The 115,343-nt window shown below is 62.1% G+C and carries 67 protein-coding genes and 5 tRNA genes (1 of these 72 running past the window's edge); 23 read left to right on the forward strand and 49 right to left on the reverse strand.

What is annotated here, in order from left to right; all coding sequences use genetic code 11:
- Nucleotides 1–145: 145 nt before the first annotated feature.
- From QLG12_RS24870 to leuC, 16 genes are all read right to left on the reverse strand, one after another.
- Complete coding sequence (locus tag QLG12_RS24870) at nucleotides 146–922, reverse strand: SDR family oxidoreductase (protein WP_108560723.1); 777 nt, start codon at nucleotides 920–922, stop codon at nucleotides 146–148.
- Nucleotides 919–2,130 (reverse strand): O-succinylhomoserine sulfhydrylase, encoded by a 1,212-nt coding sequence (locus QLG12_RS24875; RefSeq protein ID WP_064594841.1) that lies wholly within the window; start codon nucleotides 2,128–2,130, stop codon nucleotides 919–921. The genes QLG12_RS24870 and QLG12_RS24875 overlap by 4 nt, the downstream gene beginning before the upstream one ends.
- 80 nt (nucleotides 2,131–2,210) lie before the next feature.
- Nucleotides 2,211–3,716, reverse strand: coding sequence for an amidophosphoribosyltransferase (purF, locus tag QLG12_RS24880; protein WP_007956466.1), 1,506 nt, complete (start codon nucleotides 3,714–3,716; stop codon nucleotides 2,211–2,213).
- Between the two features lie 41 nt (nucleotides 3,717–3,757).
- Nucleotides 3,758–4,318: a CvpA family protein gene (locus tag QLG12_RS24885; protein ID WP_007956464.1), complete on the reverse strand. Its 561-nt coding sequence runs from the start codon at nucleotides 4,316–4,318 to the stop codon at nucleotides 3,758–3,760.
- Between the two features lie 98 nt (nucleotides 4,319–4,416).
- Entirely contained in the window at nucleotides 4,417–5,079 is a 663-nt protein-coding gene (locus tag QLG12_RS24890) for an SPOR domain-containing protein (protein WP_236194412.1), read from the reverse strand.
- Nucleotides 5,063–6,370 (reverse strand): bifunctional tetrahydrofolate synthase/dihydrofolate synthase, encoded by a 1,308-nt coding sequence (folC, locus tag QLG12_RS24895; protein ID WP_282475382.1) that lies wholly within the window; start codon nucleotides 6,368–6,370, stop codon nucleotides 5,063–5,065. The genes QLG12_RS24890 and folC overlap by 17 nt, the downstream gene beginning before the upstream one ends.
- On the reverse strand, nucleotides 6,367–7,287 hold the full coding sequence (gene accD / locus QLG12_RS24900; RefSeq protein ID WP_064378840.1) for an acetyl-CoA carboxylase, carboxyltransferase subunit beta: 921 nt from the start codon (nucleotides 7,285–7,287) through the stop codon (nucleotides 6,367–6,369). Before accD ends, folC begins: the two co-directional genes overlap by 4 nt.
- A 192-nt stretch (nucleotides 7,288–7,479) precedes the next feature.
- Nucleotides 7,480–8,094: a phosphoribosylanthranilate isomerase gene (locus tag QLG12_RS24905; RefSeq protein WP_282475383.1), complete on the reverse strand. Its 615-nt coding sequence runs from the start codon at nucleotides 8,092–8,094 to the stop codon at nucleotides 7,480–7,482.
- Between the two features lie 64 nt (nucleotides 8,095–8,158).
- The gene (gene truA / locus QLG12_RS24910; RefSeq protein ID WP_011333357.1) at nucleotides 8,159–8,983 is read right to left on the reverse strand and encodes a tRNA pseudouridine(38-40) synthase TruA; all 825 of its coding nucleotides are present in this window, start codon (nucleotides 8,981–8,983) and stop codon (nucleotides 8,159–8,161) included.
- 149 nt (nucleotides 8,984–9,132) lie between these two features.
- Nucleotides 9,133–11,787 (reverse strand): FimV/HubP family polar landmark protein, encoded by a 2,655-nt coding sequence (locus QLG12_RS24915; RefSeq protein WP_282475384.1) that lies wholly within the window; start codon nucleotides 11,785–11,787, stop codon nucleotides 9,133–9,135.
- Between the two features lie 209 nt (nucleotides 11,788–11,996).
- Nucleotides 11,997–13,007: an aspartate-semialdehyde dehydrogenase gene (locus QLG12_RS24920; RefSeq protein ID WP_282475385.1), complete on the reverse strand. Its 1,011-nt coding sequence runs from the start codon at nucleotides 13,005–13,007 to the stop codon at nucleotides 11,997–11,999.
- Between the two features lie 273 nt (nucleotides 13,008–13,280).
- Nucleotides 13,281–14,393 carry an aspartate-semialdehyde dehydrogenase gene (gene asd / locus QLG12_RS24925; protein WP_011333354.1) on the reverse strand — a complete coding sequence of 371 codons (1,113 nt, stop codon included), beginning with the start codon at nucleotides 14,391–14,393 and terminating at the stop codon, nucleotides 13,281–13,283.
- 66 nt (nucleotides 14,394–14,459) lie between these two features.
- Nucleotides 14,460–15,542 (reverse strand): 3-isopropylmalate dehydrogenase, encoded by a 1,083-nt coding sequence (gene leuB / locus QLG12_RS24930; RefSeq protein WP_085655206.1) that lies wholly within the window; start codon nucleotides 15,540–15,542, stop codon nucleotides 14,460–14,462.
- Between the two features lie 69 nt (nucleotides 15,543–15,611).
- Nucleotides 15,612–16,376: a class I SAM-dependent methyltransferase gene (locus QLG12_RS24935; protein WP_282475386.1), complete on the reverse strand. Its 765-nt coding sequence runs from the start codon at nucleotides 16,374–16,376 to the stop codon at nucleotides 15,612–15,614.
- Nucleotides 16,377–16,521: 145 nt separating this feature from the next.
- Nucleotides 16,522–17,166, reverse strand: coding sequence for a 3-isopropylmalate dehydratase small subunit (leuD, locus tag QLG12_RS24940; protein ID WP_197869439.1), 645 nt, complete (start codon nucleotides 17,164–17,166; stop codon nucleotides 16,522–16,524).
- Nucleotides 17,167–17,177: 11 nt separating this feature from the next.
- Nucleotides 17,178–18,596, reverse strand: coding sequence for a 3-isopropylmalate dehydratase large subunit (gene leuC, locus QLG12_RS24945; RefSeq protein WP_282475387.1), 1,419 nt, complete (start codon nucleotides 18,594–18,596; stop codon nucleotides 17,178–17,180).
- Between the two features lie 140 nt (nucleotides 18,597–18,736).
- Here leuC and QLG12_RS24950 point away from each other — a divergent pair, with 140 nt between their 5' ends.
- From QLG12_RS24950 to QLG12_RS24960, 3 genes are all read left to right on the forward strand, one after another.
- Nucleotides 18,737–19,627 carry a LysR family transcriptional regulator gene (locus QLG12_RS24950; RefSeq protein ID WP_007956444.1) on the forward strand — a complete coding sequence of 297 codons (891 nt, stop codon included), beginning with the start codon at nucleotides 18,737–18,739 and terminating at the stop codon, nucleotides 19,625–19,627.
- Between the two features lie 68 nt (nucleotides 19,628–19,695).
- Nucleotides 19,696–22,974 (forward strand): bifunctional diguanylate cyclase/phosphodiesterase, encoded by a 3,279-nt coding sequence (locus tag QLG12_RS24955; protein WP_282475388.1) that lies wholly within the window; start codon nucleotides 19,696–19,698, stop codon nucleotides 22,972–22,974.
- A gap of 107 nt (nucleotides 22,975–23,081) precedes the next feature.
- Entirely contained in the window at nucleotides 23,082–24,773 is a 1,692-nt protein-coding gene (locus QLG12_RS24960; RefSeq protein ID WP_282475389.1) for a molecular chaperone HscC, read from the forward strand.
- Here the strand turns inward: QLG12_RS24960 and QLG12_RS24965 are convergent.
- From QLG12_RS24965 to gltX, 12 genes are all read right to left on the reverse strand, one after another.
- Nucleotides 24,770–27,466, reverse strand: a complete 2,697-nt coding sequence (locus QLG12_RS24965; RefSeq protein WP_282475390.1) for a J domain-containing protein — start codon at nucleotides 27,464–27,466, stop codon at nucleotides 24,770–24,772. The two genes, QLG12_RS24960 and QLG12_RS24965, sit on opposite strands and share 4 nt — an antisense overlap.
- Complete coding sequence (locus QLG12_RS24970; RefSeq protein WP_085747838.1) at nucleotides 27,463–28,158, reverse strand: DUF1266 domain-containing protein; 696 nt, start codon at nucleotides 28,156–28,158, stop codon at nucleotides 27,463–27,465. The genes QLG12_RS24965 and QLG12_RS24970 overlap by 4 nt, the downstream gene beginning before the upstream one ends.
- A 184-nt stretch (nucleotides 28,159–28,342) precedes the next feature.
- Nucleotides 28,343–28,786: an Hsp20 family protein gene (locus tag QLG12_RS24975; protein ID WP_197869443.1), complete on the reverse strand. Its 444-nt coding sequence runs from the start codon at nucleotides 28,784–28,786 to the stop codon at nucleotides 28,343–28,345.
- A 121-nt stretch (nucleotides 28,787–28,907) separates the two neighbouring features.
- Nucleotides 28,908–29,867: a tRNA-dihydrouridine synthase gene (locus QLG12_RS24980; RefSeq protein WP_197869444.1), complete on the reverse strand. Its 960-nt coding sequence runs from the start codon at nucleotides 29,865–29,867 to the stop codon at nucleotides 28,908–28,910.
- Nucleotides 29,868–29,902: 35 nt separating this feature from the next.
- Complete coding sequence (locus QLG12_RS24985) at nucleotides 29,903–30,364, reverse strand: thioesterase family protein (protein ID WP_197869445.1); 462 nt, start codon at nucleotides 30,362–30,364, stop codon at nucleotides 29,903–29,905.
- A gap of 47 nt (nucleotides 30,365–30,411) precedes the next feature.
- Entirely contained in the window at nucleotides 30,412–31,245 is an 834-nt protein-coding gene (locus tag QLG12_RS24990; protein ID WP_064378828.1) for an alpha/beta fold hydrolase, read from the reverse strand.
- 30 nt (nucleotides 31,246–31,275) lie between these two features.
- A complete protein-coding gene (locus tag QLG12_RS24995; protein ID WP_064378827.1) occupies nucleotides 31,276–31,815 on the reverse strand; it encodes a TetR/AcrR family transcriptional regulator in 540 nt (179 codons plus the stop codon).
- A gap of 183 nt (nucleotides 31,816–31,998) precedes the next feature.
- Nucleotides 31,999–32,074 (reverse strand) — tRNA-Glu (locus tag QLG12_RS25000).
- A 78-nt stretch (nucleotides 32,075–32,152) separates the two neighbouring features.
- A tRNA-Ala gene (locus QLG12_RS25005) sits at nucleotides 32,153–32,228 on the reverse strand.
- A 53-nt stretch (nucleotides 32,229–32,281) separates the two neighbouring features.
- A tRNA-Glu gene (locus QLG12_RS25010) sits at nucleotides 32,282–32,357 on the reverse strand.
- Between the two features lie 79 nt (nucleotides 32,358–32,436).
- Nucleotides 32,437–32,512, reverse strand: a tRNA-Ala gene (locus QLG12_RS25015).
- A gap of 201 nt (nucleotides 32,513–32,713) precedes the next feature.
- Nucleotides 32,714–34,195 (reverse strand): glutamate--tRNA ligase, encoded by a 1,482-nt coding sequence (gene gltX, locus QLG12_RS25020; RefSeq protein ID WP_007956429.1) that lies wholly within the window; start codon nucleotides 34,193–34,195, stop codon nucleotides 32,714–32,716.
- A gap of 230 nt (nucleotides 34,196–34,425) precedes the next feature.
- On the opposite strand from gltX, the gene QLG12_RS25025 reads away from it, so the two are divergent.
- Complete coding sequence (locus QLG12_RS25025; protein ID WP_282475391.1) at nucleotides 34,426–35,475, forward strand: HlyD family secretion protein; 1,050 nt, start codon at nucleotides 34,426–34,428, stop codon at nucleotides 35,473–35,475.
- A 49-nt stretch (nucleotides 35,476–35,524) separates the two neighbouring features.
- Nucleotides 35,525–37,015 carry an MDR family MFS transporter gene (locus tag QLG12_RS25030; protein WP_197869545.1) on the forward strand — a complete coding sequence of 497 codons (1,491 nt, stop codon included), beginning with the start codon at nucleotides 35,525–35,527 and terminating at the stop codon, nucleotides 37,013–37,015.
- 154 nt (nucleotides 37,016–37,169) lie between these two features.
- Here QLG12_RS25030 and uvrB read toward each other — a convergent pair whose 3' ends face one another.
- Nucleotides 37,170–39,185 carry an excinuclease ABC subunit UvrB gene (gene uvrB / locus QLG12_RS25035; protein ID WP_282475392.1) on the reverse strand — a complete coding sequence of 672 codons (2,016 nt, stop codon included), beginning with the start codon at nucleotides 39,183–39,185 and terminating at the stop codon, nucleotides 37,170–37,172.
- A 337-nt stretch (nucleotides 39,186–39,522) separates the two neighbouring features.
- Here uvrB and QLG12_RS25040 point away from each other — a divergent pair, with 337 nt between their 5' ends.
- Both QLG12_RS25040 and QLG12_RS25045 read left to right on the forward strand, forming a co-directional pair.
- Complete coding sequence (locus QLG12_RS25040; protein ID WP_039770139.1) at nucleotides 39,523–40,719, forward strand: amino acid aminotransferase; 1,197 nt, start codon at nucleotides 39,523–39,525, stop codon at nucleotides 40,717–40,719.
- Nucleotides 40,720–40,831: 112 nt separating this feature from the next.
- Nucleotides 40,832–41,032 (forward strand): hypothetical protein, encoded by a 201-nt coding sequence (locus QLG12_RS25045; protein WP_007956421.1) that lies wholly within the window; start codon nucleotides 40,832–40,834, stop codon nucleotides 41,030–41,032.
- On the opposite strand, the gene QLG12_RS25050 is transcribed toward QLG12_RS25045, so the two are convergent.
- Nucleotides 41,029–41,259: a hypothetical protein gene (locus tag QLG12_RS25050; protein ID WP_197869449.1), complete on the reverse strand. Its 231-nt coding sequence runs from the start codon at nucleotides 41,257–41,259 to the stop codon at nucleotides 41,029–41,031. The genes QLG12_RS25045 and QLG12_RS25050 overlap by 4 nt on opposite strands.
- Nucleotides 41,260–41,487: 228 nt before the next feature.
- Here QLG12_RS25050 and QLG12_RS25055 point away from each other — a divergent pair.
- Nucleotides 41,488–41,563, forward strand: a tRNA-Asn gene (locus tag QLG12_RS25055).
- Between the two features lie 121 nt (nucleotides 41,564–41,684).
- On the opposite strand, the gene QLG12_RS25060 is transcribed toward QLG12_RS25055, so the two are convergent.
- Nucleotides 41,685–43,205 (reverse strand): nucleobase:cation symporter-2 family protein, encoded by a 1,521-nt coding sequence (locus QLG12_RS25060; RefSeq protein ID WP_064378822.1) that lies wholly within the window; start codon nucleotides 43,203–43,205, stop codon nucleotides 41,685–41,687.
- A 256-nt stretch (nucleotides 43,206–43,461) separates the two neighbouring features.
- On the opposite strand from QLG12_RS25060, the gene QLG12_RS25065 reads away from it, so the two are divergent.
- Together QLG12_RS25065 and QLG12_RS25070 are read left to right on the forward strand one after the other, a co-directional pair.
- Entirely contained in the window at nucleotides 43,462–43,752 is a 291-nt protein-coding gene (locus QLG12_RS25065) for a BrnT family toxin (protein ID WP_085612835.1), read from the forward strand.
- On the forward strand, nucleotides 43,749–44,078 hold the full coding sequence (locus QLG12_RS25070) for a BrnA antitoxin family protein (protein ID WP_282475393.1): 330 nt from the start codon (nucleotides 43,749–43,751) through the stop codon (nucleotides 44,076–44,078). The genes QLG12_RS25065 and QLG12_RS25070 overlap by 4 nt, the downstream gene beginning before the upstream one ends.
- Before the next feature lie 3 nt (nucleotides 44,079–44,081).
- On the opposite strand, the gene QLG12_RS25075 is transcribed toward QLG12_RS25070, so the two are convergent.
- From QLG12_RS25075 to QLG12_RS25090, 4 genes are all read right to left on the reverse strand, one after another.
- The gene (locus QLG12_RS25075) at nucleotides 44,082–44,909 is read right to left on the reverse strand and encodes an arylamine N-acetyltransferase (protein WP_197869451.1); all 828 of its coding nucleotides are present in this window, start codon (nucleotides 44,907–44,909) and stop codon (nucleotides 44,082–44,084) included.
- Between the two features lie 101 nt (nucleotides 44,910–45,010).
- Nucleotides 45,011–45,805, reverse strand: a complete 795-nt coding sequence (xth, locus tag QLG12_RS25080; protein ID WP_282475394.1) for an exodeoxyribonuclease III — start codon at nucleotides 45,803–45,805, stop codon at nucleotides 45,011–45,013.
- Between the two features lie 75 nt (nucleotides 45,806–45,880).
- Nucleotides 45,881–47,323 (reverse strand): mechanosensitive ion channel family protein, encoded by a 1,443-nt coding sequence (locus QLG12_RS25085; RefSeq protein WP_197869453.1) that lies wholly within the window; start codon nucleotides 47,321–47,323, stop codon nucleotides 45,881–45,883.
- Nucleotides 47,324–47,462: 139 nt separating this feature from the next.
- A complete protein-coding gene (locus tag QLG12_RS25090; RefSeq protein ID WP_236194428.1) occupies nucleotides 47,463–48,329 on the reverse strand; it encodes a pirin family protein in 867 nt (288 codons plus the stop codon).
- 222 nt (nucleotides 48,330–48,551) lie between these two features.
- Between QLG12_RS25090 and dkgB the strand changes: the two genes are divergently transcribed.
- Complete coding sequence (dkgB, locus tag QLG12_RS25095) at nucleotides 48,552–49,355, forward strand: 2,5-didehydrogluconate reductase DkgB (protein WP_282475395.1); 804 nt, start codon at nucleotides 48,552–48,554, stop codon at nucleotides 49,353–49,355.
- A gap of 4 nt (nucleotides 49,356–49,359) precedes the next feature.
- Here the strand turns inward: dkgB and QLG12_RS25100 are convergent, their stop codons facing one another.
- From QLG12_RS25100 to QLG12_RS25130, 7 genes are all read right to left on the reverse strand, one after another.
- Entirely contained in the window at nucleotides 49,360–52,572 is a 3,213-nt protein-coding gene (locus QLG12_RS25100) for a transporter substrate-binding domain-containing protein (protein ID WP_282475396.1), read from the reverse strand.
- Between the two features lie 10 nt (nucleotides 52,573–52,582).
- Nucleotides 52,583–53,209 (reverse strand): response regulator transcription factor, encoded by a 627-nt coding sequence (locus QLG12_RS25105; RefSeq protein WP_197869457.1) that lies wholly within the window; start codon nucleotides 53,207–53,209, stop codon nucleotides 52,583–52,585.
- A 108-nt stretch (nucleotides 53,210–53,317) separates the two neighbouring features.
- Nucleotides 53,318–53,752 carry a chemotaxis protein CheY gene (locus tag QLG12_RS25110; RefSeq protein WP_282475397.1) on the reverse strand — a complete coding sequence of 145 codons (435 nt, stop codon included), beginning with the start codon at nucleotides 53,750–53,752 and terminating at the stop codon, nucleotides 53,318–53,320.
- Between the two features lie 109 nt (nucleotides 53,753–53,861).
- Complete coding sequence (locus QLG12_RS25115) at nucleotides 53,862–54,578, reverse strand: MgtC/SapB family protein (RefSeq protein WP_064594791.1); 717 nt, start codon at nucleotides 54,576–54,578, stop codon at nucleotides 53,862–53,864.
- A 55-nt stretch (nucleotides 54,579–54,633) separates the two neighbouring features.
- Nucleotides 54,634–57,333: a magnesium-translocating P-type ATPase gene (gene mgtA, locus QLG12_RS25120; RefSeq protein WP_282475398.1), complete on the reverse strand. Its 2,700-nt coding sequence runs from the start codon at nucleotides 57,331–57,333 to the stop codon at nucleotides 54,634–54,636.
- 568 nt (nucleotides 57,334–57,901) lie between these two features.
- A complete protein-coding gene (locus QLG12_RS25125) occupies nucleotides 57,902–59,239 on the reverse strand; it encodes a SidA/IucD/PvdA family monooxygenase (RefSeq protein WP_197869460.1) in 1,338 nt (445 codons plus the stop codon).
- A gap of 133 nt (nucleotides 59,240–59,372) precedes the next feature.
- Nucleotides 59,373–59,855, reverse strand: a complete 483-nt coding sequence (locus QLG12_RS25130) for a sigma-70 family RNA polymerase sigma factor (protein ID WP_275949894.1) — start codon at nucleotides 59,853–59,855, stop codon at nucleotides 59,373–59,375.
- A gap of 333 nt (nucleotides 59,856–60,188) precedes the next feature.
- On the opposite strand from QLG12_RS25130, the gene QLG12_RS25135 reads away from it, so the two are divergent.
- Genes QLG12_RS25135 through QLG12_RS25145 form a run of 3 tightly spaced genes read left to right on the forward strand, consistent with a single transcriptional unit; the run spans nucleotide 60,189 to nucleotide 64,737 of the window.
- Nucleotides 60,189–61,361, forward strand: coding sequence for an efflux RND transporter periplasmic adaptor subunit (locus tag QLG12_RS25135; protein WP_064378810.1), 1,173 nt, complete (start codon nucleotides 60,189–60,191; stop codon nucleotides 61,359–61,361).
- Complete coding sequence (locus QLG12_RS25140; protein ID WP_282475399.1) at nucleotides 61,362–63,335, forward strand: MacB family efflux pump subunit; 1,974 nt, start codon at nucleotides 61,362–61,364, stop codon at nucleotides 63,333–63,335.
- 7 nt (nucleotides 63,336–63,342) lie between these two features.
- Complete coding sequence (locus tag QLG12_RS25145) at nucleotides 63,343–64,737, forward strand: efflux transporter outer membrane subunit (RefSeq protein WP_197869463.1); 1,395 nt, start codon at nucleotides 63,343–63,345, stop codon at nucleotides 64,735–64,737.
- 127 nt (nucleotides 64,738–64,864) lie between these two features.
- Here QLG12_RS25145 and QLG12_RS25150 read toward each other — a convergent pair whose 3' ends face one another.
- Nucleotides 64,865–66,484, reverse strand: a complete 1,620-nt coding sequence (locus QLG12_RS25150) for a PvdJ/PvdD/PvdP-like protein (protein WP_282475400.1) — start codon at nucleotides 66,482–66,484, stop codon at nucleotides 64,865–64,867.
- 174 nt (nucleotides 66,485–66,658) lie between these two features.
- Here QLG12_RS25150 and pvdM point away from each other — a divergent pair, with 174 nt between their 5' ends.
- The 5 genes from pvdM (at nucleotide 66,659) to QLG12_RS25175 (ending at nucleotide 76,356) form a co-directional block, all read left to right on the forward strand.
- Nucleotides 66,659–68,029 (forward strand): pyoverdine-tailoring dipeptidase-like protein PvdM, encoded by a 1,371-nt coding sequence (pvdM, locus tag QLG12_RS25155; RefSeq protein WP_197869465.1) that lies wholly within the window; start codon nucleotides 66,659–66,661, stop codon nucleotides 68,027–68,029.
- Nucleotides 68,026–69,309, forward strand: a complete 1,284-nt coding sequence (locus QLG12_RS25160; RefSeq protein ID WP_282475401.1) for an aminotransferase class V-fold PLP-dependent enzyme — start codon at nucleotides 68,026–68,028, stop codon at nucleotides 69,307–69,309. Before pvdM ends, QLG12_RS25160 begins: the two co-directional genes overlap by 4 nt.
- Nucleotides 69,310–69,344: 35 nt before the next feature.
- Nucleotides 69,345–70,253 carry a formylglycine-generating enzyme family protein gene (locus tag QLG12_RS25165; RefSeq protein ID WP_197869467.1) on the forward strand — a complete coding sequence of 303 codons (909 nt, stop codon included), beginning with the start codon at nucleotides 69,345–69,347 and terminating at the stop codon, nucleotides 70,251–70,253.
- Between the two features lie 151 nt (nucleotides 70,254–70,404).
- Complete coding sequence (locus QLG12_RS25170; protein ID WP_197869468.1) at nucleotides 70,405–72,066, forward strand: cyclic peptide export ABC transporter; 1,662 nt, start codon at nucleotides 70,405–70,407, stop codon at nucleotides 72,064–72,066.
- A 126-nt stretch (nucleotides 72,067–72,192) separates the two neighbouring features.
- A complete protein-coding gene (locus tag QLG12_RS25175; protein ID WP_282475402.1) occupies nucleotides 72,193–76,356 on the forward strand; it encodes a non-ribosomal peptide synthetase in 4,164 nt (1,387 codons plus the stop codon).
- Nucleotides 76,357–76,534: 178 nt separating this feature from the next.
- Here QLG12_RS25175 and QLG12_RS25180 read toward each other — a convergent pair whose 3' ends face one another.
- The 5 genes from QLG12_RS25180 to QLG12_RS25200 all read right to left on the reverse strand — a co-directional run bounded on the left by QLG12_RS25180 (nucleotide 76,535) and on the right by QLG12_RS25200 (nucleotide 109,439).
- The gene (locus QLG12_RS25180) at nucleotides 76,535–79,024 is read right to left on the reverse strand and encodes a TonB-dependent siderophore receptor (protein WP_197869470.1); all 2,490 of its coding nucleotides are present in this window, start codon (nucleotides 79,022–79,024) and stop codon (nucleotides 76,535–76,537) included.
- A 334-nt stretch (nucleotides 79,025–79,358) separates the two neighbouring features.
- A complete protein-coding gene (locus QLG12_RS25185) occupies nucleotides 79,359–82,589 on the reverse strand; it encodes an amino acid adenylation domain-containing protein (protein ID WP_282475403.1) in 3,231 nt (1,076 codons plus the stop codon).
- Nucleotides 82,586–96,112, reverse strand: coding sequence for a non-ribosomal peptide synthase/polyketide synthase (locus QLG12_RS25190; protein ID WP_282475404.1), 13,527 nt, complete (start codon nucleotides 96,110–96,112; stop codon nucleotides 82,586–82,588). The genes QLG12_RS25185 and QLG12_RS25190 overlap by 4 nt, the downstream gene beginning before the upstream one ends.
- Nucleotides 96,112–108,522 carry a non-ribosomal peptide synthase/polyketide synthase gene (locus QLG12_RS25195; RefSeq protein ID WP_282475405.1) on the reverse strand — a complete coding sequence of 4,137 codons (12,411 nt, stop codon included), beginning with the start codon at nucleotides 108,520–108,522 and terminating at the stop codon, nucleotides 96,112–96,114. The genes QLG12_RS25190 and QLG12_RS25195 overlap by 1 nt, the downstream gene beginning before the upstream one ends.
- A 179-nt stretch (nucleotides 108,523–108,701) precedes the next feature.
- Nucleotides 108,702–109,439: an alpha/beta fold hydrolase gene (locus QLG12_RS25200; protein ID WP_282475406.1), complete on the reverse strand. Its 738-nt coding sequence runs from the start codon at nucleotides 109,437–109,439 to the stop codon at nucleotides 108,702–108,704.
- 132 nt (nucleotides 109,440–109,571) lie between these two features.
- On the opposite strand from QLG12_RS25200, the gene QLG12_RS25205 reads away from it, so the two are divergent.
- Nucleotides 109,572–110,705 carry a cupin-like domain-containing protein gene (locus QLG12_RS25205; protein WP_282475407.1) on the forward strand — a complete coding sequence of 378 codons (1,134 nt, stop codon included), beginning with the start codon at nucleotides 109,572–109,574 and terminating at the stop codon, nucleotides 110,703–110,705.
- A 6-nt stretch (nucleotides 110,706–110,711) separates the two neighbouring features.
- Here the strand turns inward: QLG12_RS25205 and QLG12_RS25210 are convergent, their stop codons facing one another.
- A complete protein-coding gene (locus QLG12_RS25210) occupies nucleotides 110,712–111,884 on the reverse strand; it encodes an MFS transporter (protein WP_282475408.1) in 1,173 nt (390 codons plus the stop codon).
- 208 nt (nucleotides 111,885–112,092) lie between these two features.
- Between QLG12_RS25210 and QLG12_RS25215 the strand changes: the two genes are divergently transcribed.
- The 3 genes from QLG12_RS25215 to QLG12_RS25225 all read left to right on the forward strand — a co-directional run.
- Entirely contained in the window at nucleotides 112,093–112,893 is an 801-nt protein-coding gene (locus tag QLG12_RS25215; protein WP_282475409.1) for an SDR family oxidoreductase, read from the forward strand.
- Nucleotides 112,886–114,715, forward strand: a complete 1,830-nt coding sequence (locus QLG12_RS25220; protein WP_282475410.1) for a glycoside hydrolase family 15 protein — start codon at nucleotides 112,886–112,888, stop codon at nucleotides 114,713–114,715. The genes QLG12_RS25215 and QLG12_RS25220 overlap by 8 nt, the downstream gene beginning before the upstream one ends.
- Before the next feature lie 308 nt (nucleotides 114,716–115,023).
- On the forward strand, nucleotides 115,024–115,343 hold the 5' portion of the coding sequence (locus QLG12_RS25225; RefSeq protein ID WP_282475411.1) for a hypothetical protein. Its footprint extends 70 nt past the window's final position; only the first 320 of its 390 coding nucleotides appear in the window; it begins with the start codon at nucleotides 115,024–115,026; its stop codon lies beyond the right edge, outside the window.

Consider the following 115,343-nt stretch of genomic DNA (forward strand, 5'->3'; position numbering starts at 1 on the left):
AACCGCCGACATTCTGCTTGTAAGGCAGACGCTCTCCCAGCTGAGCTAATCACCCGTTTGCATCTCCGAGGCCGCGAAATTTACGCAGGTAGCGAACCTAAGTCAATAGCAGGATTGAAGTTTTTCTAAAAAAGACGAAATTGCTTCATTCCTTATAAATCATCTTCTTGGTCATGCCGCCATCGACCACGAATTCCTGGCCTGTCACAAACCCTGCATTCTTCGACAGCAACCACGCCACCATCGCCGCCACATCCTCGACCGTCCCTACCCTGCCCGCCGGATGCTGGGCATGATCGGTATCGGTCAGCGGTTCCGCGCGCCGCACGGATGGATCCCGCGCATCGATCCAGCCTGGGCTGACCGCATTGACGCGAATCTCCGGCCCGAGACTGATCGCCAGCGCGTGGGTCAGCGCCAGCAAACCACCCTTGCTCGCCGCATAAGCTTCCGTATCAGGTTCCGACTGCGCCGCACGGGTCGAGGCCAGATTGACGATCGCCCCGTTGTGCGCACGCAGATACGGCGCGCAGTGCTTGGCCAGCAACATCGGCCCACCGAGGTTCACCGCCAGCACCCGATTCCAGTAAGCCAGATCGAGGCTTTCCAGCGTGATGTTGTGCGGATCGGCCACGGCAGCGTTGCACACCAGCGCATCCAGACGACCGAATTGCCCCAGCACCTCAGCGACACCAAGCGCCACCTGGCTTTCGTCCGCGACGTCCATGGCGATGAACCAGGCGTTTTCGCCGAGTACCTTCGCCACTTTCGAACCTCGCGCTCGATCCAGATCCGTCAACACCACCTGCCAGCCTTCGCTGATCAGCCATGCCGCGATGCCCAGACCGATCCCGCGCGCGGCCCCCGTGACCAATGCAACGCGGCCATGAGTGCCGATCTTTGGCGTAGACAACTCGATCACAACGCCGCCAGACCGCGCGACAGGTCGGCTTGCAGGTCAGCCACGTCTTCCAGACCGACCGCGATGCGGATCAGGCTGTCACGAATCCCCGCCGCTTCACGCTCCTGCGGCGCCAGACGGCCATGGGACGTGGTGCTCGGGTGAGTGATGGTGGTTTTGCTGTCACCCAGGTTGGCAGTGATCGAGATCAAACGGGTCGCATCGATAAAGCGCCAGGCACCCTCTTTGCCGCCCTTCACCTCGAAGCTCACCACCGCGCCGAAACCTTTCTGCTGACGCTGAGCCAGTTCGTGCTGCGGATGGCTCTTGAGACCGGCGTAATGCACTTTCTCGATGCCATCTTGCTGCTCCAGCCACTCGGCCAGTTGCTGAGCGTTGGCACAGTGCGCCTTCATCCGCAGATTCAGGGTTTCCAGGCCTTTGAGGAAGATCCAGGCATTGAACGGGCTGAGGGTCGGCCCGGCGGTACGCAGGAAGCCTACGATTTCCTTCATCTGCTCACTGCGACCGGCAACCACGCCGCCCATGCAACGGCCCTGGCCATCGATGAACTTGGTGGCCGAATGCACAACGATGTCTGCGCCCAGCTTCAGCGGCTGCTGCAAGGCAGGCGTGCAGAAGCAGTTGTCGACTACCAGCATCGCACCCTTGGCGTGCGCGATTTCCGACAGCGCGGTGATATCCACCAACTCAGCCAACGGGTTGGAGGGCGATTCGACGAACAGCAATTTGGTGTTGGACTTGATCGCTGCGTCCCAGGCCGACAGATCGGCCAGCGGCACGTAATCGACTTCCACGCCAAAACGCTTGAAATACTTCTCGAACAGACTGATGGTCGAACCGAACACGCTGCGCGACACCAGCACATGGTCGCCGGCACTGCACAGGCTCATCACCACCGCCATGATCGCGGCCATGCCGGTGGCCGTGGCCACCGCCTGCTCGGCGCTTTCCAGCGCGGCAATGCGCTCTTCGAACGCGCGAACGGTCGGGTTGGTGTAACGCGAGTAGACGTTGCCCGGCACTTCCCCGGCAAACCGCGCAGCCGCATCGGCGGCGGTACGGAACACGTAGCTGGAAGTGAAGAACATCGGATCACCGTGTTCGCCTTCCGGCGTACGGTGCTGACCGGCACGTACGGCCAGGGTATCGAACGCTACGCCTTCGAGGTCGCTGTCCAGCCGACCGGCATCCCATTCCTGACTCATGCTGTCACTCCTTGCCCTGTTCTCGATAAATAAAAGTCTTTTGCCAGATACAAAACCGGCCCCTAAGGGCCGGTTGAAACTCAGTTGTTGTACAGATCGATGATCGCACTGACCGCCTGGGTCTTGACCTTCGAGGCATCGTTGCGTGCCTGTTCGATCTTGTTCAGGTAAGCCTCGTCGACATCGCCGGTTACGTACTTGCCATCAAACACTGCGCAATCGAAGTTTTCGATCTTGATCTTGCCGCCACCGACCGCTTCGATCAAGTCAGGCAGGTCCTGATAGATCAGCCAGTCGGCGCCGATCAGATCAGCAACATCCTGAGTCGAACGATTGTGCGCGATCAGCTCGTGAGCGCTCGGCATGTCGATGCCGTACACATTCGGGAAGCGAACAGCCGGAGCCGCCGAGCAGAAGTAGACGTTTTTCGCGCCGGCTTCGCGGGCCATCTGGATGATCTGCTTGCAGGTGGTGCCGCGAACGATCGAGTCGTCGACGAGCATCACGTTCTTGCCGCGGAATTCCAGCTCGATGGCGTTGAGCTTCTGGCGTACCGATTTCTTGCGTGCGGCCTGGCCGGGCATGATGAAGGTACGACCGATGTAGCGGTTCTTGACGAAGCCTTCGCGGAATTTCACGCCCAGATGGTTGGCCAGCTCCAGTGCTGCTGTGCGGCTGGTGTCCGGAATCGGGATGACCACGTCGATGTCGTGCTCAGGACGCTCGCGCAGAATCTTCTCGGCCAGCTTCTCACCCATGCGCAGACGAGCCTTGTAGACCGACACGCCGTCGATGATCGAGTCCGGACGCGCCAGGTAGACGTGTTCGAAGATGCAAGGGGTCAGAGACGGGTTGGTTGCGCACTGACGGGTGTGCAGTTTGCCGTCTTCAGTGATGTAGACCGCTTCGCCCGGTGCCAGGTCGCGGATCAGAGTGAAGCCGAGCACGTCCAGCGAAACGCTTTCGGAGGCGATCATGTACTCGACGCCTTCGTCAGTGTGACGCTGGCCGAACACGATCGGGCGGATGCCGTGCGGGTCACGGAAACCGACGATGCCGTAACCGGTCACCATTGCCACGACCGCGTAACCACCGACGCAACGGTTGTGCACGTCGGTCACGGCGGCAAACACGTCTTCTTCGGTCGGTTGCAGCTTGCCGCGCTGTGCCAGCTCGTGGGCGAACACGTTGAGCAACACTTCCGAGTCGGAGCTGGTGTTGACGTGACGCAGATCGGATTCGTAGATCTCTTTGGCCAACTGTTCAACGTTGGTCAGGTTACCGTTATGCGCCAGGGTGATGCCGTACGGCGAGTTGACGTAGAACGGCTGGGCCTCGGCCGAGGTCGAGCTGCCGGCAGTCGGGTAACGGACGTGGCCGATACCCATGTGGCCGACCAGGCGCTGCATGTGACGCTGCTGAAACACGTCACGCACCAGACCATTGTCCTTGCGCAAGAACAACCGGCCATCATGGCTGGTCACGATACCGGCAGCGTCCTGGCCGCGGTGCTGGAGCACGGTTAGCGCGTCATACAGCGCCTGATTGACGTTCGACTTACCGACGATACCGACGATGCCACACATGCGACGCAACCCCTACTTAATGGATCTGAACTGAACAACACTCACTGAGGCGTTTTGGCCGACGGCAAGAGTTGCTCCTTGAACGGAATATCAGCGGGTACGCTGATTCCGCTGGCAAGCCACTGACTGCTCCACCCGAGAATCAGGTTCTTGGACCAGTCTGCGACCAATAGAAACTTTGGCACGAGCTGTGACTCTTTCCACCACCCGTCCTGCTGTACCGGCCCCAGGCTCAACAGCCCGACCGCCACGACCACCAGCAACACGCCACGCGCAGCGCCGAAAGCCATGCCGAGGAACCGATCGGTCCCGGACAACCCGGTGACGCGAACCAACTCGCCGATAAGATAATTGATCATTGCGCCCACGATCAGTGTGGCGACAAACATGATGGCACAGCCCGTGATCACACGAGCCGACGGTGTTTGAATGTATCCGGCGAGGTACTCGGACAGTGAACCACCGAACATCCAGGCAACGGCTCCTGCGATGATCCAGGTCACCAGCGACAATGCTTCTTTGACGAAGCCGCGGCTCAAACTGATCAAAGCGGAGATGGCGATGATTGCAACGATCGCCCAGTCAACCCAGGTAAATGGCACAGTGCAGCCTACAGACGGATAAGGCGGCGCATTTTAGCAGAGCGCATGGCTGTCGGTAAGCTGCGATTTTCAGTGCTTTTCTATCGAAGTGATAGATATCAGCCGCGCTCTGGCTGGAAGCGCACCACAAACCCCTTGAGGTTCTGCTGGCGGCTCAACAGATCACGCAGACGATCGGCTTCGGCGCGCTCGATCAGCGGGCCGACAAACACCCGGTTCTTGCCATCGGCCGAACGGATATAAGCGTTGTAACCCTGGCTGCGCAGGGTTTTCTGCAGACTTTCGGCGCTGGCGCGGCTCGACAGACTGGCCAGTTGCACCGACCAGCTCACCGACAGGCCATTGGCATCGACGCGGCTCTGAGTGGTATCCGGCTTGGTGGAAAGCGCAGCGATCGGCTGGGCCGGGGCCGTGGTTGGCTTGGCCGCTGGAGCAGGCGCCGGCGCAACCGGTTTGGCCACCGGCGCCGGAGCCGGAGCTGGCGCGGCGGAAGCAATCGGCGCCGTTGGCACAGCCTGCTCGGCGACTTCGTCATCGCTCGGCACTGGCTCTTGCGGCAGAACCTGAGGCTCAGGCACGGCCACGGTTTCCATCTGGATCTGCGCCACGGCGGGCGCTTGCGGCGCAGCCGGCGCCTCGACGGTCACCTGACGCTGTTCATCCTGACGGGAAAACAGCATCGGCAGGAAAATCACCGCCAGCGCCACCAGCACCAGGGCACCGACCATGCGCTGCTTGTACGCTTTATCCAGCAAAGCCATTTGCCGCTTCCTCCGTGGAGCGCCGAGACAGCCATTCAAGGGCCTCGGCGACACAATAAAATGATCCGAACAGCAAGATCTCGTCGTCGCTGGTAGCCACTGCACACTGCCCTTCCAGGGCGGCCGCCACGCTGTCATAAGACGTGACCGAGGCGCCAAGGTTCTGCAATGCCTGTTTCAATTCATCCACCGGACGCGAACGCGGCGAATCCAGCGGCGCCACCGCCCAGTGCTGGACGTCGGCATTCAATTCACCGATGACACCCTCCAGATCCTTGTCCGCCAACAGGCCGAATACCGCCAGTCGCTTGCCGACCGGCGGACGAGCCGCCAGACGCCGCGCCAGATACTCCGCCGCATGCGGGTTATGGCCAACATCCAGCAGCAGATTCAAGCGCTTGCCGTTCCATTCAAACGAACGACGATCAAGGCGACCGACCACGCGAGTCGCCTGCAACGCCGCAACAATCTGCCCGGCATCCCATGGCAAACCGAGCAGCAGATACGCCTGCAACGCCAGCGCGGCGTTTTCCATCGGCAGATCGAGCAGCGGCAAATCGCGCAGCTCGACGACCTGACCATCAGCATTAGTGCCGCGCCACTGCCAGAATTGATCAGTGATGCCGAGATCGAAATCCCGCCCGCGCAGGAAGAACGGGCAAGCAAGCTCGCGCGCCTTGTCCAGCAGGGGTTGTGGAGGATTCAGATCGCCGCACAGCGCAGGCTTGCCCTGACGGAAAATCCCGGCCTTCTCGAAGGCCACGGATTCGCGGGTATTGCCCAGGTAATCGGCGTGATCGACACCGATGCTGGTGACCAGCGCGATATCGGCATCAACCACGTTGACCGTGTCCAGACGCCCGCCCAGCCCGACTTCCAGCACCACCGCATCGAGCCCGGCCTGTTGAAACAACCAGAACGCCGCCAGGGTGCCCATTTCGAAGTAAGTCAGGGAAGTGTCGCCGCGCCCCGCCTCGACCGCCGCGAAGGCTTCGCATAGCTGAACGTCAGTGGCTTCGACGCCATTGAGCTGCACCCGCTCGTTGTAACGCAGCAGGTGCGGAGAATTGTAGACACCGACGTTCAGGCCCTGCGCCCGCAGCAGTGAAGCCACGAAAGCGCAGGTCGAACCCTTGCCGTTGGTGCCGGTGACCGTAATCACCCGTGGCGCCGGCTGGCCCAGTCCCATGCGGGACGCTACCTGTTGCGAACGCTCCAGCCCCATGTCGATGGCCGATGGATGCAACTGTTCAAGGTAGGCGAGCCACTCGCCAAGGGTGCGCTCGGTCATACGTTGGCAGGCACCGGCGGAACGACGATCGGCTCGATCGGCGCAGCAACGAATTTAGGCGTCGGTTTGCCGGTCAGTTGCGCCAGCAGGTTACCCAGACGCGGACGCAGTTCGCGACGGTCGATGATCAGGTCGATGGCGCCGTGCTCCAGCAGGAACTCGCTGCGCTGGAAGCCTTCCGGCAGTTTTTCACGCACGGTCTGCTCAATCACGCGTGGGCCGGCGAAGCCGATCAGGGCTTTAGGCTCGCCGACGATCACGTCGCCCAGCATTGCCAGACTGGCGGATACGCCGCCGTAGACCGGATCGGTCAGCACGGAGATGAACGGAATGCCTTCTTCACGCAGACGCGCCAGTACAGCCGAGGTCTTGGCCATTTGCATCAGCGAGATCAGCGCTTCCTGCATCCGCGCACCACCGGAGGCGGAGAAGCAGACCATCGGGCAGCGGTTTTCCAGCGCGTAGTTGGCGGCGCGCACGAAGCGCTCACCGACGATGGCGCCCATGGAACCGCCCATGAAGCTGAATTCGAACGCCGAAACCACGACCGGCATGCCCAGCAGGGTGCCGCTCATGGAGACCAGTGCGTCTTTCTCGCCGGTCTGCTTTTGGGCAGCGACCAAGCGGTCCTTGTACTTCTTGCCGTCACGGAATTTCAGACGGTCAACCGGCTCCAGATCGGCGCCCAGTTCGGCGCGGCCTTCGGCGTCCAGGAAGATGTCGATGCGCGCACGTGCGCCGATGCGCATGTGGTGGTTGCACTTAGGGCAAACGTCCAGGGTCTTTTCCAGCTCCGGACGATACAGCACAGCCTCGCAGGACGGGCATTTGTGCCACAGACCCTCAGGCACCGAGCTCTTCTTGACCTCGGAACGCATGATCGAAGGGATCAGCTTGTCTACCAACCAGTTGCTCATGCTTTCTTTCTCCAGTACCGGCGGCCCGAACGCTCTGGTTCGCGGCCCCGCGTATGCCCTTCAGCTAAATTCATGTGTGGCGATGATCGGCCGGGCTGCCGGGTCAGCGGAACTGACCTGCGTACACCCCGAAAAGACCCTCAGCCTCTTTTCTACAGAGCTGTGGACGGCGGCAGTCTGCCAGCCGTCACATCAGCGTACGGCGTTGATGAATGCACGAATCTTTGCGTGATCCTTGATGCCCTTGCTCGTCTCCACCCCGCCGCTGACATCCACGGCATACGGCCGCACCCGGGCGACCGCATCGGCGACGTTCTCCGGCGTCAGGCCGCCGGCCAGAATCAACGGTTTGCTCAAACCCTGCGGAATCAATGACCAGTCAAACGCCTCGCCGGTTCCGCCGGGCACGCCTTCGACATAAGTGTCGAGCAGCACGCCGCTGGCGCTCGGGTAGGCATCGCAGGCGGCGGCAATGTCATCGCCCGCCTTGACCCGCAAGGCCTTGATGTAAGGCCGGTGCCAGCCTTCACACTCGGCGGCGGTTTCATCGCCGTGGAACTGCAACAGATCCAGCGGCACGGCATCGAGGATTTCCCCGAGCTCGCAGCGACTGGCGTTGACGAACAGCCCGACCGTGGTCACGAACGGCGGCAATGCGGCGATGATCGCCCGCGCCTGCTGCACGGTCACGGCCCGCGGACTTTTAGCGTAGAACACAAAACCGATGGCATCGGCCCCGGCCTCGACGGCTGCCAACGCATCTTCCATGCGGGTAATCCCGCAAATCTTGCTGCGAACGGCTGACATGTCGATAAAAACCCCAAGGCAAATCCGAGAAAGTCCCGGATGGTAACAAATGCGTTCGAGGGCGTCAGCCGTCAAGTTCCGCGAAACCCGTAAGGAAATGTGGCCCGATGAATCGCTCGGGCAACGGGAACTCGTCGTGGTACTCGACCTGCACCAGATACAGGCCGAACGGATGCGCCGTGACCCCGCCGGAACGCCGCTCACGACTCTCCAGCACTTCTTTCATCCACTCTACCGGCCGCTCGCCAGCACCGATGGTCATCAGCACGCCGGCGATGTTGCGCACCATGTGGTGCAGAAACGCGTTGGCGCGGATGTCCAGAACGATCATTTTGCCGTGACGGGTCACGCGCAGGTGATGCATCTGCTTGATCGGCGACTTGGCCTGGCACTGGCCGGCACGGAACGCACTGAAATCATGGGTACCGATCAGGTATTGCGCGGCCTCGGCCATGCGCTCGACGTCCAGCGGACGGTGATTCCAGGTGATTTCTTCGTTGAGATGCGCCGGGCGGATCTGATCGTTGTAGATCACATAGCGATAGCGCCGGGCAATCGCCTTGAATCGCGCATGGAAATGCGCCGGCATGATCTTCGCCCAGCTGACGCTGATGTCGTGGGGCAGATTGATGTTGGCGCCCATGACCCAGGCTTTCAGCGAACGGTCGACCTGGGTATCGAAATGCACCACTTGCCCGCACGCATGCACACCGGCGTCGGTGCGCCCGGCACATTGCAGCGAGATCGGCGAGTCGGCGACCTTCGACAGGGCTTTTTCCAGGGTTTCCTGCACGGTGAGCACACCGGTGGACTGACGCTGCCAGCCGCTGTAGCGCGAGCCCTTGTATTCAACGCCCAGCGCGACGCGGAAAAAGCCTTCGGGTGCCATTTCGGCGGCCGGGTTATCTATGTTTGCCAAGTCGGTACAGCCTGCTGATCTACAAAGGCGGGCATTATAAGGCGGCGAACCGGGGATACCAGACCCAAACAAAAACGGCAGCCTCATGGGCTGCCGCTTTTTTTAACGCCTGATCCGAATTACAGACTGGAAAGCATTTCCTTCGCTTCGCCGCGCTGCTTCTCGTTACCCTCGGTCAACACTTCAGTGAGGATGTCGCGCGCGCCATCGTTGTCGCCCATGTCGATGTAGGCCTGCGCCAGATCGAGCTTGGTCGCGGCTTCGTCGGTGCCGGACAGGAAGTCGAAGTCATCCTCACCCAGATCATCGCCCAACGCAGCATCTGCTTCGGTGAAGCTTGGCTCGTTGATGCTGCTCGACAGGCGATCCAGCTCAGCGTTGACGTCGTCCAGCTCGGCGGCGAACGCATCCGGTTCGGCTGGCGCAGCGTCCATTTCGTCAGCCAGGGACAGGTCGAAATCGGCTGGCAGCTCAAGATCGTCCTGCGGCACGTCGGTCACGGCCGGGGTTTCGACCAGCGGCAGATCCTTCACGCCTTCGTCCAGATCCAGCAGGAAGTCATCGTCTGCCAACTCGACCGGCGCAGGCGCAGGATCGGCACCGAGGTCCAGATCCAGGTCGAAGTCCGACAGGTCGTCGAGGTTTTCCTTGATGTCGGTTTGCTGTTGCAGCACCGACTCGAAGCTCAGATCGTCGTCAGTCGGGAATGCGTCCAGCTCGACCGGCGCTTCCGGCTCGACAGCCGCCACAGGTTCAACTGGCGTGATGTTGTCGAGATCGTCGAGGCTCAGGTCGAAAGCGCTGTCCAGATCGTCATCTGCCGCAGCAGAAGCAGCTGGCGCTTCAGGCTCGTCGAGCAACAGGTCCTTGACGTAATCCTCGTCCAGCTCGGCGGCAATGGCCGCTGCCGCCAGACCGCTGGCCGCAACGACCGCCATGGCCGGGAAGCGGCTTTTCAGCTCTTCGACCTTGGCGAAGTTGTCGCCATTGGCTACCAGTTGACGCTCCTGACCGACGAAGGCATCGCGATCACCCTGGCGACCGTAAACCTCCATCAGCTTCAGACGCAGATCGCTGCGCTGCGGCTCCAGGCTCACGCCCTCCTCCAGCAACGCGGCGGCCTGATTCAAACGACCGCCGTCGATGTGCGACTGCGCCTTGTCCAGCACGTCGTCGGAACGCTCGGCAGCCGGCGCCACCAGCGGCGCGGCGATCGGCTCGGCCATCACGACCGGCGCAACTACAGCAGCGGCGGCAGGCGCCGCTGCTGGAGCTGGAGCTGGAGCTGGAGCCGGGGTCAGCTTGACGCTGGCGGCTGGCACCTCCAGACCTTCGAAGCTGCTTTCCGGCAGATCGAGATCCTGGGAGAAGGACTGCTCCTCCAGCGCACGCGCCATGCGCAGGTGTTTTTCGGCTTCCTGTTGCGCCTTGCGGCGACGGGCCAGCAGCAACAGCAGGAGCAGCAAAACCACTGCACCGCCACCGACCAGACCCAACAGGATTGGATTGGTCAGCAGTTCATTGAAGGTTTTTTCGTCATTGGCGGCCGGCGTCGTTTCAACCACAGGCTCGACAACCGGCTCGACCGGGGCCGGAGCAGCGGCCTCAGGCGCAGGTGCGACTGGCGCAACCTCCGCCGGAGTCGCCGGTGGCGTGGTTGCCAGTTCCGCAGTGATCGCAGGAACAACAGGGGCCGTTGTGGCCGGAGCCGAGCCCGAACCTTCGGCCTGCATCTTCGCCAGTTGATTGTTCTTCAGCTCGATCAGGCGTTGCAGCTTGTCCAGCTGGCTTTGCAGATCGGCCATGCGGCTTTTCAGCTCTTCGTTGTCACGACGGGTGGTGTCGAGACTTTCCTGAGTGACCGCCAGTTTGTTGCTCAGGGCCTTGGCATCGCCGGCCGGACCCTTGCCACGCGCCTTGGCGCTTTCGGCTGACACCAGGCTCAGGTTGTCCTTGGCGTTTTGCGCAGCACCGGTATTGGCGCGGCCACGATTGGTCGCATCGAGCTGCTGCTGACCTGTGCCCGGTTTGGCCACATAACGACGGCCCTGCCGCCAGGCTTCGTTCTGCGCCGCCACTTCGGCAATCGCTTTGGACTGCGGCAGCGCGGTGCTTTGCACTTGATCCGGCAGACGCAGCACCTGACCGGTTTTCAGGCGGTTGATGTTGCCGCCAATGAATGCGTCCGGGTTCAAGGCCTGAATCGCCAGCATGGTCTGCTGCACCGAACCGCCGGTGCGCGCCTTGGCGGCGATTTCCCACAGGGTGTCGCGCGGCGTGGTGGTGTGGGTCGAATGCGTGGCGCCGGTAGTCGGTGCGGTGATGGTTTGCGCCGGAGCAGGCTGGGCGGCGGCATCAGCGGTCTGCGGCGAGAACTTCGACGGATCCAGCAGCACGCTGTAATCACGCAGCAGACGGCCGTTCGGCCACATCACCTGCACGAGGAATTTCACCATCGGTTCCGACAACGGCTTGCTCGACGTTACACGCAGCACGCTCTTGCCGCTGGCGTTGAGCACCGGGGTGAAGGTCAGATCATTGAGGAAGGCCTGGCGATCGACGCCGGCCTTGGCGAAATCTTCCGGCGAGGCCAGGCTCGGCACCACTTCGGCAGCGGTCAGATCCTTGACATCGAGCAGCTCGATTTCCGCCACCAGCGGCTGGTTCAGGGTCGACTTCAGGGTCAGCTCCCCGAGCCCGAGGGCATGCGCCATACCGGAGGACAGCGCCGAGGCGGCCGCTATTGCTAACACCAGTTTGCGAACTTGAACCATAGCCTCTTCCTTTGTTTGAACGTTCCTCGGCCAGCGAGAAGATGTTGATTGTCGCTGCCGTAAGGCATTGCGCGCGACGACGACAGCATGCCGCGCGCGATCATTTCTTTGATGCCCCGGAAAGTCCCGGAGGGTGACACGTCGTCAAGCGCTTCGGGCAAGCATAGCGCTCACCTAGAATCAGTCGACAAATTGTTGCCAAGTATCTTTTACAGCAGGTCTTTTATCAACAACTCGGCGACCTGCACGGCGTTGAGGGCCGCACCTTTGCGTACGTTATCTGACGTCAGCCACAGATTAAGTTCCGACGACTCGTCGACACCGGCGCGCACGCGCCCGACGTAGACCACGTCCTGCCCGACCGCGTCACCGACGGCAGTCGGATAATCGCCGGCCTCGACCAGCTCGATGCCCTCGGCCTCTTCAAGCGCAGCATTGACCTTTTCCAGGTCGACCGCGCTCGCTGACTGCAAGGTCACGCTAAAGCTATCGCCAAAAAACACCGGGGCTTGAACACAAGTTGCGGAAATCTTTAATAAAGGCTTGGCCAGCACCTGACGCAGTTCGCGCACCAGACGTTTTTCCAGCAGCGTATGACCTTGCGCGTCGGGCGTACCGACCTGGGCCAGCAGGTTGAACGCCATCTGCCGGTCGAAGAATGTCGGCTCCAGCGGACGCATGTTCAGCAGTTCGGCGGTCTGGCGCGCGAGCTCGGTCACGGCTTCGCGGCCCTGAGCGGAAACCGCCAGATTGGCGGTGACGTGCACATATTGGAGCTCGATCAGATCGAGCAGCGGCGCCAGCACCACGGCCAATGTAGTGGCCGACGGGCTCGGGCTGCTGACCTGGAACGGTGCTTTCAAACCGGCCAGCACATCGGCATTGGCTTCCGGCACCACTTGCGGCGCCTGATCCGCCGGCAAGGCGCCGGACAAATCGACCAGCGAGCAACCCGCCGCGTGAGCGCGGGCGGCGTAACTCAGGGTGATGGCCGGGCCGGCGGCAAAGAACGCCAGTTTGACCTTGCTGAAATCGAACTCATCGACTTCACGCACGCGTACGTTTTTGTTGCGAAACAGCACCGAGCTGCCGGCGGATTCGCTGCTGGCCAACAGGTGCAAGGTGCCGACCGGGAAGTCGCGCTCCTCGAGAATCTGCACGAGGGTTTCGCCGACAGTACCGGTGGCGCCGATCACGGCAATATCAAGGGTCTGGGTCATGTTGCTACCTCTGGCGAAACGGGGGGAGCGGCACTTTACCGGGTGACTGGCGCACAGGCAATTTCTGCCGGGGATTAGTGCCACCTGTACCGACCTCATCGCTGGCAAGCCAGCTCCCACAGGTTTCTATGGTGCAATAAAAACCGGGGCCGACACCAAACAGTGTGGGAGCTGGCTTGCCAGCGATGGGGCCAGACCAGACACCCGAGGACAGTCAGGCATAAAAAAACCGTACCTCTCACAAGGCACGGTTTTTTTCACAGCTTCAAGCGATCAACGCTCCAGCAGGATCCGCAGCATGCGACGCAGCGGTTCGGCCGCGCCCCACAGCAGTTGGTCGCCGACGGTGAAAGCACCGACGAACTGCGACCCCATGTTCAGCTTGCGCAAACGACCGACCGGAACGTTCAGGGTGCCGGTAACTTTCGTCGGGCTCAGCTCCTGCATGCTGATTTCACGGTTGTTCGGTACCAGCTTGACCCAAGGGTTGTGCTGGCTGATCAGCCCTTCGATGTCGGCAATCGGCACGTCTTTGTTCAGCTTGATGGTCAGCGCCTGGCTGTGGCAACGCATGGCGCCGATGCGCACGCAGATGCCGTCGACCGGGATCGGGCTCTTGAAGCGACCGAGAATCTTGTTGGTCTCGGCCTGGGCCTTCCACTCTTCGCGGCTCTGGCCGTTCGGCAGTTCCTTGTCGATCCACGGGATCAGGCTGCCGGCCAGCGGTACACCGAAGTTTTCGGTCGGGTACGCGTCGCTGCGCATGGCTTCGGCCACACGACGGTCGATGTCGAGGATCGCGCTGGCAGGATCGGCCAGTTGATCGGCGACAGCCGCGTGGGTCGCGCCCATCTGCTTGATCAGTTCACGCATGTTCTGCGCGCCGGCACCGGACGCCGCCTGATAGGTCATGGCGCTCATCCACTCGACCAGACCGGCCTCGAACAGACCGCCCAGACCCATCAGCATCAGGCTGACGGTGCAGTTGCCGCCGATGTAGTTCTTGGTGCCCGCGTCGAGCTGCTGGTCGATGACCTTGCGGTTGACCGGGTCGAGGATGATGACGGCGTCGTCGTTCATCCGCAGGCTCGAGGCCGCGTCGATCCAGTAACCCTGCCAGCCGGCTTCGCGCAGCTTCGGGAACACTTCGCTGGTGTAGTCGCCGCCCTGGCAGGTCAGGATCACGTCGAGAGTCTTCAGCTCTTCAATGCTGTAAGCGTCCTTGAGCGGAGCAATGTCCTTGCCCACGGACGGGCCTTGGCCACCGACATTGGAAGTGGTGAAAAACACCGGCTCGATAAGATCGAAGTCCTGCTCTTCCAGCATCCGCTGCATGAGCACGGAACCGACCATGCCGCGCCAACCGATCAGACCTACACGTTTCATCGCAACTACACCTTCTTGAAAAGTGGGCCGCTGCTTTGTATTGAATTTCGCAGCGGGCCCGAGAGATTACAGATTCCGCAGCGCGGCGACTACTGCGTCACCCATTTCCTGCGTACCGACTTTAGTGCAACCGGTCGAAAAGATATCGCCGGTGCGCAGGCCTTGATCCAGCACTACGCTGACCGCTTTTTCGATGGCATCGGCCGCTTCGTGCAGATTGAAGCTGTAACGCAGCATCATCGACACCGACAGAATGGTCGCCAGCGGGTTGGCAATGCCTTTGCCCGCGATGTCCGGTGCCGAACCGTGGCAAGGCTCGTACATGCCCTTGTTGTTGGCGTCCAGCGAGGCTGAAGGCAGCATGCCGATGGAGCCGGTGAGCATCGACGCTTCGTCGGACAGGATGTCGCCGAACATGTTGTCGGTGACGATCACGTCGAACTGCTTCGGTGCACGCACCAGTTGCATGGCGGCGTTGTCGACATACATGTGGCTCAGTTCGACGTCCGGGTAATCCTTGGCGACCTGCTCGACCACTTCACGCCACAGTTGGCTGGACGCCAGCACGTTGGCCTTGTCCACCGAGCACAGCTTCTTGCCACGCACGCGGGCCATGTCGAAACCGACACGGGCGATGCGGCGGATTTCACTCTCACTGTACGGCAGGGTGTCGTAGGACTGGCGCTCGCCGTTTTCCAGGGTACGGGTGCCGCGCGGCGCGCCGAAGTAGATGCCGCCGGTCAGCTCACGGACGATCAGGATGTCCAGGCCGGCAACGATTTCCGGCTTCAGGCTCGAAGCGTCGGCCAGTTGCGGGTACAGGATCGCCGGGCGCAGGTTGCCGAACAGGCCCAGTTGCGCACGGATTTTCAGCAGGCCGCGCTCAGGGCGGATGTCACGCTCGATGGTGTCCCATTTCGGGCCGCCCACGGCGCCCAGCAGCACGGCATCGGCAGCGCGGGCACGGTCGAGGGTTTCGTCGGCCAGCGGCACGCCGTGCTTGTCGATGGCGGCGCCACCGATCACGTCATGGCTCAGCTCGAAGCCCAGGCTGTACTTGTCGTTGGCCAACTCCAGCACCTTGACCGCTTCGGCCATGATTTCCGGACCAATACCGTCGCCTGGGAGAATCAGAATCTGCTTGCTCATGCTTTCCTCGTGTCTTCAGTCGGTGCGCCATCGAGGGGCGCTCCCGGAAAAATGCTTTTCGTTCTACGTTTATTTCTCGGCCCAGAGCACCAGTACATCTGTACTGAACGAACCATCGGCCTCAATTTCAAAATAATCGCGTACTTCGTTGCCCATTGATTGCTGCAACTGGCGGATCGCGGCGCGCATCACTTCAGGCGTGCGCATGCGCTCGACCCAACTGGTGTACTCCAGACGCAGGCGCTGACGCGTGGTGCTGCGGGTGTGCAGACCTGCTTCGCTGACCTGGCGCAGCCACTCACCGGCCGAATAATCGCGCACATGGCTGGTGTCGCGCAGCACTTCGACGCTCTGCAAATAGGTATCGAACAGCGGACTGCCCGGCGACAGCACATCGATGAACGCCGCCACGCCACCTGGTTTCAGCACCCGGCGCACTTCGCGCAAGGCCACGCCGAGGTCACTCCAATGGTGCGCCGAATAGCGGCTGAACACGAAGTCGAATTCGCCATCGGCGAACGGCAGACGCTCGGCGGCGCCATTGACCGTGGACACGTTGCTCAGACCGCGATCAACGGCAGCGGCAGCCACCACGTCGAGCATCTGCTGCGACAGGTCGTAAGCCACCACTTCTTTCACTAACGAAGCAACGTGAAAACTCACGTGCCCGGCGCCGCAACCCAAGTCCAGCACCCGTGCCTCGCCCTGCCCCGCCAGTTCAGCCTGCAATAGCGCAAATTCAGTGCCTTGAGCGTGAACGGCGCTGCTCAGGTAGGCGGCGGCCTGTTCACCGAATTGCTTTTGTACAACCTGACTGTGGGCGGTGCTGGTCATGGGAACTTCCCTTTGATCTTGGGTTGCTTGATCCGGCCTCATCGCTGGCAAGCCAGCTCCCACAGGTTTGATGAACACCGCAAACATTGTGGGAGCTGGCTTGCCAGCGATGGGGCCGGACCTGACTACATCAATCTCGAATCAATCACGCGTCGCGGAACAACCATGGCTGGCTCGCACGATGCCTGGCTTCGAACGCGGCAATCGCATCGCCGTCCTGCAGGGTCAGGCCGATGTCGTCCAGGCCGTTGAGCAGGCAGTGTTTGCGGAACGCGTCGATCTCGAAGCGGTAGACCTTGCCGTTCGGGCTGGTCACGGTCTGCTCGTGCAGATCGATCTGCAACTGATAGCCCGGCGCGGTCTCGACCTGCTTGAACAGCTCGTCAACTTCGGCATCGCTCAGGATGATCGGCAGCAAGCCGTTCTTGAAGCTGTTGTTGAAGAAAATGTCGGCATAGCTCGGCGCGATGATGCTGCGGAAACCGTATTCTTCCAGCGCCCACGGCGCGTGTTCACGGCTGGAGCCACAACCGAAGTTCTCGCGGGCCAACAACACGCTGGCGCCTTGATAACGCTCGGCGTTGAGCACGAACTCCTTGTTCAGCGGACGCTTGGAGTTGTCCTGATACGGCTGACCCACATCGAGGTAACGCCATTCGTCGAACAGGTTCGGGCCGAAACCGGTGCGTTTGATCGATTTCAGAAACTGCTTCGGAATGATCTGATCGGTGTCGACGTTGGCACGATCCAGAGGCGCGACGAGACCAGTGTGCTGGGTAAAAGCTTTCATGCTGCGCTCCTTTAGATCAATTCACGAACGTCGATGAAACGACCGGTCACCGCCGCCGCAGCGGCCATGGCCGGGCTGACGAGGTGGGTACGGCCACCGGCGCCCTGACGGCCTTCGAAGTTACGGTTGGAGGTCGAGGCGCAATGCTCGCCGGACTCCAGACGGTCCGGGTTCATCGCCAGGCACATCGAGCAACCCGGCTCGCGCCACTCAAAACCGGCTTCGAGGAAGATCTTGTCCAGACCTTCGGCCTCGGCCTGCGCCTTCACCAGACCCGAACCCGGCACCACGATGGCCTGCTTGATGGTCGACGCAACCTTGCGGCCCTTGGCGATCACCGCCGCAGCGCGCAAGTCTTCAATCCGCGAGTTGGTGCAGGAACCGATGAATACGCGGTCGAGCTGAATGTCAGTGATCGCCTGATTGGCGGTCAAACCCATGTATTTCAAGGCGCGGACGATCGAGTCGCGCTTGACCAGATCCATTTCCTTGGCCGGGTCCGGCACGTTCTGATCAACGGCCAACACCATTTCCGGCGAAGTGCCCCAGCTGACCTGCGGCTTGATTTGTGTGGCGTCGAGCTCGACCACGGTGTCGAAATGCGCGTCGGCGTCGGACACCAGGTCTTTCCAGGACTCGACCGCCAGATCCCACTCGGCACCTTTCGGTGCGAACGGACGACCCTTGACGTAATCCACAGTCTTCTGGTCCGCCGCCACCAGGCCCACGCGGGCACCGGCTTCGATGGACATGTTGCAGATGGTCATGCGGCCTTCGATCGACAGATCGCGGATCGCGCTGCCGGCGAACTCAATGGCATGCCCGTTACCGCCAGCGGTACCGATCTTGCCGATCACAGCGAGGACGATGTCCTTGGCGGTCACGCCGAACGGCAACTGGCCTTCGACGCGCACCAGCATGTTCTTCATTTTCTTGGCGACCAGGCACTGGGTGGCGAGCACGTGCTCGACCTCCGAAGTGCCGATCCCGTGAGCCAGGGCGCCGAACGCACCATGGGTCGAGGTGTGCGAGTCGCCGCAGACCACGGTCATGCCCGGCAAGGTCGCGCCCTGCTCAGGGCTGATCACGTGAACGATGCCCTGGCGCACGTCGTTCATCTTGAACTCGACGATGCCGTATTCATCGCAGTTGTCGTCGAGGGTCTGGACCTGCAAACGCGAAACCTGGTCGGCAATGGCTTCGATGCCGCCCTTGCGCTCCGGGGTGGTCGGTACGTTGTGATCCGGGGTGGCGATGTTGGCATCGATGCGCCACGGCTTGCGCCCGGCCAGACGCAGGCCTTCGAAGGCTTGCGGCGAGGTCACTTCGTGAATGATGTGACGATCGATATAGATCAGCGCCGAGCCATCGTCGCGCTGCTTGACCAAATGCGAATCCCAGAGCTTGTCGTAGAGCGTTTTGCCGGCCATCAGACGGTTCCTCATCAGCTTGTTTCTATGCCCTGGGCTTATCAATAACCCTTTGGCTTGTGAGGCCGATCCTATGGGGTTAGATTAAATAACTCAAATTCATATTTTTTATGCTTTGGATAACCAACTGGAATACGAACATGGACCTGGCCAACCTCAATGCTTTTATCGCGATTGCCGAGACCGGAAGCTTCTCCGGCGCCGGCGAACGGCTGCACCTGACGCAACCGGCGATCAGCAAACGCATCGCCGGCCTGGAGCAGCAACTGAATGTGCGGCTGTTCGACCGGCTGGGTCGTGAAGTGGGTCTGACTGAGGCCGGTCGGGCCCTGCTGCCACGGGCTTACCAGATTCTCAACGTACTCGATGACACCCGTCGCGCTCTGACCAACCTGACCGGTGAAGTCACCGGTCGCCTGACCCTGGCCACCAGTCACCACATCGGCCTGCACCGCTTGCCACCGCTGTTGAGGGAATACACCCGCCGCTACCCACAGGTGGCGCTGGATATTCAGTTCCTCGATTCGGAAGTGGCCTACGAGGAAATTCTCCATGGCCGCGCGGAACTGGCAGTCATTACCCTCGCGCCGGAGCCGCATACTCTGGTCAAAGCCACGCCGGTCTGGGATGACCCGCTGGATTTCGTGGTCGCCCCGGAACATTCATTGATCAGCAATGGCGCCGTCACATTGGCGGACATTGCCGGCCATCCGGCGGTTTTCCCCGGCGGCAACACCTTTACCCACCACATTGTCCAACGTCTGTTCGAGGCTCAGGGCCTGACGCCGAACATCGCCATGAGCACCAACTACCTGGAAACCATCAAGATGATGGTGTCGATCGGCCTGGCCTGGAGCGTTTTGCCGCGCACGATGCTCGATGAACAGGTGGCGCGCATACCTTTACCGGGCATACAGCTCAGTCGCCAGCTAGGCTATATCCTGCACACTGAAAGGACGCTGTCGAATGCTGCACGGGCGTTTATGGCCCTGCTGGACGCTCAAATCGATCTGCCAGGGACTCTCGGCTAACTTGTGCTACTCCTATAGAGCTGCCGCCCCTGTGCCAAACGCCCAAATCAGCTCAAGGCCCCTTAACAATGCCGAAATCTGTTGACCGTATTCCGCCGATGCCGCGTATTCAGGCCATTGATCCACGGCGATCCGAGCAGAGCTGGGAGAGTGCGCCGCAATTGCTCGCGGCGCTCAACGGTGCCCGCCTCGGCGCCTGGTACTGGGACATCGAGCGCGGGCAGATCAGTTGGTCGCGCGGCACTCAGGCCTTGTTCGGCTTCGACCCGCGGCAACCGCTGCCCGAAGACCTGGAATACCTCGACCTGCTGCCGCCGGAAGACCGGGCGAAAACCATCCGCGCCTTCCATGCCGTGATTGCCGGCGCGCCGCTGGAACAGGCCATGCACCACCGCATCCGCTGGCCCGATGGCAGCCTGCACTGGCTGGAGATCAACGGCAGCCTGCTGCCGGACAAACACGGTCGGCCCCGAATGATCGGGGTGATCCGCGAAATCACCCACCAGCGGCAACGGGAACAGGCGCTCAGCAGTTCGGAGAAACGTTTTGCGACACTGTTTCATCTGTGCCCGAACATGGTGCTGCTGACCCGCCAGGAAGACGGCCTGATCAGCGAGGCCAACCAGTATTTTGAAAGCCTGTTCGGCTGGCCGGTACAGAGCGCCATTGGGCGCACCACCCTGGAACTGGGCCTGTGGGTGCATCCCGAGCAACGGGCGGAGCTGGTCAAGAAGACCAAGGCCAAGGGCGAACTGGTCAGCATGGAGGTGCAGTTCCGCGCCAGCAATGGCCAGATCCACGACGGCATCCTCAGCGCGCAAAAGGTCGAACTCGAAGGCCAGCCCTACCTGCTCAGCACTTTTCTCGACACTACCGAACGAAAAGCCGCCGAACATGCCCTGAAAGACAGCCAGGAACGCCTTGATCTGGCACTGGATTCGGCGCAGCTCGGCACCTGGGACTGGCACATTCCCAGCGGCATGCTCTACGGTTCGGCCCGCGCTGCGCAATTGCACGGCCTGGAGCCGAAACCGTTCCACGAATCCTTCGAAGAGTTTTTCGAGGGCGTGCCCGGTGAAGAGCGCGACAGCATGCGCGACGCCTATCGCAGCCTGCGCGAAGGCCCGGCGGGCAATTATCAGCTGACTTACCGCGTGCAATTGCCGGACGGCAGCTCGCGCTATCTGGAAAGCCGCGCCCGCCTCTATCGCGACGACAACGGCGTACCGCTGCGGATGGCCGGCACCCTGCTGGACATCACCGATCAGGTCGAGCGCGAGCAACGGCTGGTGGCTTCGGAAGAGAAATTCGCCACGCTGTTCCAGGTCAGCCCCGATCCAATCTGCGTGACCCGACAGGAGACCGGGGAATTCATCGAGATCAACTCCAGTTTCTCCCAGACCTTCGGCTGGAGCGCCAGCGATGTGATCGGCCATACCGCCGAAGAAATCGGCCTGTGGGACGCCTCGGCGAAAAGCCTGCAACGCATCGAACGGGTGATCCGCGAACAGGGCCTGAGCAATGTTGCGATCATCGTCCAGCACAAGGACGGTCAGTCGCTGACCTGCGTGATTTCCAGCCGCCAGATCAGCGTCGGCAACCAGCCGTGCATCGTTACCACGCTGCGCGACATCACCCAGCAACAGCGCTCGGAAGCGGCGCTCAAGGCCAGCGAAGAAAAATTCGCCAAGGCGTTTCACTCCAGCCCCGACGCCATCACCATCACCGAGCGCGACACCGGACGTTATCTGGAGGTCAACGACGGTTTCTGCCGCCTCACCGGCTACCGCGCCGACGAAGTGGTGGGCAAAACCGTGTACCAGGTCGGCATCTGGGCCGAGGAAAAACAGCGCTCGGCACTGCTGGCCGAGCTGCAGATCAAGGGCCGCGTGCACCATCAGGAAATGCTCGGGCGCAACAAGCGCGGCGAGATCCTGACGGTGGAAGTCTCGGTCGAGCCGATCACCCTCAACGAAACCGCCTGCCTGCTGCTCACCGCCCGGGACGTCAGCCTGCTGAAGAACGCCGAAGCGCAGATCCGCCATCTGGCCTATCACGACCCGCTGACCAACCTGCCCAACCGCGCGCTGCTGATGGATCGCCTGAGCCAGCAGATCGCCCTGCTCAAGCGCCACAACCTGCGCGGTGCGCTGCTGTTTCTCGATCTGGATCACTTCAAGCACATCAACGACTCGCTGGGGCACCCGGTTGGCGACACGGTGCTGAAAATCATCACCGCACGACTTGAGGCCAGCGTGCGCATGGAAGACACGGTTGCGCGGCTCGGTGGCGATGAGTTTGTGGTGTTGCTCAGCGGTCTGGAGGGTACGCGCAATGAAGTCAGCGCCCAGGTGCGGGAGCTGGCTGACACCATTCGTGAATTGCTGTCGGAACCGATGTTCCTCGACGGCCAGCGCCTGCAAGTGACGCCGAGCATCGGCGTGGCGCTGATTCCCGATCACGGCTCGACCCCGACCGACCTGCTCAAACGCGCCGACATTGCGCTGTACCGGGCCAAGGATTCCGGGCGCAACACCACGCAGATGTACCACAACACCATGCAGAAAGCGGCCAGCGAACGGCTGCGCATGGAGACCGACCTGCGCCTGGCGCTGTCCCGGGGCGAATTCAACGTGCACTACCAACCGCAAATCGACGCCCGGGACAACCGCATCATCGGCGCCGAAGCCCTGGTGCGCTGGAACCACCCGGAACTCGGCGCGCAATCGCCCACCGAATTCATCAAGGTGCTGGAGGACAGCGGGCTGATTCTGGAGGTCGGCACCTGGATCCTCGACGAGGCGTGCGAAGCCTTCAAGCAGTTGATCGCCGAAAAGCTGATCGATCCTCTGGCCTTCAGCCTGTGCGTCAACATCAGCCCCCGGCAGTTCCGCCAGAACGACTTCGTCGAGCGCATCGAACACAGCATGAGCAGCCACGGACTGCCCTGCTCGTTGCTGAAACTGGAGATCACCGAAGGCATCGTCATTCAGAACCTGGAAGACACCATCAGCAAAATGCGCCGCCTGAAAAAACTCGGCGTGAGTTTTGCCATGGACGATTTCGGCACCGGCTATTCATCACTGACCTACCTCAAGCGCCTGCCCGTGGACACGCTGAAGATCGATCAGTCGTTCATCCGCGACGCCACCACCGACCCCAACGACGCCGAAATCATCCGCGCCATCGTCGCCATGGCCCGCAGCCTGGAGCTGGAGGTGATCGCCGAAGGCGTGGAAACCCCGGAACAGTTGGCCTTCCTGCTGGGGTTGGGCTGCCATTTGTATCAGGGTTATCTGCACAGCCGGCCGTTGCCGCTGGAGGGATTGAAGGGATTGCTGGAATGACCCGACACCTGCGATTGCTTGTCGCAAGTATTGACCCAGGCCGATAATTGCCAGGGTTGGCGGCAACCTGTAGGGTCGCGTTTTTTCGCGCTGTTTCGAGATCGATCATGCAGGATGCAACCCTCCCCCGCCCGGCCCTGCTGGGCATTGACCTTGGCACCACCAACAGTTTGATCGCCGTCTGGCAGGACGGTAAGGCCCGATTGATTCCCAACGCCCTCGGCGAGGTACTGACCCCGTCGGTGGTAAGCCTCGATGAAGACGAGACCATTCTGGTCGGCAAAGCCGCACGCGCACGCCTCACGACCCACCCGGAACGTACGGCCGCCGCGTTCAAGCGATTCATGGGCAGCGACCGGCAGATTGAACTCGGCACCAAAACCTTCAGCCCGGAAGAATTGTCGGCACTGGTGCTGGGCTCACTCAAGCAGGACGCCGAAGCCTTTCTCGGTCATCCGGTTTCTGAAGCGGTGATTTCCGTGCCGGCGTATTTCAGTGACGAGCAACGCAAACGCACGCTGTTCGCCGCCGAACTGGCGGGCCTGAAGGTTTCCCGACTGATCAACGAGCCGACCGCCGCTGCAATGGCGTACGGGCTGCACGAGCAAAAATTCGAACGCACGCTGATCTTCGATCTGGGCGGCGGGACGTTCGATGTCACGGTGCTGGAATATGCGTTGCCGCTGATTGAAGTGCATGCGTCCACCGGGGACAACTTTTTGGGTGGAGAAGACTTTACCGCTGCACTGCTGAATGCCTGTCTGAAAAGCTGGCGACTGACCCCGTCGATGATTGATCCGCAAGGTATGGCCAGCCTGGGCGATGCCCTGGAACAACTCAAATGCAAACTCGGCGAAGGACCTCAATCGCTGAGCTGGCGCCATGCCGACGAACTGTACGAATGGTCGCTGGATGAAGCCGCTGCCGTGAAGATCTGGGAACCGTTGCTGGCACGATTGCGCGCACCGATCGAACAGGCCCTGCGCGATGCGCGCCTGAAACCACGGGATCTCGACAGTCTGGTGCTGGTCGGTGGGGCAACGCGGATGCCTGCGGTACAACAGTTGGTCGCCACACTGTTCGGACGCCTGCCCTACCGGCATCTTGATCCCGACACCCTCGTTGCACTGGGTGCGGCCACGCAAGCGGCCTGCAAGGCGCGCGATGGTGCGATCGAAGAACTGATTCTGACCGACGTCTGCCCGTATACGCTGGGCATCGCAACCATGCGTGGCCAAGGCATCGACGGCGCCTTTTCACCGATCATCGAACGCAACACCATCATCCCGACGTCACGGGTCGAGCGCTACCACACAACCCATCCCCGGCAGGAGCTGCTGCGCATTGCCGTTTATCAGGGTGAGCGGCCGTGGGTACGTGACAACATCCTCATTGACGCTTTCGATGTCACCTTGACGCCCACCGATAACATTCAGGAGCTGGACGTACGCTTCAGTTACGACATCAACGGTTTGCTTGAGGTTGACGTCACGCTGCTCGAGACCGGCGAACGCCACAGCCACAGCATCGACCGCAGTCCCACCGGGCTGAATGAACAAGCACGCAGAGACAGCCATAACCGTCTGTCGACGCTGAAGGTCCATCCACGCGACGCATTGCCCAACCGCACACTGCTGGCCCGTCTGGAACGGGCATGGATGCAAAGTCTGGGCACGCAGCGCGAACACATTGCCGAGTGGCTGCACAACTTCACCACGGTACTCGGCGGACAGCAGCCGGCCGAGATCGCCAGCCACCGCTCAGAGCTCAACAAGGCGCTGGATCAAATGCGCCTCTAACCGTTAAGTCGCCGCAGAGCAGCCTGCAGACCACCGGACAGCATCTCGCCACCGCCGCTGTCCGGTGGCACCCCGTACCGGTTGGGCAACTTGTCACCGGGAAAGCCGAACAGCAGCAGCGGCAGAAACGGCAAGACCGGCGACAAGGCCATGAATATCAGCAATGTGGGCAGGCCTCGTCCCATATCATGCAAACGGCGCAGAGTGGCACCGAATAACAGCAGAACACCCAGCAACAGGATCAGAATGCCAAAGAATGTGGTACCGCTGATCAATCCTGCCACCGGCGTAATCACCACACACCCCAGGACCTGGGCGATAAAAGCCTTGCGCCCCAGCCGCGACCCCAGGCGCCAGATCGCCCCTGCCGGCACCGGCTGAATATCACTTTTGGCCAACATCAAACGCTCCGACCAGGACAGCAAGGCACACAGCGCCAGGCGCAAGCCGATACTGTTCTTCACGTCATCCTTGCCCTGCTGCAATTGGCGCAGCACTCGCGTTTTCGGCACTCCGGCAGCGCCATAGCGCACCATGGCCTTGAGCGAATCGAGGGCTTCGTATGCCAACAGTTTGTCGACCCCAAAATCCGTCAACACCTTGCGCGGCGGCCACACCGGCTCGCCCTTGATCAAGCCGTCACGAAACCCTTCGAACCAGTCATCCTCGCAACTGACTGCCGCGATGGACTGCAGCAAGGCACGATGCTGCTCGGCGCTCAGGCTCGGGTCGTGATAGAGCACGCCCCAGAACATCAACAGCCCCAACAGATCGTCGCCACACGCAGCGCGGTCGCTCTCGATGCAGGTGTAAAGCAGGGTATTGGCAGGCAATCGGGCGCTGTCGAGTGCCTGCTGCACGCTGAACAATTGCTGCACCAACAAGCCGTGCACCGGATCATTGCCTTGCAGCCAGCCCAGTAAACCGTCGCAATTGCCTTGCTCGCGTTGCAACCGCCGCAACAGTGGCTGCAGTCGACTCAAAGGATGAGCCGGACTGAACGGCAGACGCTCCAGGCACTGCCCATCGATCATTGACAGCCAGCGCTCCGGCTGATCCAGCAACGCCAGCAAAAACACGGTTTGAGCGTGCCACTCCAAGGCGGCCTCGCCCAGCCCGACCGGCGGCAACCCTATCCCGCGACGGCTCAACTGAAGAAGCAGATCGAGCTCGGACAAGTCACAGTCGTCTTTGACGGCGCCCAATTTGAATGCTTCGGCGATGCGCTCCAGGGCGGTGTCACTGTAGGGCCGCAAGCGACGCAACCACAGGCGACAGACCTTGTGCAGCTCGCCTGTTGTCAGTGCCTGCGGCAATTGCTGCGATATTGAATCCGCTTCGCTGAATACGCTCATAGCCTGCGCAATCGGCGCATTCTCCAACCAGCGCAGATGTTGTCCGGCCTGAACTTTGAACCCGCTCAACACCAGGCATTCAAGCGCATCGACCGGGAGCGGCTGATCCAGAATCCGCTGCAGCAAGACCGCATCACCGCGATGCAGCGCCCAGGCATGCCGGTACAGTTGCAGCAGCCTGCTGTCGGCATTCTCACCCAGCAGTTGGGCAAGCAACGGCAGCTCATCGCCTGTCATGCGCCAATCGACAAAACTTTGCGCCAGGCTATCGAGCTTCAACCGCCCGACACCCAACCAACGGTTCAGCGTCTCGGGGCGTTGTGACGGACTGCCGTATACCTGCGCGTCATCCCCGAGATCCGCAGGCCACTCGGAGAAATCGCCCAGACAATCGAACGCCTGAATCAGCAGAGGCAGAAAAGTCGGTTGCCGCTTGGCGCACAATTCCAGCAGACGACTTTCGGCCATCGGATGGCGGAACTCGTTCCACAGTCGGATCCAGCACGGCAATGCCTGATCGTCCCGCCCCAGCAGACTGCTCTGACACGCCAACAGGTAAAGCCAGTCCACGTCATCCGGTGCTTCCAGCTGTTTTTCGACACAGCACTGCAAAAATATCGGTGCACCCATGCCCGCTTGGGTGAACTGCACCAGTAAACGTTTCATGAACACAGCATCATCCGGCAACGGCAGACACGTGTGCTGGCTGGCGAAGTCGGCGAATTCATGGAGGGGACGCTGGGTGAAAATAAAGTCGAGGCTGCGGGCGTACCAGAGTGTTTCGGTTTGCGCAGCCACTGACCAAGCGCTCATCAGATCGGTATCGAACGGGTCAGGCGTTTCGATTCGCTGCAAAAAAGCTTCCACCCGATGCGCGTCGTTGAACTCCAGATCCAGTAACTGCTGATGCCACGCCATACGCTTGGCCAACAGATTCGCGCAGCGGTAAGACAGCGGGCCGGCGTCGGCCATCCGGTGGTAGAGCCCCCAACTGATTTCATCGAGCTGCTCCAGCGACAGCTCGTCCAGCATCCGGACAAATGCCTGCCACGCCCCGAAGTTGAAACGTCGCGCGGGATCGTCAAGTAATTCGCAGAAATCCACGAACGCCTGCGGGACCTCGACAACCTCCTGCCCTGACTCTTCAGTTTCTTCCTCGGGCGCTTCTTCCTCGCCTTCCCGCGCCAGACGCAACGCGTTTTCGTAGGCCATGCGCAGCGCCTGAAAACCTTCCGGATCGGTTTCCGGATGATGCGACGGCAAACGTGCGCGGTAGGCATCACGAATCCGGGTTTCGTCGGAGGTGGGCTCGATGCCCAGGCGAATCCAGCAACTCATGACCAGTCGAACTCCTTGAGCGATGCCGGACGGGGTAACGAATCAATTTCCATGTGCCAGGGCAGGTCGGCCAGAAAGTGCGGGATGTTCTGGGCGAGGCCGCGGGTGATCCGCAGGTTATGAGCACTGTCCCCCTGCCGCTCCAACTCCCAGGCTAACTCGTCGTCGCTTGTGTTCAGGCAGCACCAAAAGCTGCGACCCACAACAAAGCCATTGAAGTAGGACATCCAGTTACCGTAGTGAAACTGCGCCCTGACGGCCAAACGACTGTGCAGCCAGTTGCTTTCGGCCAGATCAATCCACTGATTGCGCACTGCGCAACGCAAGAGAAAACCCATCCGCCCGTAATCCCAGGACAAGATCCCTCCGGGACCACAACCGCCAAAAGTGCGACTGGCAAACTCATGCAGAACACGCTCGCGAGGGCTCAGCTCTTCGAGCAGGCGTTGCCATTCATTCGGCAGACAACGTTGCCACGCCGAATAGGCGCCACTCAGGTGCTTGGCATGCCCGTCGTCCGTCATCCATTGAAGCATGTCGAACAATTGTCGCCGGTCATCGATTCCCCAGCTGCCTTTCAGATCGATATAGCGGTCGTCGCAGAAGGCAGGGTCGTCATACCCGGCGCCGGTGTTGAGCGCTGCCATTGGCGCAGAAAGGGCGCACAGCCAGCGCTGTTGAATATCGTCCATGAAAAAAGGCTCCAGGCCGACCGAAAGGATGGGGTCGGCTAAACTGCGGCGGATTGTAGAGAAACCGTCGCTGGCGGCAAAGTCGAACAGCCATTTTCCTGCGCCCACAAAAAAGGCCCCGACGTGTCGGGGCCTTCATTCAGCGGCTTATCGCCCGTTCAGACGATTTGTTTCTGCAAGTGACTCACTGTTGCAGAGCCGGCTGCGCCCCGTTGATCGGGATGCGTTTGGCTTTCGCCTCTTCCGGAATCACGCGCAACAGGTCGATGCTCAACAGACCGTTGCTCAAGCCGGCGGCCTTGATCTCGATGTGATCGGCCAGGCGGAAGGACAGCTTGAATGCACGCTGGGCAATGCCCTGGTGCAGGAACGTGACGCCTTCATTGGCATCACGCTTGCCGCCACTGATGGTCAGCACGCCTTTTTCGACTTGCAGTTCCAGGTCTTCTTCCTGGAAACCGGCCGCCGCCACGACGATGCGGTATTGATCGTCACCGTGTTTTTCCACGTTGTAAGGCGGATAGGTGCTGCCTGGCTCGTTGCGCAGAGCGGTTTCGAACAGGTCGTTGAAACGGTCGAAACCTACCGAGGAACGGAACAGTGGTGCGAGAGAAAATGCAGTACTCATGATTCAAATCTCCTGAAAACAATCAGCAAGTTTTTTTGTCTCCGCGACCCGAATTCGGCATCGCGTAACCCTTAGATAGGGACCTGCGTTTTGTTTTCAAGAGATCGTTTGAAGATTTTTTTCAGGCGGCTTCGGCGACCGGCAAACCCAGCAAACGCGAGACCTGATCCGGCTCGGTCTCCCGGCGCAGCACGGTAAAAAGCTCGACGGCTTCGGGATAATTGCGGGTCAGCATGGCCAGCCATTGCTTCAAACGGCCCGGCGATTGGCGCGCGGTCATTTGCGCTTTGGCTTGCAGCCAGAAGTCCTGAATCAGTGGCATCAGCTCGGCCCAGGTCATCTCGACGACTTCCTCGCCGGCACGGGCGGCGGCGATCTGACGGGCCAGGTCCGGGCGCGACACCAGACCGCGACCGAGCATGATGTCTTCGACGCCGCTGATTTCCCGGCAGCGTCGCCAGTCTTCGACGCTCCAGATGTCGCCGTTGGCAAATACCGGCACCTTGACCACATCTTGTACGCGCGGGATCCACTCCCAATGGGCCGGTGGCTTATAGCCGTCGACTTTGGTCCGGGCGTGCACCACGATGTGTTCGGCGCCGCCTTCGGCCAGTGCCGTGGCGCACATCAGCGAGCCGTCCGGGCTGTCGAAACCCAGGCGCATCTTGGCGGTAACCGGAATGTGCGCAGGTACGGCGCGACGCACGTGTTCGACGATCCGGTTGAGCAGCTCCGGCTCCTTGAGCAGTACCGCACCGCCACGGGACTTGTTGACGGTCTTGGCCGGGCAACCGAAGTTCAGGTCGATCACTTCGGAGCCCAGCTCGCAGGCCAGCGCCGCGTTTTCCGCCAGGCACACCGGATCGGAACCCAGCAACTGCACGCGCAGTGGCACGCCGGACGCCGTGCGCGCACCGTTGAGCAGTTCAGGGCCGAACTTGTGGAAATAGGCCGGAGTCAGCAACTGGTCGTTGACCCGGATGAATTCGGTCACGCACCAATCAATACCGCCGACACGGGTCAGGACATCGCGCAGGATGTCGTCGACCAACCCTTCCATCGGCGCCAGAGCAATTTGCATGGGAAACACACACTCAAGGAAAAACGTGCGGCAGTTTACTGGGTTTCGCGGGTTAAACCCATGTCCGCCGTCTGTATGGCCGGGCCATAGCCTTCGATGAACTCGGCAGGCATGCGCTTGGGCCGGCCGGTGGACAGCTCAATGCAGACGAAGGTGGTCTGGGCGCGCAGCAGCGTGGCGTTGTCGCTGGGGCGGATCAGTTGGAAGTGACGAGTCATTTTCAGGCGCTGGTCCCAATCAACGATCCAGGTCGCCAATTGCAGTTCGTCACCTTCATAGGCGGCGGCCAGGTAATCGATTTCGTGTCGTACAACGGCCATTGCCCGATCCAGCCGCCGGTACTCGACCAAATCCAGGCCCAGGCGCTGTGAGTGGCGCCAGGCGCAGCGCTCGAGCCAGGTCACATAGACCGCGTTGTTGGCGTGACCCAGCCCGTCGATGTCCTCGGCGCCCACTTGCAGATCAATGATAAACGGCGTTGCCCGATCCCAGCCCATGCCCTACTCCCGGTCAAATGATTCAACCGGGGCAGTGTAACGGATGACTAAGCCGATTGCCGCGCCTGAAGGCTGCGCCCGGCCAGCAGTGATAACACGCCATCAATCACCCGAGGGTCGGCCAGTACGCGTTGATGGCCGCCGGCCTCCAGACGCAGCAAGCGACTGTCGAACCAGGATTCGTGGATCAATTGGGATTCCTTGACCGAAACGAAGGTGTCGTCCTCGGCATGCACTATCAGGCCTGGCATATCCAGTTGATAGTGGGCGACATCAAGGGTGGCGGCGCGCATGCCGACGTCCTGTTCAACCTCGCGAATGAACGCGGAACGAGCTCTGGGCGGCATGCCGACGTAGCGGGCAAATCCGCGCAACACCCCGAGAATCCGCGCTGGAGCGGCGATGCTCACCAGGGTTTCGGTGCGCAAGCCCAATTGCACCGCGAGCATGGCACTGGCACCGCCCATGGAGTGGCCGATGACCGCTTGCAACGGCGGCAATTCGGCCGCGGCCTCGAGCATCGCACGAGCGAACAGCACCACATTGGCTTCGCGCCCCGGCGAGCGTCCGTGGGCCGGACCATCCAGCGCCACAACGGTGTAGCCCGCGTCGACCAGCGCCGTGATCAACGCGGCAAACTGGGTGGGCCGCCCTTCCCAGCCGTGCATCAGCAAGACAGTCGGGCCTTGCCCCCAACGCAGGGCCGAAAGACCGAAACGCAAGGTGATGCGTTCGGATCTCGCCAGAAGCGGCAATTCCCAATCCCGCGGTGTATTCGCGCGCGGCGTCATGAACGCCAGTCGCATTTTGCTCGCCACCAGTTTCGGTGCGAACCAGCCCAAGGTGCCATTAACGCCGCGAACCCACTTCAACGTGCTCATCGCTCTCTCCTCGGGCTTGCAGCCTTCAGGTCAACGCACCGCCGACTTGGCAGCGCGCAGCAATCGATCGGATAAATCCCCTGGGCCCAACGCCCTTGCGAGCGCCAGACCACCCACCATCAAGGCCACGTCGGCCAACGCTTTGTCGGTGTCTTCCGGCGTTGCGGCCAACTGCGCAATCATCAATTCCAGGTGTTCGTTCAACGCGATCCGGAACGCCTCTGGCAGACGGCCCAACTCGCCGATGGAGGCTGGAATCGGGCACGCCGAATCGCTGGAATCACGATGCTTGCGCGACAGGTAGAACGCAGCCACCAGCGCGCGACGCTCTTCACCTGTCAGCTCGCTGTCCATTTCGGCAATCAGGTCGCGACGGCGACCGAGCAATTGCTTGAACGCCTCAAGCATCATTGCGTCCTTGCTTTCGAAGTGGGCGTAGAAGCCACCGACGGTCAGGCCGGCCGCCCCCATCACTTCGCCCACGCTCGGTTCAGCCGGGCCGCGCTGGATCAGTGCAGCACTGGCGGCCTTGAGAATGCGTTCGCGGGTTTGAGCTTTCTTGTCGTTCATCGTCGCCTCCGAATATTACGATAGCAATATTATTCTCATAATAATATTCCGCAAGTCACAAGCGTGACCGCTGGTCTGAAGCACAGTGTTAAGGAAAAAGAGGATTTGGCCAAACGCCAGACAAACAAAAGGGCCATTCAATAATTGAATGACCCTTATAAAATCCCGCAGAGCGGGTAATCGTGGCGTCCCCTAGGGGACTCGAACCCCTGTTACCGCCGTGAAAGGGCGGTGTCCTAGGCCACTAGACGAAGGGGACACAAACCTTCTATACAACTGATCAGCGCTGAGTACTGATCGATTCAAGGCCGGTGTGGCCAGACCTTGAACTGTAAATTGGTGGAGCTAAGCGGGATCGAACCGCTGACCTCCTGCATGCCATGCAGGCGCTCTCCCAGCTGAGCTATAGCCCCGGATTTTTCGCCTCTCGGCGGAGCGACATCTTGCAACATCGCTTCTGTAAAACTGGCGTCCCCTAGGGGACTCGAACCCCTGTTACCGCCGTGAAAGGGCGGTGTCCTAGGCCACTAGACGAAGGGGACGCAAACCCTTCTATACAACTGACCAACGCTGAGTGTTGATCGCTTCGAAGCCGGTGTGGCCAGGCTTCGAAGTGTAAATTGGTGGAGCTAGACGGGATCGAACCGTCGACCTCTTGCATGCCATGCAAGCGCTCTCCCAGCTGAGCTATAGCCCCTCATCGTTGATGTCATCGCTGAGGACGGGGCGAATCTTAAGGGCGTATCGAAAGGCTGTCAAACTTATTTTTGAAAAATTTCAAAATTTTTTGTCGGCATTACAATCACTTACCGCCCTCCCCCCGTAAATTCGGGGAAAAACACCGAAGGACAGGATCAAAAGATCCTGACCTTCGGGCGTCCTGCAGAGTCAAACGCAATCAGGCGATGGCGCCCAACAGCTTTTCCCACTCTTTGTTTTCTTTCTTAGATACGCCGCCCAGCAGGTCAATCGCCTGGCGCAGACGGAAACGGGTCAGGTCCGGCCCGAGGATTTCCATCGCATCGAGTACCGACACCGAACTCGCCTGCCCGGTAATCGCGGCAAACATCAGCGGCATCGCATCACGCAGCTTCAGCTCAAGGGATTCAACCACCGCCTGAATCGTTGCGGTGATGCTGTCCTTCTCCCACTGACGCAGGCTTTCCAGCTTCCACAGGATCAATTGCATCAACTGACGAACCTGATCGCCCGAGAGCTTTTTCGATTCGAACAGCTTGGCATCCGGGTTCACGCCACCGGCGAAGAAGAACCCGGCCAGCGGTGCAACCTGGCTGAAGGTTTCGACGCGGCCCTGAACGTGCGGTGCGATCTTCATCATGTATTCGGAGTTGAACGCCCACTTCTGTACGCGCGCGGCGAACTCTTCCACCGGAAGATCACGCAACCACTGGCCGTTGAGCCACGACAGTTTCTCGATATCGAAGATCGGACCGCCCAGCGACACGCGCTTGAGGTCGAAGTTGTCGACCATTTCCTGCAGCGAGAACTTCTCGCGCTCGTCCGGCATCGACCAGCCCATGCGGCCCAGGTAGTTGAGCATGGCCTCAGGCATGAAACCCATGCGCTCGTAGAACGTGACCGAAGTCGGGTTCTTGCGCTTGGACAGCTTGCTCTTGTCCGGATTACGCAGCAGCGGCATGTAGCACAGCTCCGGTTGTTCCCAGCCGAAGTATTCGTAAAGCAGGATCAGTTTCGGCGCCGACGGCAGCCATTCTTCGCCACGCAAAACGTGAGTGATGCCCATCAGGTGATCGTCGACCACGTTGGCCAGGAAGTACGTCGGCAGGCCGTCGGTCTTCATCAGCACTTGCATGTCCATGCGATCCCACGGGATCTCGACATCGCCACGCAGCATGTCCGGCACCACGCAGACGCCTTCGCTCGGCACCTTCATGCGGATCACGTGGGGTTCGCCGGCGGCCAGGCGCCGGGCGACTTCTTCCTTGGACAGCAACAGTGCACGGCCGTCGTAACGCGGGGTTTCGCCGCGCGCCATTTGCTCGGCGCGCATCTGATCCAGCTCTTCAGCGGTGCAGAAGCACGGGAAGGCATGGCCCATGTCGACCAGTTGCTGGCAATACTTCTGATAGATATCGCCGCGCTCGCTTTGACGGTAAGGGCCGTGCGGGCCGCCGACGTCCGGGCCTTCGCTCCAGTCGATGCCCAGCCAGCGCAGGGCGTCGAAGATCTGCTGTTCGGACTCGCGGGTCGAACGCAACTGATCGGTGTCTTCGATCCGCAGGATGAACTCACCGCCGTGCTGCTTGGCAAAGCAGTAGTTGAACAGTGCGATGTAAGCGGTACCTACGTGGGGATCCCCGGTAGGCGATGGCGCGATGCGAGTGCGGACGGTGGTCATGGCATGTCTCGAAAAGAATGAAAAGCAAAGAACAATCAAGCGGCGAATGGTAACAGGCGACACCCGCCCCGCTCCAGCGGGCAGGGCATTTAAGCCAAGGTTGCGTCTGGAACGCCCGTTGGCCGTGGTGAATGGCCGAATATCAACAGACGGCATTTACCGTTCATCGGCTGTATGCCAGATTCGCCTGCTGATAACTTTCCTTACAATTCCTCGACTACAGTTTGCCCATGCCTGCCCAACTCAAGCGTCGCCTGTTCATTTTCCTGCTGCTGGTCCTGCTGATTGCCGGGGGCTTTTTCGCCCATTGGTTTTTCAAGGGACGCTTTTATGAAAGCACCGACAACGCCTATGTCCAGGGTGAAATCACCCGCGTGTCGAGTCAGTTGAGCGCACGCATCGACGAAGTGCTGGTCCAGGACAACCAGCATGTGGAAAAGGGCCAGCTGCTGATACGTCTCGAACCGAATGATTTCCGTCTGGCCGTCGATCGCGCCAATGCCGCCCTCGCCACCCGTGAGGCCGAGCGCCTGCAAGCCCAGAGCAAATTGACTCAGCAATCGAGCCTGATCGCCGCCAGCGATGCGCAAGTGGCAACCACACAAGCCACCCTCGGGCGCTCGCAGATGGACTTGTCGCGGGCAGAAACCCTGCGCAAACCCGGCTACGTCTCCGAGGAGCGGGTCACCACCCTCTCCGCCGACGCCCATATCGCCCGCTCGCAAGTGGCCAAGGCCCAAGCCGATGCCCAGAGCCAGCGCCAGCAAGTCAACGCGCTGACCGCCGAGATCAAACGCCTCGATGCACAGATCGCCAACGCCCGCGCCGACCTCGCGCAGGCCGAACTGAACCTGACCCGCAGTGAAATCCATGCGCCGATCAGCGGTCTGATCGGCCAGCGTGCCGCGCGTAATGGTCAAGTGGTGCAGGCCGGTGCGTACCTGCTGTCGATCGTTCCGGACGAAGACATCTGGGTGCAGGCCAACTTCAAGGAAACCCAGATCGGCCACATGCAGACAGGCCAGAAGGCCGAGCTGATTTTCGATGCCTATGGTGATACGCCGATAGAAGCCCGGGTCGACAGTCTGTTCGCCGCCTCTGGCGCGCAGTTCAGCCTGTTGCCGCCGGACAACGCCACCGGCAACTTCACCAAGGTGGTACAGCGGATTCCGGTCAAACTGACCTTCAAGGCCAATAACCCGCTGCACGGCAAGATCCGTCCGGGCATGTCGGTCACCGCCACCGTGAATATCAAAGACGCCCCGGACAATGGCCGGTGATCAACTGATCCGCCCGGTCGGCGAACCGACCCGGCGGGACTGGATCGCGGTGATGAGCGTGATGCTCGGCGCCTTCATGGCGGTGCTCGACATCCAGATCACCAACTCCTCGCTCAAGGATATTCAGGGCGCCCTGTCGGCGACCCTGGAAGAAGGCTCGTGGATTTCGACGTCTTATCTGGTGGCGGAAATCATCATGATTCCGCTGACCGCCTGGCTGGTGCAGTTGCTGTCGGCCCGGCGGCTGGCGGTGTGGGTTTCGCTGGGGTTTCTGATTTCTTCGCTGCTCTGCTCGATGGCCTGGAGTCTGGAGAGCATGATCGTGTTTCGCGCGATGCAGGGCTTCACCGGCGGCGCGCTGATCCCGCTGGCGTTCACCCTGACCCTGATCAAACTCCCCGAACACCATCGCGCCAAAGGCATGGCGATGTTTGCCATGACCGCCACCTTCGCCCCATCCATCGGCCCGACCCTCGGCGGCTGGCTCACGGAAAACTGGGGCTGGGAGTACATCTTCTATATCAACATCCCGCCGGGGCTGATCATGATCGCCGGGCTGATGTACGGGCTGGAGAAGAAAGAAGCACATTGGGAACTGCTCAAAAGCACCGATTACACCGGCATTCTCACCCTGGGTGTCGGCCTCGGTTGCTTGCAGGTCTTTCTTGAAGAAGGCCATCGCAAGGACTGGCTGGAATCGAGCCTGATCGTGACGCTGGGCAGCATCGCCCTGCTGAGCCTGATCACCTTCGTGATCGTGCAGATTTCCAAGCCCAACCCGCTGATCAACCTCGGCATCCTGCGCAATCGCAACTTCGGGCTGTCGAGTATTTCCAGCCTCGGCATGGGCGTCGGGCTGTACGGCTCGATCTATCTGCTGCCGCTGTACCTGGCGCAAATCCAGAACTACAACGCCCTGCAGATCGGCGAAGTGATCATGTGGATGGGCGTGCCGCAGCTGTTTCTGATTCCGCTGGTGCCGAAACTGATGAAATTCGTCTCGCCGAAATGGCTGTGCACGATCGGTTTTGGCCTGTTCGGGCTGGCGAGCTTTTCATCCGGGGTGCTCAACCCGGATTTCGCCGGGCCGCAGTTCAACCAGATCCAGATTATCCGCGCCCTCGGCCAGCCGCTGATCATGGTGACCATTTCGCTGATCGCCACGGCGTACATCCTGCCGCAGGACGCAGGCTCGGCGTCGAGCCTGTTCAACATTTTGCGCAACCTCGGCGGCGCCATCGGCATCGCCCTGCTCGCTACTTTGCTGGATGCGCGCACCAAGACCTACTTCGATTACCTGCGCGAAGCGGTGGTGCCGACCAATCCGCAGGTGGCCGAGCGCCTGGCGTCGATGGCCGATCGGTTCGGCAGTGACACGGCGGCGTTGGGCAAGTTGAGCGAGATCGTGCATCAGCAGGCGCTGATCATGGCCTACAACGATGCGTTTCATTTTGTCGGGATAGCGCTGGGGATCAGCATGTTGGCGATTTTGCTGACCAAGAAATTGCCCGCCGGACTGAAGGCCGGCGAAGCCCACTGATTTTAGCGGTGCCTGCACCGGCCCTATCGCTGGCAAGCCAGCTCCCACAGGTTACTTTGGTGTTCACACGTTTTGTGTACGCCATCAATCCCTGTGGGAGCTGCGGTGCGACGACTCGACTTGCCAGCGATACGGCCAGATCAGTCGATAGAGATCAGACAGCCAACAACCGCTCACGCAGCTTGGCGATTTCGTCGCGCATCTGCGCGGCCGCTTCGAACTCCAGGTCGCGGGCCAACTGGTACATTTTCTCTTCCAGTTGGCGGATGCGCTTGGTGATCTCGCTCGGCGAGCGCAGTTCGGCTTCGTACTTGGCGTTTTCTTCAGCGGCCTTGGCCATGCCCTTGCGCTTCTTGCTGCGCGAACCGGGCACGGTGGCGCCTTCCATGATGTCGGCGACGTCCTTGAACACGCCCTTCGGCGTGATGCCGTTGGCCAGGTTGAAGGCGATCTGTTTGTCACGACGGCGTTCGGTTTCGCCGATGGCGCGCTCCATCGAACCGGTGATGCGATCCGCGTAGAGAATCGCCCGGCCATTGAGGTTACGCGCCGCTCGGCCGATGGTCTGGATCAGCGAACGCTCGGAGCGCAGGAAGCCTTCCTTGTCCGCGTCGAGAATCGCCACCAGCGACACTTCCGGCATGTCCAGACCTTCACGCAGCAGGTTGATCCCCACCAGCACATCAAAGGTGCCGAGGCGCAGGTCGCGGATGATTTCGACCCGCTCGACGGTGTCGATGTCCGAGTGCAGATAACGCACGCGCACGCCGTGATCGGCCAGGTAATCGGTCAGGTCTTCGGCCATGCGCTTGGTCAGCGTGGTGACCAGCACCCGCTCCTCCAGCGCCACACGCTTGGTGATTTCCGACAATAGATCGTCGACCTGAGTCAGCGCCGGGCGTACTTCAACCTGCGGGTCGACCAGACCGGTCGGGCGCACCACTTGTTCGATCACCCGACCTGCGTGTTCGGCTTCATAGTTGCCGGGCGTGGCCGAGACGAAAATCGTCTGCGGGCTCACCCCTTCCCACTCGTCGAAGCGCATCGGCCGGTTATCCAGCGCCGACGGCAGGCGGAAGCCGTACTCCACAAGAGTTTCCTTACGCGAGCGGTCGCCCTTATACATCGCGCCGACTTGCGGCACGCTGACGTGGGATTCGTCGATCACCAGCAACGCATCGGCCGGCAGGTAATCGTAGAGCGTCGGCGGCGCCGCACCGGCCGGACGACCCGACAGGTAGCGCGAGTAGTTTTCGATGCCGTTGCAGTAGCCGAGTTCGAGGATCATCTCCAGGTCGAACCGGGTGCGCTGCTCAAGACGCTGGGCTTCCACCAGTTTGTTGTTGTTGCGCAGGTATTCCAGGCGCTCCTGCAACTCGACCTTGATCCCCTCGATGGCGTCGAGCAGGGTTTCCCGGGGCGTCACGTAGTGGCTTTTGGGGTAGAACGTGAAGCGCGGCAGCTTGCGGATGACTTCGCCGGTCAGCGGGTCGAACGCAGAAATGCTCTCCACCTCGTCATCGAACAGCTCGATGCGAATCGCTTCAAGGTCGGATTCCGCCGGGTAGATGTCGATCACATCGCCGCGCACCCGGAAGGTCGCACGGGCGAAATCCATGTCATTGCGGGTGTATTGCAGGTCGGCCAGGCGCCGCACCAGCGCGCGTTGATCGAGTTTGTCGCCGCGATCGACGTGCAAGACCATTTTCAAATAGGTTTCCGGGCTGCCCAGACCGTAGATGCACGACACCGTGGTGACGATGATCGCGTCCTTGCGCTCAAGCAATGCCTTGGTCGCCGACAGCCGCATCTGCTCGATATGGTCGTTGATCGACGCATCCTTCTCGATGAAGGTGTCGGACGACGGCACGTAGGCTTCGGGCTGGTAGTAGTCGTAGTAGGAAACGAAGTATTCGACGGCGTTGTTCGGGAAGAACGACTTGAACTCGCCGTACAACTGCGCGGCCAGGGTCTTGTTCGGCGCCAGCACCAGCGTGGGACGCTGCACCTGGGCGATCACGTTGGCGATGCTGAAGGTCTTGCCCGACCCGGTAACCCCGAGCAATGTCTGGTGCGACAACCCGGCTTCGATGCCTTCGACCATCTGGCGAATGGCTTCGGGTTGATCGCCGGCGGGGTCGAAACGGGTGACGAGCTGGAATTCAGACATAAACACCTCTGGAATCGCGACGCTGCGGGCAAACCGCAGCACCACGAGAATGACCGCAAACGACCGATGTCGCGCAAGGAAAAACGAAGATTGTGCTGAATGTGGAGCCGATTGCCTCGCCTTTCAAGGCAAACGTCCTACATCCGGTAAAGTCTCTGACAGGTTCATTCGACTAACGGTCGAGAAATAATCGGAAAAACTTACCTTAAAAGCCGAATCGCCTGTCGCCATTGATCGATGATGGCCTCTATACTAGCTCCCCGTTTGTGCACCGCTCTAGTGCATTCGGCTGGAGCGCGACACGTCCCTCCACTCTCCATTCAGAGCCGCCGTAAAAATGAGCCTGTTCTCCGCTGTCGAAATGGCACCCCGCGATCCAATCCTGGGCCTCAACGAAGCATTCAACGCCGATACCCGGACCAATAAGGTCAACCTCGGGGTGGGTGTGTACTGCAACGAAGAGGGGCGAATTCCACTCCTGCGCGCCGTCATCGAAGCCGAAACCCTTCGCGCCGCTCAGCACGCCTCGCGCGGCTACCTGCCGATCGACGGCATCGCGGCCTACGACCAGGCCGTGCAAAAGCTCCTGTTCGGCAATGATTCGCCACTGCTGGCAGCCGGCCGCGTTGTCACCACCCAGGCCGTCGGCGGTACCGGCGCACTGAAAATCGGTGCCGATTTCCTCAAACAACTGCTGCCCAATGCCGTCGTGGCGATCAGCGACCCGAGCTGGGAAAACCACCGCGCGCTGTTCGAAACCGCCGGTTTCCCGGTGCAGAACTACCGCTACTACGACGCAGCCACCCACGACGTGAACCGTGCCGGCCTGCTGGAAGACCTCAACGCCCTGCCGAACGGCTCGATCGTCGTGCTGCACGCCTGCTGCCACAACCCGACCGGCGTCGACCTGAGCCCGGCGGACTGGAACAACGTGCTGGAAGCGGTCAAGGCCAAAGGTCACGTGCCGTTCCTCGACATGGCTTACCAGGGTTTCGGTGACGGCATCGCCGAAGACGCCGCTGCCGTGCGTCTGTTCGCTGAATCCGGTCTGACCTTCTTCGTATCGAGCTCGTTCTCCAAGTCGTTCTCGTTGTACGGCGAGCGCGTCGGTGCACTGTCGATCATCAGCGAATCGAAAGAAGAAAGCGCCCGCGTCCTGTCGCAAGTCAAACGCGTGATCCGCACCAACTACTCCAACCCGCCGACCCACGGCGCAAGCATCGTTGCCGCGGTGCTGAACAGCCCGGAACTGCGCGCTCAGTGGGAAGCCGAACTGGCTGAAATGCGCCTGCGCATTCGCGGCATGCGCGAGCAGATGGTTGCTCTGCTGGCGAAGAAAGCCCCGCAGCGTGACTTCAGCTTCGTCGGTCGCCAGCGCGGCATGTTCTCCTACTCCGGCCTGACCACCGAACAGGTTCACCGCCTGCGCAACGAGTTCGGCATCTACGCCCTGGACACCGGCCGCATCTGCGTCGCCGCGCTGAACCAGAGCAACATCGAAGCCGTGACGGACGCCATCGTTCAGGTCATCTGATCCGGCGTGGCACTGAAAACGGGAGGCCTTCGGGCTTCCCGTTTTTTATTTGTCTGAAGAAAACCCGCCATACCCTCTAGACTGCACACAGACGATATTTCAGAGAGACAACATGAAAAACGATGACCTGCGCGCCGACCGTGATGATCTGGATGACTTCATCCCCCGCGCCCCGGCCAAGCGCGGCAACAATCTGGTGCTGCAAGTCGCGGCCGGGGTGTTTCTCGGCGGGCTGGCGCTGTGGCTGGTGCAACTGGGCGCAACGATGCTTTACGCCAAACTGATGCTCGGCACCTTCACCTTCGGCGGTTAAACCAGCTCCGCTGCACGCTGAGTCGCCGCATCGTCATAAACGACGTAAAGCGATTCGGCGATCTGGCTCTTGATGGCTTTGGTGCTTTCCAGGCCGAGGACAAAACCTTCGGCCTTGCCGCCTGCGCGGTTCAGCTCTTCAGACGTGGCGGCCTGGGTGATCGCGTCGAAGAGTTTTTCAGCGTGCGGGCCAACGCCTTTGGGCAGGCTGATTTGCGCGGTGCTCATGCGAACACCTCGACAGGACAATGGGTGAGGATGGGACTATTCATGGCGCGTACCTTTTCGGCGAATGGCCGGCAGCGCGTTTGACCACTTCCGGGCGGCCATGGTAGACCTCTGCTACGGTTCTGGTAACCGCCAATCGCCGATAAACCGCCGCCCGTCCTGACCTTTCCAACAAATTTACATCTCGCGCTTGACTAGTCTTTTTAAATCAGTAACATACGCACCAATTCCGCAATAGCTCAGTTGGTAGAGCAAGTGACTGTTAATCACTGGGTCCCTGGTTCGAGTCCAGGTTGTGGAGCCAAATACAAAGCCCCTGAATCGAAAGATTCAGGGGCTTTTTTGTGGGCATTGAAAAAGCCAGCGCCATAAAAAGGGCCGATCAGTTTCGCAACTGATCGGCCCTTTTCATTCAACTACAACGGTCAGACGTGCTCGCTGCTCTTTGCATGTACCTTCGGCGCGCCATGGCCGTGATCCGCATCCGGATCGATCACCGGCACTTCATTGCCGTCGCAGTCATGCAGCTTGCCGTCGCTGAAGTAGTCACCTTCACGCAGCGCGGCCAGATCACGATAACGCAGGGTTCGCTCTTCTGCCGCCGCAAACACCGACTGCTGATCCGAGTTGCCCGCCGTGAAGTGGTTGAACGCCAGGTTCAGCAGGATCGCCATGATCGCCGACGAACTGATTCCCGAATGGAAAATGGTCGCGAACCAGCTCGGGAAGTGATCGTAGAAGTTCGGCGCAGCGATCGGGATCATGCCGAAACCGATCGAGGTGGCGACGATGATCAGGTTGACGTTGTTGCGATAATCGACCTTGGACAGCGTGCGGATACCACTTGCCGCCACGGTGCCGAACAGCACGATACCGGCGCCGCCGAGTACCGAGGTCGGCACGGCTGCAATGACCCGGCCCATGAACGGCAGCAGGCCGAGGATCACCAGAAAGATACCGCCGGTCGCCACCACGTAGCGGCTCTTGATCCCGGTCACCGCCACCAGCCCGACGTTCTGGGCGAAGGCGCTTTGGGTGAACGAGCCGAAGATCGGTGCAAACATGCTCGACAGCATGTCCGCCCGCAGGCCGTTGCCCAGACGCTTGGAGTCGACCTTGGTGCCGATGATTTCACCGACCGCCAGGATGTCCGCCGAGGTTTCCACCAGGGTCACCATGACCACGATGCACATCGACAGGATCGCGGCGAAGTGGAAGGTCGGCATGCCGAAATGGAACGGCGTCGGGAAGCCGAACATCGGGCCCTGGGTGACATTGGAGAAATCCGCCATGCCGAGGAACACCGCCAGCACCGTGCCGATCACCATGGCCAACAGGATCGACAGACGCGAGATGGTTGAACTGCCGACCTTGCTCAGCAGCAACACCAGCACCAGCGTGACCGCCGCCAGACCGATGTTCTGCATGCTGCCGAAGTCCGGGGCGTGACTGTTGCCGCCCATGGCCCAGCGTGCGGCCACCGGCATCAGCGTCAGGCCGATGGTGGTGATCACGATGCCGGTGACCAGCGGCGGGAAGAACTTGGTGATTCGCGAGAACACCGGCGTGATCAGCAAGCCGATCAGCGACGCCGCAATCACCGCGCCGAGCACCGACTGGAAGCCGCCCTCCCCGCCACTGCTGACAATCGCCACCATCGTGGCAACGCCGGAGAACGACACGCCCTGCACCAGCGGCAACTGACAGCCGAAAAACGGTAAACCCAGGGTTTGCAGCAACGTGGCCAGCCCCCCCGCAAACAATGAAGCAGCAATCAACAGACCGATGTCCGCCGGCGAAAGCCCGGCGGCCTGACCGATGATCAGCGGCACCGCGACGATACCGCCATACATGGTCAGAACGTGTTGCAGGCCGTAAGCCATATTCGCGCCGACCCCGAGATTCTCGTCCTCGGGCCGTTGGTGTGAAACATGGGGCGTTTTCATGGTGGGGGAGTTCCCTGGTTTTTGTTATGCACACACTGTATGCAAGAGTCAGGACAAATGTCCATAGACTTGTATACAACTTATCAGTCACATAATGGTTAGCTAGCCACCCAACCTCCTATCCCGCTGCTTTCATCCCCCACAAATCCGGCAACACATCCCCCGATCGAGTCCACGCTTTATCCGCCTAGGCTGAAGTATTCATGGCGACCGACGGCGCGGTCGCACCCTTTTTTATACATATAAAGTATGCATAATGAAGTCATTCAAAATTCAGTTCGACAAAAGCAAGAATGCTGCCAACAAACTCAAGCACAGAGGGATCAGCCTCGCCGAGGCCGAACCGGTCTTCTACGACGACCGAGCACTGACCATTGAAGACAACGACCATGACGAGCAACGCTGGATCACACTCGGCAACGACGGCAAAGGACGTTTGTTGGTTGTTGCGTACAGTTACCGCGAACCGAATTTCGTTCGAATCATTTCCGCACGTGTCGCTACACCGAGTGAACGTCGCGAATATTTTCTGGAGGCTGACCGATGAAAGACGAATACGACTTCTCTCAGGGAAAACGCGGCGCTTTGGCGCCCAACAAGGGTAAAACGCGCATCACCATCATGCTGGATGATGCGGTCATCGAAGCGGCACGTACGGTCGCCGAAGAGGAAGGGTTTGGCTATCAGACGGTAATCAACAACACCCTGCGCCACGCATTACTTAACAGCCGTAGCGCAGCTGTTGAACTCGAAGATTCAAGCGGGCAATTCAAGCAAGGCATCACCGCCACCGACCTCAAGAGCCTTGAGAAAAAACTGTCGGCGGCCGTGAAAGAGATCCGGCGAGTACTGGAACCGGACGTCAAACAGTAGCGTTCAGACTGGCTGAATCAAGCGCGCCAGAGCCTCTCGCGCACCGAGCTGGTGCGGCAGGCGCAAGCCGAATTCCCGTTCCAGCAATTCGATCAGTTCATCGACATCCGTCACTTCACGCCGCTCGCTCTCGGCGCCGATACGGTGGATCGCGAAACTGCCGTTGTTCAAGGTGCGCCGCCAGCCGTCGCCCGTACGCGCCACCATCAGGCGCTGGGCAAATGCCGAGTCCGGGTGGGTCGAGACGTACCAATTGCCGAGGGTGTAATCGATGTCTTCCTGGCGTTGCAGGTCGAACAGGTACATCGGCCGCCATTCGCCAGCGACCCTGGCCCGCAGCATGTAGCCATCGGCCTGCACTTCGATGCGATACGGTTCGTGCGGCGTGGATTGCTCGGCGTCGGTATCCAGCACCAGCGGCGCGGTCGGGACCATGCCGCCGAAGCCGACGTCGGTGATGTAGCGCACGTCGTCAATGGTCACCAGGCTCAAGCGATGGGTGCGCGCGGTCCAGCTGCCTTCGGGCTGATTCATGACCACCCGCCCGCTGATCCCCCGCGCGTCGAACCCCAGCTCCAGCAGCAAGGCCAGAAACAGGTTGTTCAGCTCATAGCAGTAACCGCCACGGGCGTCGTTCAGGACCTTGCGCTCAATGGAGGGCAGATCAACCAGGACGGATTCGCCACTGAGCGTCGACAGGTTTTCGAAAACAAAGGCGCCGGTATGGCGCAGTTGCAACAGTCGCAGGGTTTCAAGGGTCGGTGCCGGGGGCGCGTCGAATCCCAGGCGTTGCAGGTACTGTTTCAGATTCGTCAGGCGTGGCTCGCTCATGGCTGGGTCCTTTTGCATGGGGGCGCGGATCGTTCCGCCGATGGTCGCCATGTATACGGGATCCGGGCCTCGAATCGACAATTGAATTAACCAATCACCGGCTAGCGTCTTTTACGCGAATCGATGCGAATCCAGGTCGGCGCGTGGTCGCTGGCATGCGGTTCGTTGCGCACCCAGGCATCCACGCCGGCCTCGTGCAGATAAGGGCTCAGTGTCGGATTGAGCAGCAGATGGTCGATCCGCAGCCCGGAGTTCTTCTGCCAGTGCTGGCGGAAGTAATCCCAGAACGTATAGAGCCGATCTTCGGGATACAAATGCCGCAAAGAGTCCGTCCAGCCCTGATCCAGCAGGCGCTGATAGCACTCGCGGCTCTCCGGTTGCAACAACGCATCCTTGAGCCAGGACCGGGTGTTGTAGATATCCAGATCGGTGGGCACCACGTTGTAATCGCCGGCCAGCACCACCGGGTGATCGCTGCTTTGCAGATCCCGGGCGTATTTGATCAGACGCTCGAACCAGGCCAGCTTGTAGTCGAACTTCGGCCCAGGTTGCGGATTGCCATTGGGCAGATACAGGCACCCCACCAACACCCCATGCACCGCCGCTTCGAGGTAGCGGCTGTGTTTATCGTCGGGATCGCCGGGCAAACCGCGCCGGCTCTCCAGCGGTTGCGCATCGCGGGCAAGAATCGCCACCCCGTTCCAAGACGCCTGACCGTGCCAGATGGCACCGTAGCCGGCGGCCTCCAGATCAGCAGCGGGAAACGCGCTGTCCAGCATCTTGAGCTCTTGCAGACAGACGATGTCCGGCTGCTCGCGCCTGAGCCATTCCAGCAGATTTGGCAGACGGGCACGCAGGCCGTTGACGTTGAACGTGGCAATGCGCATTTTTTTCATCGTCCGGGCTCCTGCCATTGACCGATAAAACCTGTGACACCGGTCCCCCCGCGACGGTTGCGTTGGATCCTCGGTTTACACGCGATTGCGCAGCCATTGCAGGAAGCCTTTTTTCGGCACGACCGCCGGCGTATCTTCCGTCAGGGATTGCGCCTTGTGCAGGCGGAAATCGAGCAGCGCCTTCATCGCATCGTTGATGTCGTGACGGGCGTCCAGGCATGGCTTGAGATAAGACTTCTCGATGCGGTACAGCGCGCAGAAGGTCTTGGCGGAGAAGTCGGCCGGCAAAGAGGTATCGGACACAATCCCCGCCTCGCCGATCACTTCGCCCGGCCCCATCCGTCCGGACTCGAACGGCGTGCCGTGGCGCTTGAGCGTCACCGAGACCACGCCGGACTCAATGATGAACAGGTGATCGCTGACCTCCCCGCCCGCCAGAATCATCTCGCCGGCACGGAAGGTTTGCAGAGTCATGTTCTGGCTGAAGGTTTCTTTCTCCTCCTGACGCAGGGTGGAGAAAATCGGCGAGCTGTCGAGCAACGCCCGAGGTCGCGAGAGATTGCTCGGAACACCCGGCTCATCACTCGAGAGCAGATTGACCCCGGACGCTTGCAGATGCCGGTAGGCCAGGTCGAACAGCTGATTGCGCACCACGCGCTTTTCACTCATCGAGGCGACGAACCCGCTGATTTCATATTCGGTGCCGGCACTGCTGGAGCTCTTCAGCGCAACACTCGGCGCGGGGTTCTCCAGCAATTGGCGACAGCCCTGCATCGCGCGCTCCAGGGCATCGATCACCGAACTCGGCCGCGCATGGGGGCTGACCTGCACGCTGACGGCAACCCCGAACATGTTGCTCGGCCGGCTGAAGTTGATGATCTTGGCCTTGGCCGCCAGCGAGTTGGGAATCACCGCCATGCTGCCCTGACTGGTTTGCAGGCGCGTGGCGCGCCAGTCAATGTCGGTGACCCGGCCTTCAGTGCCGTCGATGGAAATCCAGTCATCCAGTTGATAAGGCTTGGTGGTGTTGAGCACGATCCCGGAAAACACGTCGCTCAGGGTGCTCTGCAAGGCCAGACCGACGATGATCGCCAACGCACCGGAGGTCGCCAGCACGCCTTTGACCGGCAGATCCAGCACGTAGGCCAGCGCCGCGATAATCGCAATCAGGAAGATCACCGCACCCAGCAAATCCTGCAACAACCGCCCGGTATGCCCGACCCGCTGCATCATCACTGCGCCGATCAACACCGTCAGAGTGCGCGCGCCGAACAGCCACCAACCAATCTGCAAACCGGTCGCCGCCAGATGCAACGGCACGTTGTCGGCCCACGGCGCAGGCTCCATCGGGTTGAGCCCTTCGTTGAACAGCAGGATGCTGAACAGGGCGAAAATCAGCACCCGCACCAACAGTTTCCACGCGCTGCCGTGGGCGCTGATCAGACGCCACAGACCCAGATCGATCAGGATCAGGATCAAGGCGCAAAACAACGGATGATCGGTGAGCAGAGACAGCATCAAACAACTCCGACAGGGGCCAGTCGCGAGAAGATCGCACAGATTGGGCTCAGTGTAGGAGTAATTGATTTGGCGGGATGAGCGCCACTGCGCGTGCGCAAAAAAAACCGGCAGGCGCACGTGGCGCCTGCCGGTTTTTTCAGCCGTGCATCTGGCCGAAGCGACCGGACTGGAAGTCAGCGAAAGCCTGATGGATTTCCTGCTCGGTGTTCATCACGAACGGGCCGTGACCGACGATCGGCTCGTCGATCGGCTCGCCGCTGAGCAGCAACACTACCGCGTCCTGACTGGCTTCGAGGCTGATTCGATCGCCATCGCGCTCGAACAGCGCCAGTTGCCCTTCGCGCATCGACTCCACACCGTTGATCTGCACCGAACCCTTCAACACCACCAGCGCGGTGTTGCGGCCTTCGTGCAGATCCAGCGTAAGCAGCTTGCCGGTGTTCAGGCGCAGGTCCCACACGTCGATTGGCGTAAACGTGCGGGATGGGCCCTTGTGACCGTCGAACTCACCGGCGATCAGGCGCAGGCTGCCGGCACCGTCCTTGAGCGCGATTTGCGGGATATCACTGTCCAGGATGGTCTGGTAACCCGGCGCGGCCATTTTGTCCTTGGCCGGCAGATTCACCCAAAGCTGCACCATTTCCAGATTGCCGCCGGTTCGAGCGAAGTTTTCCGAGTGGAATTCTTCATGCAGGATGCCGGAAGCCGCCGTCATCCACTGCACATCGCCCGGACCGATGGTGCCGCCGCTGCCGGTGGAATCACGGTGCTGCACTTCGCCTTCGTAAACGATGGTCACGGTTTCGAAGCCCCGGTGCGGATGCTGCCCCACGCCACGGCGCTCAGTGGTCGGGGTGAAATGCGCGGGCCCGGCATGATCCAGCAGGAGGAACGGGCTGATGTGCTTGCCCAGGTTGTCGTAGGAAAACAGGGTGCGCACCGGAAACCCATCGCCGACCCAGTGGCCGCGAGGGCTGGTGTAGATACCGATCAGTTTTTTCATGGTGGGCTCCGAAATCAGGTTGATCACGGGCTGATCATAAATTCGCCACGTATTTAGCACTAGTCAGCCAAAACCGTCCTCATCGTTCTATTGATGGAACGATGAGCGATCGCTGTGATTCGTGCTTTTCAGTCAACAGTACTTTGCCCCGACAGCGGTTTTTCCCAGGGAATCAGACGCGGATACTCCTGCCCATTCCCACTGCAACCCTGGAGTTCCCGCATGTCTGTTCCCGCTTTCGGTCTTGGTACGTTTCGCCTGCAAGGTCAGGTGGTCATCGATTCGGTGAGCACTGCCCTTGAACTGGGTTACCGGGTCATCGACACCGCCCAGATCTACGAAAACGAAGCCGATGTCGGCGAGGCCATCGCTGCCAGCGGCATCGCCCGCGAAGAGCTGTTCATCACCAGCAAGATCTGGATCGCCAACTTCGCCAAGGACCGGTTGATCGAGAGCCTCAAGGAGAGCCTGCAAAAGCTGCAAACCAACTACATCGACCTGACGCTGATCCACTGGCCATCGCCGGAAGATCAGGTGCCCGTCGAAGAGTTCATGGGCGCGCTGCTGGAAGCCAAACGCCTGGGCCTGACCCGGCAGATCGGCGTTTCCAACTTCACCATCGACCTCATGAAAAAGGCGATTGCTGCGGTCGGCGCGGAAAATATCGCCACCAACCAGATCGAGCTGCACCCTTACCTGCAAAACCGCAAGGTCGTGGAATTCGCCCAGAGTCAGGGCATTCAGATCACGTCCTACATGACCCTGGCCTACGGCGAAGTGTTGAAGGATCCGCTGATCGTGCAGATCGCCGAGCGTCTGCAAGCCACCCCGGCGCAGGTCACTCTGGCGTGGGCGATGCAATCGGGCTACGCGGTGATTCCGTCGTCGACCAAACGCGCCAACCTGCAAGGCAACCTCGGCGCCACGGCGCTGACCCTGAGCGACGCCGACATGGCGCTGATCGCCACACTGGATCGCGGCCATCGCCTGACCAGCCCCAAAGGCATCGCGCCGCAGTGGGACTGACCGATCAGGCCTGAAGCTGCTGCGCGAGGTCGTGCATGGCCACGCGCAGCGAATCGATGGCGGCCGTCAATGCCGCTGCGGGCTGATCGTCACGGCAGGCCTGCTCGAGTACCCGACACGCCGAGACCACGCGCTCGGCACCGATCATGTGCGCCCCGCCCGTGACGTGATGCGCCAGATCACGCAAGACATCACGATCAAGACCTGATGCGTCCAGACGCTGCAGGTCGATGCGCAGGCTGCTCAGCACCTCCTCACGCAACTGCCCGATCAGCGGGTTATCCGCACCCGCCAGTTGCAACAGCGCACTCAGATCGAACTCGGCCAACGCCGACTCGTCCAGGCTCTCGACCTGCGTCTCTGCTCCGGCGGCCATCAGCGCCTGACTCAGTTCGCGCAGCAGCACCGGCTTGAACAGGCAATCGTTCATTCCGGCCGCCCGGCAGCGCTGCCTTTCTTCGATTTGCGCATTGGCGGTAAATCCGAGAATCAGGCAAGGCGCCCTGCCCGTCGCGGCTTCTTCCTGACGCACCGCGCGCGTCAGCTCATAACCATTAAGCCCCTGCATGTTGATATCAGTGATCAAAGCATCGAACGATTGCCCGCGCCACAGTGCCAGCGCGCGCTCACCGCCATCGGTGTCAACGGGGCGATGGCCGAGTTCACTCAACTGCCGGCACAACAGCAGGCGATTGACCGGATGGTCGTCCACCACCAGCACGTTCAGTGAATTTGTCACTGATACAGCAGGTGCCGCTGCGTCCTTCTGCACCCGCGGCGCCAGCACTGGCAGCTCCAGGCGCAGCATGACCTGCGTACCCCTCTGCGGCTCGCTGGTCACCCACAAATCGCCGCCCATCATCCGACACAGATTGCGACTGATCACCAGCCCCAGGCCAGAACCGCTCTGCGCCACAGAATGAACGTCGCCGACCTGGACAAACGGGCGGAACAACCGCTGCTGATCGTCGCGACTGATCCCCCGACCACTGTCTTCAATGATCACGCCCACATCAATCTGCCCGTTCTGCTCGCCGAACACGCGCAAACACAGGCTCACTTCCCCGGCATCGGTGAATTTGATTGCATTGCTCAGCAGGTTCGACAGCACTTGCTTGAAACGCAGCGGATCGATCATCACCTCGACGTCGCTGCGCTCATCGAGCTCTACGTTCCACAATAAAGGCTTCTGTCGGGCCAGGCCTTCGAAGATCCGACACACCGACGCCACCACCTCGCGCAGGTTGGCGCGTTCGGGGGCCAGCGACAAATGTCCGGCCTCGATGCGGGCAATGTCGAGGATATCGCCGATCAATGCCAGCAACTGCTGCCCGGCGCTGGACGCCACTTCGATCGCCTGGCGATCGGTCACGCCTTCATCGGCACGCTTGAGAGCCAGTTCAAGCATGCCGATCAGGGCATTCATCGGTGTGCGGATTTCATGACTCATGGTCGCCAGAAACGTGCTTTTGGCACGATTGGCCTCATCGGCCGCCTCCTTGGCTTCACGTAACTGCAGCAACCATTGCTGGCGCTGGCGAATCTGCCGGCGCTGAAAGGCGATCCAGCCCAATGCCAGCAACAGCAGACCGGCGGCTACGGCAAACCCGCGCAATATCTGCTCTCGATGGCGCTGCCAATAGCTGTCCTGCAGCACCACGTTACGACTCCATCTCGCGACCAGACCGTCGATTTCCTGAGGTGCAATGCCCAGCAGCGCCTTGTTCAGAATCGACTGCAACTGCGGGGCATCGGGCGCCGTGGCCATGGCGATCCGGGCCGGTTGATCCCCCAGCGTAGAGGCTATGCGCAAGCGCTCACGGTACTGGTGATCGATCTGATAACGCGCCACCAGCAACGAGCTCAATGTCGCATCGGCCCGACCATCAAACAGCGCCCGCGTACCGTCCGCCGGGCTCGGCAATTCGATCAGGTTGATCTGCGGCACCTGTTCCAGCAGGTAATCACGCAGCGGATTGCCGCGATAGAGCGCCAGACGCTTACCCGCCATCTCTTCGAGACTGCGCGGTGCCTGTGCCTTCGACTCGGTGATCAAGACAAAGGGACTGTTGGCGTACGAGCGAGTGAACAACATTTGCGTTTCGCGCTCGCGGCTCGGTGTCATCACCGGCAACAGGTCCAGCTCACCGTTTCTGAGTTGCTCGACCTGACGATCCAGAGATTGACCGCGCACCACCTCGAATGTCAGGCCGCTGCGCTGACTGACCAGGTTGAGCAATTGAGCGACCAGACCACTGAAGCGGCCATCGGTGTCAAAGAATGTCAGCGGTGCAAAATCATCGACAGCGCCGACCCGTACCACCGGATGCTGATCCAGCCATTGTTGCTCGCTGTCACTCAGGCTCACCCGCGACTGCGCCGCTATGTCGGCTCGACCGGCGCTCCAGCGCAGTTCCATGGCCAGGCGCTGCTCCATGGGAATGGCCAGCAGGGCCTTGTCGACCAGACGTTTCAAGCGGGTGTTGCTGCGAGCCAGGGCAAAGCCGAACGGGTTGGCGTCGAGGCCCGAGGGCCCGGCCAGTTGCAGGTCGTTTTGAAAATGGGTGTTGATCAGGTAGCTGGCGCTGATGAAATCGCCGAGGTACAGATCATCCCGGCCGAACGCCACGGCGCCGAGGGCATCGAGGATCGATCGATAGCGCTGCAGGGAAGCTTTCGGGTAAGCCTCTTCGATGGTCGAGGCTGGCAGGTAATCGTCCACCATCGCGATGCGCTTGCCGGCGAGATCATCCGGTAACGCCTCATTGAGCCGGGTCACCCACATCGGCTGATCCTCGGCGTAGGCACGGGACAATATCAAGTCCGGGTCGGCGAGTTCGAAGTTGTTCGACGTGCCCAGCAGATCCAGATCCCCGGCCTTGAGCGCCACCATGGCGCTTTCGCGGTCCGGATAGCACCAGACCTCAACAGCGATGTTCAGCACCTGCGCGATCGCATCGGCGTAATCAGCCGTGAGACCTTCCAGTTCATGGCGCTTGCGGGTCTGCTCAAAGGGGGGGTAATCCGGCCAGGAGGCACCGATGCGCAATACCGGATGCGCGCTCAGCCATTGTCTGTCCTGCTCATCAAGGCGAACCTGCACGCCTTCCAGGCGGGTGCGGGAAACGATTTCAAGCCTTTGAGCGCTCGTCGCCGCCTGCGCTGTGCCCGCAAGCAACAGCATCAAAAGCAGGACGCATCGCAACAGGCTCTTCATGCGGACCCTCTCAGAGCAAATGATTGCGCAGGGCAAACTCTCGCAATACCACCGATGACTTGATCCCGAGCTTTAGCATCAAGCGGGTCTTGTAGGTGCTGATGGTTTTGTGACTTCGGTTCATATCCTCGGCAATCTGCTTGTTCGATATCCCTCGAGCCAACTCCCTCAGGATGTGCAATTCGCGGTCTGACAGTGACGCGATCAGCGTGCGTTCATTACTGTGCACCTCGGGTTGCCCTGTGGTGACATTGGGCAAGTCCAGGAAATAGCTATAGCCCGCGCGGACAGCCTTGATCGCGTTCTGCAACTGCTGCAACTCGGCTGATTTGGTGACAAAGGCCATTGCACCGGCACGTCGACAGCGAATCAGATAATGAGCAGGATCGGCAGAGGTAAAAACCACGACCTTGCAGAGCAACCCGGTGGCCTTTATATGCTCCAGCGTTTCCAGGCCACCCTGGCCCGGAAACGTCAGATCGAGCACGATCAGATCCGGCCCGTGCAAACGAACCAGAGACACCACCTCGCTACTGTCTGAAGCGACGTAAATCGGACTGTAGCGGAATGACTCCAGCACCATGCGAACGGCATTTACCACCACCGGATGATCATCAACGATCAATGCTGAACCCATGACCACTCCCGGTGCGAATACATAGTGATGACGCCACCGATCTTGCATGAACGGGACTATTGATAACTGCGCTACGACTGTTGCACGGTGTGCGCGCCGAATCACCTGTCAGATCTGACAGTTGCACGATTGACCTATCTGTGATCGAACGGGTGATGGGGGCTCGAAAGAAGCCTCGACCAAGGCCATCAACTGTTCGATGGCGCGGATTGAGGGCAAAGGCGCAGGGCTGGTGATGATCTTTGTCAGAAAATGCTCGGGAACACGTGAGGAATCCGCCGGCTCACCGTAGATCAGCGCACGACGGACTTGTGGATTATCGAACAGGAACCCCCGCAGATCCGCGATCCCGGTCGCCAGCTCGGCATTAATCACCAGGACATCAAACGGCTGACAGCCGTAATCGACCAGCGTCAGCAGTTCGGCAAGGCTCTGTATCGGTGCAATGCGGTAGTAATCGAGACCATTGAACAGCCGCTCGATCTTCATCCGGTGAAAATGCTGCAGGTCGGCGATCAGGATGCGCAGGGTTTTGTCGGTCAACGTGAAAGTCCGGGTAGTTGCTCCAAGTGGCGGCAAGACTACCCAAGCTTCGGGACACGCTCTGTAGGACTTTTCCGAAAAACACAGTCATTCATCCGGATCGAATGTTTCATTCGGTCGTACTCGGACTCCAGAACGCCTGCACCACCAGCGCCGAGGTCGAGATTCGCGCCACCAGTGCGTCCAGCTCATCACCGTCCACCGAGGTGGTTGCCAGCGTCGCTTCAATCTCGATTTCATCGGCACCGAAGGCGTGTACATCGACGTCACTGGCCGGGTAGTTGCTGCGTTCCAGCTCGGCCTCGAGCAAGGCGAACACGGCTTTCTGCTGCGAGCGCCGGGCAATGACATAAACGATATTGGTGACTTCTGCCGACACCACGTCCAGCGGCTGACGGTTGATGTTGTTGACGATCGGCCGCAGCAAGGTATTGGCGGCGAGCACGAACAAGGTGCCCAGCACCGCTTCGGCCAGCAGGTCGGCACCTGCACAGGCGCCGACGGCTGCCGAGGTCCAGAGCGTGGCGGCGGTGTTAAGCCCACGCACGTTGCCCTCTTCGCGCATGATCACCCCGGCACCGAGAAAACCGATGCCGGAGACCACGTAGGCAACCACCCGCACCGCGCCTTCGGCACCGGCGAGACGGTTGGCCATGTCGACGAAAATCGCCGCGCCGACCGCCACCAGCACGTTGGTGCGCAAGCCCGCCGTGCGTTGCCGGTACTGGCGTTCGAAGCCGATCAGGCCGCCGAGGATGAATGCCGCGCTGAGGCTGACCAGCGTGTCGAGCAATGAAGTCAGGTTGAGATTGTTGATCGCTTGCATGTCGAACTCCTTGAAACCGCCCCCCCTTGCTCCCACAAGGGGGGAATCTGTCCTGTTACTGCCAGCCGAACCGGCGGATGTAGAAGCCTTTCACGGCCTGGGTCAGCGCCATGTACGCCAACAGGATCACTGGCAGGAACACGAAGTACATCGACGGCAGCGCCTGCAATTTGAAGTAGTGCGCCAGCGGCCCCATCGGCAGGAAGATGCCCACGGCCATGATGATTGCGGTCATCACCAGCAACGGCATGGCCGCGCGGCTTTGCAGGAACGGAATCTTCGGCGTGCGGATCATGTGCACGATCAGCGTCTGGGTCAGCAGCCCCACCACGAACCAGCCGGACTGGAACAGGGTCTGGTGATCCGGGGTGTTGGCATCGAACACGTACCACATCAAGGCGAACGTTGTGATATCGAAGATCGAACTGATCGGGCCGAAGAACAGCATGAAGCGCCCGACGTCCCCCGGCTGCCAGCGTTGCGGCTGTTTCAGCATCTCGTCGTCGACGTTGTCGAACGGGATCGCGATCTGCGAAATGTCATACAGCAGGTTCTGCACCAGCAGGTGCATCGGCAGCATCGGCAGGAACGGAATGAACGCGCTGGCCACCAGCACCGAGAATACGTTGCCGAAGTTCGAGCTGGCGGTCATCTTGATGTACTTGAGCATGTTGGCGAAGGTCCGGCGCCCTTCCAGCACGCCCTCCTCCAGCACCATCAGGCTCTTCTCCAGCAGGATGATGTCGGCCGCTTCCTTGGCGATGTCCACCGCGCTGTCCACGGAAATCCCGATGTCTGCGGTGCGCAGCGCCGGGGCGTCGTTGATGCCGTCGCCCATGAACCCGACCACGTGGCCGTTGCCCTTGAGGATGCGCACGATGCGCTCCTTGTGCGATGGGGTCAGCTTGGCGAACACGTTGGTGGTTTCCACCGCCACGGCGAGTTCAGCATCGCTCATGCGTTCGATGTCGTTGCCCATCAGCAGGCCTTGCTGGGCCAGGCCCACTTCGCGGCAGATCTTGGCGGTCACCAGTTCGTTGTCGCCGGTCAGCACTTTCACCGCCACGCCGTGTTCGGCCAGAGCCTTCAGCGCCGGGGCGGTGCTTTCCTTCGGTGGATCGAGGAACGCCACGTAACCGATCAGCGTCAGTTCCTGCTCGTCGCTCAGGCTGTAAGTGTCACGACCTTGCGGCATCGAGCGTGCCGCCACCGCGACCACGCGCAAGCCTTCAGCGTTGAATGCTGCGGTGACCTGACGGATTTTCGCCAGCAACTCATCGCTCAAGGCTTCGTCGACTTCACCGTGACGCACCCGGCTGCACACCGACAGAACCTCTTCCACCGCGCCTTTGCAGATCAGTTGATGCGGCTGACCGCACCCTTCCACCACCACCGACATACGCCGGCGATTGAAATCGAACGGGATCTCGTCGACCTTGCGAAACGCCGTGCCGACCTTCAGCTCACGGTGGATTTCCACGTGTTCCAGCACCGCCACGTCCAACAGGTTTTTCAGACCGGTCTGGTAATAGCTGTTGAGGTAAGCCATTTCCAGCACGTCATCGGAGTCTTCGCCCCAGACGTCGACATTGCGTGCCAGAAAGATCTTGTCCTGGGTCAGGGTGCCGGTCTTGTCGGTGCACAGCACGTCCATGGCGCCGAAGTTCTGGATCGCATCCAGGCGTTTGACGATGACTTTCTTGCGCGACAGGAACACCGCACCCTTGGCCAGCGTCGAGGTGACGATCATCGGCAGCATTTCCGGGGTCAGGCCCACGGCGATCGACAGCGCGAACAGCAGCGCTTCGGTCCAGTCGCCCTTGGTGAAACCGTTGATGAACAACACCAGCGGCGCCATGACAAACATGAAGCGGATCAGCAGCCAGCTGACTTTGTTCACGCCTTGCTGGAACGAAGTCACCGCGCGATCCGTCGCCCCGACCCGCTGCGCCAGCGCACCGAAATAGGTGCTGTTGCCGGTGGTGAGAATCACCGCCACCGCCGTGCCGGACACCACGTTGGTGCCCATGAACAGGATGTTGTCGAGCTCCAGCGGATTGCGCGTGTCACGATCGGCCTGACGCGGGAATTTTTCCACCGGCATCGATTCACCGGTCATCGCCGCCTGGCTGACGAACAGATCCTTGGCGCTGAGCACCCGGCAATCGGCAGGAATCATGTCGCCGGCCGACAGCACGATCAGATCGCCGGGCACCAATTGCTTGATCGGCAATTCAGCGCGCGGCGCGTCCCGGCGCAGCACGGTGGCGGTGTTGCTGACCATCGCCTTGAGCGCGTCGGCGGCCTGGTTGGATTTACTTTCCTGCCAGAAGCGCAACAGCGTCGACAGCACCACCATGGAGAAAATCACGATGGCGGCCTTGAGGTCTTCGGTCAGCCACGAGATCACCGCCAGCAAGGTCAGCAGCAGATTGAACGGGTTCTTGTAGCAGTGCCACAGGTGGGTCCACCACGGCAGCGGTTGCTCGTGCTCGACTTCGTTGAGGCCATGTTGCGCACGCAGCACATCGACTTCGAAATCGGTGAGGCCGTCGGTGTGAGTGCCGAGGTTCGACAGCAGCACGCCGCTGTCGCAATGGGCGGCGTCTACCAGCGTATTGGCCAGGGTGGGCGGCACTTCACGGCTGACCGTGGTGTCGTTGAGGGTTTCCAGCAAGGCCAGACGACGGAAATGCCGGGCGATGTGGCGGGTCCGCAGGAAGCCTGCGAAAAATTCCTTGAGCGTAAGTTTCATGGCTGTTGCCCCTATGGTCAGCCGGGAAACCGTCGAGCAGGTACGTCCTCGTCCTGGGCACCGGAAAACCGGCACGGCAAGGCGTGGCGCGCCGGTCAGAAAGGACAGGCGTGTCGATAGGGCTGCAATGACGACGGTGAAGTCGACTTCACAGGTTTTTCAGTGTCGATGAGAAGGACGTCGGGACATGACCGGGACCGGTCATGATCGGGATGCCGCTGCTCGCTGTTCGGCGAGACAACGGCACAAAGGAATGCGCGTTATCTTGCCGAGAATCCGCCGGTTACAAGGACCGGCCGACAACTGTCACTCGAACAAGTACCCACTGTGGGTCTCCGCTATTGATGAAAACGCGCGAAGCTTACGCCCCGATATCTGGAGAGTAAACCCGCAAAAGGAAGTGTGTCGGGGAATGTGGCGGGTGTTCAGGAAGGGTTCAGGTTTCTAAATTTGTAGAGGTCTTGAGGGCCCCATCGCGGGCAAGCCCGCTCCCACATTTGCCCTGCGTACACAGAACCACTGTGGGAGCGGGCTTGCCCGCGAAGACGATTTGGCAAACGCCGCAGGTTTAGCTGGCAGTCGCCAGCAACAGATCCATCACCGAACGGCTGTGCCCACGGTTCTTGCCATGCTCATACAGCGAGCCGGCGATCTCGTCCGCGCGGATCGGCAGGATCGACAGCAGTGTATCGCTCAGACCGTGGCTGGCCTGGCAGAAGCCCTGCATGTACAGACCGGCCTTGCAGCGCTCGTCGGTGATCAGTTTGTAATTGCGATCGACCTCGAAGTCGCCCAGGTACTCCTCCAGCGGCGCCAACAGTTTGCGGTGCATCTGGCGCTCGTAACCGGTGGCCAGCACGACTGCATCGTAGGCACGCACGCTGACTTCGCCGGTGGCGTTGTTGCGCACGGTCAGTTCAATGCCATGTTCGGTGGCAGTGGCGTTCTCGACGGTGGTCAGGGTGCGGAACGCATGGCGCGCAATCCCGGAAACTTTCTGCCGATAGAAGATGCCGTAGATGCGCTCGATCAGGTCGATGTCGACCACCGAGTAGTTGGTGTTGTGGTACTCGTTGACCAGACGCTCACGCTCGCTGCTGTTCTGCTGGAAGATCAGGTCGGTGAATTCCGGCGAGAACACTTCGTTGACGAACGGGCTGTCGTCCGCCGGCTTCAGGGCCGAGCCGCGCAGGATCATGTCGACCTGCACCGACGGGAACGAGTCGTTCAGGTCGATAAAGGCTTCCGCCGCGCTCTGCCCGCCACCGATGATTGCGATGCTCATCGGCTGGTTGTTCACGCACGGCTGTTTGGCCATCTCGGCCAGATACTGCGAGTGATGGAACACTCGGCCATCCCCCTTCAGCGCCTTGAACGCCTCGGGAATGCGCGGCGTACCGCCGGCGCTGACCACCACCGAACGCGCGGTGCGCACGAACTGCTGGCCGTCGGTGCCTCGCGAGATCACCCGCAGCGCTTCAACCTGATGGTTGTGCAGCACCGGCTCGATGGTCAGCACTTCTTCGCCGTAGCGGCTCTGCTCGGTGAACTGTGCAGCCACCCAGCGCAGGTAGTCGTTGTACTCCATGCGGCACGGATAGAAGGTGCCGAGGTTGATGAAGTCCACCAGACGGCCATGGTGCTTGAGGTAATTGACGAACGAGTACGGGCTGGTCGGATTGCGCAAGGTGACCAGATCCTTGAGGAAGGAAATCTGCAGCTCGCTCTGGGTCGACAGGGTGTTGCCGTGCCAGCTGTAGTGGGGTTGTTTGTCGAGAAACAGCACATCCAGCTCGCCCTGGGTCGGGCCGCGCTCTTGCAGAGCGATGGCCAGCGCCAGGTTCGAAGGGCCGAAACCGACGCCGATCAGGTCGTGAACGATGGGCGATGCAATTGCCTGTGTCATTTCCAGTGTCCTCTGGATGGACCCCCGAACAGCGCGGAGGAAAAGCTTGGGTGACCGGCCAGCCCGGAGCAGGACAGCAGGTCGTCTGTTGAGTAGGAACGAGGACAGTGAAAGAAAATTTAACGACGACTTCTCAATGGGCATCCCATTGTTTGATTCGCAAGCGGCAATGCTTCATGGCGTTGACGATGTGCTTTTCCACCAGAGCCTTGGAAATCCCAAGGTGCTCGGCGATCTCGGGATGCGACAGGCCCTCGATCTTGCGCAACAGAAAACTCTCGCGGCACAGCGGCGCAAGCTCGGCCAGCGCACGCTGCAACATGTCCAGGCGCTGGCCATGATCGAGGGTGCTGTGGGGGGACGGGGTGAAATAACGCTCTTCGCTGTCGAGCACGTCCAGCGATTCGGCCTGACGCAGGGCATTGCGCCGATGGTCATCGATCACCAGGTTCAGCGCGGTGCGGTAAAGAAAGGCCCGGGGTTGTTCGATCGGGGTATCGCTGGAACGCTCCAGGACCCGCACATAAGCGTCATGCACCACATCTTCGGCCACCTGTCGGTTGCCGAGCCTGGCGTTCAGGAAACACACCAGCTCACGATAGTAGTTTTCCAACATGACTCCCGGCCGCTTGAGTGCGGGTTCTGTCCTTGAGCACACTGGCCTGCTCGGCCGCACGAGGCAGTAGCAGGATAGTGGCAACTTGAGGTGCGTAATTTATAGTAATTCTCATATAGATTTAAAGTAGTGTTTGTCATTGCCCGACAAATTGTGTCCGGCTATACCTTCAGATTGCTGTAACAACCTTTTTCACCGCTTAAATTCCGGTCGGCTTTCATCGTTTACAGGACAGCTCCCCGTATCTGTCGCGCCCTGCGGCAGCGTTCAACGGTGCCCGATCCTGCGCACACCTCTGAACGACGGGCCGATTTCCACTGGCCGGAACCCTGCATGAAACGTCCCCGCCCCGCCCGACGCGCCCTGCTCGTAGTCCTTTGTCTGATCCCCGTTGCCGCCTACGCCGCCTGGCAGATCCTGCCGCCCGGGCGCGACAGGTTCGCCACCGTGCAAGTGACCCGCGGCGATATTGAAAGCAGCGTCACCGCCCTGGGTACCCTGCAACCCCGGCGTTATGTGGACGTCGGCGCCCAGGCCTCAGGGCAGATCCGCAAGATCCACGTAGAGGTCGGCGACGTGGTCAAGGAAGGCCAATTGCTGGTGGAGATCGATCCGTCGACCCAGAAAGCCAAACTCGACGCCGGACGGTTTTCCATTGAAAACCTCAAGGCCCAGTTACAGGAACAGAAAGCCCAGCACGAACTTGCGCAACAGAAATACCAACGCCAACAGAACCTCGCCGCTGGCGGCGCCACCCGCGAAGAAGACGTGCAGACCGCCCGCGCCGAACTGAAAGCCACCCAGGCGCGCATCGACATGTTCCAGGCCCAGATCCGCCAGGCCGAAGCCAGCCTGCGCAGCGATCAGGCCGAACTCGGCTACACCCGCATTTATGCGCCGATGGCCGGCACCGTAGTGGCCCTCGATGCCCGCGAAGGCCAGACCCTCAACGCACAACAACAGACACCGCTGATCCTGCGCATCGCCAAATTGTCGCCGATGACCGTGTGGGCCGAAGTTTCCGAAGCCGATATTGGCCACGTCAAACCCGGCATGACCGCCTACTTCACCACCCTCAGCGGCGGCCAGCGACGCTGGAGCAGCACCGTGCGGCAAATCCTGCCGGTGCCGCCCAAGCCGCTGGACCAGACCAGCCAGGGCGGCGGCAGTCCTGCCAGTTCCAGCAAAAGCGGCAGCGCCCGCGTGGTGCTCTACACCGTATTGCTGGATGTCGACAACGCCGACAACGCACTGATGGCGGAAATGACCACCCAGGTATTCTTCGTCGCCAGCCAGGCAAAAGACGTCCTCACCGCACCGGTTGCCGCCCTGCAAGGCACTGCCACGGCAAACCGGCAGACCGCGCAGGTGATCGCCGCCAATGGCGACGTGCAGTCCCGCGAAGTGCATACCGGCATCAGCGATCGCTTGAAAGTCCAGGTGCTTGAGGGCTTGAACGAAGGCGATCACCTGTTGATCGGCCCGGCCGACGGCAGCGGAGGCTGAATGCAGACGCCCCTGATCGACCTGCAGGCCATCCGCAAATCCTACGGCGGTGGCGACGCCCCTGAAGTGCATGTGCTGCGCGGGATCGACCTGTCGATCCACGCCGGAGAATTCGTGGCGATTGTCGGCGCGTCCGGCTCCGGCAAATCGACCCTGATGAATATCCTCGGCTGCCTCGACCGGCCCACCTCCGGCGAATACCGTTTCGCCGGGGAAAACGTCGCCGGCCTCGACACCGACGAGCTGGCCTGGCTACGGCGCGAAGCCTTCGGTTTCGTGTTTCAGGGTTATCACCTGATTCCGTCCGGCTCGGCCCAGGAAAACGTCGAGATGCCGGCGATCTATGCCGGCACCCCGGCCGCCGAACGCCACGCCCGCGCCGCCGCCCTGCTCGACCGCCTCGGCCTGGCCTCGCGCACCGGCAACCGCCCACATCAGTTGTCCGGCGGTCAGCAGCAACGGGTGTCGATTGCCCGGGCGCTGATGAACGGTGGCCACATCATCCTGGCCGACGAACCCACCGGCGCCCTCGACAGCCACAGCGGCAAAGAAGTCATGGCGTTGCTCGACGAGCTGGCGAGTCAGGGCCACGTGGTCATCCTGATCACCCACGACCGCGAAGTCGCAGCGCGGGCCAAGCGTATCATCGAAATCCGCGACGGCCTGATCATCAGCGACAGCGCCCGCCACAACCCCGAAGCCCAGACGTCGGCCAACCCCGGCGCCCTGCAGGCCGTCGACCTGCGCAAGCGCCTGAGCGAAGGCGCACAAGCCTCCGGCGCCTGGAAAGGCGAGCTGGTGGACGCCTTGCACGCCGCCTGGCGGGTGATGTGGATCAACCGCTTCCGCACCGCGCTGACCCTGCTCGGGATCATCATCGGCGTAGCTTCGGTGGTGGTCATGCTCGGCGTCGGCGAAGGCAGCAAGCGCCAGGTCATGGCGCAGATGGGCGCGTTCGGCTCGAACATCATTTACCTGAGCGGATCAGCCCCCAATCCGCGCACGCCACCGGGCATCGTCACCCTGGATGACGTGGCAGCGCTGGCCAGCCTGCCGCAAGTCAAGCGGATCATGCCGGTGAACGGCGCCGAGGCCGGGGTGCGTTTCGGCAACGTCGATCACCTGAGCTACGTCGGCGGCAACGACACCAACTTCCCGGCGATCTTCAACTGGCCGGTGGTCGAAGGCAGCTACTTCACCGACGCTGACGAACGCAACGCCAGCGCCGTGGCGGTGATCGGCAAGAAGGTGCGCGACAAACTGCTCAAGGACGTGCCCAACCCTGTCGGCCAGTACATCCTGATCGAAAACGTGCCGTTCCAGGTGGTCGGCGTGCTTCAGGAAAAAGGTGCGAGCTCCGGCGATCAGGACAGCGATGACCGCATCGCCATCCCCTACTCCGCCGCCAGTGTCCGGCTGTTTGGCACACGCAATCCGGAATACGTGGCCATTGCCGCAGCCGATGCGCGCAAGGTCAAGGAGGCGGAACACGCCATCGAACAATTGATGCTGCGCCTGCACGACGGCAAGAAGGATTTCGAACTGACCAACAACGCCGCGATGATCCAGGCCGAGGCGCGCACGCAGAACACCCTGTCGCTGATGCTCGGCTCGATTGCCGCGATTTCGCTGCTGGTGGGCGGGATCGGGGTGATGAATATCATGCTCATGACGGTGCGCGAGCGTACCCGAGAGATCGGTATTCGCATGGCCACCGGCGCCCGGCAACGGGACATCCTGCGCCAGTTCCTCACCGAAGCGGTGATGCTCTCGGTGGTCGGCGGGATCGCCGGGATCGCCCTGGCGCTGATCGTCGGCGGCGTGCTGATGCTCAGCGAAGTCGCCGTGGCGTTTTCCTTGATGGCGGTGTTCGGCGCCTTCGGTTGCGCCCTCGTGACCGGTGTTGTCTTCGGCTTCATGCCGGCCCGCAAAGCTGCCCGACTCGACCCGGTGACGGCCCTTACCAGTGAATGATCGATCTATGAAACCGCGCCTCAGCCTGTTGACCGTGTGCCTGTTGCTCAGCGCCTGCGGCAGTCCCGTCCAGCGACCCGATAGCGGCCTGCAACCGCCCGCCACCTGGCAGTCGCCCCACGACACCAGCGTCGCCCGCACCGATCCGCAATGGTGGAAACAGTTCGGCAGCCCCGAGCTCGACCGCCTGATCGAACAGGCACGCCTCGGCAGCTTCGACCTCGCCGCCGCCGTCGCCCGAGTGCGCCAGGCCCGGGCCGGCACGGTGATTGCCGGCAGCTCGCAGTTGCCGGAGGTGAAAGCCGGGGCCAACGCCAATCGCCAGAAACTGCTGCGCGGCAATGGCTACTCCCAGCTCGACGCGGACAGCAGCAACAAGGCGGTGGATTATTTCGATGCCAACCTGAGCGCGTCCTACGAAATCGATTTCTGGGGCGGCAAACGCGCCTCCCGCGACAGCGCGCAGCTTGCCCTGCAAGCCAGCGAGTTCGACCGGGCGACCGTGGAGCTGACCTTGCTCAGCGGGGTGGCCAACACCTACGCACAAGCCTTGTCGCTGCGTGAGCAGAGTCGCATCGCCGAATTGAACCTGAGCAACGCGCAAAACGTGCTGAAACTGGTGCAGACCCGCTACGACTCAGGCTCGGCCACAGCGTTGGAGCTGGCCCAGCAAAAAAGTCTGGTGGCGGCGCAACAACGGCAACTGCCGCTGGTGCAACAACAGGCCCGGGACGCCCTGATCAGCCTCGCCGCCCTGCTCGGTCGGCCGGTGCAGGAGCTGCAAACCGGCGTGGAACCGTTCGATCGACTGCACTGGCCGACCATCGATGCCGGCGTGCCCAGCGATCTGCTCAGCCGTCGCCCGGACATCGCCCGCGCCGAAGCGCAACTGGCGGCGGCCGAGGCCGACGTCAAAGTTGCCCGCGCCGCCATGCTGCCGACCGTAACCCTGACTGCCCAACTCGGCTCCGGGGCCAACCAGTTCGATGACATTATTCGCAGCCCTTTCTACAACCTCACCGCCGGACTGGTCGCACCGATCTTCAACAATGGTCGCCTGAGCGCCGAACGCGACAAGGCCAAGGCTCGCCAGGAAGAGCTGCTGGAAACCTATCGCGGGGCGATCATCAACGGTTTCGCCGACGTCGAAAAAGCCTTGAACGGGATTCGCGGACTCGACGAACAGCGGCAATGGCAAAGTGAAGAATTGAATCAGGCGCAGACCGCGTTCGATATCGCCCAGCGCCGCTATCAGGCCGGCGCCGAGGATTTGCTGACGGTGCTGGAAACCCAGCGCACGCTGTACGCGGCGCAGGATCTGAATGTACAGCTGCGCCTGGCGCGATTGCAGGCGAGTATCGGGTTGTACAAGGCACTGGGCGGCGGGTGGCAGGCGCTGTAATCGCAGCGAACTCAAGACCGCTTTCGCGAGCAGTCCCACTCCCACAGTGACCGCATTCCATCTCAATGGACGCGATCATTGTGGGAGCGAGCCTGCCAAGTTCGGCGAATCAACGATAACGCGGCCCTCAGACCGCGAGGTTCTTGGCCTTCAGGTTACGCGCGTACCACGGCCGCTTCGGCACGCGCCGGAACAGCCCTTCGAGTTTCTTCTCGTCCTCGCCAAAGGTGATGCGCAACGCGAGCTTCATGGTTTCCGGGTCCATCTCCACCGACTTGCCCACCTGCAAGCCCGGCACCGTACTGCAACCATGAGTCGTGGGACCCAGCCACGGATCCGCCACTTCGACCCAGCGACCCGGAGCAAACCATTGCACGCCATTGACTTCCAGGCGAGTGACCTGCCCCGGATGAAAACGCTCGTGAGCACGGAACCAGTCCTCCACACGGTCATCGATCCAGCCATGGAACGCCCAGAACACCGGGTTCACATGGGAGGAAAACGGATCGCCGAGAAAGTCGTTCTCAGGGGCGAACCAGCGTGCGGCGAAATCGTCCAGATCACGGGCCAGGGGCACCGGCTGACCATTGGACGGATCGCGCGGCACCGACGCCCAGCGCATGTGCAGCCAGTCGTGCAGACCCAGCTCCACTTCTGAGCCGAACTGACCGAGGGTCAGCTTCGACAGATATTGCGGATCGCGGTATTGCGACTCCCAGACCTCGAAGTTGCTCTGGTAGGTCTCGGCGGTCTTGATATCGCTGACCCATTGCGCGTACTCGTCGTCGCCTTCGGCCAGCCAGGTCGGCGGCAGAGAGGTGCCGTCGTGGTTATCGAAGTAACGGGCGAACCCGACACGGTCGCGAATCAGTTCCGGCTGCGGCAACGGGAAGAACTGCCAGGACGGCAGATCCTGCATCGAACGCGCCGTGCCGAGCATGTGTCGGTGCATGAAGAAGAAGTCGATGCCCGACCCGTTGCGATCCTTGCGCGGACCACGGGCATCACGTTCCCGGTCGCGTGGGCCGGGCTGCCAGCCGAGGCCGCGCAAGGCATTGCGCTTGTCTTCGGACAAGGTGTGCCACTTGTCCCGCGTCGCATGCCAGACCTGGTGAAACAGCCGGTGCTCGGGCGACACCAGCCACGCCAGCAACGTCGGGTTCAACGGCGTACGCTGCCGCGCTTCCGGGAACAGGCACTTGACCGCAACGAAACGGTGATCCTGAGCCGGCAGGGCCAGCGAGCGGTCCAGACGCTGCACCGTGCCGCTGAGGGTGCCGCTGCCGGCATTGCCGAAATCGGCCCAGACCTCATCCAGAATCATGTTCAGTTCGTAGTCCACACTGCCGCCGGCACCCAACAGTCGCCAACTCAGTTTTGATGCCTCGGCCCCGGCCAGATCGCCGAGAATCCGGTAACGAGGGGTGTCGGCAGAGCGCAGACGCTCCGGCGTGTCGAGAAAGCCACACACGCCCCGGCCTTTCTGGCCGATGTCGATGAACACTTCCAGGCCCTGGGTCGGCAAGCCGTCCAGGCCTGCGTCACGCCCCGTGAAACGGATCTTCCAGACCCCGCGCAGCGCGTTCGCCAGGCGTTGCCCGGCTACGTCGGCGACATCGAAAGACGCCTCACCGGGGGTGATCGTCGGGTCGGGCTTCGTCCATTCACGATGCCCGAAATAAGCTGCAGGTACGGCAGCGCCGGTCAGCGCCAGGCCTGCCATGAACCATCGTCGAGAAATCCTCATTGCCCTACCTGTGTTCAGCCCTGAAGCAGGCTTTATCCAAGCTAGAACGTTTGCTGAGCGAACAAATTTAAGCGCCCTCGGGGCGGACTAATTTTCTTCCGCGCCCGCTCGTTCTTCCCAGATAGCAAAGGCCTCTGTGCCTGCACCTCGACGGCGAACCTGACTGAGATGGCAATGACAAAACCACGTTCGAAAAAGGCTCTTTACATCGGCCTGCCGCTGGCCCTGGCGATCAGCGCCGGTGCCGGTTTCGCGGTCTGGGATATCTGGTTCAAGGACAATCCCGGCTACCCTCGCAAAGTCATGCAGCAGGCCGAAGAGCTGCACGAACACATGCTCTCGTTCGACAGCCATATCACCATCACCCAGAACTTCGGCACCACCGGCCACGAAGTCGACAAGGACGGCAGCGACCAGTTCGACCTGGTCAAGGCCAATCGCGGGCGGCTGTCCGGTGCGGCCCTGACGATCTTCGGCTGGCCGGAAATCTGGAACGGCCCGAACGCTCCGCACAAGCCCACCGCCGGCTTCGTCGAAGAGGCGCGCAACCAGCAGGAAATCCGCTACAAGATCATTTCCGGGATGGTCCGCGACTTCCCCAACCAGGTCGGCATCGCCTACACCGCCGACGACTTCCGGCGCCTGCACGGCGAAGGCAAGTTCGCGATCTTCATCAGCATGCTCAACGCCTACCCGCTGGGCCACGACCTGAACCTGCTGGACCTGTGGACGGCGCGCGGCATGCGCATGTTCGGCTTCAGCTACATCGGCAATAACGACTGGGCCGACTCGTCGCGCCCGCTGCCGTTCTTCAATGATTCGCCGGACGCCCTCGACGGTCTCTCCGATATCGGCAAGCAAGCGGTCAAGCGCCTGAACGACCTGGGCGTGATCATCGACGTCTCGCAAATGTCGACCAAGGCCCTGGAGCAGGTCGCGCAGTTGAGCCGTACGCCGCTGGTGGCGTCGCACTCGGCACCGCGCGCCATGGTCGATATCCCGCGCAACCTCAGCGACAAGGAAATGCAGCTGATCAAGAACAGCGGCGGCGTGGTGCAGATTGTCGGCTTCTCGCAGTACCTGCGACCGCTGACCCAAGGCACTCAGGACAAGCTGAATGAACTGCGCAAACGCTATGACCTGCCGCCGCTGCCGAACCTGGCCGTGGCCCTGATGCCGGGCGATCCGATCATCTCCGCCTGGTCCGAACAGAAGTTCGGCGAATACGCCGGCCAGCTCTACGCGATCCTTGAAGGCGAACCCAAGGCCAGCCTCAAGGACCTGGGCGACGCTATCGATTACACGGTCAGGAAGATCGGCATCGACCACGTCGGCATCAGCTCGGACTTCAACGAGGGTGGCGGCGTCAAAGGTTGGGAAAATGTCGGCGAGATCCGCAACGTGACTGCTGAACTGCTGTCACGCGGCTACTCGGAAGCGGACATCGCCAAGCTCTGGGGCGGCAACTTCCTGCGGGTGTGGGATCAGGTCGAGAAGTCGGCCAAACCCGCGCTCGCATCGAATCGGGAAGTCGCCAAGCCATGAGCAACCGTCGTGACTTTCTCAAGCAGGCCGGGATCCTCGCCGCTGCCTTGCCGCTGGGCGCGAGCCTGCCGAACATCGCCAGCGCTTCGACCGCCGCCGCCCCGCTGCCACGCAACAAGTGGGCGCAGTTGCAGCAATTGTTCGATCAGGATCCGGCGTGGCTGCACTTCTCCAACTTCCTGATCACCACCCACCCGCGCCCGGTGCGTGAGGCGATCGAGATGCACCGCGCCGCCCTCGACAAAAATCCGGGGCTGGCGATGGACTGGGACCACGGTGTCACCGAAAAACGTGAAGAAGACGTGCGCGTCTGGGCGGGTAAATATGTGCAGGCCGATGCCCGGCAGATCGCCCTGACCGGCAGCACCACCGAAGGCCTGGCGATGATTTACGGCGGCGTGCAGGTGCGCGCCGATCAGGAAATCCTCACCACGGCCCACGAGCATTACGCAACGCACACCATCCTCGAACTGCGCACCCAGCGTGACGGCACCAAGGTGCGCAAGATCCGTCTGTTCAAGGATCCATACCGGATCAGCAAGGATGAGCTGCTGGCCAATATCGACCGCAGCATCCGCCCGGAAACCCGGGTGCTCGGCATGTGCTGGGTGCACTCCGGCAGCGGCGTGAAACTGCCGCTCGCCGATATCGGTGCGCTGGTCGACAAACACAACCGTGGCCGCAGTGAAGCCGATCGCATCGTGTATGTCGTCGACGGCGTGCACGGTTTCGGCGTGGAAGACGTGAACTTCCCGGCGATGAACTGCGACTTCTTCATCGCCGGCACCCACAAGTGGATGTTCGGCCCGCGCGGCACCGGGATCGTGGTCAGCCGCACGGCAGACGTGAAATACGTCACGCCGATCATCCCGACCTTTTCCGAGGCCGAACACTTCTCCACCACCATGACGCCGGGCGGTTACCACGCGTTCGAGCATCGCTGGGCGCTGACCGAGGCCTTCAAGCTGCACCTGCAACTGGGCAAGGCCGACGTGCAGGCGCGCATTCATGAGCTCAACAGCTACCTGAAAAAACGCCTGCTGCAACGCCCGCAGATCGAACTGGTCACGCCATTGAGCCCGGAATTTTCCGCAGGCTTCACCTTCTTCCGGGTCAGGGGAAAGAACAGCGACAAGATCGCCGCGCACCTGATGGCCAACAAGATCGTGGCCGACGCCGTGGAGCGCGATGTTGGCCCGGTGATCCGCACCGCACCCGGCCTGCTCAACGACGAAGCGCAGATCGACCGCCTGCTGGCCGTGCTCGACCGGGCGCTGTGAGCGCCAACGATTTCCCTCCTTTGACGAGACTTGAAATGAACAGTGAACTGCCTCGTTCTGCCCTGAAAACCCTGCCGGCGCTGATGTTCGCCGCCCTCGCCGCCAGTCTGCTGCCAAACGCCGCACAAGCCGCCACGCCGCCGGCACCGGGCAAGGTGTTCAAGGATTGCAAGGACTGCCCGGAAATGGTCGTGTTGCCCACCGGCACGTTCACCATGGGCACGCCTGAAGACGAAGTCGGCCGTGAGCCCGACGAAGGCCCGATGCACCCGGTGACGTTCGCCAAACCGCTGGCGATCAGCCGTTTCCAGGTGCTCAAGGGCGAATGGTTTGCCTACCTCAAGGACACCGGTTACGTCATGCCCGACGGCGATACACGCCCGGGCCGCGCGTGCAAGGCCGGGATCCCGGATTACGCCGGCAGCGACCCGCGCAAGCAGTACACCGACAGGCACCCGGCAGTGTGCATGGACTTCGCCGAGGCCAACGCCTATGTGGCGTGGCTGTCGAAAAAAACCGGCAAGCCATACCGACTGGTCAGTGAGTCCCTGCGCGAATACGCCGCCCGTGGCGGCACCACCGGCCCGTTCCCGTTCCCGTTCGATGAGGGCAAGGAATACAGCATCGCCAAGCACGCCAATACCTACGGCGCAGCTGACGGCTACAACTTCACCGCGCCGGCCGGCAGCTTCCCGCCCAACGCCTTCGGTGTGTACGACATGCACGGCAACGTCTACGAATGGACCGCCGATTGCTACAACGAAAACTACGAAGGCGCGCCGAGCGACGGCAGTGCGTGGGAGACCGGCAAGTGCCAGTTCAAGCGCATTCGCGGCAACGATTGGGGCGAAGCGCCGGTGTTCTCCCGCTCCGGCAACCGCAATGCGCTGGTGCCGACCGAGCGCGGCGACTGGATCGGTTTTCGCGTGGCGCGCGACCTGTAACCGCGAGCACCGCAGCGGCAACCGCCGCTCGCTCGTCGCTTGAGTCCTCGAGAAACCCGCGGGCGGCTAAATCGCTGCCCGCGGGTTTCGTCTTTTAACCAGCCCTACCCTTGAACCAATGCCTTGACCGGCACCAAAAGCGGAAACCTCCATGACCACAAAATCGCGCGGAGCCATCAGTGAAGTCCTCGGCCTGCTCAAGCCTTACCGGGTCGTCGTGGCGCTGTCGATCCTGCTCGGCATGCTCGGTGGCGTCAGCGTCACCGCCCTGCTGGCGACCATCAACAAAGCCCTGAACGGCGCCGGCAGCCCTTCGGCCACGGTACTGGCGACGTTTGCCGGCCTCTGCGCCTTTGCCCTGTTGACCTCGATTCTGTCGGACATCGGCACCAACCACGTTGGCCAGCACATCATTGCCGGGCTGCGTAAATCCCTGGGTGAAAAGGTCCTGCTGGCGCCCATCGAGCAGATTGAACGGTTCCGCAGCCACCGCCTGATTCCGGTGCTGACCCACGACGTCGACACGGTCAGCGATTTCGCCTTTTCCTTCGCGCCGCTGGCCATCGCCTTTACCGTGACGCTCGGTTGCCTGGGCTATCTGGCGTTCCTGTCGCTGCCGATGTTCATCCTGCTGCTGGCGGCCCTGGTGGTCGGTATCGCGGTGCAATACGTCGCCCGTAACAAAGGTATCAAAGGCTTCGAAACCGCTCGCGAAGCCGAGGATGAACTGCAAAAGCACTACAGCGCGATTGCCGCCGGCGCCAAGGAGTTGCGCATTCACCGCCCGCGCCGCCAGCGCATGTTCAGCCAGCGCATCGAAGGCACCGCCGATTTCATCTGCCGGACCCACATTCGTTCGGTCAACATTTTCGTGATGGCCAAGACGTTCGGCTCGATGCTGTTTTTCGTGGTCATCGGCCTGGTGCTGGCCCTGCAGTCCTTGTGGCTGGGCACTGACAAAGCGGTGCTCAGCGGTTTCGTGCTGGTGCTGCTGTACATGAAAGGCCCGCTGGAATACCTGATCACCACCCTGCCGGTGATCAGCCGCGCGAACATCGCGTTCAAGCGTATCAACGATCTGGCCGAACAGTTTTCCTCGCCGGAGCCGCACCTGCTGTTGAGCGAATCCGCGCCGGTGAGCAAGGCCCCGGTCCAGCAGCTGCAAATGCACAACGTGCATTACGCCTTTCCCCCGGTCAAAGGCAGCGCCGCCTTCGAACTGGGCCCGGTCAATCTGAACATCGCTCAGGGCGACATCGTGTTCATCGTCGGCGAGAACGGCGGCGGCAAGACCACCCTGATCAAACTGCTGCTGGGGCTGTATGCGCCACAGCGCGGTGAAGTCCTGCTCAACGGTCAGGTGGTCGATGCCCGGGCCCGCGATGACTACCGCCAGCTGTTCACCACGATTTTTGCCGACTACTACCTGTTCGATGAACTGGTTCAGGGCGATCAACAGGTCCCTGCCGATGCCGGCCGTTATCTGGAGCGCCTGGAAATCGCCCACAAGGTGAGCATTCAGGACGGCGTGTTCAGCACCACCGATCTGTCCACCGGCCAGCGCAAGCGTCTGGCCCTGATCAATGCCTGGCTGGAGGAACGTCCGGTGCTGGTGTTCGACGAATGGGCCGCCGACCAGGACCCGGCGTTCCGGCGGATCTTCTACACCGAGTTGCTGCCGGAACTGAAACAGATGGGCAAGACGATCATCGTGATCTCCCACGACGACCGCTATTTCGACGTCGCCGATCAACTGGTGCGCATGGAGGGTGGCCGGGTCGTCACCCACAAAAAGCCCCTCGAAACCGCCTGAGCGAAAGCGCCCTTTCAGCCGCCAGCGCCTGTGCGCTGTCGGCCTTCTACCTGAATGTTTATCGCCGTGGACCCGACTGTCGGCAACGCCGTCAGCGACCACGGCGCTGCCAACCACGAGAGACCGATGAACGACTTACTCGATGATGAAGTGCTGGCGCTGCTGATGGCTGATGCCGGCGTGCAACTTCAAGGCATCCCGGCCCGCCCCCACCCGGTCCCGGCGCCGCTCTCCTTCGCCCAGCAACGCTTGTGGTTCGTGCAACAGCTGACGCCCGACAGTGCCGCCTACAACCTGCCCCGCGCCGTGCGCCTGAACGGCGTTGTGCATGCCCGGCATCTGCAAGCGGCACTGAACAAAGTCATCGCACGCCACGACGTGCTGCGCAGCGCGATCGTCGAGATCGACGGCGTGGCGATGCAGGTCGTCGATGAACACGCGACACTCGAATTGGTCGTTGAAGACCTGCGCCACCTGAGCGCCGAAAAACGCGACCCCGAACTTGCCCGACGCATCGCCGTCGAGGCCGGTCTGCCCTTCGATCTGAAAACCGCGCCGCTGATGCGCGCAACGCTGCTGCAGACCGCCGACGCTGAACACCTGCTGCTGATGAACATGCACCACATCGCCTCCGATGCCTGGTCCAACGCCATTCTCATGCAGGACCTGATGCAGGCCTATGAACAGGTCGTGGCGGGCGATCCGTCGCCGCTGCGCCGACCGGCCATCCAGTACGCCGACTACGCCAACTGGCAACGCGGCGAATACCTCGGCAGCGCCGCGTGTGCCGCCAGTGCCGACTATTGGCGCAACTACCTGGGGCAGACCCTGCCGCCGCTGGAACTGCCGACCGACTTTCCTCGTCACGAGCAGCAGACCCACCCGGCCGGCAAACACGACTTCAGCCTGCCGACGGCGCTGACACAGAATTTGAACCGCTTCTGCCAACAGTGGGGACTGACGCCGTTTGTGGTGGCGCTCGGCGCCTGGCAATTGCTGCTGAGCCGCTACAGCAACCAGCAGGACTTCACGGTTGGCGTGCCGAATGCGAGCCGCAATCGCAGTGAAACCCAGGAGCTGGTGGGCTTTTTTGTCAGCGCCCAGGTCTATCGCGTACGCATCGATCCACAGCTGCCGTGCCAGGATTTTCTCCAGCGCCTGCGCCGCGAAACCCTCGCCGCCCTGGATCATGCCGACTACCCGCTTGAGCTGAGCTTCGACGACCTGCAACTGCGGGCCAACGGGCAGATCAATCCGCTGTTTCAAACGCTGTTCAACTGGCGCACCGAGGCCTTCGGCGAGGCTCCGCTGATGTTGGGCGATCTGGCGCTGGACTTCCTCCCGGCGGACACGACCCAGGCCAAGTTCGACCTGTCGCTGGACATCGCCTATTCGCTGGAGCGCATCGACGCCAGCCTCGAATACAGCCGCGACCTGTACACCCCCGCGACCCTCGAACGTCTGGCCGGTCACTGGCAGAACCTGCTGCACGCGATCACCGAAGATCCGCGCCGCGCGCTGAGCGAACTGCCGCTGCTGAGCCGCGATGAACGCCGCGTGCAGCTCGAACAATGGAATCCGCCCGCCTCGGCTTTGCCCGACGAAGGCGTGCACCAGTTGTTCGAGCGTCAGGCGCTGGCCACACCGGACGCGGTGGCACTGATCGTCAATGACCTGCACGTGAGTTATGCCCGGCTCAATTCGGCGGCCAACCGACTGGCAAACACCCTGATCGCGTGCGCCGTCGGCCCGGAAGTCCGCGTGGGCATCGCCGTCGAGCGCTCGGCGCACATGATCATCAGCCTGTTGGCGGTGCTCAAGGCCGGCGGTGTCTACGTGCCGCTCGACCCGGACTACCCGCAGGAACGCCTGACCTGGATGATCGAGGACAGCGGCCTGGATGTATTGCTGACGCAGGATTCGCTGCTTGAGCGCCTGCCATCGCCGCCATCGGTCAAGGTGGTGTGCGTCGATGAGGTTGATCCTCTCGATGACCGACCTGTCGACAACCCGCCCTGCCGCACTTTCGCCAGCAATCTGGCGTATGTGATGTTCACCTCGGGCTCCACCGGTCGCCCGAAAGGCGTGGGCATCACTCACGGCGCCCTGACCCGCCACGCGCAAATCGGTCGGGAGTTCCACGGTCTGACGCCTGCCGACCGTTTGCTGCAATACGGCACGTTCAATTTCGATGCGTTTGTCGATCAGCTCTACCCGGCGCTGATCTGCGGCGCTTCGGTGGTGCTGCGCGGACAGGACATCTGGGACAGCGAAACCTGGTATCAGCAGCTGCTGGAGAAAAAATTCACCGTCAGCGAACTGACCACGACGTACTGGAACCTGCTGGCCAAGGACTTCGCGGCCGCCGGCCATCGGGACTACGGATCGCTGCGTCAGGTGGTGGTCGGCGGCGAAGCCATGCCGCCGGAAGCGGTCGCGGCCTGGGGCCAGGCCGGTCTCGGGCACGTGCGCCTGCTCAATGTCTACGGCCCGACGGAGGCGACCGTCGACTCCACGCTGCTCGATTGCAGCGACTACGTCACCGGCCACACGCCCCTGCCCAAAGCCATGCCGATCGGTCGACCGCTGGCCGGTCGCTCCGTGTACCTGCTCGACAGCGGCGGTCAGCCGGTGCCCGTCGGCACCGTGGGCGAACTGATGATTGCCGGCGACCTGCTCGCGCGGGGCTATTTCAATCGACCGGAACTGACCGCCGAGCGCTTCATCCCGGATCCGTTCAGCACCCGGGGCGGACGCCTCTATCGCACCGGCGATCTGGCCCGCTATGGCGCTGACGGCGTGATCGAATATGTCGGGCGCCTGGACCATCAAGTGAAAATTCGCGGCTTCCGCATCGAGCTCGGCGAAATCGAGTCCTGCCTGCTGCAATGGCCAGCCGTACGTGAAGCCGTGGTCATCGCCCACGAAGGCGCGACCGGTACGCAGTTGATCGGCTATGTCGTGCCGCATGCGAGCGAGCCACCCGAGGACGAACTGCGCGAAGCCCTCAAGGCAGAATTGAAGGTGCGCCTGCCCAACTACATGGTCCCTGCTCACCTGATGGTACTGAGTGCATTGCCACTGAGCCCCAACGGCAAACTGGATCGCAAAGCCCTGCCACTGCCCGATCTGCATCAGACGCAGCGGTCGTTCCGTGCACCGCAAACGCCCCTCGAAACCGCGCTGGCCGAACTCTGGCAAGAGGCGCTGCATGTCGAGCGCGTGAGCCTGGACGACAATTTCTTCGAGCTGGGCGGCCATTCGATTCTGGCCATTCAGTTCATTTCCGCCTTGAACGCGCGCCTGGGGATCAAACTGGCCCTGCAACAAATGCTCGCGCACCCCACGGTCGAAGTGCTGGCCCGGTTCATCGGCATGGAACATCAACAGCAGGTGCAATGCGTGGTCGAGCTGACAGGCGCCACGTCAACCGCCACACCGCTGTTCTGCCTGCACCCGAGCGGCGGCATCGTCTTCTGTTATCAGCCGCTGGCCAAGCGTCTGAGCAAGCACGCACGCACCTTCGGCATCATGCACAAAGGCTTCGCCGACAAGGACGCCAGCACCCAGACCTGGCCCGAAATGATTGCCGAATACACCGAACAGATTGTCGAAAAACACCCCGACGGCCCCTATCGCCTGATGGGCTGGTCGCTGGGTGGCGCGATCGCCATGGACGTGGCTGCTGCACTGGAGCGCCAGGGCAAACAGGTGACGTTCCTGGGCCTGGTCGACACCACGCTGCCGGAAAGCATCTTCCCTGCGGATCTGCCACGCAAACCGCTGGAGGAAGACAACCCCGAGTACCTCAGCGCAGACAACGAACTGTCTGTTGCCGTGGAAATGTTCAGCCTGATGTTTGCCCATCTGGAAGAGCCGGCGGCGCGTTACATCGCCGAGAACCCGACAACCAGCCTCAAGGCCTTTTATCAGTGGGCCAGCCAGCAGGCCGCCACCGACGAACAGGAAATGATCGCCACCCTGGAGGCCATCAAGCAGGAAATCATGAACGCCCAGGCGTTCGATATCCATGAACGTCTGGTCAAGAGTTTCGATGGGTTCACCCTGCCACGGCTCAAGGTCCAGGCCAGCTGCTGGTGGTCGTTGCAGCACAAGACCCTGGAGCAAGTACTGCACTCGGAGCAGGTGCTGCGCCAGTACAACCTCACTGGGCAGCTGCAAGGTTCCGTCCATTCACCCTTGCCGCACCGCAGCATGATCTATGGCGAAAGCCTGCTGGACTCGTTTGAATCCGTGCTCCTCGCCTGCGAGGGCGTGACGCGGGACTGACCCTACGGCAACACTCAAAAAAACGCAGACGCCTCGGCCTCTGCGTTTTTTCATGCCTGCTGTTTTGTTCGGGTGTGCTTTGTTTCAGCAAGGTGCCAGCGAGAAACTCCGGGCATAAAAAAACCGGCCCACTCTCCTTGTTCAGGAGCGTGGGCCGGTTCGGCACCCGGTCAGTTCATCAGAACTGCGGGGTGTACTTCACGGAGAACATCACGTTGCGTGGGTCACCGAAGTTGTTGTTACCACTGAGCTGGTTGTACGCAGCGTTGACGTACTTCTTGTCGAACAGGTTATTGGCGTTGACCGCCAGGCTGATCTCCGGTGTCAGCTGGTAAGCGACACGGCCGTTCCACACGGTGTAACCCGCGACCTCGTAAGAGCCTTCGTAGCCCAGGGTGTGGTTCTGAGTGGTGAAACCAAGCCCTGTGCTCAGACGGTTCAAATCACCGGTGAACTGGTAGTTACCCCACACGCGCAGCATGTGTTTCGGCGTCCAGGTGCTGAACGTGCGACCTTCCATGTCCGGGTCGTCGAGGTACTTGGTGGTGTTGTAGGTGTAACCGGCAAACAGTTGCAGGTTGTCGGTCACAGCACCACTGATCTCGGCGTCCAGACCCTGGCTGCGCACTTTGCCCGCCGCCGTGGAGCAGTACCAGCCGTCACATTCCATGCCACCGGAAATGTCATCGACCGCACGGTTTTTCTGGTCGTAGCGGAACAGCGCCAGGGAGGTATTGACCCGGCCGTCCATCAGCTCGCCCTTGAGGCCGATTTCGTAGTTGCTGCCGATGATCGGCTTGAGCATCGAGCCATTGGCATCGCGCACCGTCTGCGGCTGGAACACGTCGGTGTAGCTGGCATACACCGCCCACTCGCGGCTCAGGTCATAGACGATACCGGCGTAAGGGGTGACTTCCCCGGTTTCGTTCGATTTGCTCGGATCGGCGGTGACGTATTCATCGCTGAAGGCCGCACGGTTCTTGGATTTGTAGCTGAAGTCATACCAGCTGACACGCGAACCCAGCACCAGCGTCAGGTCATCGACCGGTTTGACGCGCCAGGTGCCGTACAGACCTTTCTGACGAATATCGTACTTGCTGTCGGTGGCACGGCCGCCGGCAGTATTGAGCAGACTGTCGTAGCTGATGTCCGGACGATCGTTATTGACGTTGAAGATCGTGTCGGTGGTGTTGTTGTTGAAGGTACGGGCGAGCTGGTCATCCGTTTCCAACTGGGAGTAGTTGCCGCCGATCATGACTTCCTGCTGCATCGACAAGGCTTCGAACTTGCCGGTCAGGTTCATGTCGAGACCGACCTTGGTGGAGTCGAAATCGGTGATGAAGTCGGCGTACTGAATGCCCGTGCCATCAGGCTTGAGACCGGCACCGGAGCTTTGCAGACGCTGGCTTTTCGATTCGTTGGTTTCGGTCATCTGCACCGCACCGACCTTGAACGCCCAGTCGTCGTTGAAACGGTGCTCGAGGTCAGCGTAGAGGGTGGTGACGTTGATCTGCGAGTGGTTCCATTTGGCGCCGCCGTAGGTCGAACGCGAAACGTCCGGCATTCTGCCGTCGGCGTAGCGCGGCAGGCCACGGATCATCGGACGCGACTCGGCTTCGGTGCGGCTGGCCGCCAGGCCCAGGGTGGTGTCGTCACTCAGGTCGAAGTCCAGCGAGCCGTACAGCGAGTGGGTCTTGCTCCATTCGTAGTCGACGAAGGAGTCGCTCTGGTCTTCATCGGCAACGAGACGGCCACGGATCGTGCCGGCCTGGTTCAGCGGACCGCCCGCGTCCAGTTGCAGACCGTAGTGATCCCACGAGCCGGCCTTGCCGGTAATGCTCACGGTCGGTGCCGCCTGACCGCGTTTGCGCACCAGGTTGATGGCACCGCCAGGGCTGCCGGTCCCTTGCAACAGGCCGGATGCGCCGCGCAGGATTTCCAGACGATCGAAGAAGATCAGGTCCTGGGTCGCCCAGTTACCCAGCGAGTAGGTATTACGTGGAATCGGCACGCCGTCGTACTGCCAGTCGTCGATCTGGAAACCGCGCGACGACACGATGATGCCCTTGCCGACGCCCTGCAGACCGACGATGCCGGTAGTCTGGTTGAGCGCGTCCTTGAGGTCGACCAGGTCCTGATCGTCCATCTGCTTGCGGGTCATCACGGTGACCGACTGCGGAATTTCCTTGAGGGTGTGAGTGCCCTTGCCGATCGTGACGGCGTTGGAGGTGTACGAGTTGCTGCCTTCGGTGGTTGCACCGACCTGTTGCGCACTGATGTTGGTCGCGCCCAGTTCCAGGCCTTGCGTGGCCGTGCCGCGCACCAGCATCAGGGTGTTGCCCTCGATGCTGTAACGCACGCCGGTGCCGCGGAGCAATTCGGCGATGGCGGTCTGCGGGCTCATCTTGCCGCTGACAGCGTGGCTCTTGAGTCCGGCCATGTCGTCAGCGTTGTAGATCACTTGCTGGTTGGTCTGCTGACCGAACGCCTGCAAGGCCTGTGGCAGCGATTGGGCCGGGATGTTGATGCTGACGTCTTCAGCCATCACTTGAGCGCTGAGCGGCAATACGCAGACCAGCCCCAGACCGGTCAACACTCGGCGCGAACGCAGGCCGCGGGACATGACGAGTGCCTTGAACAGAGGTTTCAACTCATGAATTGCTGACATCGTGCTCTCTATTATTGGTAGAAGTGGAAATCCATTGGGCCGAAGGGCCCGCCGCTGTCTGCACAAGTGAGCCGCGCACTCGATGGCCCTCGGGGCGATCTGTCAGTGCGCGGTCGACCGGCCCCTCCCCGGGCACGGTCATCTGGCTGGACAACGGCGAAATTTTTCGCTGAACAAATCCGGTGACCTGGCTGCCCTGCCCGACCCGATTTGCCCACATACCTTAGTAAGACGCAGCACTTCCAAAAAACCGGAATGAGTTTATTTATCATTAGCGCGAAAAGTTAAAAAAAGGCCGACGCTGTTGGGCGACGGCCTTTTGTTTCATTCCATGTCAGCTGCCTTGCGCAGCCTTGGCGGCTTGCAGCTGCCGCGCCTGCTCGGCCAGGCGGGCCTTTTCCTCGGGGCTCATTGCGTCCATGCGCAGGCGTACCTGGGCCATTTTCTCCAACTGGCCCGGGGTGCTTTCCACCGCCCGCAACGCCATGGCCAACGCCGCCACGGTCGGATGATCGAAGACCAGCCCCGGATGAACTTCGCACTGCAACAACTTGCGAATCCCGGCCACCAGCTTGATCACCAGCAACGAATGGCCACCGGCGGCAAAGAAATCGCGATCAACGCCCAGCCGCTCGAGCCCGAGCAACTGCGCCATGCGCGAGGCCAGCAATTGCTCGAGTGCATCGCGCGGTGCGACACCTTCGTCGTCCGCCGCCCTGCCCGCCATTTGCTGCAATGCCTTACGGTCGATCTTGCCGTTGGCCAACCGTGGGAAACGGTCGATCAGTTGCAGATGCTGCGGCACCATCACGCCGGGCAGACGAGCGCTCAGTTCGGCGCGTGCGGCGTCCAGCAAACCCGCCGACAGGCCCTGATGCGCGACGACAAAGGCCAGCAATCCCTGCTCGGCCGATGCGGCCGGCAGCACCAGTGCTTCGGCCACCGGCGCCAGACGCAGCAGCTCGGCTTCGATCTCCGCCAGTTCAATGCGGAAGCCACGCACCTTGACCTGCTGATCGCGCCGACCGTGCAACTGAATGCCGCCGTCCACGCGATAGCGCGCCAGGTCGCCGCTGCGATACAGACGCTGCGCCGGATCAAACGGGCTCTGAATGAACGTCTGCTCATCAGCCTCGGCATTCAGGTAGCCACGGCACAACTGTGCACCGCCCAGGTACAGCTCGCCCAGCACACCGACCGGCGCCAGACGCAACTGCGCGTCCAGCACGTAAACCTGGTTGTTGCCCAGCACCTGAGTCAGCGCCGAACAATCGCCGGCAGCGCCGTGCAGATCCAGCGGATGAACCATGACCCCGACCGTCGCTTCGGTAGGACCGTAGTGGTTGAACACCCGGCAGTCGCTGCGCAAGCGCGCGATGCGTTCGATAAGGGCCGTGGCAATCGGCTCGCCACCCAGCACCAGCGTTCGCGGCAGGATTGCCCGCTCGCTGTCGAGCAGCGCGGCGAGGTGCGACGGCACGATCTTCAGGCAGTCGATCTGCTGCTGTTGCAGGTACTCGGCAAACAGCGCACCGTCCTGCATCTGCTCATCGCTGGCAACGTGCAGCGTGGCGCCGTTGAACAACGCACCGAACAACGCGGTGTTGCCCAGGTCCGCCGCCACCGTCGAACTGAAACCGACGTGGCGGCACCGTTCCAGCCCCAACGCCTGACTGGCCTGAGCCGTGTAGTTGAGCAATTGACGATGCTCGATCACCACGCCTTTTGGTACACCGGTGGAGCCAGAGGTAAACAGCACATACGCAATGTCGTGGCCTTGGGTGGCGAGCGCCGGCAACGCTGCGCTCGACTGGCCGACATCAACCACAGTCAACGCCTTGTACGGCTGACCCAGCCAGGCCGGCAGATGCGCGGCGTCGGTCAGCAGCAGTGCAGCGCCGGCCTGCTCCAGCATCAAGGCCTGACGTGCCTGCGGCCATTGCACATCCAGCGGCAGATAGGCCGCACCGATGCGCCAGCTCGCCAGCATGGCGATCACCAGATCCGCCGAACGCGGCAGCGCCAGCGCGACGATCGCGCCCTCGCCCAATCCTTGTGCCTTGAGGCCCTGCGCGACGTTGTCGACCCGAACCTGCAACTGGCCGTAACTCAATGACTGACCGGCGTCGGTCAGGGCAATGGCGTCCGGGGTATCCCGCATCAGGTCGGCGATGCGCTGCGGCAGATATCGGCTGTCGGCCAGTGCCTGCGCTGACGGATTGAGGGCCAGCAGACGCTGTTCTTCGGCATGACCGAGCAGGTTGAGCTGCGCCAGCGGAGTGTGCGGAGCGGCGAGGATCGAATCCAGCAGAACGCCGAACTGCTCCAGCACCACGCTCGCTGCTGCCGGCGAATATCGCGAACTCGCATAAAGCAGATCCACCGCCGCCAGTTGCTGTGCGTCGTCCAGTTGCACCTGCAACAAGCATTCAAAGGCATCCGGCTGCACTGGCAAGGCTTGCGAAACCGTCCAGCGCAAACCGCCGCTGTTGCCGCTGCGCACGGCCTGGCCAACGGTAAAGCCGTATGCCGGGCGCGCTGCGTCCGGGGCAAGATCCGGGGTCCAGTATTCCTGCCAGGTGCGGTGTTCTTCGAGACGCGCAGCCAGTTCCACCAGCCAGGCGCTGAAGGCCGCCCCGGCCGGCAACGACACGGACAGCGACAAGGTTTTCTCGAAAACGCCCACGGCGCCGGCGAAGTATTCATAGTCGCTGCGGCTGTCGTGGCGTACCCCGACCAGCGCCTGCTCAAGCCCGCTCAAGCGGCCCAGCAACACCCACCACGCACCTTGCAACAGCGTGGCGACGGGCTGGCCGAGCTGCTCGGCCAGGGCCTGCAAGCCTGCGCGTTGTGCCGGCTGTAGCGTCAGCGACAGACGTGTGTCGGCCGCTGCCGTGGCCTGACCGGCGCTGCGGGCGGCCAGCCACGGCGTGGCGATGTCCACCTGAGCGCCTTGCAGCTGTTGTTGCCAGTAAGCCCGCGCCGTGGTCGCATCCTCGTCGAGCACCACTTCGCTGCGCCATTCCAGGTACTGGCTGAACTCGCCCGGCACTTCATCTCCGGCAGACTCAACACCGGCGTAGGCTTGCTGTACCTGCTCCAGCAGCAGATTCAGCGATTGCGCATCAGCGCTGTGGCGAGCGATACCGATCAGGCACTGCCATTGCTGCGGCGCCAGTCGATAAAGCATCGCCTGGACACCCGCCGATTCGCCGACCACAAAAGCGCGGCCCATCGACACGTCGATCTGCGCCCGGACTTCCTCGACACCCTGCTCGGTTGCCTGAATCGTCAGCGGAAAACGGCTGGCCGGAATCGCGCTCTGGCGCAAGCCATGGAAACCGGCAACCTTGCTCAATTGCGCCAGCAGCATCGGCTGTTGCGCCAGCAGCGTATCGAAAGCGGCCTGCAAGCGCTGCGGATCGAGGTCGCCCTCCAGGGTCACGCTCAACCAGCGCAATGCCTCACCGCAGGTCGCCGTGTTCGGCAGTTGCTCCAGCAGCGCCTGTTGCTCGGGCGTCAGGGCGAATCCGCTTTCCTGCGCGTCCATCATGACCTCGTTCATGCTCCGGTTTCCTCGGTTTTCACTGCGGCCGACGCAGGTTCAAGACTGCTGTGGTCGTACATGTCGCCCATCGCCACGACAATCTTGCGCGGCCCCTCGAACGGATCACGGGCATGGGCCACGAGCATGTTGTCGAGCAGGATCGCATCGCCTTTCTGCCAGTCGAAACGCACGGCGCACTCTTCGTACAGTTCGCCGATGCGCTGCATCACTTCGTCTTCGATCGGGGTGCCGTCGCCGTAGTACACGTGACGCGGCATGCGCTCGGGACCGAACATCGACAACAGGTCCTCGCGCACATCCGGCTCCAGCCAGTAGATGTGGTGCAACTGCACCTGATTGAAGAACGACTTGGCGCCCGTGATTGGGTGACGAATGATCGCCGGCCCCGGTGTGCGGGTTTGCAGTTCGTTGTTCTCCAGCCAGCGCCACTCGATGCCGCCGGCCCGGCAACGGGCTTCGACTTCGGCGCGGTCTTCGGTCTTGAAGAAGTGTTGCCACGACACATCGAGGTTGTCGGTGAACGTACGCACATACAGCAGGCCCTTGGACTCGAACTTGTCACGCAGGTCGGCCGGCAGTTTTTCGTACATCAACCGGCAATCCACCACCGGCGTCGCACCGCCCACCGGTGCGGCCACCTCGCAATAGAACATCTGCTTGCGCGGCCAGCGGTCCTGATGGGAGCTCTCGTTGTGGAACAGGATCATCTTGCGTTCCGGGTAAGGCGTAGAGCGGTAGGTGTTCTTGCCGCCCTCCTTCTTCGGCAGGTCGCCGTACTGGCCGTACAGGCCCGGCTGAATCGCTTCGGCGAACGCCTCGAAACCCTGAATGCCATCGAGTTCGAAACCACGGAACAGGATGCCGGCGTGGGTGGCGAGTTTTTCTTCGATCAGCGGCCGGTTGTGCTTGATCCATTCGATCAAATCCAGTTGCGGCTCGTTCGGCTCCACCAGCAGCGGGAACGGCTGGGGTGCCGCGATCAGCGATTCGCGTACCGGGGCCGGGCGAACCTTGGCCTCCGGGGCGGCGCCGCGCTTGAGGAACTTGCCCAGTTTGTCGGCCTTGGGTCCGGGCGCAGCGGGTTTGGCGGCCACTGCGAAATTGTCGACTGGCATGCTGATAGCTCCCAATTGAATGTCCTGATCAGCGACGATCTGTTCCAACAGGGCTATCCAGGCCTGCACCAGGTACTGAATGCGCTCGTGTCCGAACAAGGTTGTGGCGAATTGCCAATTACCCAGCAATTGCCCTTCTTCTTCGTCAACGAACAATGCCATGTCGAATTTAGAATGGGTCTGCAACGCCGCCAGCGGTTCAACACTCAAGCCCCCCATCGATTGCGTGCGCCCCGGCAGGTTGTTCATCACGAACAACACCTGCACCAGCGGGTTCATGCCCTTGTGACGCGGCACGCCACAGCTTTCGACGATCATGTCCAGCGGCAGGTCCTGATGCTCCAGCGCCCCGAGCAGGTTGTCCTGCGTGCGGGCGAGGAAGTTCGAGAACGCGCTGTGCGCCTCGAAGCGCGAACGCAGCGGCAACACGTTGACGAAGAAGCCGATCAGACGCTCCAGTTCCGGCTGTTCACGCCCGGCGACGTCCGCGCCGACCAGCACATCGTCACCCCCGCTGAACCGATGCAACAGCACCTGGAACGACGCCAGCAGCGTGCTGTACAGCGTCACCCCGGCGTCGTTGGAGACCTTGCGCAAGCCCTGGCTCAGCTCCGCCGGCAGACGGAACTGCACCGCATCACCGTCGTACGACGCCACCGCCCCTCGCGGCTTGTCCAGTGGCAGGTTCAGCTGCCCGCTGTAACCGTCGAGCCGCTCTTTCCAGTAAGCCGCCTGCTGCCCGAGAACGCCTGCGCGCTCCAGTTCCTGTTGCCACAGGGCGAAGTCGGAGTACTGCACGTCCAGCGTCGGCAACGGCGTGTTGTCGCCCGCCTTGCTCAGTTCGTAGATCTGCACCAGCTCGTTGACCAGCACACCCATCGACCAACCGTCGGAGATGATGTGGTGCATCGAGAACAGCAACACATGCTCGGTCGGCGAGAGGTGCAGGATGCGCCCGCGCCACAGCGGCGCCTGCTCCAGGTCGATCGGCGTGCGCGCGTTGTCCAGCACCGCCTGCGCCACCTGCTCTTCCTGGGCACTGCGCGACAGACCGGACAGATCGAGCACCGGGAAATCGACGTCGACCTGCTCGGCGATCAAGGCGATCGGATCACCTTCATCGTCCTGGGAATACGCGGTACGCAGCACCTCATGACGGCGCACCACCTCGGCGAAGCTGCTGATGAACCGCTCGCTCGACAGCTCGCCGCGCAGGCGCAAGGCCAGCGGCATACCGTACGCCGAACTGCCGCCGGACAACTGCTCGGCGACCCACAAGCGGCGCTGCACCAGCGACAACGGTGCCGTCGACTTGGCGCCAAAGGCCTTGAGCGGCAAGGCCTGGCTGCCAGCGTCGGTAGCCGTCGGCGCCTGAGCCTGGCTCATCCACGCCGCCAGATCCTTGAGGCGCGGATGGTTGAACAGATCCCGCAGACCCAGCGTGCCGGTGCTCAACTGGCGCAAACGCGACACGGCCTGAGTGGCCAGCAACGAATGCCCGCCCAGCTCGAAGAAGTGATCTTCGCGGCTTACCTGATCGAGCTCCAGCACGTTCTGCCAGATTACTGCGATCTGCTGTTCCAGCTCACCGACCGGCGCCACGAAGTCCCCGGCCGAAACCACGCTCTCGACGCCCGGCAAGGCCTTGCGATCAATCTTGCCGTTCGGCGTCAGCGGCAGGCTGGCGAGGAACAACAGGTGCGCCGGGATCATGTAGTCAGGCAGGTTCACCTTGAGCTGCGTCTTCAAGTCTTCGCGCAGCAAGATTTGTGCGGCAGCATCGGCGTTCCCCACCGCCGCGCCGTCCATCACCACGTACGCCACCAGTTGATGGCTGGAAGCGATCGGTTGCGCGACCACGAGTGCCTGGGTGACACGCTCGATCTGCAACAGACGGGCTTCGATTTCACCCAGCTCGATACGGAAACCGCGCACCTTCACCTGATGGTCGATACGCCCGACGTACTGCAAGGTGCCGTCGGCCTGATAACGGGTCAGGTCGCCGGTGCGGTACATGCGCTCGCCATGGCCGGCGAACGGGTTGGGCACGAACTTCTCGGCGGTCATCGCCGCCCGGCCCAGATAGCCTCGGCTGAGACCGGCACCGGCCAGGTAAAGCTCGGCCGACACGCCCAGTGGCGCCGGTTGCAGATCGCCTCCCAGCACGTAACTGGCGGTGCGCGCCATCGCCCGACCGATGTTGGCCTTGCCGCCCGCCTCACGACGGGTCCAGGTGGAATAAACGGTGTCTTCCGACGGGCCGTACAGGTCGATGACGTCTTCGATGCTCGCCTGTTTGTAGAGCAAGTCCACCAGATTCTGCTTCAGCGCTTCGCCGCACAGGTTGATGAGCCGCACCCCCGCCGGAATGTCGCCCGCGTCCTGCAAGGCATTGATCGCCGACGGCACGGTATTGATCAGGCGCACCTGATCGCGGGCCGGCAGTTGCGGCAGTTCAAGGGCGTTGCGGGCGATGATCAGCGAGCCGCCATTGGCCAGGGTGACAAACAGCTCCCACACCGACAGATCGAAACACACCGAGGTCGAAGCCAGCACGCCTTGAATGTCATCGCGGCTGTAGGTGTTCTTCGACCAGTCGCTCAGCGCCATTACGTTGCTGTGGGTGATCGAAACACCCTTCGGCTTGCCGGTGGAACCGGAGGTGTAGATCACGTAAGCGAGATTGTCCGCGCACACGTCCGTGACCGGCGCAATCGCACTGTTGGCCGACAGGTCCAGTTGATCCAGAAGCAACACTTGCGTATCGCCACCGACCGTCAGGATCGCAGCCACCTCGGTTTCAGTCAGCAGCACCCGGGCGCGGCTGTCTTCGAGCATGTAAGCGACACGATCCGCCGGGTAATCAGGGTCCAGCGGTACGTAGGTGCCGCCGGCCTTGAGCACCGCCAGCAGCGCCACCAACAACTGATCGGAACGCTGCATGGCCACGCCGACCCGCACTTCCGGGCCGACCCCGCAGTCGATCAAACGGTGAGCCAGGCGATTGGCCCGGGTGTCGATGTCGGCATAAGTGAACGACTGATGACCGAAGGTCACGGCCCGCGCGTCCGGCTGGGCAGCCACCTGACGCTCGATGGCCTGGTGGATGCACAGCGCTTCGAGAGGGTTGGCTTCCACAGGATTCCAGTCATGCACGATCCGTTGCTCGTCCGCCGCTTCCAGCAGGTTCCATTCGCCCAGGCAGCCTTCGGCGCTGAGGTCGAGGCGCGTCAGCAGCTGTTGCAGCTGCGCGGCCAGTTTGACCACGGTCTCGGCGGCAAAGCTTGTGCGCTGATAGCTGAAGTGCACGGTCAGCTGTTGGTCGAGGTTGACCATCAACGTCAGCGGATAGTTGGTCTGCTCGTAACGGTCGACCTCGCCGAAGCGCAAGTCATCCGATGCGGCCTGCTGCAAGGCTTCGGCAATCGGGTAGTTCTCGAACACCAGAATGTTGTCGAACAACGCCTCCCCGCTCTGCCCGGCCCAGCGCTGAATGTCGAACAGCGGCGTGTGTTCCTGCTCGCGCAGCAGCAGATTCTGCGCCTGCACCTGTTGCAGCCATTGCGACAACGGCTGTTCGGCACGGGGGCTGGCGATGATCGGCAAGGTGTTGATGAACAGACCGATCTGGCCTTCGACGCCGCTCAACTGCGCCGGACGCCCCGACACCGTGGCGCCGAACGCGACCGTGTCCTGCCCGGTGTAGCGCTGCAACAGCAACAGCCACGCGGCCTGCACCAGGGTGTTGACCGTGACCTTTTGCACACGGGCAAAACGGTTGAGTTCAGCGGTCGCGCGACTGTCGAGCGTGAGCAGATGCTCGCCCTGGCCTGCCACTGAGCTGTCCGCGCTGTGCGGCACCGCATCGGCCAGATAGGTCGGCATGTCGAAGTCGGCCAACTGGCCCTTCCAGAAGAGCTCCGTGACCTGCGCGTCCTGCTGCGCCAGCCACTGGATGTAATCGCGATAGCGCCCGGCACCGCTCACCGGCGCCTGGCCGTGGTAGCGCTGCAGGACTTCGCCGAGCAACTGCGAGTTGCTCCAGCCGTCCATCAGAATGTGGTGCGAGGTGTAAATCAGATGGAAGCGCTCGTCCGCCACCCGCACCACCACCAACCGCAGCAACGGCGCCGCGTGCAGGTCAAAACCTTGCTGACGCTGCGCACGTTCCAGCTCGCTCAGGGCCTGTTGCAGATCGCTGCGCTCACGCCAGTCGAGCACGCTGAACGGCACCTGCAACCCCTTGTGCACCACTTGCAGCGCATGGGGCAGATCACCTTCCCAGACGAAACCGCTGCGCAGCACGTCATGGCTGTCCATCGCCGCTTGCCAGGCCTCGCGGAAACGCTCGACCTGCAAACCGTCCACGGCCACGCACATCTGATTGATGTAATCGCCCGACTGCTGCGCGTAGAGGGTGTGGAACAACATGCCCTGCTGCATCGGCGACAGTGGATAAATGTCTTCGACCAGACGCGGCGAAGTCGGCAAACCGTCGAGCTGAGCCTGAGTCAGACCCGCCAGCGGGAAGTCCGACGGGGTCAGGCCTTCCACGCCTGGCGTCAGGCAGTGAGCGATCAGCGCGGCGAGTTCATCGGCGTAGTCGCGGGCCAACGCTTCAATGGTGGCGCTGTCGAAACGCTCTTCACTGAAGGTCCAGCCGACACTCAATTCGCCGCCATACACCTGACCGTTGAGGGTCAGCCAGTTGCCCAGCGGCGCATCCGGGCTTTGTTCCAGACCGGCATTGTCCGGGGCCGGCGCGAACAGTGCGCCGTCATCGGCTTCGAAGCTGCCGTCGAACTGACCGAGGTAGTTGAAGGTGATGCGCGGGGTCGGCAACGCCTTCAGGCTGCTTTGCGCCTCGGCATCACCGAGGTGACGCAGCGCACCGAAACCGATGCCCTTGTTCGGGATCGAGCGCAGTTGCTCCTTGATCCGCTTGATCGAGTCGCCCGCGCCTTCGGCCGGGGTCAGACGCACCGGGAACAGGCTGGTGAACCAGCCCACGGTGCGGGTCAGGTCGACGCCGTCGAACAGCTCTTCGCGACCGTGACCTTCCAGTTGAATCAGCGTCGACGGCTGCCCGCTCCAGCGCCCGATCACTCGAGCCAGTGCGGTCAGCAGCAGGTCGTTGACCTGGGTGCGATAGGCCGCCGGGGCTTCTTGCAACAGCTGCCGGGTCAGCTCCGCGCTGAGGCGAGTCTGTACGGTCTGCGCCAGACGGTTCTGCTGGCCGGCGTCGACACGCTTGCACGGCAAGTCGGTGCTGACATCGCTCAGGCAGGCCTGCCAGTACGCCAGTTCTTCCTGCAATGCCGGGCTGTTGGCGTAGCGCTGCAAGTGTTCGCTCCAGTCCTTGAAGGCACTGGTCTTGGCCGGCAGGCTCAGGGCCTGACCGTTGATGGCTTGCTGATAAGCGGTTTGCAGGTCTTCCAGCAGAATCCGCCACGACACGCCGTCCACCGCCAGGTGATGGATCACCAGCAACAGGCGTTGGCTGCCATCGGCCAGATTCGCCAGCACCGCCCGTAGCAGCGGGCCGTTTTGCAGGTCGAGGCTGCGCTGGGCGCGGTTGCCCAACGCTTCAAGATCGGTGATGTCGGCAATGGCTTCCTGCCAGAGCAGATTTTGCGGCAAGGCGTCGACCGCCAGGTGTTCGGCCTGCCAGACGCTGCCTTGCTGGCTGAAGCTCAGGCGCAAGGCATCGTGATGGATGACCAGCGCGCGCAACGCTTGTTCGACCTTTTCCGCCGCCAGCGGCTGACGTGGCTTGAGCAGCACCGACTGGTTCCAGTGGTGACGCTCGGGGATTTCGTCCTCGAAGAACTGCTGCTGGATCGGCAGCAGCAACGCCGGGCCGGTGACCGGTTGCTGATCGATGGTCGACTCGCTTTCGCCGAGCTGCGCGACCAGCGCCAGACGCTGCACGGTCTGGTGCTGGAACAGGTCTTTGGGATTCAGACGGATGCCGGCCTGACGGGCGCGGCTGACCACTTGAATCGAGATGATCGAATCGCCGCCCAGCTCGAAGAAATTGTCGTTCAGACCTACTTGCGGCAGCTTCAGCACGTCCTGCCAGATCTCGGCCAGACGCTGCTCCAACTTGCTTTGCGGTGCCTGATAAGTCTGCTGCGCCTGACTCGCATCCGGGGACGGCAAGGCACTGCGGTTGAGTTTGCCATTGGCGGTCAACGGCAATTGTTCGAGCAGCAATAGGTGCGCCGGGATCATGTGATCCGGCAGGTTTTCCTTGAGCGCGGCCCGCACGCTGTCACGCCACTGGCCCTGTTCGGCAGCGTCGGCATTGAGTAATGCAGCCTCGCTCGGCACCAGGTACGCCACCAGTTGCTGACCACTGAGGCCCGGCTGCGCCAGCACCACGGCCTGACGCACGGCGGACTGTTCGAGCAACTGCGCTTCGATCTCGCCGAGCTCGATGCGGAAGCCGCGAATCTTTACCTGATGGTCGATCCGGCCGACGTATTCGATCACGCCGTCGGCGCGATAACGCGCCAGGTCGCCGGTGCGGTACAGACGCCCGCCATCGGCGGCAAACGGATCGGGAATGAAGCGCAGCGTGGTCAGGTCCGGACGGTTCAGATACCCCCGGGCCAGACCGGCACGGCCGACGTACAGCTCGCCGATGCAACCCTTGGCCACCGGGTTCAGGTCGCCGTCGAGCAAATACCAGGACAGGTCCGGGATCGGCTCGCCGATCGGGCTGCTGGCGTCGCGTTGCAGGTCGGCCAGGGAGATCGGCCGGTAGGTCACGTGAACCGTGGTTTCGGTGATGCCGTACATGTTGATCAGTTGCGGGGCCTGATCGCCGAAGCGCTCGAACCATGGGCGCAGGCTCTTGACCTCCAGCGCCTCGCCGCCGAACACCACGTAACGCAGGGCCGGCTGCGCCGCCGCGTGTTCCGGGGCGCACGCCACTTGCATCAGTTGCTTGAACGCCGACGGCGTCTGGTTGAGGACGGTGATCCCTTCACGGCACAGCAAGGCGTAGAAATCTTCCGGCGAACGGCTGGTCTCGTACGGCACCACCACCAGTTTGCCGCCGTACAGCAGCGCACCGAAGATTTCCCAGACCGAGAAGTCGAACGCGTAGGAATGGAACAGGCTCCAGACATCCCGCGGGCCGAAATCGAACCAGGCATCGGTGGCCTTGAACAGGCGCAGCACGTTGTGATGGGCGAGCAAGGTGCCTTTCGGCTGGCCGGTGGAACCGGAGGTGTAAATCACGTAAGCCAGGTTGTCCGGGCTCATGGACACCTGCGGGTTGCTGTCGCTATAGCCTTCGAGGCCGTCGCGCTCCTGATCGAGCATCACGCTGCGCACCGAGTCCGGCACCGGCAGACGGCCGAGCAGATGACTCTGGGTCAGCAGCAGGCTGATGCCACTGTCGCCGATCATGTAGGCCAGACGATCTTCCGGATACGTCGGGTCGAGCGGCACATAGGCGCCGCCGGCCTTGAGAATCGCCAGCAGGCCGACGAGCATTTCCAGGCTGCGCTCCACCGCCAGACCGACGCGCACGTCCGGCCCGACACCGCTGGCAATCAGCTTGTGGGCCAACTGGTTGGCGCGGCTGTTGAGCTCAAAGTAGCTCAGGCTCTGTTCGCCATAGGTCACGGCCACCGCTTGCGGCGCCCGCGCGGCCTGCGCTTCGATCAGTTGATGCAGGCATACCTCGCTCGGGAAATCGGCCACGGCCGGGTTCCATTGCAACAGCGTGGCCTCACGTTCGGCCGCGTCATGCAGCGGCAGCTCGGCGATGCGCTGGGTGCAATCGGCGACGATCCCGTGCAGCAGATTCGTCCAGTGCTGTGCCAGACGTTCCATGGTCACCGCGTCGAACAGGTCAGTGGCGTAGGTCAGCTCCGCCCAGACGTTGTCCGCCGATTCGAAGGTGTCGAGGGTCAGGTCGAACTGCGCGGTGTGCGACACCCAGCTCAGGCCTTCGATCTCGATCTTCGACAGACGCGTTGCGCCCTGCGCCTGACGGGTCTGGCTCTGGTGGTTGTGCAGCACCTGGAACAGCGGACTGTGGCTCAGACTGCGCTCCGGTTGCAGCGCATCGACCAGTTGCTCGAACGGCAGGTCCTGATGGGCCTGGGCACCGAGCACGGCGTTTTTCACTTGCTGCAGCAGGCTGCGAAAGCTCTGCTGGCTATCGAACTCGGCCTTCAGCACTTGCGTGTTGACGAAGAAGCCGATCAGGCCTTCGGTCTCGACCCGGTTGCGGTTGGCCACCGGCACGCCGACACGAATGTCGGCCTGACCGCTGTAGCGGTGAAGCAGGGTCTGGAACGACGCCAGCAGCAGCGCGAACAGGGTGACGTTTTCCCGTTGCGCGACCTGCTTGAGGCCGGCGGCCAGTTCGGCGCTCAGCGGGATGTCCTGACGCGCGCCCCGGTAGCTTTGCTCCGGCGGACGCGGACGGTCGGTCGGCAGCTCCAGCAACGGCTGGTCGCCATCGCCCAGTTGCGCGGTCCAGTAATTCAGTTGGCGCTCGCGTTCACCGGCATCCATCCACTGGCGCTGCCACACGGCGTAGTCGGCATACTGCACCGGCAATGCCGGCAATTGCGCAGTCTTGCCTTCGCTGTGGGCGGCATACAACGCCACCAGTTCGTTGACCATGATCCCCATCGACCAGCCGTCGGAGACGATGTGGTGCAAGGTGATGATCAGCGCGTGGTCATCGGCGGCCAGACGCAGCAGTTTGACCCGCAGCAGCGGGCCTCTCTGCAAGTCGAACAGGTGCAGGGTTTCGGCAGCGACCAAGGCTTGCAGCGCGGAATCGTCCAGCTCGCGGTCGATGGTTTCGACGGCGATGTCCAGCGATGCCTGGGCCTGAATAACTTGCAGGGTCTTGCCCTGCTCTTCGACAAAGCAGGTGCGCAGGGATTCGTGACGGGCGATCAGCGCATCGAAGCTGCGCTGCAACGCCGGCAGGTCCAGTTCGCCGCGCAAGCGCAGTGCGGCCGGCACGTGGTAAGCGGTGCTGGTCGGCTCCAGTTGCCAGAGGAACCACTGGCGTTCCTGAGCGTAGGACAGCGTCAGCGGTTGCAGACGCGGCAACGCAACAATCGGCGGCTCTTGATGGGCCTGCTCGACGCCGAGGGCGGCGACGAAATCCACCAGCGTGCTGTGTTCGAACAAGGTGCGCAGCGGCACTTGCACGTTGAGCGCCTGACGCACTCGCGATACGACTTGAGTCACCAGCAGCGAATGGCCGCCGAGTTCGAAGAAGTTGTCGCCCAGGCCCACCTGCTCCAGTTTCAGCACCGCTTGCCAGATCTCGGCAACGGTGTGCTGGGTGGCGGTCTGCGGCGAGATGTAGGTCGACTGCAATTGGCTGGCGTCGGGCGCCGGCAAGGCCTTGCGGTCGACTTTGCCGTTGGGGGTCAGCGGCAGTTGCGCGAGGAACAGCACATGCGCCGGCACCATGTATTCCGGCAGCTCAGCCTTGAGGCTGGCCTTCAGTGCAGCGCGCAACGCGGCTTCGCCATCGGCATCCAGCGCTTCGCCGGACGCAGGCACCACATAGCCCACCAGCTGCGGGCCGGTCGGGCCGTCCTGGGCGACGACCACGGTTTCGCGCACGCTGTCGAGCGCCAGCAGGCGCGCTTCGATTTCGCCCAGCTCAATGCGGAAACCACGGATTTTCACCTGATGGTCGATCCGCCCGATGTATTCGATCACGCCTTCGGCGCGGTAACGGGTCAGGTCACCGGTGCGATACAGACGCTCGCCGGTGCTTGAGAACGGGTCCGGCACAAAGCGTTCGGCGGTCAGCGCAGGACGCTGGAAGTACCCCCGCGCCAGGCCTTCGCCACCGATCAACAATTCGCCCGGCGCGCCGAGCGGATTGAGTTCCAGATCACTGCCAAGAATGTACAGCGCGGTGTTGTCGATCGGCTTGCCGAGGAATGGACGGCTGTTGCCCACGCTCAGCGGATGCAGCGCCGACCAGATCGTGGTTTCGGTCGGGCCGTAAAGGTTCCAGACCTTCGGAGAGCGCGCCAGCATGCGTTGCGCCAGTTCCTGGGGCAGCGCTTCACCGCCACAGAGGAAAGTGCGGCCGTCGAGAATCGCAGCGTGTTCGCTGTCCAGCAGCATGCGCCAGGTCGAAGGCGTGGCTTGCAGCATCGTCACGCGGTGGCGGGCGATCAGTTCGAGCACCGCTTGCGGATCCTGATGCACGTCCTTGCCGGTCAGCACCACGGCGGCGCCGGCCAGTAGCGGGCCGTAGATTTCCAGGCCGAAAATATCGAACGAGAACGTGGTCAGCGACAGCATGCGATCCGCCGCAGCGATGCCCGGTTGCTCGACCATGCTCGCGACGAAGTTGCTCAGGGCTGCGTGGCGCACCATCACGCCTTTAGGCTTGCCGGTGGAGCCGGAGGTGTAAATCGTGTAGGCCAGGTGCTCGCCGTTCACGGCCACGTCAGGCGCGGTGGTCGGGTACGCCGCCAGCCATTCCTGCGGCTGATCCAGCAACACCGTGGCAAGACCGGCCGGGATCGGCAGCAGCGTCTGCAAGTGCGACTGGGTCAGCAGCAATTCGATGCCGCTGTCCTCGATCATGTAGGCCAGACGATCTTCCGGATACGCCGGGTCCAGCGGCACATAAGCGCCGCCGGCCTTGAGGATCGCCAGCAGGCCGACGATCATTTCCACACTGCGCTCGACGGCGATGCCGACCAGTCGATCCGGGCCGATGCCCAGTTCAATCAGCTTGTGCGCGAGCTGGTTGGCGCGGGCGTTCAACTGGCCGTAAGTCAGCTGGTCTTCGCCGATGATCAGCGCGGTGGCGTCAGGCGCTTTCTCGGCCTGCAAGGTGATGCGTTGCTGCACACATGGCGCCGGCGTGGCGTGATCGACGACGCGTTTCCAGTCCTGCAACAGCACTTGATGTTCGGTGGTTTCCAGCAGCGGCAGCTCACCGACACGCTGGCTCGGCGCGGCGACGATGCCGTGCAGCAGGTTCAGCCAGTGGCGCGCCAGACGCTCGATGGTTTCGGGCTTGAACAGGTCGGTGGCGTAGGTCAGTTCCGCCGCCACGCCTTCGCTGGATTCGTAGGTGCCGAGGGTCAGGTCGAACTGCGCGGTGCGGCCCTCCCAGACGATGTCCTCGACGCTCAGTTGCGGCAGTTGCACCTGGCTCTGACGCTGGGTCTGGTCGTTGACCGCCTGGTGGTTGTACATCACCTGGAACACTGGGCTGTGGCTCAGGCTGCGTTCCGGTTGCAGGGCTTCGATCAGTTGCTCGAACGGCAGGTCCTGATGGGCCTGGGCCGCCATCGCCGATTGCTTGACCTGGGCCAGCAATTGATTGAACGGCAGTTGTCCGTGGACGTCCGCGCTCAGCACCTGGGTGTTGACGAAGAAGCCGATCAGGCCTTCGGTTTCCACACGGTTGCGGTTGGCGGTCGGCACGCCGACGCGGATCTGCGACTGGCCGCTGTAGCGGTGCAGCAACGCCTGAAACGACGCCAGCAGCACCATGAACAGACTCGCGCCTTCGCGCTGGGCCAGTTGCTTGAGGGCCTCGCCCAGTGCGGTCGGCAGGTTCAGATCGAGGCGCGCGCCACGGAAGCTTTGCACCGCCGGGCGCGGGTGATCGATCGGCAATTCCAGCACCGGCTGTTCGCCGCCGAGGGTGTCGATCCAGTATTTGAGCTGCCGCTCACGCTCGCCGGCCTCCAGCCAGTGGCGCTGCCAGATCGCATAGTCGGCGTATTGCACGTCAGGCGGCGGCAGGCTCAGGGACTGGCCGCCGGTGTCGGCGGCGTAATGCTTGATCAACTCGCCGACCAGCACTTGCATCGACCAGCCATCGGAGATGATGTGGTGCTGGATCAGCGCCAGCACGTGATCGTCTTCGCCAACCTTGAGCAACGACACCCGCAGCAACGGGCCCTGCTGCAGGTTGAACGGGCGAGCGGTTTCCTGCTCGACGAAAGCCTTGATCGCAGCGTCGGCATCCTGACCGGGCGCCAGCGTCTCGACCGTGACGCTCAGCGACATCTGCTCGTGAACCTTCTGGCAGAAGGTTTCACCCTGCTCGACAAACGTGGTGCGCAGGCTTTCATGACGGGCAACCACGGCGTTGAAACTGCGCTCCAGCGCCGCGACGTCCAGTCGGCCCTTCAAACGCAGGGCGCTGGGAATGTGATACGCGGTGCTGTGCGGGTCCATCTGCCACAGGAACAACTGGCGTTCCTGGGCGTAGGACAGCGGGATCGCCTCGAAGCTTGAGCGAGTTTCCGGAATTGGCAGGTTGGCCGGCGAGACGCCCTCTTCGAGCATCTTTTCCAGGTAGAGCTTACGTTTGTCCAGCGGCAGAGTGATAAAGCGCTTGGCAATCCTCAAAGCAACACTCGTGTCCATCAGAACTCCTCCATATCGTCAAGCAGGGCTTCCAGCTTGTTCAGTTTCTGTTCGTTGATTGCCCCGCCTCCTGTATCGAGTCGAGCGACAAAGTCGCCGAGGACGGGGTGCTGGAATAGCAGTTGCGGCGTCAGCGTCAGGCCCAGTTCCAGGGCGATGCGCGACACGACATTGACCGCCAGCAGCGAGTGCCCGCCGAGTTCGAAGAAGTGATCGTTCAGACCGATGCGTTCCACGGTGAGCACTTGCTGCCAGATTGCCGCGACCTGTTGCGCAAGCTCCGATTGCGGCGCGACATACGCGACCTGCATCTGGCTGGCGTCCACCGCCGGCAGCGCCTTGCGGTCGAGCTTGCCGTTGGGGGTCAGGGGCAACTGCTCAAGGAACAGCAGGTGCGCGGGAATCATGTAGTCAGGTAACGAAGACTTGAGGCCAGTCTTTAGTCCGTCACGCAGTTGGCGCTGCGCTTCACCGTCGTACACGTCCAGTTGCGGGGCCACGACATAGGCCACCAGTTGCGCGCCACCCTCGGCCTCGACGGCCAGCACGGCCGCCTCGCTGACGCCCGGTTGCGCCAGCAGCCGCGCTTCGATTTCACCAAGTTCGATCCGGAAACCACGAATTTTCACCTGATGGTCGATCCGGCCCATGTACTCCAGCTCGCCGTCCTCGCGCTGACGAATCAGATCGCCGGTGCGGTAGAGACGCTCGCCGTTGCGGGCGAACGGGTTGGGCACGAACTTCTCGGCGGTCATCGCCGCTTTGCCCAGGTAACCACGCGTGACACCGGCACCCGACAGGTACAACTCGGCCGACACGCCGTGCGGCACCGCTTGCAGATCGGCATCGAGCAAGTGGCTGATGGAGTGATCCAGCGCGCGACCGATCCGTGCCTGACCATCGGCGGTGCGGCGGGTCCAGGTCGAGTAAGTGGTGTCTTCCGACGGACCATACAGGTCGTAGACGTGCTCAATACTCGGCTGCTGATACAGCGCGTCCACCAGCCCTTGCTTGAGCGGTTCGCCCGCCAGGTTGATGATCCGCACACCCGGTGGAATCTGCCCGGCGCGCTGCAACGCGTTGATCGCCGACGGCACGGTGTTGATCAGGCGCACCTGATCCCGCGCCGGCAGTTGCGGCAGTTCCAGCGCGTTGCGGGCGATGATCAGCGAGCCGCCGTTGGCCAGGGTCACAAACAGCTCCCACACCGACAGGTCGAAACACACCGAGGTCGAGGCCAGCACGCCTTGAATGTCCTCGCGGCGGTAGACCTTGGCCGACCAGTCGATCAGCGCCATGACGTTGCGATGGGGAATCGCCACGCCTTTCGGCTTGCCGGTGGAGCCGGAGGTGTAGATCACGTAGGCGAGGTTGTCCGGGGTCACGGCGGTTTGCGGTGCCTGATGCGAATAGCCGGCCAGCTCAACCTGATCCAGCAACAACACTTGAGTCTCCGACGGCACGCTCAGCGTCGCCGCCAGTTCCTGTTCGGTCAGCAGCACTCGCGCGCGGCTGTCTTCGAGCATGTAGGCCACGCGGTCGGCCGGGTAATCCGGGTCCAGCGGCACGTAGGCGCCGCCGGCCTTGAGCACCGCCAGCAGTGCAATCAGTAACTGCTCGGAACGGGGCAACGCCACGCCCACCCGCACTTCCGCGCCGACGCCGAGTTCGATCAATTTGTACGCCAGTCGGTTGGCCCGGGCGTCCAGTTCGGCGTAGCTCAGCTGCGTGTCGGCGAAGGTAACGGCCCATGCATCCGGGGTCGCGGCGACCTGACGGGCGATGCGCTGGTGGATGCACAGTTCGGTGACGAAATCGCTGGAAACCGGCGCCGTTTCGATCAGATGCAATTCGCTGAGCGCACGCTCGCCCGCCTCGGTCATCTGCTCGAGCAAACGCTGCAAGTGCGCGCCCAGTTGCGCCACGCTGGCGTCGGCAAAACGGTCGCGCTGGTAGCTGAAGTGCACCGACAGTTCGGCGCCCAGATGCACCAGCAGGGTCAACGGATAGTTGGTCTGCTCGTGGTTCTGCACCGGACCGAATTGCAGGCCTTGCGGCGCGCCTTGCTCCAGCGCTTCGGCGATCGGGTAGTTCTCGAACACCATCAGGCTGTCGAACAGCGCGTCACCGCCCTGCCCGGCCCAGCGCTGGATCTGCGCCAGCGGTGTGTGCTCGAACTCGCGCAGCGCCAGGTTCTGTGCCTGCACGCCTTGCAGCCAGCTGGCCAGACTCTGCTGTGCTTGTGGCGCGGCGATCACCGGCAAGGTGTTGATGAACAGACCGACCTGCTGTTCGGCCCCCGGCAGATCCGCCGGACGCCCGGCGACGGTGGCGCCGAACGCCACGCATTCCTTGCCGGTGTAGCGCTGCAACAGCAGCAGCCACGCGGCTTGCACCAGGGTGTTGACGGTGACTTTCGAGGCTCGGGCAAACTCGCCCAGACGCTGGGTCAGGCTGGCATCGAGCACCTGGAAATGATCGCCGTAACCGACGCTCGGCAGACCGGCATTCGGCCGCGCGATGGCATCGGCCAGACGCGTCGGCTCCTGCAGATTACCCAGCGCCGCCAGCCAGTAGGCTTCGGCGGTCGCAGCGTCCTGACGCTGCAGCCAGGCGATGTAATCGCGGTAGCGCCCGGTCGGACGCGGCACCGCTTCGCCGCTGTAATGCTGCAACACTTCGCCGAGCAACTGCGCGCTGCTCCAGCCGTCCATCAGGATGTGATGGTTGGTGTAGATCAGGTGATGACGGTTTTCAGCGATGCGCACCAGCACCAGACGCAGCAACGGTGCACGGCTCAGGTCCAGGCCTTGGGTACGCTCTTCGTCGGCGAGTTTTTTCAGCGCGGTATCAACGTCGCTGTGACCGTTCCAGTCGAGTACGCGGAACGGCACCTCGAGCTGACGCTGCACCACTTGCACCGGCTGCGCCAGATCGCCCTGCCAGACGAAACCGGTGCGCAGGATGTCATGGGTATCCACCACCGCTTGCCACGCGGCGCGGAAACGCTGCGGGTCGACGCCATCGACGTCAAGACGCATCTGGTTGATGTAGTCGCCGTTGCCGTGTTCGAGCAAGGTGTGGAACAGCATGCCCTGCTGCATCGGCGACAGCGGGTAGATGTCGTCGATGGTCTGCGGCTGCGGCGCCAGCGCGTCGAGCTGGGCCTGGGTCAGGCTGGCCAGCGGGAAGTCCGACGGGGTCACGCCACGGTTGGCGCTGTCGCAGCAATGGGCGATCAGCGCGGTCAGCTCTTGCAGGTAATCGTCGGCCAGACGCTGGATGGTCGCCGGTTCGAACATCTCGCGGCTGAAGGTCCAGCTCAGGTCCAGTTCGCCATTGAACACCTTGCCATCGAGGGCCAGCGGGCTACCCAACGGGCCTTGCATATTCACCTCTTCGCCACCGGATTCGCTGGTCGGCACGAACAGCGCTTCATCGCCGGCGTCGAAACTGCCGTCGAACTGGCCCAGATAGTTGAAGGTCAGGCGCGGCGTCGGCAGCGCTTGCAAGGTGGCCCGGGCATGGTCGTCGCCCAGGTGCGCGAGGGCACCAAACCCAATGCCTTTGTTGGGGATCGCCCGCAGCTGTTCCTTGATCTGTTTCAGCGAGGCGCCGAGGTCGGCGGTCGGGGTCAGTTTTGCCGGGAACAGGCTGGTGAACCAGCCCACCGTGCGGGTCAAATCGACGTGATCGAACAGATCTTCGCGACCGTGACCTTCCAGTTGCACCAGCACATTGTCGGCGCCGGTCCAGCGCACCATCACCCGCGCCAGCGCGGTCAGCAGCAGGTCGTTGACCTGGGTGCGATAGGCCGCCGGGGCCTCTTGCAGCAGTTGGCGGGTCAGGGTCTTGTCCAGCGGCGTGCGGATCGCCATGGCCTGGCAATGTTGCTGGCCGCCTTGCGGGTTGTCGCACGGCAAAGCGTTCGATGCGCCTTGCAACTGTTGCTGCCAGAAGCCCAGTTCGGCTTGCAGCGGTGCGCTGCCGGCGTAGTCCTGCAACGCTTCGGTCCAGGCTTTCACGGCGCTGGTCTTGGCCGGCAGTTGCACGGCCGCCCCCGACTGGATCTGCCGGTAAGCGCTTTGCAGGTCTTCGAACAGAATCCGCCACGACACGCCATCCACCACCAGGTGATGGACCACCAGCAACAGACGCTGGCTGCCATCGGCCAGGTTCGCCAGCACCGCACGGATCAGCGAACCGCCGCTCAGTTGCAGACTGCGCTGGGCTTGATTACCGAGCACTTCGAGGGCCGCCAGATCGGCGACCTCGACTTGCCACAGCACGGTTTCACCGGCCTGGCTTTCGACATCGCGGTACTGCGCCGTCCAGCCCTGCGTTTGCTCGGCAAAGTCCAGGCGCAGGCTGTCGTGATGCACGACCAGCGCATCCAGTGCTTGCTCCAGAACGGAAGCATCCAGCGGCTGAGCGGTCTTGAGCATCACCGACTGGTTCCAGTGATGACGGTCGGGAATCGGCTGGGCGAAGAACCACTGATGAATCGGCAGCAGCGCGGTTTCGCCAGTTACGGGGTGCTGATCGATCGGCTGCACCGGCTCGCCGGTCTGCACCACATTGGCCAACGCCTGAATGGTCTGGTGCTGGAACAGGTCTTTCGGGGTGAAGCGCAACCCGGCCTGACGGGCGCGGCTGACCACCTGGATCGAGATGATCGAATCGCCGCCCAGCTCGAAGAAGTTGTCGGTCAGGCCGACGCGTTCCAGCTTCAGCACGTCCTGCCAGATCGTCGCCAGTTGCTGCTCAAGTGCGCTTTGCGGCGCCACGTAGGTTTGCTGCAATTGGCTGACGTCAGGCTTGGGCAGGTTCTTGCGATCGAGTTTGCCGTTCGGCGTCAGCGGCATGCGCTCAAGGGTCAGCACGTAGGCCGGGACCATGTGCGCCGGCAACGTGGCCTTGAGTTGCGCCCGCAGTTGCTCGGCGAAATCGCCGTGCTTCGAATCGCCGACCACGTACGCCACCAGCCGTTTGCTGCCGGCGCTTTCCTGGGCCACGACCACCGCTTCGCGCACACCGTCGAGGGCTTGCAGGCTGGCTTCGATCTCGCCCAGTTCAATACGGAAACCACGGATCTTCACCTGGTTGTCGATGCGTTCCAGGTAATCGAAGGTGCCGTCGGCACGCTGGCGCACCAGGTCGCCGGTGCGGTACAGCACGCCACCGGTTGCGCTGAACGGGTCCGCGACAAAGCGCTCGGCGGTCATCGCCGAACGATTCAGGTAACCACGGGCCACACCGCTGCCACCGAGGTACAGCTCGCCGGCCATGCCTTGCGGCAACAGGTTCAGGTCGGCGTCGAGCACGTAGGCGCTGCGGTCGCCGATGCGGCTGCCGATCGGCGCATAGGCGGCGCCACACGGCACATCGCGACCGGCCTTCCAGATCAGCGGCGTGACCACGGTTTCGGTCGGGCCGTATCCGTTGATGATGTACTCCGGGGTCAGCGCGCGCTTGACTCGCTCGAAACTCGCATTCGGTACCGCATCGCCACCGAAGCAGTAGATCCGCACCTTTGGCGGATTGCCCACGCGTTCGGCGTGTTCGGCCAGTTGTTGCAGATACACCGGCGGGAACGCGACCACGGTCACGCCGTGCTCGATCATCGCGTTGTAGGTCTGCTCCGGCGTCCACAGGCTGTCGTCGCGGATCAGCAGCGAGCCGCCGTGAGTCAGGCTGGTCAGCCAACGCTCATGGGCGCCGTCGAAGGCGAACGACATGAAGTGGAATTCGCAATCGCTGTCGCGCATTTCATAGCGCTCACCGATGGCCAGGCAGTGCATTGCCAGCGGCCCATGGGTGACGCTGACGCCTTTCGGATTGCCGGTGGAGCCGGAGGTGTAAATCACGTAGGCCAGATTGTCCGGATCCAGCGTCACCACCGGCGCCTGCGCCGAATGGCCGCTGAGGTCGAGGCGGTCCAGTTCCAGCACGCTCATGGCGTCGTCAATCGGCAGTTGCGCCGACACACGGGAATCGGTCAGCAGCAGCGCCAGTCCGGAATCCTGCATCAGGTACGCCAGACGCTCGCGCGGGTAGCTGGTGTCCAGCGGCACATAGGCGCCGCCGGCCTTGAGCACCGCCAGCAAGGCGACGATCAGGCCTTCGCCGCGCGGCATCGCCACGCCGACCCGCACTTCGGCGCGCACGCCACGGGCCATCAGTTCATGGGCCAGACGGTTGGCCCGGGCATCCAGTTCGCCATAGCTGTAATGCTTGCCATCGAAAATGACCGCGGTGCGGTCCGGTTGCTGCGCGGCCAAGCGGGCATAACGCTGGTGCACGGCGATATCGGTCGGGTACGCCTGCGGAGGGTTCTGCGCCTGTTGCCGCGCATGTTCGTCGGCCGTGGCCAGGGCGATTTCACCGAGACGACGCTCGGCGGATTCAGCGAACTGCTCCAGCAGGTGCAGCAACTGCGCGCTCAGGCGCTCGACGGTGGCGACGCTGAAATGCGCCTGGTCGAAGCTCATGTGCAGCGCCAGGGTTTCGCCCAGCGTCACGCCGAGGGTCAGCGGATAGTGGGTCTGATCCTGGTTGGCGACTTCGCCGAACACCACGCCCTGGGCGGTGCCGTGTTGCAGCGCTTCGGAAATCGGGAAGTTCTCGAACACCAGCAGCGTGTCGAACAGCGACTCGCCGCCCTGCCCGGCCCAACGCTGAATGCTCGCCAGCGGCGTGTGTTCGAACTCGCGCAGCGACAGGTTCTGCGCCTGCACCGCCGCCAGCCATGCGGCCACGGTCTGGTCCGGACGACTGCCGGCGATCACCGGCAAGGTGTTGATGAACAGGCCGACCTGCTGCTCGATCCCCACCAGTTCCGCCGGACGCCCGGCCACGGTGGTGCCGAACGCCACGCAGGTGCTGCCGGTGTAGCGCTGCAACAGCAACAGCCACGCGGCTTGCACCAGAGTGTTGACGGTGACTTTCTGCTCACGGGCAAACGCGTTCAAGCGCCGGGTGCGCGACGCATTGAGGTCGTAATGTTTGAGCAGATGACCGGCTTCACTGCGCACCTCGCCACCTCCGGCAGCGGCCTGCGCCAGCACCGTCGGCTCGTGGAAATCCGCCAGTTGTTGCAGCCAGAACGCTTCACTGACCGCCGCGTCCTGACGTTGCAGCCACTGGATGTAATCCGAGTAACGGCTGACAGGACGCGGTGGTTGCTGGCCGGCATAACGCTGCAGCACTTCGCCGAGCATCTGCGCGCTGCTCCAGCCGTCCATCAGAATGTGGTGGTTGGTGAAGATCAGGTGATGACGGTTATCGCTGATGCGGATCAGAGTCACGCGCAGCAGCCCGGCCTGGGTCAGGTCGAACCCTTCGGCCAGATCGGCGGCGGTGAAATCCTTGAGGGCCTGGGCGATGTCGCTGCGTTCACGCCAGTCAAGCAGCGTGTACGGCAGCGCCAGTTGGCGATGGATGATTTGCAGTTGTTCCTGCAATTCGCCCTGCCAGATAAAGCCGCTGCGCAGGATGTCGTGAGCGTCCATGGTCGCTTGCCACGCCGCACGGAAACGCTCGGGATCGAGGCCGTCGACATCGACGCACAACTGGTTGATGTAAGTGCCGGTGCCCTGCTCGTACAAGGTGTGAAACAGCATGCCCTGCTGCATCGGCGACAGCGGATAGATGTCTTCAATGCCGGCGGCCGGCACCGGGATCGCGTCCAGTTGTGCCTGATCGATGCGCGCCAGCGGGAAGTCCGACGGCGTCACGCCCATCGAATCCGCGTCGCAGCAATGGCTGATCAACCCTTGCAATTCACGTTCGTAATCCTCGGCCAGACGGGCGATGGTCGCCTCGTTGAATTGCTCGCGGCTGAAGGTCCAGCGCAGGTCGAGTTCGCCGTCGTAGACCTGACCTTCGACGCCCAGCCAGTTGTCCAGCGGCGCATCGAGGCTTTGCTCCAGCCCGGCGTTTTCACCGGCCGGGCTGAACAGTGCACCGTCCTCGACATCGAAACTGCCGTCGAACTGGCCGAGGTAGTTGAAGGTGATGCGCGGCATCGCCAGCGCCTTGAGGCTGGCCTGGGTGGACGCGTCGCCGAGATGGCGCAGCACACCGAAACCGATGCCCTTGTTCGGGATCGCCCGCAGTTGTTCCTTGATCTGTTTGATCGCCGCCGCGACGGAGTCCGCCGGGGTCAGACGCACCGGGAACAGGCTGGTGAACCAGCCGACGGTGCGGGTCAGGTCGACGTCGTCGAACAGGTCTTCGCGGCCGTGGCCTTCCAGCTGGATCAGGGTGTCGGCGTGGCCGGTCCAGCGGCTGATGACTCGCGCCAGTGCGGTCAGCAGCAGATCATTGACCTGGGTGCGATAGGCCGCTGGGGCCTGTTGCAACAACTGCTGAGTAAACGTTTGGTCGAGGCGGCTGTGCAGCACCAGCGCATGACGGCTTTGCAGACTGCCCTGCGGGTTGTCGCAGGGCAGATCCAGTACCGCGCCATCGAGTTGTTGCTTCCAGAATCCGAGTTCAGCCTGCAGCGCTTCGGTCGCGGCATAAGCTTGCAGATGTTCGCCCCAGGTCTTGTAGGCGCTGGTTTTCGCCGGCAGCTTGATGGCGGTTTTTTGCGCTGCCTGTTGATAAGCCAGTTGCAAGTCTTCCAGCAGAATCCGCCACGACACACCGTCCACCACCAGGTGATGCACCGCCAGCAACAGACGCTGACTGCCATCGGCGACGGTCGCCAGCACCGCGCGCAGCAGCGGGCCGTTTTGCAGGTTCAGGCTTTGTTGGGCCTTGGCGTACAGCGCTTGCAGTTCGCCGTCGGCCAACTTGTCGGCGGTCCACAACAGTTCCGGATCGTGCGCAATTGGCGCGACTTCGGCACGCCAGCCTTCGGCGCTTTCGACGAAGCGCGAACGCAGGCCGTCGTGATGCGCGAGCAACGCGTTCAGCGCTTGCAACAGCGCCTCGGCGTTCAGGGTTTGATGACTGCGCAGCAGCACCGCCTGGTTCCAGTGGTGACGCTGGGGAATCGGGTCCTCGAGGAACACTTGCTGGATCGGCAGCAACGGCAGCTCGCCGGTGACCGGGCCCTGATCGATGCTCACGCCACCACCGCCCTGCTGCGCCACGCTGGCCAGACCTTGCACGGTCTGGTGCTGGAACAGGTCGCGGGGGCTGAAATGAATGCCGGCCTGACGGGAGCGGCTGACCACCTGAATCGAGATGATCGAGTCACCGCCCAGCTCAAAGAAGTTGTCGGTGAGGCCGACCTGTTCAAGCTTGAGCACGTCCTGCCAGATGCCGGCGATTTTCTGCTCCAGCTCGCTGCGCGGCGCGACAAACGCCTGCTGCATCTGGCTGGCGTCCGGCGCCGGCAAGGCCTTGCGGTCCAGTTTGCCGTTTGGGCTCAGGGGCAGTTCGGCGAGGAACAACAGCTGCGTCGGCACCATGTAGTCCGGCAGGCTGTCCTTGAGCTGAGCCTTGATCGCTTCCCGCGCGGCGCCTTGTTCGTCGGCCGTCGCTGCAACCACGGACGTGTCTTTTGGCACTACGTAAGCCACCAGTTGCAGGCTGCTGCCGCCCTGCACCGCCAGCACCACGGCTTCGCTGACGTCGTTCAGTTCCAGCAGGCGCGCTTCGACTTCGCCCAGCTCGATACGGAAACCACGGATCTTCACTTGATGGTCAACCCGGCCGACGTATTCGATCTGGCCGAGGGCGTTGTAGCGCGCCAGGTCGCCGGTGCGATACAGGCGCGCCCCAGTGCTGGAAAACGGATCGGGAATGAAGCGTTCGGCAGTCAGATCGGCGCGCTGGAAGTAACCGCGCGCCAGCAATTCACCGCCGATCAGCAGCTCACCGACCACGCCGACCGGGGTCGGCTGGCCATCAGTATCCAGCAGATAAGTGTGACGGCCCGGCAGCGGCTGGCCGATCGGCATTGTCAGTGGCAACGGCTGGCGACCGAACACGTAGTCGCTGCAATCGAGGGTGGTCGCGGTGACAGTGGCTTCGGTCGGGCCGTAGGTGTTGAGCAGTCTGACGTGCTCGAGCCCGGCCTGACGCCAGGCCTGCACGCCTTCCGGCGGCATCGCTTCACCGCCGCTGTGCACCTGACGCAGCGCCGCGTAGTCGCGCGGGCCGGCGGCGGCGAATTCCTTGGCGATCATGTTCCAGTAAGCGGTGGTCAGGTCCATGACCGTGATGCCGTGCTCAACAATGTTCCGGTACAGGGTTTCGCTGTCCCACACTTCGTTACCGCGCAGCACCACCGAGGCGCCGCAGGTCAGCGGGCCGAACAGCTGCTCGCCGAAGGCATCGAAGTTGAAGGTCGCAAATTGCAGCGCGCAATCGGCGGCGCTCAGGTCGTAGTAATGCTGCGAGGCGAACGCGTGTTTGCTCAGGGCACCGTGGCTGATGCCGACGCCTTTCGGGCGACCGGTCGATCCGGAGGTGAACATCACGTAGGCCAGGTTGTCGGCCCACACGGCGCGTTGCGGGTTGCTTTCTTCGGTGTGCGTCCAGACTTCGGCCTGATCCAGGCACAGGCTCCGGACGTTCTGCGGTACCGGCAAACGGTCGAGCAAATGACTTTGGGTCAGCAGCAAGCGGCTGCCGCTGTCTTCGATCATGCACAGCAGGCGATCACGCGGGTATTGCGGGTCCAGCGGCACGTAAGCGCCACCGGCCTTGAGCACGGCAAGGATGGCGACGATCAGTTCCAGTCCGCGATCCACTGCCACGCCCACCAGCACGTCCGGGCCGACACCTTGCGCCAGCAACGTGCGCGCCAGGCGATTGGCCCGGGCGTTGAGCTGTGCATAAGTCAATCGCTGGCCGTCGAAAATCAGCGCGACGGCATCCGGCGTCAGCTCGGCCTGGGCTTCGAACATCTGATGCACCGGGCGTTCGCTCGGCCACTGGGTATCGTGGCGGCCCCACTTCTGAGTCAGTTGTTCCAGCTCGGCCGTTTCCAGCAGCGCGATGTCACCGACACGCTGCTGCGGATCGCTGACGAGGCTGCGCAGCAAGTTCGTCCAGTGACGCGCCATGCGCTCGACGGTTTCAGGCTCGAACAGGTCCGTGGCGTAGGTGAACGCCGCGTGCAGTTGCCCGCCCTTCTCGTAGGTATCCAGGCTCAGGTCGAACTGGGTGCTGCGGCTCTCCCATTCGATGACGCCCAGTTCCAGACCGCTGCCGACCTTGAGCGTGGTGACGTCGGCGACTTCCGGCTGGTGGTTGTACATCACCTGGAACAGCGGGTTGTAACTGAGGCTGCGCTCCAGTTTCAGCGCCTCGACCAGACGTTCGAACGGCAAGTCCTGGTGGGCCTGGGCGCCGAGGGCGGTTTCCTTGAGGTCACGCAGCAGATCAGCGATGGAGGTCTGGCCGTCCAGTTCGACACGCAGCACTTGAGTGTTGACGAAGAAGCCGATAAGCCCTTCGATTTCCCGGCGGTTGCGATTGGCGATCGGCACGCCGACGCGCAGGTCGGTCTGGCCAGTGTACCGGTGCAGCAGAATATTGAAGGTGCCGAGCAACAGCATGAACAGCGTCACGCCGTGCTGACGGGCGATGCCGCGCAGTTGCTCGACCAATGCAGCGTCCACCACGCTTTCCAGACGCTGGCCCTGATTGCTCGGCAGCACCGGGCGCGGGCGATCCACCGGCAATTCCAGCACCGGGTGTTCGTCACCCATCTGCGCCAGCCAGTAGTCGAGTTGACGCTGCTGTTCGCCGGCCTCCAGCCAGCGGCGCTGCCACAGGGCGTAGTCGCTGTATTGCACCGCCAGCGGCGGCAGTTCGGCAGCGCGGCCTTGATCGTGGGCGTCATAGAAGCGGCAGAACTCGTCGATCAGCACGTTCATCGACCAGCCGTCGGAGACGATGTGGTGCAGCGTCAGCAGCAACACATGTTCCTGCTCGGCCAGTTGCAACAGGCGCACCCGCAGCAGCGGGCCGTTGGCCAGGTCGAACGGCAGCAGCGATTGCTCCTGCGCGGCAGCAGCCACACGGGCTTCACGTTCGGCGGCGGGCAAATCGCTGAGGTCGATGCGCTGGATGTCCAGCGGTTGTTGCAGCGGCACTTGCAGCAGGCTGTCGTCAGGCTGCTGCTGGAACACCGTGCGCAGGGTTTCGTGGCGTTCGATCAGGCTGGCGAAGGCTTGTTCCAGCGCCGGCTGGTTCAGGCGACCGGTCAGGCGCACCGCCGCCGGCAGGTTGTAGGCGCCGCTTTGCGGGTCCAGGTGCCAGAGAAACCACATGCGCTGCTGGGCATAAGACAGCGCCTGCCGGTCCTCGGCCTCGACGCCTGCGGGAATCGGGAACCGGGAAAAATCCACCCCTTCTTTCGCCAGGGCAGCCAGGAACATCCGGCGCTTTTCCAGGGGCAACCCGATAAACCGGCGAGCGAGTTTCAAGGAGTCTTCTGCATTCATTTCTTGGCATCCGGATCAGTAGGCAGGCAGCACAAAGGCACGTCGTCCCTATAAAACGAATGCAGACCGGAAAAATTAGCGATTGAGAAGAAGTGTCAGAGGGGTAGCTGCAAGCTCGAAGCTGCAAGCCACAAGAGGAAGCGACTGCGGGCAGAGAGCCTGCAGTCGCCAGTTGAAACTCAGGCGCTGACGGCCAGCGCGTGGCGACGGTGATGCACCTCGAGTTGATCCTTGATCACCTTGAGCACTCGGGCTTCGTGTTCATGAATGAAGAAGTGCCCGCCGGCCAGCATGTCCACCGAGAAACTGCCCGAGGTTTCCTTGCTCCAGCCGATCAATTGCTCGGTGGTGGCCTTGTCGGCCTTGCCGCCGAGCACATGCACCGGGCATTTGAGCAGCGGGCGCTGCAACGGCTGGAACTTGCCGCACAACAGGAAATCCGCGCGCAGGATCGGCAGCGTCAGGCTCATCAACTCTTCGTTGGCCAGCACTTCCTCGCTGGTGCCGTTGAGCGTGCGTAACTGGTCGATCAGCTCGGCGTCGGTCTTGGGGTCGGCAAAACCGCGGTCGTAATCGGCGCGCATGGTCGGCGCAGCGGTGCCCGAGGCGAACAGCGCCACCGGTTCCGGACAGCCCAGCGCCCGCAGCGCATGGGCGATTTCGCAGGCCATCAGCGCGCCCAGGCTATGGCCGAACAACGCATACGGGGTCTTGAGCGTCGGGCGCAATTCCCTGGCCAGTTGCATCGCCAGTGCGCGCATGTCGGTGTGCAGCGGTTCGTCGAACCGTGCGCCGCGCCCCGGCAGTTCCACCGGTTGCAGTTGCAGCCATTGCGGCAGCTTCGGCCGCCAGCGGCTGTAGACCATGGCACTGGCGCCGGAGTACGGCAGGCACAGCAAGGTCAACTTGTTGGTCACCACGCTTCCCTCGAAAAAATGTCTCTTCAAAAGGGTACGGATCAACGGCCGGGCAAATTAGTCGAGGGTGGCTAAATTTCCCCGGCAAACCCTCGTTAACCGTTCAGGCCAAAACAACAACGAGGATTCACCGTGGACCTGCAGACCATCCTGGGCAAGCTGTTCGCCAATGCCAGCGCCGTCGGCATCGAAGGCGTTTTCCAATTCGTGCTGGGTCCACAGCTGGCGTGCTGGTCCGAGGTCAAGGCCAGCAGCCGCACCGAGGCCGGTCGCCACCCGAATCCGGACGTGACCATTGAAGTGGCGCCAAACGATTTTGCCGGGATCATGAGCGGCACCGCCAACGTCGAGGAACTGTTCGCCAGCGGTCGGTTGAAGATCGGCGGCAACATGGGCCTGGCGACGATGCTGCCGCAGATCATCGACCAGGCCCGCTACGGGGGGGCGCCGGCGCAAAAGGTCGACATGAACAAGCGCTATCCGACACCGCCGCGCCGCAGTGAAAGCATCACCGCCGCACGACCGGTGCAGACCGTCGTCGAGCGCCGGCCGCGCAGCGAACTGTCGTGTCAGGAATTCGAGGAGCGCTACCTGCCCTTCGGCACGCCGGTGGTCATCAACAATGCCTTGCACGACTGGCCCCTGTTCAAGCTCAGCCGCGAAGAGTCGCTGGTGCATTTCGCCGAACTGCAAGGCATCACCCGCCACGGCGATTACGTGAAAAAAACCTTCTCCACCGAACGGGATTTCCGCTCCACCTCGATGGCCGATTTCATCGCGTCGCTGGACAGCCCGGCGGTCAAGGGCGCGGACGGCGAGCCACCGGCATACATGGGCAACAACATCCTGCCGGCCGCGCTGATGCAGCAAATTCAATACCCGCCCTACTTCGATGCTTCGCTGTTCATCCCGCCACGGATCTGGATCGGCCCCAAGGGCACGCTGACGCCGCTGCACCGCGACGACTCCGACAACCTGTTCGCCCAGGTCTGGGGCCAGAAGAAATTTACCCTCGCCGCGCCCCACCATCGCGAAGCGCTGGGCACCTGGTCCACCGCGCCGGAAGGCGGCCTGGACGGTTGTGATTTCAACCCGGATGCGCCGGACTATGAGCGCTTCCCCGCCGCACGCGACGTGACTTTCCTGCGCGTGACGCTGGAGGCCGGCGATCTGCTGTTCCTGCCCGAGGGCTGGTTCCATCAGGTGGAGTCAGTATCGACGTCGCTGTCGGTCAACTTCTGGGTGAACTCGGGCCGGGGCTGGTAACCGGGATTATTTGAGGTGACGAAAGCTCTGCACCGCAGAGCCCAGCACCACCGCACCGGCGGCAATCGCCAGCCAGAAACCGCTGCGCGCGCCAAAGGCATCCACCAGTGCGCCGGAGCCGGCAGCGCCGATGGCCACGCCGATGCTCAAACCGGTGACCAGCCAGGTCAGACCTTCAGTGAGCTTGGCCGGCGGCACGATGCGCTCGATCAACGCCATGGCCACGATCAGGGTCGGCGAGAAAAACAGCCCGGCGATGAACACCGCCACGGACAACCCGAGGATGTTGGTCGCCAGCAACAACGGCAGCGTGGTCACCGCCGTCGCGATCCCGCCATACAGAAACAGCCGCGGCAACGGCAGTTTCGAGCGCATCGCACCGAAGGCGATACCGGCCAGACAGGAACCGATGGCGTACACCGACAACACGATGCTGGCCGCCGCCGGCTGGCCCTGCTGCTGGGCGAACGCGACGCTGACCACATCCACCACGCCGACAATCACGCCCATGGCGAGCATCAACGCCAGCAGCCATTGCACGTCGGTGGAACGAATGATCGAGCCCTGATGCTGCGATTCGTGCGGATGCACCGGCGGCTCGGTGCTGCGCTGGGCGACGAACGCCGTGACGCCAATGGCCAACATCAACAGCGCCGCCAGCGGCCCGGCCTCGGGAAACACGCCGACGCACAACCCCACCGACAACGGCGGGCCGACAATAAAGCAGACTTCGTCGAGCACCGACTCCAGCGCATACGCGGTCTGCAACTGCGGCTGGCCGCGATAGATTTCGGTCCAGCGCGCCCGCGCCATCGCCGACATGCTCGGCATGCAACCGGCCAGTGCGGCGCAGACAAACAGGGTCCAGGTCGGCGCCTGCAAACGGGTGCACAGCAGCAACATCAGCAGCGCGCCCCCGCCGATCAGCGCCGCCACCGGCAGCACCCGCCCCTGGCCGAAACGGTCCACCAGCCTTGAAACCTGCGGCGCGCAAAACGCCGTGGCCAGCGCAAACGTCGCCGCCACCCCACCCGCCAACGCATAGCCGCCGGTCAATTGCGAGAGCATGGTGATCACGCCGATGCCGGTCATGGAAATCGGCATGCGCGCGATCATCGCGGCCATCACAAAAGCCCGGGCGCCTGGGGCGTTGAACAACTCGCGGTAAGGGTTTGCCATCGGATGCAGCCTCATCAGGGGCGGCCAAGTTGCCACAAAGCCTGACGGGCGGGGAAGCGAGGAATTGTTGGTGGAGTGTGAAGTCCCTGTGGCGTGCAGGGCCAATCGCTGCCGCATAAAGCTGTCGATGATTTCATATACGCGGATGAACTCTCGCCGCCGCCCATCAGTCAGCTAAATAAGCCCTCAACCCAAGGCGCGACCCTGCATGCAGATTTCCCTCGCCCGTCAGGTGGCACTAGTCACCGGCGCCAGTTCCGGCATCGGCCACGGCGCCGCCAAAGCCCTGGCCGCCGCCGGTGCCGCCGTGGTTATCAACTACAACCGTCAGGCCGAACCCGCCGAAGCGCTGGCCCGGCAGATCGTCGCCGACGGTGGACAGGCCATCGCCATCGGCGCCGATGTCTCGAAGGAAGAAGACGTAGAGCGATTGTTCCAGCAGACCCTCGATACCTTTGGAACGCTGGACATTCTGGTGGCCAACTCCGGCCTGCAAAAAGACGCGGCGGCTGTGGATATGTCGCTGGCCGACTGGAGCGCGGTGATCGGCGTCAACCTCACCGGCCAGTTCCTCTGCGCCCGCGCCGCGCTGCGGATCTTCAATCGCCAGGGTATTCGCGAAGGCGTGTCCCGGGCCGCCGGCAAAATCATCCACATGAGTTCGGTGCACCAGCGCATTCCCTGGGCTGGGCACGTCAATTACGCAGCGTCCAAGGGCGGCGTCGATCAGTTGATGCAGACCCTGGCCCAGGAAGTCAGCCACCAGCGCATCCGCATCAACGGCATCGCGCCGGGGGCGATCCGCACGGCCATCAATAAGGACGCCACCGAAGGCGACGCCGCGCAGGACCTGCTCAAACTCATTCCTTACGGGCGCATCGGCGATGTCGAGGACGTGGCCAACGCGGTGGTGTTTCTCGCCTCCGATGTCTCTGACTACATCGTTGGCACCACCCTGTTCATCGACGGCGGCATGAGCCTCTATCCGGAGTTCCGTGGCAATGGCTGAGCATCAATCCGAACGACAAAGCCCCATCGACGCCCACGGCATCATTGGCGACCTGCGCAGTGCCGCGCTGGTCAATGACAAGGGCAGCGTGGATTTTTTCTGCTGGCCGGAGTTCGACAGCCCGTCGATCTTCTGTTCGCTGCTAGACACACCCGATGCGGGGATTTTCCAGCTCGCCCCGGACCTGCCCGATGCCCGGCGCGAACAGATTTACCTGCCAGACACCAACGTCCTGCAGACCCGCTGGCTCAGCGACCTCGCCGTGGTGGAAATCACCGATCTGCTGCCCATCGGCGACAACGACGATGCCTTGCCGCTGTTGATGCGCCGGGTGCGAGTGGTCAGCGGACAGGCGACGTTTCACCTGCGCTGCGCGGTTCGGCATGACTACGCCCGCGCTGAAACCCGCGCCGTCATCGATAAACAGGATGTGCTGTTCAGCGCCAGCGGGCAGCCGACACTGCGGCTGGCCTCGGATCAAGCCTTGAGCGTCGATCACGATGCGGCGGTCGGGCAATTCACCCTCAAGCAGGATGAAACGGCGGCGTTCATGCTCGGCGCCAGCGACGATCCGCGTTTCGCCGAAGGCGCCGCGCAGTTGTGCATCGAGCGCACGCTGAAGTTCTGGCGCGACTGGATCGGCAAGTCCAACTATCGCGGTCGCTGGCGGGAAATGGTCAACCGCTCGGCCCTCGCCCTCAAGCTGCTCACCTCGCGCCAGCACGGCGCAATCCTTGCTGCCGCCACCTTCGGTCTGCCGGAAACACCCGGCGGCGAACGCAACTGGGACTATCGCTACACCTGGATCCGCGACGCCTCCTTCACCGTCTACGCCTTTATGCGCCTGGGCTTTGTCGACGAAGCCAACGCCTATATGCGCTGGCTGCGCGGGCGGGTCAGCGATTGCCGCGGCCAATCATCAATGAAGCTGAATATCCTTTACGCCATCGACGGCCGCCAGGAGTTGCCGGAAACCGAACTCACGCATTTGTCCGGCCATGGCGGTGCGAAACCGGTGCGCATCGGCAATGGCGCGTACGACCAGATCCAACTGGATATCTTCGGTGAACTGATGGACGCCGTTTATCTGGTCAACAAGTACGGCGACGCGATTTCCCACGAAGGCTGGAAACATGTGATGGAAGTGGTCGATCAGGTCTGTGAGACCTGGCAGACCAAGGATGTAGGCATCTGGGAAATGCGCGGTGAGCAACATCACTTCCTGCATTCGCGGCTGATGTGCTGGGTGGCACTGGACCGGGCGATCCGCCTGGCTTCGAAACGCTCGCTGCCGGCACCGTTCGCCCGTTGGGACCAGACCCGTCAGGCGATCCACGCCGACATCTGGGACAACTTCTGGAACGCAGAGCGTGGGCATTTCGTGCAGTACCAGGGCGGCACCGCACTGGATGGCTCGATGCTGCTGATGCCGCTGGTACGCTTCGTCAGCGCCAAGGATCCGAAATGGCTCGCGACCCTGGAAGCCATCGAGAAACATCTGGTGCGCGACGGCATGGTTTACCGCTATCGCAACGATGATGCCGGCATCGACGGTTTGTCCGGCACCGAAGGCGCGTTCGCCGCGTGCTCGTTCTGGTACGTCGAATGCCTGGCCCGCGCCGGGCAAGTGGAAAAGGCCCATCTGGAGTTCGAGCAACTGCTGCGTTATGCCAATCCGTTGGGGCTTTATGCGGAGGAATTCGACAATCGTGGCCGGCATCTGGGCAACACGCCCCAGGCGTTGACCCACCTGGCGCTGATCAGCGCGGCGAGTTTTCTCGATCGCAAATTGAGTGGGGAGAAAAATTACTGGCAACCGTAGTCATCCTTCTTCGCCAGTGCCTGTAAGAAAGATCCCAACTCCAATCGCCGTTTGTAGGATGGCCACCTACGAACGGCAAACACCCCCGAGCCTTGCGGTTGAAGGGCTGGCCCACACAATCGATTCCTTTCGATACAACTTGTTGATGGCACGCCCTACAAAAACCTGCCAACCCCGTGTAACGCTTGGCCCGCAACTCGCACTTACACGCCGAAATACCTTGTTGCCAGCTGTTACATCCCCCCCTACCATCCACCGCAACGGGCACAGCGGAGCTGTCCAATAAAAACCCGATTCAAGGAACCAGAATGAGCCAACGCATCCACCGCCCCATCGCGTCCCCATTGAGGTCTGGCCTGACCCGCGACGAACTGTGGGAAGCCGCCGACAAGGGCCTGATCAAATGCTGGGAAATCGGCCGCCAGCGCGCCACCCGCTTCCCCGACCTCGCCCAGCGCTGCCGCGCCGATGAATTGCCGGTACTGGGCTGGAAAGGCGGGGTCAGTCGCAGCCTGAAGAAGAATGAAAAGTACGGATCGCTGAAATACCTCGCCCAGTGGCAAGGGTTGCGCGGGGAAGATCTGGATATTGATCTGGGTGCCGAGCGGGTCATAACCTGCTCGCGGAC

It is taken from the genome of Pseudomonas sp. V88_4 (assembly GCF_029967985.1).
Classification (GTDB): Bacteria; Pseudomonadota; Gammaproteobacteria; order Pseudomonadales; family Pseudomonadaceae; genus Aquipseudomonas; species Aquipseudomonas glycinae.

Excerpts from the sequence above, each read along its gene's own strand:
- QLG12_RS24975 (WP_197869443.1), bottom strand. The coding sequence starts at position 28,786 with ATGAGTACTGCATTTTCTCTCGCACCACTGTTCCGTTCCTCGGTAGGT.
- QLG12_RS24970 (WP_085747838.1), bottom strand. The coding sequence starts at position 28,158 with ATGGACGATATTCAACAGCGCTGGCTGTGCGCCCTTTCTGCGCCAATG.
- QLG12_RS25065 (WP_085612835.1), top strand. The coding sequence starts at position 43,462 with ATGAAGTCATTCAAAATTCAGTTCGACAAAAGCAAGAATGCTGCCAAC.
- QLG12_RS25190 (WP_282475404.1), bottom strand. The coding sequence starts at position 96,112 with ATGGACACGAGTGTTGCTTTGAGGATTGCCAAGCGCTTTATCACTCTG.
- QLG12_RS25220 (WP_282475410.1), top strand. The coding sequence starts at position 112,886 with ATGGCTGAGCATCAATCCGAACGACAAAGCCCCATCGACGCCCACGGC.
- QLG12_RS24990 (WP_064378828.1), bottom strand. The coding sequence starts at position 31,245 with ATGAGCACGTTGAAGTGGGTTCGCGGCGTTAATGGCACCTTGGGCTGG.
- dkgB (WP_282475395.1), top strand. The coding sequence starts at position 48,552 with ATGTCTGTTCCCGCTTTCGGTCTTGGTACGTTTCGCCTGCAAGGTCAG.
- QLG12_RS24965 (WP_282475390.1), bottom strand. The coding sequence starts at position 27,466 with ATGAGTTGCTGGATTCGCCTGGGCATCGAGCCCACCTCCGACGAAACC.
- uvrB (WP_282475392.1), bottom strand. The coding sequence starts at position 39,185 with ATGTCTGAATTCCAGCTCGTCACCCGTTTCGACCCCGCCGGCGATCAA.
- QLG12_RS25140 (WP_282475399.1), top strand. The coding sequence starts at position 61,362 with ATGCAGACGCCCCTGATCGACCTGCAGGCCATCCGCAAATCCTACGGC.
- QLG12_RS25045 (WP_007956421.1), top strand. The coding sequence starts at position 40,832 with ATGAAAAACGATGACCTGCGCGCCGACCGTGATGATCTGGATGACTTC.
- leuC (WP_282475387.1), bottom strand. The coding sequence starts at position 18,596 with ATGGCCGGCAAAACGCTCTACGACAAGCTCTGGGATTCGCATTTGGTC.
- xth (WP_282475394.1), bottom strand. The coding sequence starts at position 45,805 with ATGAAAAAAATGCGCATTGCCACGTTCAACGTCAACGGCCTGCGTGCC.
- QLG12_RS25150 (WP_282475400.1), bottom strand. The coding sequence starts at position 66,484 with ATGAGGATTTCTCGACGATGGTTCATGGCAGGCCTGGCGCTGACCGGC.
- QLG12_RS24980 (WP_197869444.1), bottom strand. The coding sequence starts at position 29,867 with ATGCAAATTGCTCTGGCGCCGATGGAAGGGTTGGTCGACGACATCCTG.
- QLG12_RS25160 (WP_282475401.1), top strand. The coding sequence starts at position 68,026 with ATGAGCAACCGTCGTGACTTTCTCAAGCAGGCCGGGATCCTCGCCGCT.
- QLG12_RS25170 (WP_197869468.1), top strand. The coding sequence starts at position 70,405 with ATGACCACAAAATCGCGCGGAGCCATCAGTGAAGTCCTCGGCCTGCTC.
- QLG12_RS24935 (WP_282475386.1), bottom strand. The coding sequence starts at position 16,376 with ATGACCAGCACCGCCCACAGTCAGGTTGTACAAAAGCAATTCGGTGAA.
- QLG12_RS25100 (WP_282475396.1), bottom strand. The coding sequence starts at position 52,572 with ATGAAGAGCCTGTTGCGATGCGTCCTGCTTTTGATGCTGTTGCTTGCG.
- QLG12_RS24960 (WP_282475389.1), top strand. The coding sequence starts at position 23,082 with ATGCAGGATGCAACCCTCCCCCGCCCGGCCCTGCTGGGCATTGACCTT.
- QLG12_RS25210 (WP_282475408.1), bottom strand. The coding sequence starts at position 111,884 with ATGGCAAACCCTTACCGCGAGTTGTTCAACGCCCCAGGCGCCCGGGCT.
- folC (WP_282475382.1), bottom strand. The coding sequence starts at position 6,370 with ATGACCGAGCGCACCCTTGGCGAGTGGCTCGCCTACCTTGAACAGTTG.
- purF (WP_007956466.1), bottom strand. The coding sequence starts at position 3,716 with ATGTGTGGCATCGTCGGTATCGTCGGTAAGTCGAACGTCAATCAGGCG.
- QLG12_RS25085 (WP_197869453.1), bottom strand. The coding sequence starts at position 47,323 with ATGCTGTCTCTGCTCACCGATCATCCGTTGTTTTGCGCCTTGATCCTG.
- QLG12_RS25105 (WP_197869457.1), bottom strand. The coding sequence starts at position 53,209 with ATGGGTTCAGCATTGATCGTTGATGATCATCCGGTGGTGGTAAATGCC.
- QLG12_RS25130 (WP_275949894.1), bottom strand. The coding sequence starts at position 59,855 with ATGTTGGAAAACTACTATCGTGAGCTGGTGTGTTTCCTGAACGCCAGG.
- QLG12_RS25215 (WP_282475409.1), top strand. The coding sequence starts at position 112,093 with ATGCAGATTTCCCTCGCCCGTCAGGTGGCACTAGTCACCGGCGCCAGT.
- QLG12_RS25050 (WP_197869449.1), bottom strand. The coding sequence starts at position 41,259 with ATGAGCACCGCGCAAATCAGCCTGCCCAAAGGCGTTGGCCCGCACGCT.
- accD (WP_064378840.1), bottom strand. The coding sequence starts at position 7,287 with ATGAGCAACTGGTTGGTAGACAAGCTGATCCCTTCGATCATGCGTTCC.
- QLG12_RS25125 (WP_197869460.1), bottom strand. The coding sequence starts at position 59,239 with ATGACACAGGCAATTGCATCGCCCATCGTTCACGACCTGATCGGCGTC.
- QLG12_RS25090 (WP_236194428.1), bottom strand. The coding sequence starts at position 48,329 with ATGAAAAAACTGATCGGTATCTACACCAGCCCTCGCGGCCACTGGGTC.
- QLG12_RS25165 (WP_197869467.1), top strand. The coding sequence starts at position 69,345 with ATGAACAGTGAACTGCCTCGTTCTGCCCTGAAAACCCTGCCGGCGCTG.
- QLG12_RS25145 (WP_197869463.1), top strand. The coding sequence starts at position 63,343 with ATGAAACCGCGCCTCAGCCTGTTGACCGTGTGCCTGTTGCTCAGCGCC.
- QLG12_RS25075 (WP_197869451.1), bottom strand. The coding sequence starts at position 44,909 with ATGAGCGAGCCACGCCTGACGAATCTGAAACAGTACCTGCAACGCCTG.
- QLG12_RS24985 (WP_197869445.1), bottom strand. The coding sequence starts at position 30,364 with ATGGGCTGGGATCGGGCAACGCCGTTTATCATTGATCTGCAAGTGGGC.
- QLG12_RS24890 (WP_236194412.1), bottom strand. The coding sequence starts at position 5,079 with ATGGCTTTGCTGGATAAAGCGTACAAGCAGCGCATGGTCGGTGCCCTG.
- QLG12_RS25070 (WP_282475393.1), top strand. The coding sequence starts at position 43,749 with ATGAAAGACGAATACGACTTCTCTCAGGGAAAACGCGGCGCTTTGGCG.
- asd (WP_011333354.1), bottom strand. The coding sequence starts at position 14,393 with ATGAAACGTGTAGGTCTGATCGGTTGGCGCGGCATGGTCGGTTCCGTG.
- QLG12_RS25135 (WP_064378810.1), top strand. The coding sequence starts at position 60,189 with ATGAAACGTCCCCGCCCCGCCCGACGCGCCCTGCTCGTAGTCCTTTGT.
- QLG12_RS25195 (WP_282475405.1), bottom strand. The coding sequence starts at position 108,522 with ATGAATGCAGAAGACTCCTTGAAACTCGCTCGCCGGTTTATCGGGTTG.
- QLG12_RS25185 (WP_282475403.1), bottom strand. The coding sequence starts at position 82,589 with ATGAACGAGGTCATGATGGACGCGCAGGAAAGCGGATTCGCCCTGACG.
- leuB (WP_085655206.1), bottom strand. The coding sequence starts at position 15,542 with ATGAGCAAGCAGATTCTGATTCTCCCAGGCGACGGTATTGGTCCGGAA.
- QLG12_RS24950 (WP_007956444.1), top strand. The coding sequence starts at position 18,737 with ATGGACCTGGCCAACCTCAATGCTTTTATCGCGATTGCCGAGACCGGA.
- pvdM (WP_197869465.1), top strand. The coding sequence starts at position 66,659 with ATGACAAAACCACGTTCGAAAAAGGCTCTTTACATCGGCCTGCCGCTG.
- truA (WP_011333357.1), bottom strand. The coding sequence starts at position 8,983 with ATGGCACCCGAAGGCTTTTTCCGCGTCGCGCTGGGCGTTGAATACAAG.
- QLG12_RS25175 (WP_282475402.1), top strand. The coding sequence starts at position 72,193 with ATGAACGACTTACTCGATGATGAAGTGCTGGCGCTGCTGATGGCTGAT.
- QLG12_RS25180 (WP_197869470.1), bottom strand. The coding sequence starts at position 79,024 with ATGTCAGCAATTCATGAGTTGAAACCTCTGTTCAAGGCACTCGTCATG.
- QLG12_RS25040 (WP_039770139.1), top strand. The coding sequence starts at position 39,523 with ATGAGCCTGTTCTCCGCTGTCGAAATGGCACCCCGCGATCCAATCCTG.
- QLG12_RS24955 (WP_282475388.1), top strand. The coding sequence starts at position 19,696 with ATGCCGAAATCTGTTGACCGTATTCCGCCGATGCCGCGTATTCAGGCC.
- gltX (WP_007956429.1), bottom strand. The coding sequence starts at position 34,195 with ATGACCACCGTCCGCACTCGCATCGCGCCATCGCCTACCGGGGATCCC.
- QLG12_RS24875 (WP_064594841.1), bottom strand. The coding sequence starts at position 2,130 with ATGAGTCAGGAATGGGATGCCGGTCGGCTGGACAGCGACCTCGAAGGC.
- QLG12_RS25025 (WP_282475391.1), top strand. The coding sequence starts at position 34,426 with ATGCCTGCCCAACTCAAGCGTCGCCTGTTCATTTTCCTGCTGCTGGTC.
- QLG12_RS24920 (WP_282475385.1), bottom strand. The coding sequence starts at position 13,007 with ATGACCCAGACCCTTGATATTGCCGTGATCGGCGCCACCGGTACTGTC.
- QLG12_RS24905 (WP_282475383.1), bottom strand. The coding sequence starts at position 8,094 with ATGTCAGCCGTTCGCAGCAAGATTTGCGGGATTACCCGCATGGAAGAT.
- QLG12_RS25115 (WP_064594791.1), bottom strand. The coding sequence starts at position 54,578 with ATGCAAGCGATCAACAATCTCAACCTGACTTCATTGCTCGACACGCTG.
- QLG12_RS24995 (WP_064378827.1), bottom strand. The coding sequence starts at position 31,815 with ATGAACGACAAGAAAGCTCAAACCCGCGAACGCATTCTCAAGGCCGCC.
- QLG12_RS25060 (WP_064378822.1), bottom strand. The coding sequence starts at position 43,205 with ATGAAAACGCCCCATGTTTCACACCAACGGCCCGAGGACGAGAATCTC.
- leuD (WP_197869439.1), bottom strand. The coding sequence starts at position 17,166 with ATGAAAGCTTTTACCCAGCACACTGGTCTCGTCGCGCCTCTGGATCGT.
- QLG12_RS24915 (WP_282475384.1), bottom strand. The coding sequence starts at position 11,787 with ATGGTTCAAGTTCGCAAACTGGTGTTAGCAATAGCGGCCGCCTCGGCG.
- mgtA (WP_282475398.1), bottom strand. The coding sequence starts at position 57,333 with ATGAAACTTACGCTCAAGGAATTTTTCGCAGGCTTCCTGCGGACCCGC.